Below are 97,760 nucleotides of genomic sequence, written 5' to 3'. Positions count from 1 at the left end.
CGTCAGGCGCTGAAGGACGAAAGAGAACGCGCGCGGGCTTAAGCACCCGGCGTCGTTTCCTTGAACTTGCCGTACGACATCAACCGTTCGAAACGGCGTTGACGCAGGTCGTTGATGCTCATGCCCTGGAACTGGCGCAGCGAGTCGGCGAGTGCACGGCGCAGCATCGCGGCCATGCCCTTCGGATCGCGATGCGCGCCACCCAGCGGTTCGTTGACGATCTTGTCGATCAGGCCAAGCGCCTTGAGACGATGCGCGGTCAGGCCGAGCGCTTCCGCAGCTTCCGGCGCTTTCGCCGCGCTCTTCCACAGGATCGACGCGCAACCTTCCGGCGAAATCACCGAATAGGTCGAGAATTGCAGCATCAGCACGCTGTCGCCGACGGCGATCGCGAGCGCGCCGCCCGAGCCGCCTTCCCCGATGATCGTGGCGATCAGCGGCGTCTTGAGTTCAGCCATCACGTACAGATTGCGGCCGATCGCTTCCGACTGGCCGCGCTCTTCCGCACCGATGCCCGGATATGCACCCGGCGTATCGATGAACGTGAAGATCGGCAAGCTGAACTTTTCAGCAAGACGCATCAGGCGTTCGGCCTTGCGATAGCCTTCCGGACGCGGCATGCCGAAGTTGCGCAGCGCGCGCTCCTTGGTGTCGCGGCCCTTCTGATGGCCGATCACCATGCAAGCCTGGCCGTTGAAACGCGCGAGGCCGCCGACGATCGACAGGTCGTCCGCATAATTGCGGTCGCCGTGAAGCTCGTGGAAATCGGTGAACAGCTCGCTCACGTAATCGAACGTGTACGGGCGTTGGGGATGTCGAGCGATTTGCGAAACCTGCCACGGGGTGAGGTTCGCGTACAGATCTTTAGTGAGCTGTTGGCTCTTCTTGGACAGCCGCTCGATTTCTTCCGAAATATCGACGGCCGAATCGTCCTGCACGAAGCGCAATTCTTCGATCTTCGCTTCGAGTTCAGCGATCGGCTGTTCGAAATCCAGAAAGGTGGTCTTCATTGGTTGTAATCCTTGGACTTACCGGCAGCGCGTATTCTAACCGCGCTCGCCGATGTCAAAACCATCTCTCAACTATCGATTTTTAACAGTTGATAGTTTTTCGAAACGGCATCGCCTCTTTTTTGTCAGTAGTCGATCTGCAGCGGATCGAGACTACGCCACATATACCAGGTCGCGACGGTGCGCCACGGCTCCCAGTTTGCCGCAACCTCACGCGCTTCGCTGCGCGTAACCGGTTCGCCGCTAAAGTAATTGATGCTGATCGCGCGGATCAGGCCAAGGTCGTCGAGCGGCAGCACGTCCGGGCGCGACAGATTGAAGATCAGGAACATTTCCGCCGTCCAGCGGCCGATGCCGCGGATCTGCGTGAGCTCGGCGATCACCGCCTCGTCATCCATCGAAGTCCACTTGCCGACGTGCAACGCGCCCGACACGAAGTGCTCTGCGAGATCGAGCACGTATTCGGCCTTCCGCTTGGAGAGCCCGCACGCGGTCAGCTTGTCCTGGCCGAGCTTGATGAACTGCTGCGGCACGAGTTTCGGACACGCGGCCTCGACTTTCGCCCAGACCGCTTGCGCGGACGCCACCGAAATCTGCTGCCCGACCACCGAACGCGCGAGCGTGACGAACGGATCGCCACGGCTCAGCAGATGCACCGGGCCGAACTTCGGAATCAGTTTCTTCAGAATGCGGTCGCGCTTGACGAGGTCCGCGCACGCTTTGTCCCAATATGCCGGACGGGTAACTTCAGGCGTGAGGCCATCGATCTGCACAGGCACGGCGAGTTCAGCAACACCCGCGGCTTCACCGCCGGCACTCGATGACGCGCGCGTCTTGCGTACGACTTCACCTTCGTGCCCTTCGCGCGTCATACGCGCGAGTTCCTGCACGTCGCCGGCAAGGTCAGCAGGCAACGCGCCATTGCTCTTTGCACGCGGTGCTTTGGCGCGCGTCGAAACAGGCGCGTGCACCGACGCGCCGTTCAGCGCGCGCTTGGCCGTGGCCTTCTTCGCTGCACCCGTCGCTGCGCCCGCCGCTGCACGCGTGCCTGTCTTCGCCGCCACTGCGGCGGGTTTCGACGATGCTTTCTTTACCGCGCTGCTGCCCGTACGAGCCGACGTGCGTGTCGACTTTGCCGCGGCTGCCGCGTTTGTTTGAGACGTGGCTCGTTTAGCCGGCGTCTTCGTGGCCGTTGCCATCCTGCCTCCTGCCTGGCGAGTCGATCAAAGGGAAGGTCGAGGTGCGCTCACACGCGCCGCCACTCGGTCAACCCGCCGGGTTTGTCTTCAAGTGCAACGCCGGCCTCGAGCAATTCGGCCCGGATCCGGTCTGCTGCCGCATAGTCTTTCGCCTGCTTGGCTGCCACGCGCGCGGCGATCTTCGCTTCGATCGCTGCGGCATCGAGCGCGCCCTCCGCGGCGGCGCCCGCAGCCTGCTGCAGGTATGCACGCGGCTCTCGGCCGAGCAACCCGATCACAGCGCCAAGCGAGCGCAGTTGACGGGCCAGCACGGGGTCGCGCGTGCGGTTCACTTCAGTTGCCAACTCGAACAACACCGATACTGCAACCGGCGTGTTGAAGTCGTCATTCATCGCTGCCCGGAAACGCTGCGCATGCGCTTCGTTCCAGTCGAGCTCCGCGCTGTCAGGTGTGACGTCTTTCAGCGCGGTGTACAAACGTGCGAGGGCATTGCGGGCGTCATCGATATGCACGTCGCTGTAGTTCAACGGCGAACGGTAATGCGCGCGCGCGATAAAAAACCGCACGACCTCGGCATCGTACTGCGCCAATACTTCGCGGATCGTAAAGAAGTTGTTCAACGACTTCGACATCTTCTCATTGTCGATCTGCACGTAGCCGTTGTGCATCCAGTAATTGACGAAGGTTTGTCCGGTCGCGGCTTCGCTTTGCGCAATCTCGTTCTCGTGGTGCGGAAACTGCAGGTCCTGACCACCGCCGTGAATGTCAAAATGGTCGCCGAGCAACGTGCAGCCCATGGCCGAGCATTCGATATGCCAGCCCGGGCGGCCGCGCCCATATTTCGAATCCCAGCCGGTGTCGGCCGGCTCGTCCGCCTTGGCCGGCTTCCACAACACGAAGTCGAGCGGATCCTGCTTCGCGTCATTCGCAGCGACACGTTCGCCCGCGCGCAAATCTTCAAGCGACTTGCCCGACAGCTTGCCGTAGCCCGCGAACTTGCGCACGGCGTAGTTCACGTCGCCGTCGCTCGCCTGATACGCATAGCCATTTGCCTCGAGCTGCTCGATCATGCCGAGCATCTGCGGAATGAAATCTGTCGCGCGCGGCTCCAGATCGGGCCGCTCGATGCCGAGCGCGTCCGCGTCTTCATGCAACGCCTTGATGAAGCGATCGGTCAGCGATTTGATCGTTTCACCGTTCTCCACTGCGCGCCGGATGATCTTGTCGTCAATATCCGTGATGTTGCGCACGTAGGTCACGTCGTAACCGAGCGTGCGCAACCACCGTTGCACGATGTCGAACACGACCATCACCCGCGCATGACCGACGTGACAATAGTCGTACACGGTCATCCCGCAGACGTACATCCGCACGACGCCATCTTGCAGCGGCACGAAGGTTTGCTTGTCACGCGCGAGCGTGTTGTAGATGCGCAGTGATTCCATAGAGAACGGTGCGTGGGCCGAAAGAAATCCGCAATGTGTTTCGTGCTGTTTGGTGCAAGAGGCCCTCGCGAGAAGACGGCGGGTGCTTCCTGTACCGCGACATGCACAGCAGCAAACCGGTGCACCTGGTGCGGCGGTTAGGCTGCGATCAAGGCGGAGACGACCACGAGTGGCGAAAAGACAGTTTGCGGTTCGACGGAACGCGCAGACCTTTTGTTAGAATGGGTCGGAGTATAACATCCAGACCCGAGCCTATGAAACCTTCCAGCGGCCGCGCGCGCAGCGCTGCGACCCTCGCCGCGACGGCATTCTGCGCCGTCGCCCTTACGGTCTTGCCGGGTGCTGCCGCGTACGCGCAGAAAGCCGCCACGATGCCGACGGGGCCCGCCGTGCGTGACAACACGCCGGAGATCGACGCGTCGATTGCGCAGAAGAACTGGCAAGCCGCGCTCACGCAGCTCGACGCGCGCATCGCCTCGAATCCGCATGACGCGCAAGCAAAATTCAAGCGCGGCACGGTGCTGGCCCATCTGGATCGCGACGACGATGCAATCACCGCGTTCACCGAACTCACGCAACTGTATCCGGAACTGCCCGAGCCGTATAACAACCTGGCGGCGCTCTACGCGAAGCACGGCCGTTACGCCGAGGCACGCGCCGCGCTCGAAACCGCGACCAAGGTGAATCCGGGCTATGGTCTCGCGTACGAAAATCTCGGCGATCTCTATCTGCGCATGGCCGACGCGGCTTACCGTCGCGCGCAAGGCCTCGGCAAAGCGAGCGCCACCACCACGCAGCGCCTCGCTGACATCGAGAAGATCGTCTCGCCGCCCAAGGGCACCGTGCCGGTAAAGAAGGTCGCCGCCGCGCCGGCCGAGGCCAGTGCCGCGCGCGAGAGCTCAGACATGACACAGACACCGGGCTTCCAGTTCGGCGGCCCGAATGGCTCGCTCGCCATGCCGCCGTACATGGCGCCGTCGAAATAACACCGTCACCGTTTTCGGCAACACGTTTTTTCCAACCCTGAGGATCTTCATGAAATGGTTGATGTTGGCGCTCGGCAGCGCCGCCCTGATCGCAAACGCCCCCGCCTTTGCCCAGTCCGGTTCGCAGGCCGCGCATCCGTCCGTCCTCTTCAAGACCACGGAAGGCGACATCCGCGTCGAGTTGTATCCTGAGAAGGCGCCGAAGACGGTCGCCAACTTCCTCGACTACGTGAAGTCCGGCCAGTACAGCGGCACGATTTTCCATCGCGTGATTCGCGGCTTCATGATTCAGGGCGGCGGTTATACGCAAAGCTTCGCGGAGAAGCCCACGCGCGCGCCGATTCCGCTCGAAAGCCGTAACGGTCTGAAGAACGCCGCCGGCACGCTCGCCATGGCGCGCACCAGCGATCCGGATTCGGCCACTGCGCAGTTCTTCATCAACACGGTGGACAACGCCGGCCTCGACTATCCGAATCCGGACGGCAACGGCTACGCGGTGTTCGGCAAGGTCACGAGCGGCATGGACGTCGTGAAGAAAATCGAAGGCACGCCCACCACCACGCGCGGCCCGATGAGCGACGTGCCTGCAAAGCCGATCGTGATCGAATCGGCTACGGTTGTCGGCAAGTAACAGAATACAAAGCAGCACTGAAACAGCACTAACAGCACTTGGCACCCTGCACAGGAAGTCAGCGCTCAATCTATGCCCCCGGCGCGGCCCGCCGTCATCGCACCTCACATGACGGCCGGTCACGCTTTTTAACCACCTCGTTCATCAAAGGATTCCATCATGGTTGAACTGCATACAAACCACGGCGTCATCAAACTCGAACTGGACGCTGAAAAGGCGCCGAAGTCGGTTGAGAACTTCCTCAACTACGTGAAGGCCGGCCACTACGACAACACGGTGTTCCACCGCGTGATCGACGGCTTCATGATCCAGGGCGGCGGCTTCGAACCGGGCATGAAGCAGAAGCCGACGGCTGAGCCGATCACCAATGAAGCGAACAACGGCCTGAAGAATGTCAACGGCTCGGTCGCGATGGCTCGCACGAACGACCCGCATTCGGCGACCGCGCAATTCTTCATCAACGTGAACGACAACGACTTCCTGAACCACTCGTCGCCGACGCCGCAGGGCTGGGGCTACGCCGTGTTCGGCAAGGTGGTCGACGGCATGGACATCGTCGAGAAGATCAAGAAGGTCAAGACGGGTTCGAAGGGCTTCCATCAGGACGTGCCGGCCGACGACGTCGTGATCGAAAAAGCAGTGATCGTCGACTAAGCGTCCAATAAACGTCGACCCGTTCGAACTGAACTCAGGCACCTTCAATGCTGCAAGAAACGCCGCTGCGAAGCGTCGCCGCGGGCGTGCCTGGCGCGGGCAAACGCCCGCACGCCGCACGCCCGTTTTTTCTCCTCTCCGATATTCATCTGAGCGAGGCGATTCCGCACACGGTCGCCGCGTTCGAGCACTTCATTCGCGTCACGGCTGAGCAGGCCGACTCGGTTTTCATTCTCGGCGACCTGTTCGAGTACTGGATCGGCGACGACATGCTCGTCGAGCCGTTCGTCGCGCGCATGGCGGCGTTGCTGCATACACTGTCGGAACGCGGCATCGCGCTCTACATCATGCACGGCAATCGCGATTTTCTACTCGGCAAGCGCTTCATGAAAGCGGCCGGCGCGATCTGGCTGCCCGATCCGTTTGTGATCACCGCATTCGGCACGCGGATCGCGCTCGCGCACGGCGATGGCCTCTGCACCGCGGATCGCGGCTATCAAATATTCCGGCGCTTTGCGCGCAGCCGGTCCGCGCAGATGCTGTTTCTCGCGTGGCCGTTTCGCTGGCGTCAGGCGCTGGCGGAAAACATGCGTTCGAAAAGCGAGCTAGGCCGCGCACGGCCGATTTCGGTGAAGTATGACGTGACGTCGAAGGCCGTCGCTGCGTTATTCAAGTCGTCGAAAACGGCCACGATGATCCATGGGCATACGCATCGGCCGGCTCGGCATCGCGAACCTGAAGGCACGCGCTGGGTTTTGCCGGATTGGGAGCTCGACCACGGCGAGCGCCGTGGCGGTTATCTGCGGATCGATGCCGAAGGGATTCGGGCGTTACCGCTGGATTGATCGCTTAGCGCTCCACCGCCGCCCCGTCTACCTTGCCGGCGATCGCAGCCGATAGGCGCCGCAAATCGAGCAGCGCCGCGTCGGCGCCTTGCAGACCTTCCAGACTGGTTCCCAACCGCTCCAGCGCGTCGACGATCTCATCGATGCGCTTCGACTGCGTGGCGGCGTGGTCAATCAGCCCATGAATCGCCAGCGACACCGGATCGTCCGCATTCGGTGTGATGCCATAGGCGCAGAATGCGCTCTTTTCCGGCGCAGCCTTCGACTCACGCGACGCGCCATTTGACGATGCGCTCGCCGAACCTGCTGCCGCAGCAGCCACGGCAGCCGCGGCCGGCACGATGATGCGCGCCGGATTACCCACCGCCGTACCGCGCGCCGGCACCGGCTTGGTGACCACCGCATTCGAGCCGATCTTCGCGTCCGCGCCGATGGTAAAGCCGCCGAGCACCTTCGCCCCCGCTCCGACGATCACGCCGCGTTCCAGCGTGGGATGCCGCTTCGCACCCCGCGTAAGCGACGTGCCGCCGAGCGTCACGCCCTGATAGATCGTGCAGTCGTCGCCGATTTGCGCCGTCTCGCCGATCACGACGCCCATGCCGTGATCGATGAACACACGGCGGCCCAGCGTCGCGCCGGGGTGGATTTCGATGCCGGTCATGAAACGCGCCATCTGCGAAATGAAACGCGCGAGCCAGCGGCGTTTAGCCTGCCAGCATGCGTGCGCGAGCCGGTGCAGCACGAGCGCGTGCAGACCCGGGTAACACGTGAGGACTTCCCAGGCGCTGCGGGCGGCGGGATCGCGCTCGCGGATCGTGGCAATGTCTTCGCGAAGTCTCGTGAACATGGCAGGGATTGTGTCGTGGGGGAAAAACCGCAGGCGCGAAACATCACGCACGGCGGATGGCTTGCCGCTTAGCAGATCGGCAGCTTTGCTTAGAACGTTTTGGGCAATTGTAGGGCGATTGCGCGAAACCTGCCGGAAGCCCACGCTGCCGGCAAGGTCGTCGATGGGGGGCGCTGTCCTTAAGAAGCGTCGCCGCCCGGCGCTTTGGTCTTCAGCAGAATATGCTTGGCGATGCCGCGCACGATATTCACTTCTTCGCGCTCCAGACCGGAACGCGCGAACAGGCGCCGCAGGCGCGACATCAGCTTCTTGGGATTGGCCGGGTCGAGAAACTCAAGCGCGACCAGCGCACTTTCCAGATGGGCGTACATGCTTTCGATCTCGTCGCTCGGCGCCCGGGCGCCTGCCGGCTCGCCCTGCCCGGCGGACACCTGAGCCGCGGCAGGCGTTGCGGGCGTTGCCTCGCCATCAGACAAATACGCCGTGCGTAATTCATACGCCAACACCTGCACGGCCTGCGCAAGATTAAGCGAACTGTAGGCCGGATTGGCCGGAATATGCGCGAGCGCGCTACAACGCTCGACGTCCTCATTCGACAAACCCGTGCGCTCATTGCCGAACACCAGCGCGATTTCGCCACGTACCGCCTGCTCACGCGCGGCACCGGCCGCGGCACGCGGCGTCCATTGCGGCGGCCCGTATTCGCGCAGCCGGGCGGTCAGCGCGATCGACCAATGCACGCCGCTCAACGCCTCGGCGAGCGTCGGCACGACGTGCGCCGATGCCAGCACATCGTCGGCGCCGCTTGCCATGGCGATGGCTTCCGGATCGCTCTGCACGTGCGGCACGCGCGGCGACACCAGCACGAGGCGCGAGAAACCCATGGTTTTCAGCGCGCGCGCCGCGGCGCCGACGTTGCCGGGGTGGCTGGGCTCGACGAGCACGAAGCGCGTCGACGTAAAACCGCCGCGCAGGTCCGCCACGGCGGGATCGGAAGAATGATGCGTGTGGTCCACGATGGAATTCTGCAAGGTAAAGAATGCGTATGGTAGCGCCAACCCCGCGTCGGCTCCGAATTGTGCGTAACGACCGCACAAAACGCGCGCCAATCGGCCGTCATGCGGCGCGGCGGGCAGCAATCGCTGCCGTGGCGCCCGGACTCAGGTAAAATACCAATATTCGCGCCCGGCTTTCGTCTACGAAAAGTCCGGCGCCTCGTTCTTATTCAATTCGTCTCCGTCGGCGGAATGCGCACCCGGTCGCTTATCGGACGTGCGTTCCGTGCTGTTTTCGCGCCCCTTGATGGTGCTCAATCAGCGCTCATCCCGCGCTCATTTACCGGTCAGCAGCCGTGCTGCCCCGGCACAAGGATCCAGTCTCATGCATCCCATGCTCAATATTGCTGTCAAGGCCGCGCGCCGTGCAGCCCAGATCATCAACCGCGCGTCGCTTGACCTCGATCTCATCCAGGTCAGCAAGAAACAGCACAACGATTTCGTCACGGAGGTCGACAAAGCGTCTGAAGCGGCGATCATTGATACGCTCAAGACCGCCTACCCCGATCACGCCATCCTCGCAGAAGAATCCGGCAAGTCGGACAACGAGTCCGAATTCCAGTGGATCATCGATCCGCTCGACGGCACCACCAATTTCATTCACGGCTTCCCGTATTACTGCGTGTCGATCGCGCTGGCCCACAAGGGCATCGTGACGCAGTCGGTGGTCTATGATCCGACCCGCAATGACCTGTTCACCGCTTCGCGCGGCCGCGGCGCGTTCCTGAACGACCGCCGCATCCGCGTCGCCAAGCGCGACCGCCTAGCCGACGGCCTGATCGGCACGGGCTTCCCGTTCCGTGAAAAGGACGGTCTCGAAGCGTACGGCCGCCAGTTCGCCGAAATGACCGAAGCCTGCGCCGGCCTGCGCCGTCCGGGCGCCGCCGCGCTCGATCTGGCGAACGTCGCTGCGGGCCGCATGGACGGTTTCTTTGAGCAAGGCCTGAATCCGTGGGACGTCGCCGCGGGCAGCCTGCTGATCACGGAAGCCGGCGGTCTGGTCGGCAATTACACGGGCGACTCGGACTTCCTGCACGTCGGCGAAATCGTCGCGGGCAATCCGAAGGTCTACGCGCAGATGATCCCGATCCTGTCGCGCTACAGCCGCACGCGCCAGCAATCGGCTTAAGGTCTCGGGTCTCAGGCCTCAGATCTCCGGTTTGGAGACCTAAGCCCGTTACACGGCCGGTTCCGCGCCAGCATCAGCAACACGTCAAGCGGCTTCGGCCGCTTTTTCGTTGGCGCGCCTGCAACCGGCAGGCGTTCGTGCTACAAAGCGGGAAGCCGCGCCGGCACGCTCGATCGCCGGTTGCGTTTCGCGCGTGCTTCGCAGCGCCCCGCTTCGCACCAGAGTGTCGCGCAGCTTCCAATCCGCTTCATGAAAAAAGGCTTCTACACAATCATCGCGGCGCAGTTCATTTCGTCGCTCGCGGACAATGCACTGCTGATCGCCGCCATCGCCCTGCTATCGGTGATCCGTTCGGCCGCCTGGGTCACGCCGATGCTGCAGATGTTCTTCACCATCTCCTACGTGTTGCTCGCCCCCTTCGTCGGCGCGTTCGCCGACGCGATGCAAAAGCGGCACGTCATGTTCGTCTCCAACGCCCTCAAGGCGAGCGGCTGCCTGATGATGATCGCCGGAGTTCATCCGATGATCGCGTACGGCGTGGTCGGCTTTGGCGCGGCCGCGTATTCGCCGGCCAAATACGGCATTCTCACCGAACTCCTGCCCGCGGAAAAACTCGTCAAGGCGAACGCCTGGCTCGAATCGGCCACCGTCCTGTCGACCATTGTCGGCACGATGGTCGGCGGCGCGCTGATCAGCACCGTCGCCGATAAGTTCGTCGCGCATGCGCATTTGCCGCTGATCCGCTCCTCCGCCGACCTGGCCATGTTCGCGGTGATGGTCACTTATGCCATCGCAGCGGGGATCAACATCTTCATTCCCGACACCGGCGCGCGTTATCCGAATCGTTTGACCGAACCGAAGAAACTGGTCGGCGACTTCTATCATTGCTTCAACGTGCTGTGGGCCGACAAGCTCGCGCAGATCGCGCTCTGGGTCACGACGCTGATGTGGGGCGGCGCGGTCACGCTGCAATTGCTGGTGCTCAAATGGGCGAACGTCAACCTTGGCTTGTCGCTGTCGAAGGCGGCCGTGATGCAAGGCGTCACGGGTCTTGGCATCGCGGTCGGCGCGGCTGCGGCGGCCGCGCTGATTCCATTGCGCAAGTCGCTGCGCGTGCTGCCAATCGGCATTCTCACCGGCGCGGTAGCGATCGCCGTGGCGTTCTACAACAAAGACCTGTTTCCAGCGGGCGCCGGTATTCGTATCGGCTCGTATGTTCTGCCGATCTATATCCTGCTCGCCTATCCGCTGATGATCCTGCTCGGCGCGCTGTCCGGCTTTTTCATCGTGCCGATGAACGCTCTGCTGCAGCATCGCGGCGCGACGCTGCTCTCCGCGGGGCATTCGATCGCGGTGCAGAATTTCAACCAGAATCTGGCCGTGCTGCTGATGCTCGGCGCCTACGCGGTGCTGCTCACTGCGAAGATGCCGGCGCAATGGATCATCGTCGTGTTCGGCAGTTTCATCACATTCATGATGTGGCTCGCAAAACGGCGCAGTGCCGTGAATGAGCGCACGGTGGATATGCGGGCGCTGGTGGAAGAATGACGGCGTGGCGAGCGTCGCCCGGCTTTCGCGAAAATTAGCATGGGGCTCGGAAATGCTTTGCGGATTGGCCGTCCGGCCAGGGTCCGCTTGCCGCCCCGGCAGGTTAAACTCACGCCCTGAACAGCTAACGCAAAAAGACACCGAGGATGGGCATTCAAACCGCAGCGGCCAATGACGTCGCACAACACACGCCAATGATGCAGCAGTACCTCCGCATCAAGGCGGATCATCCGGGCACGCTGGTGTTCTACCGGATGGGCGACTTTTACGAGCTCTTTTTCGAAGATGCGGAAAAGGCCGCGCGTCTGCTCGATTTAACATTGACGCAGCGTGGCGCGTCGGCGGGCAATCCGATCAAGATGGCGGGTGTACCGCATCACGCGGTCGAACAGTATCTGGCCAAGCTGGTGAAGCTCGGCGAATCTGTCGCGATTTGCGAGCAGATTGGCGATCCGGCCACCTCGAAAGGACCCGTCGAGCGCAAAGTCATGCGCGTGGTCACGCCGGGTACGCTGACGGACGCGGCACTCCTGTCCGACAAGAACGACGTCTATCTGATGGCGCTGTGCGTCGCGCATAACCGCCGCGGCGTCGCGACGAGCGTCGGGCTCGCGTGGCTGAATCTGGCGAGCGGCGCACTGCGCCTCGCCGAAGTTGCGCCCGACCAGGTGGCCGCAGCGCTCGAACGGATTCGTCCCGCGGAAATTCTGGTGGCCGATGCGGCCGGCGAGTCCGCGAGCTGGACGCCGCCTGTCAACGCCGGCGCCCTCACCCGCGTGCCGGTCTGGCACTTCGATATCGCCTCGGGCACGCAGCGTCTGTGCGATCAACTGGAAGTGGCCGGCCTCGATGGCTTCGGCGCGCATTCACTGACCGCGGCATGCGGCGCGGCCGGCGCGCTGCTCCTGTATGCAGCGGCCACGCAAGGCCAGCAATTGCGTCACGTGCGCAGCCTGAAGGTCGAGTACGAGTCCGAATATATCGGGCTCGACCCCGCTACGCGCCGCAATCTTGAACTCACGGAAACGCTGCGCGGCACCGAATCGCCCACGCTGTGCTCGCTGCTCGACACCTGCTGCACGACGATGGGCAGCCGCCTGCTGCGTCACTGGCTGCATCATCCGCCGCGCGAAGCCGCCGTGGCGCAAGCGCGTCAGCAGGCTATCGGCGCATTGCTCGACGCGCCGCCAGGGGCAAGCGTCGAAACGCTCCGCGGCGCGTTGCGGCAGATCTCCGACATCGAGCGGATTACCGGGCGTCTCGCGCTGCTGTCGGCGCGGCCTCGCGATCTGTCGAGCCTGCGCGATACGTTCATCGCCTTGCCCGAATTGCGCACGCAACTCGCAGCCGTATCGTCGAACGCGGATTCGCTGGCGCGTATCGACGCGTCGCTGGAACCGCCGCAAGCGTGCGTCGAATTGCTCAAGCGCGCGGTCGCGCAAGAGCCCTCCGCGATGGTGCGCGACGGCGGCGTGATCGCCCGCGGCTACGATGCGGAACTTGATGAGTTGCGAGATATTTCGGAGAACTGCGGGCAGTTCCTGATCGACCTCGAAACGCGCGAACGGGCGCGCACCGGCATCGGCAATCTGCGCGTCGAGTACAACAAGGTGCACGGCTTCTATATCGAAGTCACGCGCGGCCAGACTGACAAGGTGCCGGACGATTACCGCCGCCGTCAGACGCTGAAAAACGCCGAGCGCTACATCACGCCGGAACTGAAAACGTTCGAGGACAAGGCGCTGTCCGCGCAGGAACGCGCGCTGGCCCGCGAACGCTCGCTTTACGACGCCCTGCTGCAGGCGCTGCTGCCTTTTATCCCGGACTGCCAGCGGGTCTCCGCGGCACTCGCCGAACTCGATCTGCTGGCGGCCTTCGCCGAACGCGCCCGCGCGCTCGATTGGGTCGCGCCGACGTTTTCGCCGGATACCGGCATCGAAATCGAACAGGGCCGGCATCCGGTCGTCGAGGCGCAGGTCGAGCAATTCATCGCTAACGACTGCACGCTCACACCCGAGCGCAAACTGCTGCTGATTACCGGCCCGAACATGGGCGGTAAGTCGACCTTCATGCGGCAGACCGCGTTGATCGCGTTGCTGGCGTACGTTGGCAGCTACGTGCCGGCACGGCGCGCGGCATTCGGTCCGATCGATCGCATCTTCACGCGGATCGGCGCAGCGGACGATCTGGCCGGCGGCCGTTCGACCTTCATGGTGGAGATGACGGAAGCGGCGGCGATTCTGAACGACGCAACACCGCAAAGTCTCGTGCTGATGGACGAGATCGGGCGCGGCACGTCGACCTTCGACGGCCTGGCGCTGGCCTGGGCCATCGCGCGGCACCTGCTCTCGCACAACGGTTGTCATACGCTGTTCGCCACACACTACTTCGAATTGACGCAGTTGCCCGCCGAGTTTCCCCAGGCGGCCAATGTGCACCTCTCGGCCGTCGAGCATGGGCACGGCATCGTGTTCCTGCATGCGGTCAGTGAAGGTCCGGCGAATCAGAGCTACGGTTTGCAGGTCGCGCAACTGGCCGGTGTGCCGAACGCGGTGATTCGCGCAGCCCGCAAACATCTCGCGCATCTCGAACAGCAATCGGCGGCGCAACCCGCACCGCAACTTGATCTGTTCGCAGCCCCGGTGCCTATGCTGGTCGAAGACGCCGACGACGATCGTGGCGACAAGCACGACACCAGGCCTGACTCAGCAGCGGCATCGCCAGCCATGCAGGCACTCGTCGAACGTTTGCGCGCCATCGATCCGAACGATCTGCGGCCGCGCGAAGCGCTCGATCTGCTGTACGAACTGCATGCCCTGGCCGCCGCGCCGGATGCAGATCATTGACGCACACAGGCCCTCGCCACGTCCGCGCAAACTTTGCGCGGCGCTGACCCTCGCCCTCACGTTCACGGGCGGCCTCGTGCCGCTGGTGGCGCTCGTGGCGTTTGCCCCGCTCGCGCATGCCGAAGCACCGCGCTATGCCTTCGCGGTCATCGCCAACACAATGCAAAGCCCTGCCGACGAAGCGCCGACGCAACGCCTGATCGAAGCGATCAGCCGCGAGCGCGACGTATCGTTCATCGTCTACGACGGGAATCTGAAGGGCGCGAAAGAAGCCTGCCGCGATGCCTTATACGAACGGCGCCACGCGCTGCTCGAAACGTCGCGGCCCGCCCTCTTCTTTATTCCAGGCCAGCACGACTGGGCCGACTGCGGCACAACTGAGGCCGGTGGCTTCGACCCGGTCGAGCGGCTCGATCAACTACGCCAGACCCTGTTCACCGACTCCACGTCGATGGGTCAGAACCCGATCGCATTGACGCGCGAGAGCGAAGTGTCGCGCTTTCGTCAGTTCCGGGAGAACGCGCGCTGGCAAGTCGGCGATACCGTGTTTGTCGGTCTGAACGCGCCGAGCCCGAACAATCACTACCTGACTGCGGGCGGTCGCAACGGCGAGTTCGAAGATCGCGTGATCGCCAATGCATTCTGGCTCGAGCACGCTGCCGAATACGCGAAACGCCGCGACGCGCGCGCGATTGTCGTGTTCATTCAGGGCGACCCCGATCCGGAGCGTTACGAACGGCCCGACCGTTTTGCGTGGCTGCGCTTTACTCGCAATACGCGCCGCGACGGTTTTCTGGAATTCAAACGCAGCCTCGTCAAACTCGCGCAGATTTTTCGCGGCCCCGTACTGGTAATTCATTGCGACGATGAACGCGCGAGCGCCGGCTTCGCGATCGATCAGCCGCTACGCAATGACAAGGGGGCGCTGGTGACGAATCTCACACGTATCGCGTTCGCGCCGCATGATCGTCTTAACCAGTGGATTCAGATTGAAGCGGATCTCAGCAAGAAGCCGCCGTTCCGCGTGAGTGTGCGCGATGTGCCGAAGCAAATGCCGATGCCCACGGCACCGCCTGTGCCGCCGCGCGAAGAGCCGGCAGCTTCGATACCGGCCGTGCCTGCGTTAGGTCCGGCTTCCGAGTTGCCGCCGTTGTTGCAGCCGTCTGGACAGCCACAACCGGTTCAGCAGCAACGTGGACCGGCGGACGACGGCAACGGCGAGTATGGGCCGGCCATGTCCGCCCCGCCCGCCTCGGCCGTTTTGCCGCCGCATGCGCCAGGTGTGCCAGGTGTGCCAGGTGCGCCTTCAGGCGCTCCCGGCATGCCCGCAAGCTCAGTGCAGCGTGGGCCCTGACTTGTCGTCTTCGGCTTCGTCGTCATCGTCATCGAGGACTTCGAGGCCGTCAGCGCCATGGGCGTGTTCGTGCTGGATTTCGTCTTCGGTAGCCGGACGCACGTCCTTGACCGTCAACGCGAAACGCAGCGCCATGCCAGCGAGCGGATGGTTGCCGTCGAGCACGACTTTGTCTTCTGCCACGTCGGTCACCACGTACACGAGCGAATCGAGATCCTCATCGCCTTCTTCCGGCGTGCCCTCGAATTGCATGCCGACTTCGAGCGGTTCCGGGAAGCGATCGCGCGGCTCGATCTTCACGAGATCGGGGTCGTACTCGCCGAACGCGTCTTGCGGCTCAAGCTGGATCTGGGTCTCGAAGCCGGCCTCGTGGCCGTCGAGCTCTTCCTCGATCTTGGGGAACGTGCCATCATAGCCGCCGTGCAGATAGACCATCGGCTCGTCGCTTTCTTCAATCAGATTGCCCTGCGCATCCGATAGCTTATAAGCGACCGACACGACGGTGTTCTTTGCGATTTTCATTCGATTCTCCAGAATACAACTCACATTATACGATGCCCAAGCGGCCCACTGACCACCCGGCCGATGCAGCTTCGGCACGGAATTCTTCACCGGCTTCAAAGCCGGCGCTCCCTATTCTCCCGCCCTCGCCGGACACGCCCACGCCCTTGCTCGGCAACCTGACGCCGTCGCAATTCATGCGCCGGTACTGGCAGAAAAAGCCGCTGCTGATCCGCCAGGCGATCCCGAACGTGGAAGCGCCGCTGTCGCGCGACGAGTTTTTCGAGCTGGCCGATCAGGACGAAGTCGAAGCGCGTCTGATCACGCACTTTCGCAACAAATGGCAAATGGAGCACGGCCCGTTCGCGCCGGATGAACTGCCGTCGCTCAAGCAGCGCGCCTGGACGCTGCTCGTGCAAGGCGTGGACCTCTACGACGATCGCGCGCGCGCCTTGCTCGACCGCTTCCGCTTCGTGCCGGACGCGCGTCTGGACGATTTGATGATTTCGTATGCGAGCGATGGTGGCGGCGTCGGCCCCCACTTCGATTCCTACGATGTGTTTCTTTTGCAAGTAAAAGGTAAGCGCCGGTGGCGGATCAGTGCGCAGAAAGATCTGACGCTCCAACCGGGTTTGCCGTTGAAAGTTTTACAGCATTTCGAGCCGGAAGAGGAATGGCTGCTTGAGCCGGGCGACATGCTGTACCTGCCGCCGCATATCGCCCACGACGGTATCGCCGAGGGCGAATGCATGACCTGCTCGATCGGCTTTCGCGCCCCGTCCGCAGGTGAATTGACCGCGCAGTTCCTCTATCACCTGGCCGAACGCGGCGAGTCGGCCCCGCGGCCCGATGCGCTGTATCGCGACCCGCAACAACCCGCTGTCGATCGTCCGGCAGAACTGCCCGCCGCCTTGATCGAACGGGTTGGCGCGATCCTTGCGGGAGTCAAATGGAGTGAGAAGGACATTGCGTCGTTCCTTGGTACGTACCTGAGCGAACCGAAGCCGAGCGTCGTGTTTGATCCACCGCAACGACCGCTTAATGCCACTCGTTTCATCAGTCAGGCATCGAAGTCCGGCATTCGGCTCGACCGCAAGACTAATTTGTTGTACAACCGCCGTTTTTTCTTCGTAAATGGAGAGGAAACGCCGTTTGATGGGGCAAAAAAATGGTTGTTTGACCTCGCTGATCAGCGGTGTATGAGTGCGAAACGCTTTGTAACACTCTCGCACGATTCGGCGGTGACAGCACTGCTGCACGAGTGGTATTGTGCGGGCTGGATACAAGTGGGCGAGCTTGCGTAACTCTGCCTGCCTGTTATACCGTACTGTGAAATTTTGTATGAGAAAGACAACGTATTGACCCCGGATTTATGGATTGTCAGTACGAAAGTGCATATAATTTCCGCCCAAGCCGTAGGGAAGATTCTAGCTCGTCAAAAGAGCGTCTCCACCAGCGGCCCAGGTCGGTGTTGGAGCACATTACCGGTATTATTTTGCGCTGTTGCTTACCTTTAACCATAAAAGGACGTGATCATGAAGAAATCCCTCCTCGTAGCATCCCTGTTGGCAGCTGTGGCACTGGCTGCATGCAACAAGAGCAGCGATCAGGCAGCTACGACCGCAGCTAGCGACGCAACGGCTGCTGCTTCGTCAGCAACTGCTGCCGCTTCGGACGTTTCGACGGCTGCTTCGGGTGCTGCTGCTGCGAGCGACGCTGCTGCTTCGGCTACGGCCGCTGCTTCGGATGCAACGGCTGCCGCTTCGGCTGCTGCTCCGGCTTCGGGCGCAAGCCAGTAAGCTGTCGCATAGGGTTCGCCTCTGGGCGAAAACTGCTCCGGAAAATCACCTCGATTTTCCGGGCAGTAAAGCAAAACGCCACGGATTCACATCCGTGGCGTTTTGTCATTTAAGCGCCGCTTTTTACAACGGCACTCACTTAATCGTTTATTGAGCCGGCTGAGCCGGTGTTTCGCTCTCTTCGAAAAACTCGCGCACAACTTCGATCTCACGTGTGCGCTTGAATGGCGGCAGGCTCTGCCATATACGGCGCCCATACGGTTTGTCGACGAGACGCGTGTCGCAGATCATCAGTACGCCACGATCGGTCTCAGCGCGAATCAGACGGCCTGCGCCCTGCTTGAGCGTAATCACCGCCTGCGGCAACTGATGGACCGCAAACGGGCTCAATCCTTTCTTCGTCAGCGCATCCAGACGCGCCGACAGCACCGGGTCATCAGGCGGCGCGAATGGCAGCTTGTCGATCACGACCAGCGAGAGCGCATCGCCACGTACGTCCACCCCTTCCCAGAAGCTTTGACTGCCCACCAGAATCGCATTGCCGTACGCACGGAAGCGATCGAGCAACTCGGTGCGGCTCGCATCACCCTGCACAAGCAGCGGATAGTTCCAGCCGCGCGCTTCAATGGTGTCGCGCAATTTGGCCGAGATGCGGTCCACCGCGCGCAACGTCGTGCACAGCATGAATACGCCGCCGCCCGATGCTTCGATTGCGGGTAATGCAGCGTCGAACACGGCGTCGGTAAACATCGGCGACGAAGGCTGCGGCAAATTACGCGGCACGTACAGAAGCCCCTGCGTCGGATAGTCGAAGGGACTCGGCAGCGTCATCGAACGTTTCGCGTTCAGGCCCATCTGCGCCGCATAGTGCGTGAAGTCACCCCGCACCGACAACGTGGCCGACGTGAAGATCCACGCGCGCGGCACGCCGGCACGCTGCTTCGCGAAGATCGGCGCGACCGACAGCGGTGTTTCGTGCAACTGCACGGTGTGCGAAAAGACTTCGATCCAGCGCACCTTTTCATTCGGATCGGCGCGCTCGGCCTTGGCGTCGGTCGCGGCCTGCTCAGCGGCTGCGCGCTCGGTTTCGGTGGGTGGCGTGGTCCAACCCGCGAGCACGCCTTGCAGCTCGCGTGCGCGGCGCAAACACGCGCCAATCGACTCGGCACGCTCGGCCTGACCGGCCAGCGCCGAGGCCAAAGCATCGAGTTCGGTTTCGAGCGTTTCGAGCGCAGGGAACAACGGATGATCGTCGGGCAACTGCCCGATCGATAGCCGCACCGAGTCTTCCTTGAACGCCAGCCGCACGTCGCGCGCCGCACGTTCGAGGGTCGAGCCAAGCGTCACCCAGTCGACCGTTTCGCGTGCATGGCCCAGACCCTCAGCCACGGAATCGCGTGCGAGTTCGAGAAATTGCGTCGTGGAGAGCGTCTCGCCGAAGAATAGCGTCGCGGTTTCCGGCAGTTGATGCGCTTCGTCGAAGATAACGGTGTTGGCGGTGGGCAGCAATTCAGCCATGCCGGTATCGCGCAACATGATGTCGGCGAAAAACAGATGGTGATTGACCACCACGATGTCGGCCTGCTGCGCCTCGCGGCGCGCCTGCATCACGAAGCACTCCTTGTAATGCGGGCACTCCTGGCCAAGACAGTTTTCACGCGTGGACGTGACCATCGACCACACCGCCGCCGTTTCCGGCACGCTCGCGAGTTCGGCCTTGTCGCCGGTGCGCGTGATCTTGGCGAAGCGAATGATGTCCTGCAGATACGAGGTTTCCTGGCGCGACGGCAGACGGCCGTTATCCGCGGTGCGCTGCAGATAGTAATGGCACAGGTAGTTCGCGCGGCCCTTGAGCATCGCCACCGACACCGGCACGGCGAGCGCATCGCGCACGGTCGGAATGTCGCGCTGAAAGAGCTGATCCTGCAAATGCTTGGTGCCGGTGGAGACGATCACCTTGCCGCCCCACAACATGGCCGGCACCAGATACGCATAGGTCTTGCCCGTGCCGGTACCCGCTTCCACGATCAGCGTGTTTTCGCTGCCGTCGAGACCGTTCGATTCGTCGTTGTCAGGGGCTTCGGTCGCAGCATCCGCACCCGGCGATTGCAGACGCCGCGACGGCCGCTTTTGCGCCTCAAACATCGCGGGCTCAGGCATCGCGCGGCCCGACGCTTCCATGGCCGCCGCGACGGCGCGCGACATCTCGATCTGCGACGCGCGCGAACGATAGCCGTCGATCTGACGGGCGAGCAGCCCGTTGTCGGCGAAGATATCGTCCAGTTCAGCGACGCGGCGTGGGTTCAATGACGCGGAGAGCGCAGACGTGGGAGGACGCGGCGCCGGGGTGCCGGCCACCGGAGTGCCGGCCGTCGGAGCATCATCGCCCCCTGCGGCACGTGAAGAAGTATCAAGCGGTGAATTCAAGGCAAGCGTTTCCTGCAAAGTCCGGCGCGCGCGGCGCGACCCGGCACCTGCCAGGCCACGAACTCAGGCGCGTGCGTCCGGTTCGAGCTGCAATTGCAGCAAGATGATGGTGTCCTTGACTTTGAGTTTGCGTTTTTTCAAGCGCTGCAACTCGAAGTCGTCGATGCCGGGCTCATCCGACATTCGGTCGATCAAGCGATCGAGCCCACTATGCTCCGATTCCAGCTGCAGAATACGGTCGCGCAGTGTGTCCGTAGTGATGACGTGATGTTGATCGCGCATGCTCGCCTCCTCTCGTAAGCGGCCCGGGCTGCATGGTGCAGCCCGATGCCTGAGGTTGCTGTCCGGCTTAAAACGCGTTACGGCGACTACTATCCTGCTACAACCCTACCAGAACCCGCTACAGCGTACCTACTGTTGTTCCTGTTGCTGCTTTTGCTGTTCTTCGAGTTGCTGTTGCTGTTTCAACTGGTCCTGACGTTTCTGCTCGGCTTTCTCGGCCGCCTGCTTCTGACGGGCTTCGACGTCGGCTTTGTGCTGCGCTGCGTCGGCCTGCTTCTTCTCGAAGCTCTGCTGCTTCTCCACCCGCTCCTGCGCCTTTTGCGCACCCTGCTGATGTGCTTCCTCGAGCTTCTTCTGGAAATCGCCCTGCTTCTGATCGTACGCCTGCGTATTGGCTGCGGCTTGCGACGGACTGATGCCACGCTGCGCCTGATCCAGCGCGTGCTGCTGCTGCTTCTGCTGATAGGCTTGTGCGTTAGCGCTGCGCTGTGGCGCCTCGGCTGCGCGCTGCGCCTGGTCGAGCTGGTGCTGGCGCTGCTTGTCTTCGTAGGCCTGCGCGTTGCGCGCGTCGTCAGCGGCGCGTTGCGGCGCGCTCGCTTCGTCTTGTGCGCGTTTGAGCGCGGCCTGCTCGTCACGCTCGCGGGCGCGCTGGACACGCTGCTCACCGTCAAGCGCGAGCTGTTCCTTGCGAATGTCGGCCTGCACCGAGCGCATGCTGTCGCGCGCCTTGTTCAGACAGTGGTTGACGAAGAACGTACTGTAGCAATCGTGTTCGGCGACCGCGTAACGGTAATTGTTCTCCTCGGTACGCTGATCCAGCACTTTCTGCCGCGCGTCGAATGCGCTGTCCAGCGATGCCGCGTTATCAGCATTCTCCGTGTTGCGGGCATTATCCGCGCCCGTGGCCTTCATGGTGCCCGCCGCGCTGGTCGCCTGCTCGCCCGGAACAGCGGCCGGCGCGAGACTGCTGGCGGCCTCGAGCGGCGCTGCGGATTGCGCCACGGCCGGCGCGGACATGGCCAGCGCAGCGGCCACCACACACGCGGCGCATGACGCGAAAAACAATCCATTGGACGGGAACACCAGCTTGAACACGGACCGCGACGCCGAAACGAGCGATGTAAGCGGCGAGCAGGACAAACGCGGCGACAACAAAGGCGGCAATTGTGACAAGCGAGAGACCAAGCGGGAGCCCAGGCGGTTAAGGGACAAGGAGGTTGGCAACGTCGTAAATGGTCAACGGAACATGCCCGAAATTCTATCACCCTGCGGTTGAGCCCCTTTGCATTTATGGCAAAATGCCCCGCTCCAGCAACCTGGTCGCAGCGCGCACGCCCAGCATGCACCAACGTGCCCTACGTGGGCCCGGCGTAGGCCCGGCGTGTGTCATTACCGCGCGACCTTTGATTGAGTAGCAGGAACACCAAGACCTTATGACGGAAACCGTAGCACTCAAGATCGTACAGCGCATCGCCGCCGAACTGTCCGTCCAGCCGCGCCAGGTCGCGGCCGCGGTGCAACTTCTCGACGAAGGAGCGACTGTTCCGTTCATCGCCCGCTACCGGAAGGAAGTGACCGACAATCTCGACGACACGCAACTGCGTAATCTCGAGGAACGCCTGCTGTATCTGCGCGAGCTGGAAGACCGGCGCGCCACGATCATCGCGAGCATCGACGAACAGGGCAAACTCACCGACGAGCTGCGCACCGCGATCGAAGGCGCCGATAGCAAGCAGGTGCTGGAAGACCTGTATCTCCCCTATAAGCCGAAGCGCCGCACGCGCGCGCAGATCGCCCGCGAAGCCGGCCTGCAGCCGCTTGCCGACGCGCTGCTGGCCAATCCCCTGCTCGACCCGCAAACCGAGGCCGCCGCCTACGTGGACGCCGAAAAAGGCGTCGCCGACATCAAGGCCGCGCTCGACGGCGCGCGCGACATCCTCTCCGAACAGTTCGGCGAAACCGCGGATCTGCTCGGCAAACTGCGCGATTACCTGTTTAACCAGGGCGTGGTGTCGTCGAAAGTGGTCGAAGGCAAGGAAAACGCGGAAGAAGAGAAATTCCGCGACTACTACGACTACGCGGAAACCATCAGGACCGTGCCGTCGCATCGCGCGCTGGCCCTGTTCCGCGGCCGCAATGCGGGCGTGCTGATGGTCAAGCTGGGGCTCGGTGAAGAACTCGACGCGCAGGTGCCGCATCCGGGCGAAGCGCTGATTGCGCGCCACTTCGGCATCGCCAATCAGAACCGTCCGGGCGACAAGTGGCTCTCCGACGTGTGCCGCTGGTGCTGGCGCGTGAAAGTGCAGCCGCACATCGAAAACGAACTGCTGACCAATCTGCGCGACGAAGCCGAACACGAAGCAATTCGCGTGTTCGCGCGCAATCTGAAGGACCTGCTCCTGGCAGCGCCGGCGGGCCCGAAGGCCGTGATCGGCCTCGATCCGGGCATGCGCACCGGCGTGAAAGTCGCGGTGGTCGATCGGACCGGCAAGGTGCTCGCCACCGACGTGATTTATCCGCACGAGCCGCGCCGCGATTGGGACGGTTCGATCGCGAAACTGGCGCGCATCTGCGCGCAGACGCAGGCGGAGCTGATCAGCATCGGCAACGGCACGGCGTCGCGCGAAACGGATAAGCTCGCGAGCGAACTGATCGCGCGTCATCCGGAGTTCAAGCTGCAGAAGATCGTCGTGTCAGAAGCCGGCGCGTCGGTCTACTCGGCCTCAGAACTCGCGGCGAAGGAATTCCCTGACATGGACGTGTCGCTGCGCGGCGCCGTGTCGATTGCGCGCCGTCTGCAGGATCCGCTCGCGGAACTGGTGAAGATCGAACCGAAGGCGATCGGCGTCGGCCAATACCAGCACGACGTGAATCAGCGCGAACTGGCCCGCTCGCTCGACGCGGTGGTCGAGGATTGCGTGAACGCGGTCGGTGTGGATGCCAATACGGCGTCGGTCGCCTTGCTGGCGCGCGTGTCGGGTCTGAACGCCACGCTCGCTCGCAACATCGTCGACTATCGCGATGCAAACGGCCCGTTCCCGTCGCGCGAACATCTGCGCAAGGTGCCGCGTCTGGGCGACAAAACCTTCGAACAGGCTGCCGGGTTCCTGCGTATCAACAACGGCGAGAACCCGCTCGACCGTTCGTCGGTTCACCCGGAAGCCTATCCGGTCGTGGAACGCATGCTCGCGAAGATCAGCAAGCATGTCGGCGAAGTGCTCGGCAATCGCGACGCCCTGCGCGGCCTGTCGCCGGCGGAATTCGTCGACGAACGCTTCGGCCTGCCGACCGTACGCGACATTCTGCTCGAGCTCGAAAAGCCGGGCCGCGACCCGCGCCCCGAGTTCAAGACCGCGACCTTCCGTGAAGGCGTCGAGAAGGTCAGCGATCTGATGCCGGGCATGGTGCTCGAAGGCGTCGTGACGAACGTGGCGGCCTTCGGCGCGTTCATCGACATCGGCGTGCATCAGGACGGTCTGGTGCACGTGTCGGCCATGTCGACGAAGTTCATCAAAGACCCGCACGAAGTGGTCAAGGCGGGTCAGATCGTCAAGGTGAAGGTGCTGGAAGTCGACGTGAAGCGCCAGCGTATCGCGCTGACCATGCGTCTGGACGACGAGTTCGGCGCGGCAGCAGCACCGCGAAGCAGTGGCGGCGCCCAGCAGGATCGCGGCCGTTCCGGCGGCGGCGGTGGACGCGGCGCGCAGCAACCGCGCTCGCGTGAACCGGAAGCAGGCGGCGCAATGGCCGCGGCATTCGCCAAGCTCAAGCAGAAGTAAGCGGATTCATCAGCGCGTGCGTCACTCGCGCGCTGATGTTCAAGAGACCGAGCGACGAAAAAAAGCCCACGCAATTGCGTGGGCTTTTTTATCGCTTGTCGCTTTTCACTTACCGCGCCTCGTCAGCGCCTCGGCATGCAAGGCGCTGACGAGCCTGAGTCCGTCGTCAGATCTCGATCTTCGTCCCCAACTCAACCACCCGATTGGCCGGGATGCTGAAGAAGTCGGTCGGTTTGGCGGCGTTCTGATGCATCCACGCGAACACACGTTCGCGCCACACCGACATGCCCGGCAACTGCGTCGGCACCACCGTTTCGCGCGCTAGGAAGAACGACGTGTCCATCAACTCGAACGTCATGTCGTGCGTGCGGCCCACCTCGAGCAGCACCGCCTTCACGTCAGGCGTTTCGTTGAAACCGTACGCCGCCTTGACGAGATACAAGCCACCGTTGAGATCCTTGACCGTCACGCGTTCAGCATCCTTCACATACGGGATATCGAGCGTCACGAAGGTCAGAAAAATGGTGCGCTCGTGCAGCACCTTGTTGTGCTTCAGGTTGTGCAGCAAACTCACCGGCACGAGCGAATCACTGCCGGTCAGATAGATCGCCGTACCGGACACGCGATGCGGCGGGTGCGCGAGCAGGCCCTGCAGGAACGGCATGAGCGGAATGCCGTCGGCGGCCGTACGCTCCTTGACGATCATCCGGCCCTTGAACCACGTCATCAGCAGGAAGAACAGCAACGCGCCGATGCCGAGCGGCAACCAGCCGCCCTCTTCGACCTTCAGCAGATTGGCGCCGAAAAAGCCTAAGTCGACCACCATGAACACACCGATGATCATCGCCACGAGGAACTTGTTCCACTTCCACACCTTGACCATCACGACACAGGCGAGGACCGTGGTGATCACCATGGTGGCCGTCACCGCGATACCGTAGGCGGCGGCGAGGTTATCCGAGCTCTTGAACGCGATCACGATGCACAGAATGATGAACAGCAGCATCCAGTTCACCACCGGCACATAGATCTGACCGATCGCCAGTTCCGACGTGTGCATGATCTTCATGCGCGGCACGTAGCCGAGCTGGATCGCCTGGCTCGTCAGCGAATAGGCACCGGAAATCACGGCCTGCGATGCAATCACGGTCGCCACCGTCGACAGCACCACGAGCGGCAGCAACGCCCAATCCGGCGCGAGCAGGAAGAACGGGTTTTCGATCGCCTTCGGGTCATGCATCAGCAACGCGCCCTGGCCGAAGTAGTTCAGCACCAGCGAGGGCATCACGAGGCAATACCACGCCATCCGGATCGGTTTGGCGCCGAAGTGACCCATGTCGGCGTAGAGCGCCTCGGCGCCGGTCAGCACCAGCACAACCGAGCCGAGCACCACGTAGGCCTGCAACACATGCGCGGCCATAAAGGTGTAGGCGTAGTACGGGTTCAGTGCGCGGATCACGTTCGGCGACTGAAGGATGTGCCACAGGCCCAGCGCTGCGAGCACCAGGAACCACAACACCATGATCGGACCGAACAGGCGGCCGACGGTGGCCGTGCCGTGCCGCTGAATCCAGAACAGCAACACGAGAATCACCATGGTGAGCGGCAACACCAGATGAGACATATTGGGCGCCGCGATCTCCAGACCCTCGACCGCGGAAATCACCGAAATGGCGGGCGTAATCACCGCGTCGCCATAGAACATGCAGGCGCCGAAGATGCCGAGCATCATCAGCAAGCCGGCCGCTTTCGACTTCTGGTCGACAGAGCGCAGCGCCAGCGCCATCAGCGCGAGGACACCGCCTTCACCGTTGTTGTCGGCACGCATCACGAACAATACGTACTTGATGCTGACCACGATCACGATCGCCCAGAACAGCAGCGAGATCACGCCCAGAATCGATTGATCCGTCAGCGGAATGCCATGTGACGGGCTGAACGCCTCTTTCAGCGAGTACAGCGGGCTCGTGCCGATGTCGCCGAACACCACTCCGATCGCGGCAATCGCGAGGGAAGGCAGAGGCTGTTTACGCACGTGATTGTTATCTGTCATAGACGCGAGGAAATCCGTTCCCTGAGCGGAAAAAACGACCGCTATTCTAAACTGCCCGCTTAGCGCCGCCCGGCTTGTTGTGGATACACCACGTGGATGGTCCGCGAAGTGTAGCACTGCGATTTGGGCGCGTCTGCTGCGTCGGGCGTTTCGCCGGTGCGGGTGTGCGCATTTTGCGAGGCACCGTTCGCACGACACACATGCGACATATACGACATAGACAACACATACGGCGCACATAAAAAAACGGAGTCCAACCGGACTCCGTTCTGCAGACACTGCACTGGCTACGACGCAATAAGTACGGCGTCGTAGCGCGCATCATTTGCCTGACGACTGCTGCTCCTGCTGCATGCCGCGCTTGATCCACGCGCCGAGGTTGTGCGGCCGAACCGTATCCCATTCCTCGAACGGCTGGTGAATCCACGGATTGGTCGGCAGATACTGCACGTGATAGTCGGGCTTCACTTTCGAGCAGCCCTTGTACCAGAGCACCGCTGAACGCACGGCGGTGATCGCCGGATAGCGTTCTTTCAGATGCTGCTGCACGCGCGCCAGCGTCACACCGGAATCGACCAGGTCGTCGACCAGCAGCACGTTGCCATGCAGTTCGCCGCGCGTCATCGTAATGTATTGCGCGATGTCGAGTTCGCCCTGCTCCGTGCCGGCCGCTTCGCGGTACGAACTGGTGGCGAGAATCGCCAGCGGCAGATCATAAATACGCGAGAGCTGATCGCCAACGCGCAAGCCGCCGCGCGCGAGACACAGGATCTTGTCGAACTTCCAGCCCGACTCATGCACTTGCAACGCCATCAGTTCGATCAGCCGGTGATACTCGTCCCAGCCAACCCACAGGTTCTTCTCATCGTTGCGCGGATCTTTCATCGCAATCATGGGTACACCTTGCACCATGGCTTAAACCTTGAACGGATGACGAAGCAGAATCGTTTCGTCGCGATCCGGACCGGTCGACACCATGTCGATCGGAATGCCCGCGACTTCCTGCACACGCGTCAGATACGCACGCGCGCTGGCCGGCAGTTTGTCCCATTCCGTGATGCCGACGGTGCTTTCTTTCCAGCCCGGGAAGGTTTCGTACACCGGCACGCAACGCGCGACTTCCGACGCCCCACGCGGCAGCAGGTCGACATCCTTGCCGTCGACCGTGTAGCCAATGCACAGCTTCACTTCGTCGAGGCCGTCGAGCACGTCGAGCTTGGTCATGCACAGACCCGACACGCCGTTGATCTGGATCGAGCGGCGCAGCGCGGCGGCGTCGAGCCAGCCGGTGCGGCGCGGACGGCCGGTGACCGAGCCGAATTCCTTGCCGACCTTGGCGAGTTCCAGGCCGATGGGTTCCTGACGCGCGGCGTTATCCGCGTCGTACAGTTCGCTCGGGAACGGGCCCGAACCGACGCGCGTGCAATACGCCTTGGTGATGCCGAGAATGTAGTTCAGCTTTTGCGGACCGACGCCCGCGCCCGCAGTCGCCGCACCGGCCACGCAGTTGCTCGACGTGACGTACGGATAGGTGCCGTGGTCGATATCGAGCAGCGTGCCTTGCGCGCCTTCGAACAGCAGGTTGTTGCCGGCTGCGTTTTCGTCGTACAGACGGCGCGACACGTCGGTCACCATCGGCTTCAGACGATCGGCGTAGCTCAGCATCGTGTCGAGCGTTTGCTGGAAGTCGACCGCTGCGACGCCCAGGTATTGCGTCAACACGAAGTTGTGGTAATCGAGATTTTCACGCAGACGTTCGGCAAAGCTTTCCGGCTCGAACAGGTCTTGCACGCGCAAACCGCGGCGCGCCACCTTGTCTTCGTAGGCCGGGCCGATGCCGCGGCCGGTGGTGCCGATCTTGCTCGCGCCACGGCGCGCTTCGCGGCCCTGGTCGATGGCAATGTGGTACGGCAGAATCAGGGTGGTGGCTTCGGAAATGAAGAGGCGATTCTGAACATCGACCCCGGCGGCTTCGAGCTCGCCAATTTCCTTGAACAGCGCTTCCGGCGACAACACGACGCCATTGCCGATGTAGCACGCGACGCCGGGATGCATGATGCCCGACGGAATCAGACGCAAGATGGTTTTCTTGCCGCCGATGATAAGCGTGTGACCGGCATTGTGACCGCCCTGGAAGCGAACGACGCCTTGAGCGTGGTCCGTCAGCCAGTCGACGATCTTGCCCTTGCCTTCATCACCCCACTGGGTTCCCACGACGACGACGTTACGCCCGGGGTTCACATTCACTGCGCTGGCAGACATGTTGTTTCGTAAGCTGGTTAAAAACGTATTCTACCTATGTTCGCGGAACCTTCCGAATTTTTCCGTTTCCGCTCAACGGTATGCACGTTATGTTGGGTATATCGAAAATAGCGCGGCGAGTGGCCGCGCCGGGTCCGGCGACGCTTTGGACGCCTTCTGAAATGCCCTTGGGATGCCCCTCAGGCGGTCTATCTATTCGTGCTCAAGGACGGGGTTCGACGACCCACGCGCCGTTGCGCTCGACCAACACGCGGTCGCAGGCGAATTCGTCCAGATCGTGCTCGTGGCCAGGGAGCGCCTGGATCACGATTTCACCAGCGTTACGCAGCGCGGCGACGCTGGTGCGCAACGCTTCGTCGTGCTGCCACGGCGCAAGAATCGCGCTGCTGCGGGCTTCTACGGGCGAAATCCGGGCGACCTCGCGCAGATCGAGCGAGAAGCCGGTAGCCGCGCGCGCACGACCGTAGGCCTGGCCAACATGGTCATAACGGCCGCCGCGCGCAACCGCATTCGGCACGCCGTCGACATACGCCGAGAACATCACACCGCTGTGGTACGCGTAGCCGCGCAAATCAGCCAGATCGATCATCACTTCAGCGCCGTCCACCTGGCTTGCGAGAAACGCGAGGTCGTCGAGCGCGCGGGCGATGGCCGGTGCGTTCGGCAGGCGTGCACGAGCTTCATCGAGCACCGACGCGTCGCCGTAAAGCGTGGGGAGCGAGCGCAATGCGTCCCGCGTGACCGGGGTGAGATTGGCGGTCAGCTCGACGAGGCGCGGCACATCCTTGCCGGCCAACGCGTCGTAGAGCGATTGACCCAGTTCGGCCGCAGCAGGCTCCGCTTCGATCAACGCGGCGAGCACGCCTGCATGACACAAATCGAGCCGCACTTTCGTGAGCCCCGCCAGACGCAGCGCGTCGAGCATCAACTGCTGGATTTCCAGATCCGCTTCGAGACCGGCGTGACCGTAGATTTCCGCGCCAATCTGGATCTGCTCACGCGTGGCATGCAAGCCGCGCGGACGCGTATGCGCAACATTGCCGGCGTAGCAAAGCCGCGTCACACCCTGACGATTCAACAGGTGCGCGTCGATCCGCGCGACCTGCGGCGTAATGTCGGCGCGCAGACCGAGCGTGCGCCCGGACATCTGATCGACGAGCTTGAACGTGCGCAGATTCAGATCGTGCCCGCCGCCGGTAAGCAGCGACTCGATGTACTCGAGCAGCGGCGGCATCACCATCTCGTAGCCGTACGAGCGGAAACGGTCCAGCAAATGACGCCGCAACTCTTCGATCTTGCGGGCTTCCGACGGCAGCACGTCGGCGATATTCTCGGGAAGTAACCAGGTCGACATCGATACAGTCCTACGACGTTGAACACGGCAGCTAGGTGCGCCGGTAAGTGAGTGTGAGTGGCGGGCAACGACTCTATTCTGGCGGCTGTAGCAGGCATCGGAACTGCCCTTCGCAGTCTCTCAGCCGAGCTTGGACCGCGCCGGAACGCTCGCTGTTGCCACGTAGGTCGCCAACGCAGCCGTGCGCAGCGACGGGCGCTACGCAGCGCCCCTTCAGGTCACGATAAACAGCAGGATCAGCCCGAGCACCATCACGACCAGCCCGCCAACGCGAATCTGATGCGGCGGCCGTTCCGCTATTTTACGGAACGTGTCGCGCCAGGCGCTCGGAAAAACGAAGGGAAACATCCCTTCGATAATCAGCATCAATGCGATCGCGAGCAGTAACGAGCCGGCTATGTCCATGCGAATGAAGGGGCCGCGATGCGGATGCCGCGGCCTTCCGGTTATCAGTGTTTGCGCGGTGCCGCGGGAGCGTCCGGGGCGGCGCCGCCGGTCGGGCTACGCATGAAGCGGAAGAACTCGTTGCTGGGGTCGACCACAATCACGTCGCCCGGCTTGAAGGTGTTCTTGTACGCCTGCATGCTTTGATAGAACTGGTAGAACTGCGGGTCGCTGTTGTATGCCTCGGCCGCGATTTCCGCGCCCTTGGCATCGCCCTCGCCCTTGATGGTCTGAGCCTGACTATAGCCGTCCGCGAGAATCTTCTGTTGCTGGCTGACCGCGTCCGCCTTGATCTGGTCGGCCTCGGCCGTGCCCTTCGCACGTTCGTCGGCTGCGGCCTGCTCGCGTGCAGCGATCATCCGCTTGTAGACCGTGTCGGCCATCGCCGCCGGGAAATCGACGCGCGTGAGTTGCACGTCGAGCACCGAAACGCCCAGCGATGCCGCGGCTTTGTCCATCGCGCCACGCGCTTCGTCGGCAACAGCTTGTTGCTTCGCAAGCGCATCGGTCAGCGTGACCTTGCCGAACGCATCGCCAAGCGCACTACGCGACAGCAACGCCAGACGGTCCGGCAAGCTCTGCACGTCGCCCTTGGTTTCGGCGAGCAGTTTCAGCGGATCGGTTACACGGTATTTGATGACCGGGTTGGCCAGCAGATCGGTTTTGTCCGACGTGACATAACGATCTTCATCCGGAGCGTCGAGCGACTGGATGCGGTTATCAACCAGCGTGACCGTTTGCAGCGGCGGCGGCAACTTCACGTGCAGACCGGGGCCGAGCAAGGCGGGCGCGGTGTCGCCATGCGATGACAGCACGGCCATGTGCCGCTGGTCGACCACGAATACCATCGACGATGCGGCGAACAGCACGATGACTAAGGCAACGACGAGCGCAATGATCTTGTTCATGGTGTGCGCTCCTTATTGAACGTCGTCTTCGCGCATACGGCTGCGGAAGGAGTCGCGTGAACGCAGTGCGTCGCTGCTGGCGGCCGCCTGGCTGGCAGGTGTCGAGACCGCGGCGGGTGCGGAAGGAGCGGCGGACGGCGCGGCTGCGTTGCTCGCGGCTTGCGGCACGGCAGCACCCGACGCAGCAGCAGCGCCGGAAGCGGCCGCAGCGGCGTCGGCAACGCGCTGGCGAGTCTGCTCGACCAGCTTGTCGAGCGGCAGATACAGCACGTTGTTGCCGCTCTTGCTGTCCACAAACACCTTGGTCGTATTCGAATAGATCTGCTGCATGGTTTCCAGGTACATGCGCTCGCGAATCACAGCGGGCGCTTTCGAGTACTGCGCGTAGACCTGCTTGAAGCGATCAGCGTCGCCTTGCGCCTGGGCCACAGTCTTGTCGCTATACGTTTTCGCTTCGTCGATCTGGCGCGCGACGTCGGCTTGCGCGCGCGGCAACAAATCGGCGGCATAAGCCTGCGCTTCACGCTTGGCGCGCTCGTTGTCCTGACGCACTTTGGCGGCGTCGTCGAAAGCGGCTTGCACCTGGTCGGGCACCTGCACGCCCTGGATCGTGACGCCGGTCACAGCGAGGCCGGACTGGTCTTCATCCAGGGATTGCTGAATCGCCGCCATCAGTTGCTGGCGAATTGTTTCGCGATCCTGAGAGAGGATGTCGTTGGTGCTGCGCGCACCGACGATGCTGCGCACCGCCGCCTGCGCGGCCTGCGTCACGCTCTGATCGGGATCGACGCTGCGGAAGAGATAATCCGTCGGCTTGCTCACCTGGAACTGCACGGCAAAGCGCACGTCGACGATATCGGCGTCGTGCGTGAGCATCGACGCGTCTTTCACGTTGGCGAGACGCACCACGTTATTACGGCCGATCTCCACCTGGCGGATCTGGCCGATATTGACGAGTTCGTGCGCTTCGAACGGATACGGCAGGCGCCAATGCACACCCTGCCCCGCGGTGTAGCGATATTTGCCGAACTGCATCACGACGCCGGCCTGGCCATCCTGCACGACGAACACGCCGCTGCCGAGATAGATCGCGATCAGCACCCCGATCACGATGCCCACGCCAATACGCGCGCCGCGGCCATTGTCCGGACGGCCACCACCCGCACCGCCGCCCTTGCGGCCGAACACCCGGCTCAAGCGGCGGTTGAAATCGCGCCACATCTCGTCGAGATCGGGCGGACCTTCACCGTCCTTGGTCGGCGGACGCTTGGGTTCGTTGGGTCGTTGGCGATCGCCATTGCCGTCGCCCCGGCCCCAGCGCGGATCGTTCAGTGAAAGCATGGCGCGCATGCGCAACCAGATACTCCGCTCGTTGTAATCGTTCACCTGTGTTCGTTCACCAGAGTAGACAGCGGGTCAGTGCAATTGGAGCGGGTCAGTGCCCGAGTTCTGAGACCTTACGGTCCTCGCGTGGTGCTGCCGACCGGTCTTCTTCCGATAGATCGACCTGCGTATCGGAGAGAGGTTCGGCAGTAGCGATTTCAGCGATGGCAGCGCGCAATGTGTCCAGCCCTTGCCCCGTGCGCGCGCTCAAAAAGACGCGCGAAATATTACCATACTCATCCCGCTCGACCGCGTCGCCACGGGCCGCCAACTCCGGCACGGCGTCGATCTTGTTAAACACCAGCACCTGACGGATCGTATCCGCACCGATTGCGTGCAACACCTCGTTCACCTGATCGATCTGATCGAGGCGCACGGCGCTCGACGCATCGACCACATGCAGCAGCAGGTCGGCGTGGATGGTTTCTTCGAGCGTGGCGCGGAATGCCGCCACCAGCTGGTGAGGCAATTCGCGAATGAAACCGACCGTGTCGGACACCACCACCTGGCCGGCTTCGTCGCCGAGATAGACGCGGCGGGACGTGGTATCCAGCGTGGCGAACAACTGGTCGGCGGCGTACGCCTGGGCCTTCGTCAGCGCGTTGAAAAGGGTGGATTTGCCCGCATTCGTGTAACCGACCAGCGAGACGGACATGGTCTGGTTACGGCTGCGCGCGCGGCGCTGCGTGCCGTGCTGACGGCGCAGCTTTTCGAGGCGGGTTTTGAGCGCCTTGATGCGCTCGCCGATCAACCGGCGGTCGGTTTCGAGCTGCGTTTCACCCGGACCGCGCAAACCGATACCGCCTTTCTGGCGTTCAAGGTGGGTCCATGCGCGAATTAGCCGCGTCGATAAATACTGCAACTGCGCGAGCTCCACCTGCAGCTTGCCTTCATGGCTGCGGGCGCGTTGCGCAAAAATATCGAGGATCAGGCTGGTGCGATCGATCACGCGGCGGTTAAGCGCCTGCTCCAGATTGCGCTGCTGCGCAGGGGCCAGAGCGTGATTAAAAATGACGAGTTCGATGTCGTTTGCCTCACACGCAAGACGCAATTCTTCGGCCTTGCCGCTGCCAACGAACATCTTGGCATCGGGACTGGATCGGCGCCCCGTGAGGGTGACTAAGGGATTCGCGCCCGCGCTTTGCGCGAGCAGGCTGAGTTCTTCGAGACTGGCTTCGAAATCGATCTTACCGAAGTCGATGCCGACAAGCGCTGCATTGATCAAATTGGAGGGTATCAAAATGAGGCGGCCGGGAGTAATCGCCAACGGGCGACGCTACGCCGGCCGCGACGGGGGTTAGGACTGTTCGGAATCCGGGTGGAAATTCACCGGACGGGCAGGCACGACAGTCGAAATTGCGTGCTTGTAGACCATCTGGGTGACCGTATTCCTGAGCAACACGACGTACTGGTCGAACGATTCGATGTTCCCTTGAAGCTTGATGCCGTTGACCAAGTAGATCGACACCGGCACGTGCTCTTTACGCAGTGCGTTCAAAAACGGGTCTTGTAACAATTGCCCTTTGTTGCTCATAGCAAACTCCGTATTTTTTTGCAGGTTGACTGAATTGACGACGAAGAAAAAGAGATCCGCCGTCAACCGCTACACTATAGCCGATTTTCATTTTTGCGCGAGAGGCCCGGCCTTGCGGCCAAACCCAGCACACACACGGGTTTCAGCCTGGATTTAGCCTTTATCCGCGTAAGGGTTCGTCGACGATCTGAACTCTATGCGCAATGGAGTCCCAGTCAGCTTGAAAGTTTCCCGGAAGCGGTTTTCAAGGTAGCGTTTGTACGTTTCGGTGATCGCATCGAGCGCGTTACCGTGAATCACGATGATCGGCGGATTCTGTCCGCCCTGGTGCGCGTAACGCAGTTTCGGGCGCACTGGACCGCGCCGGCGCGGTTGCTGGAATTCCACAGCCTCGATCAGCGCGCGCGTCAGCTTCGGCGTCGGCAGCTTGGCCATCGCGGCAGCGTAAGCGTCGTCGACCGAGCGCATCAACGGGCCAATACCGGTCTTTTCCGCGGCGGAAATGAAGTGGAATTTGGCGAAGTCGAGAAATTTTAGTTTGCGCTCGATGTCCGCCTTGGTGCGCTCGCGCACATGCGAATCGAGCCCGTCCCACTTGTTCACGCCGACCACCAGCGCGCGGCCCTGCTCCACCACGAAACCGGCAATGTGCGCGTCCTGTTCGGAAATATCCTGTTGTGCGTCGAGCAGCAGGATCACGACGTTCGCGTCCGAGATCGATTGCAGTGTCTTCACCACCGAGAACTTCTCGATCGCTTCGAACACCTTGCCGCGGCGGCGCAAACCAGCCGTGTCGATCAGCGTGTAGGGCTTGCCCTGACGCTCGAAATCGACGTAGATCGAATCGCGCGTGGTGCCCGGCATATCGAACGCAATCACGCGCTCTTCGCCCACCAGCGCGTTGATCAAGGTCGACTTGCCGACGTTCGGCCGGCCGACGATCGCGATCTTCACGCCGTGCGCCTGTTTTTCCTCGTCGCTCTCTTCCGGCTGTCCGGCGTACGCGACAGCCAGCGCCTCATTGATCATTTCGGTGACACCGTCGCCGTGTGCCGACGAAATCGCGCGCGGGTCGCCAAGACCGAGTTCGTAAAAGTCGGCGGCCACATTGCTGTACTTCATCCCCTCCGCCTTGTTGACGACGAGGAAGATCGGCCGGCCGGTCTTGCGCAGGTAGTCGGCAATCGTCTTGTCCTGCGGCGCGAGACCGTTGCGGCCGTCGACGATGAACACGACGACGTCCGATTCCTCGACCGCCTGGCGGGTTTGACGCGCCATCTCGTGCAGGATGCCGTCTTTCGCGACCGGCTCGAAGCCGCCAGTATCGACGACCAGATACGGCCGGTCGCCGGCGCGCCCCTCGCCGTAATGGCGATCGCGGGTGAGACCGGGCAGGTCGGCAACCAGCGCATCACGCGTACGCGTAAGGCGGTTGAATAGCGTGGATTTCCCCACATTGGGGCGCCCAACCAGGGCAATAACGGGTTTCATCAGATGTTGTTCACGGTGAAACGCGGGATCGAAATCGACCGCCCGCGTAGCGACGCCATGCGGCCGCTACACGGCAGCGTTTGACGAAAATTATCACGAATTCGGCCAGCCCCGGATGTGCTGTCAATATGCGCACCCGGGCGGACGGGGGGTTTGGCTGTATGGGGCGGCGCCATTGGGCCGCCAGTTTCAGTCTTTCTTGCTCAACGGCTCGCACGCCAAATTCAATACGATTCTCGGCAGTATCGATGGCGATAGCGTCGAAGGTAGCGCCGCAAGCAGCCACCCATGGCCACATGGGCCGTTTCTGATCCGACTTGCCGGACCAGCCAGTCCGGCGGAATATTTCTAGTAAATCTGCTGCACAGCAAAAACGCGTGCGGCCGGCGAAGCCGGCCTGCACGCTTGACGAAGCCTGACTCTACCAACGCCCTGCGCGATTAGCGCGGGCGGTAGCCGTACAGGTCGCCGTCGTGCGTCTGCACGACCAGCGTGTCGCCGGCCAGCACCGGCGCCGCGGTAATCGGGCTACCATCGGTCTTCACACGGGCCACGAGCGTGCCGTCGTCGCGCGACAGGAAGTGCACGTAACCCTGATAGTCGCCCAGCACGGCGGCGTGGCCCAGGATGAACGGGACGCCGAGGTCGCGGTTCTTCAGCTTGTCGTTCTTCCACAGCGGCGCGCCGTTGCTGACGTCAAACGCCGACACCACCGACCAGTCGTCGGCCGCCACCACGGCGCGGTCATCCTGCGCCAGACCGCTCGTGCTCGAGAACGCCTTTTCCCACACCGCGCGACCCGAGTTCGCATCGAAGCAGCCAATCTGGCCCTGGAACGTCACCGCGCAGGTTTCCGAACCGACCAGCGTGGGCGGCCCCGTCACGTCGTTGATGCGCTCCACTTCCGTCACGCCCTTCGGATACGACACCGGCGTTTGCCAGTAGTTGTCGCCGGTCTGCAGGTTGATCGCGGCGAACGCGCCACCCGGGAAGCCTGCCAGCACGGCCGCGTCACCCGCGAACGTCATGCCCGACGAGACGCGCAGATTGAGCGGCACCGCGCGGTTGCGGTAGTTCCACTTCTGCTCGCCGGTCTGCGCATTGAACGCGACGATCTGACCGTCGACCGTGCGCACCACCACGAGGCCGTTGCCGACCAGCGGCGGCGAGATGATTTCGCCAGGCGCCTTGGCGGTCCACAATTGCTTGCCGTCCGCGCCGAGCACGTAGACGTCGCCCTTCAGGCCGCCGACCGCCGTGAGCGTACCGTCGCTGCCGACACCTGCCGACAGGTCGTCATGCAGCTTGACGCGCCAGATATCCTGGCCGGTTTGCGCGTCGATCTTCGCAACCGAGCCGTTCGCGCCAGCTGCGTACACCGCGTTGCCGACCGCAACCGGCGAGAACAGGTAACGACCCGCCTTGCCCACGCTGGCCTTCCATGCCTGCTGCACGTCGAGCACGGGTTTGAACTCGGTGAGCGGCGTCGGCACGCGGCGCTCGTCTTTCGTGGATGAGCAAGCCGCCATGGTGAGGACGGTCATCGCACAGGCAACGGGCACAGCGTAACGTTTCAGCAGATTCATCGGTGGACGAAGCATTCAGGAAATCAATTAAAGGAGACCGGTTGGTCGTGTCATGCGGCGCGCTGCATGCGGCAATTAGCCGCCCAGCGCGTCCAGCTTGAACTGAATCAACTGGCGAGCCGAGCTATCGTTTTGCGACAGCGAGTCGAGCGCAAGCTTGTAGGCGGCGCGCGCATCGTCACGCTTGCCCTGAGCCGCGAGCAGGTCACCGCGGCCGTTCGCCACAATGCCCTTGAACGCATCGGACTGCGGTTCGGCGAGCAGTGCAAGACCCTGGTCGTAAGCCTTGTCGTCGAGCAGCAGCGAAGCCAGACGCAGCCTGGCGATCTGCTTGAACTCGTCGTCTTTGGCGTGATCGATGGTCCATTGCAACTGGGCCTTCGCTGCGCCTTCGTCACCCGCGGCGTACAGCGCCTTGGCAGCGCCCAGCGCGGTCATCTGTGCATACGCGGTGCTACTGAACTTGTCTTCCATATCAGTAGCGACGCGCGTGATCTTCGCCTTGTCGCCCGATGCCACAGCTTGCTGCACCTGGTCATACAGCACCGCGGCTTCCGCCGCCTGGCGCCGTTGCCAGAAATTCCAGCCGTTCCAGCCCGCTGCGGCGACCAGCGCCACCAGCACGATCCACGTGGTTGCATTACCCCACTGCGTCCACCATGCTTTCAGACTTTCAATCGATTCTTGTTCGTCGTGGTAACTCATCGCCCGGCGATTTCCTCTTTCTTGATACGTGTGCGTGTCGAGCCAAGGGGCTCGACGACATAGCGATCAGTCGTCGCCGTCTTCGGCGGTTGCAACCATCGCATTGATTAGAAATTCGGTCAAGTCTTCGGCGGGCACGTTATGTTGCTCGCTCTTACCGCCGTTAGCGCCTGTATCGCGCAGTGGCTTGACGCCGACCGTACCGTTGGCAATCTCGTCTTCGCCGAGGATCACCGCGAATGCCGCACCACTGGCGTCAGCGCGCTTCATCTGCGACTTGAAGCTCGCCGTCTGACCGTCCGCGCTGCAATGCAGGATCACGTCGAGGCCGGTGTCGCGCAAGCGCTCGGCGATGATAAAGGCCTGTTCGCGTGCCGCGTCGCCCTGATGGACCACGTACACGTCGCAACCTTCGTCTTCCGGCACGAGCTGCTCTTCTTTCAGCAACTCGAGGATACGTTCGACACCCATGGCCCAGCCGCACGCGCCCGTCGGCTTGCCGCCAAGCTGTTCGATCAGCGGATCGTAACGGCCGCCGGCCGCGACCGTGCCTTGCGCGCCCAGCTTGTCGGTCACCCATTCGAACACGGTCAGATTGTAATAATCGAGACCGCGCACGAGACGCGGATTGATCGTGAACGGAATGTTGTTCGCCTTCAGAATGCGCTGCAGACCTTCGAAGTGCGCGCGCGATTCTTCGCCGAGAAAATCGATCAGCTTCGGCGCGTTCTGCGCGACTTCCTGCATCGCCGGATTCTTCGTGTCGAGCACGCGCAGCGGGTTCGTGTACAGACGGCGCTTCGCCTCTTCATCGAGCACGTCCATGTGCTTTTCGAGGTACGCGATCAACTCGACGCGATGCGCCGCGCGCTCTTCCGCGAGACCCAGCGAATTGAGTTCGAGCTTGATGCCGATAAGCCCAAGGTCGTGCCACAAACGCTGGCACATCATGATGATTTCAGCGTCGGCATCCGGACCGGCGAAGCCCAGGGCTTCCACGCCGACCTGATGGAACTGCCGGTAGCGGCCGCGCTGCGGACGCTCGTGACGGAACATCGGGCCGATGTACCACAGCCGCTTCGGACCGTCGTACAGCATATTGTGCTCGATCACCGAGCGCACGACAGCCGCCGTGTTTTCCGGGCGCATCGTCAGATTTTCGCCGTTCAACGCGTCGGTAAAGCTGTACATCTCTTTCTCGACGATGTCGGTCACCTCACCGATACCGCGCTTGAACAACTGCGTATGCTCGATGATCGGCGTACGAATATTCTGGTATCCGTACGAACGCAGCATCGACTTGACGGTCGTTTCGAAAAACTCCCACAGCCCGGCTTCCTGCGGAAGGATGTCGTTCATGCCCTTCACACCGGACAATTTTTCGAGCTTTTTCTTCTGTTCAGTCATCTGTCTTCGATTGACGGTTTTTAGTTGAGTGCTTCGGCGCGGCCATAGCGGCGCTCGACGTAGTCACTCACGATTTGCTGGAATTCTTGCGCGATATTCTCGCCGCGCAGTGTCTTGACCTTCTCGCCGTCGATAAACACCGGCGCGGCCGGATTTTCGCCCGAACCCGGCAAGCTGATGCCAATGTTCGCCTGCTTCGATTCGCCCGGACCGTTGACGATGCAGCCCATCACCGCGACGTGCATCTTCTCGACGCCAGGATACTGATCGCGCCACACCGGCATCTGCGTACGCAGATAGGTCTGGATTTGCGACGCAAGTTCCTGGAACAGCGTGCTGGTCGTGCGGCCGCAACCCGGGCACGCGATCACCATCGGCGTGAACGAGCGCAGACCCATGGTCTGCAAAATTTCCTGACCGACGATCACTTCGCCTGTTCGCGGGCCACCCGGCTCCGGCGTCAGCGAGATACGGATCGTGTCGCCAATACCTTGCTGCAGCAGCACCGACAACGCAGCGGTCGACGCCACGATGCCTTTTGAACCCATACCCGCTTCGGTCAAACCGAGGTGCAGCGCGAATTCGCAACGCTGCGCGAGTTCACGATACACCGCGATCAGATCCTGCACGCCGCTGACCTTGCACGACAGAATGATCTTGTTGCGCGGGAGGCCGATCTCGACTGCACGTTCCGCCGAGCCGATCGCCGACTGGATCAGCGCTTCGTACATTACGCTCTGCGCTTCCCACGGTGTGGAACGCGCGGCGTTTTCGTCCATCATTTTCGCGAGCAGGTCCTGGTCGAGGCTGCCCCAGTTGACGCCGATCCGCACCGGCTTGTCGTACTTCACGGCTGCTTCGATCATCTGCGCGAACTGCGTGTCGCGCTTCGCGCCGTGGCCGACATTGCCCGGATTGATCCGGTACTTCGACAGCGACTCCGCGCACGCGGGGTAATCACGCAGCAGCAAATGGCCGTTGTAATGAAAATCGCCGACCAGCGGCACCGACACGCCCATGCGGTCGAGCTGCTCGCGAACAGCCGGCACAGCCGCCGCCGCTTCCGGCGTGTTGACCGTGATACGCACCAGTTCCGAGCCGGCTTGCGCCAGCTCCTTGATCTGGATCGCCGTACCGATCGCATCCGCGGTGTCGGTGTTGGTCATCGACTGGACGCGCACGGGCGCATCGCCACCGATCGTGACGAGCTGGCCGCCCCAACGGACATCGACCGCGTGCGACTTGCGCCGCGCGGCGTGCCCGCCGAACACCGGCTCGTTTGAAACGATCTTGCTACTGGATTGGGATTGAGCTTCGGATTGCATCGAAAAACCCATTTACGCCGCATGCGCCACACAAAAGACGTAGCGCCTGAATTGAAAAAGCGTCGCGACCCGGTTGGCCGCGACGCATACCGTATCTATCAAGGCAGCGCGAAGCGTGCCACGTTACCCTTGGCTGCCGAATATTTCGACGGATCGACTGGCTGGCCATCGAGCGTAAGCGACTCGAGACCTGCCTTGTTGCCGATCGTGACCTTGAAAGGGCCCGCGCCCGTCACTTCCTTCGTATCGCCTGCGTGCACGAGGCCGGAGAACACCTCCTTGCCATCCTTGCCACGCACGCTGAACCAGCTGTCCTGTGTCACGCGCAACGCGATGATCGCCTCACCCGCGGCCGGCGCCGCGGTTGCCGCCGTTGCCGTATCCGCCACGGCCGATGCGCCAATCGCTGCGACCACCGGCGCGCTAGCGCCTTGCGCCGCAGCCTGGGCCTGCGAACCTGCCTTCGGCGGGACCGCTGCTGCCGTGACCTCCGGAGCAGAAGACGGCGCCGCTCCGGTCGCCAGCGGCGCGGGCATCGGCGTAGCCGACGCTGCGTTATCCGCTGCAGCCTGCGTTTCCGGTGCTGAAGCAGCGTCTTCCGCGGTTGCCTCGGAACCTGCCGCTTGACCTTGCGCCACCGCCACTGCGCCCGATGCACCGGTCGCGCCACCCGGGGCGCCGCTCGCGCTCGCCTTCAACCGCGCAAGCCACGCCGACGAATCACCGCCATTGGTGTGCCACATGCCGAGCGCGATCACCGCGACGATCACCGCCGCAATGCCCCATAACCAGGAGCGGCTCTTTTGCCCGCTACCACCGAGCGACAGCGACACGCGGCCACGCGGCAAATCCCTGCCGGACGAAGCCGGCATCGACAGATCCGGCGCCGGCACGCCCTTCTCGCGGCGCAAAGCCTGCGTGAACGGCGTGGGATCGGCGCCGAGCATCTTCGCGTAGCTGCGCACCACGCCGAGTGCAAAGGTCGTGTCCGGCAAATGGCTGATGTCACCCGATTCGAGCGCACGCAACTTGGTGACAGACACCTTCAGGCGTGCCGACACATCTTCGATCGTCCAGCCTTTCGATTCACGCAATTGGGTCAAGCGCGCGCCAACCGCTGCCAGGGAATCCAAACCCGTCAGGCCCGGCTGCACAACAGGCTGCACCACCGCCCGTGCGGCCGGCGCCGGGTGGCCTTCGTTTGTGTCTGTGTCATGCGGCTGCGGGTGCTGCGGCTCACTCATCCCAAATCCTTTCGCGTCGATTCTTTTTCACTTGTGCAACCCGGACGGGCCAAAGCCTCACGCCCGAATCGCAGACCGTTTATAACAAAATGCGCGGCCTTGTGTGCCGCTTCCGATCGCTTCTGCAAACTTTCTTTTCAATCGCTGCAGGTTCGGAAAGATTTCGCGCGTTCGCAATACCACCCACCGAACGCCCTCGCCCTTGCCGCCTGCCGCGATTACACGGCGCGAACCTCGATCACCTTTGCCGCCTTCCCGGTGCGCTCAGCAAGGCGCGTGCGGTCTTTCACCGCACCGGCCAACTGACCGCAGGCAGCGTCGATATCATCGCCGCGTGTTTTGCGCACTGTGGTGACGACGCCTGCGTCCATCAACACTTGTGCAAACCGCTTGATCTGTTCCGGCTTCGAGCGGATGAGGCCCGACTCGGGGAACGGATTGAACGGAATCAGGTTGAACTTGCACGGTACGTCGCGCGTGACGGCCAGCAGTTCGCGCGCTTGCGCTTCGCTGTCGTTCACGCCGTCGAGCATGCAATATTCGAACGTAATGAAATCGCGCGGCGCAACCTTCAGATAGCGCTGACAGGCAGCCATCAATTCGCGCAGCGGATACTTCTTGTTCAGCGGCACCAGCATGTCGCGCAGCGGGTCGCTCGGCGCATGCAACGATACCGCGAGCGCCACCGGCAGATCGGCGCCGAGCCGGTCCATCATCGGCACCACGCCCGAGGTGGACAGCGTGACGCGCCGGCGCGACAGGCCGTACGCGTTGTCGTCCAGCATCAGGCGCATGGCCGGCACCACCGCGTCGTAATTGAGCAGCGGCTCGCCCATGCCCATCATCACCACATTCGTGACGACGCGCTCGCCTTTCCCGTCACCACCCGTGGCGCGCCCGCCGTCCGTGCCGCGCGTCGCGCGCAGCGCGAACTCGGCCATGCGCAGCTGGCCAATGATTTCGCCGGTGGTCAGATTGCGGGAGAAACCCTGTTTGCCGGTCGAACAGAAACGGCAGTTGACCGCGCACCCGGCCTGCGACGACACGCACAGCGTGCCACGCGTTTCTTCGGGGATATAAACGGTTTCAACCGCGTTGCTGTTGCCGACGTCGATCAGCCACTTGCGTGTGCCGTCGGTCGAGATATTGTCACTGACGATGCCAGGCATCGTGATCGTTGCGCGCCCTTTGAGCTTTTCGCGCAAGGACTTCGCCAGATCGGTCATGCCGTCGAAGTCGGCAGCGTTGTACTGATGAATCCAGCGCTGCAATTGCTTGGCGCGAAACGGCTTCTCGCCCAGGCTGCCGCAGTAGGCGACAAGCCCTTGGGCGTCGAGGTCGAGAAGGTTGACGGTGGGACTGCTCGTCATATCGAATCCTGCCATTTCAGTGCGAGACTGCGTTCATGCAACAAGCTGCATGAACGCAATGCCGTTCGCGCCCATTCCTGCTGCTTTACCTTACTACTTTGCCGGGCTGTTCGTGCGGATTCGTGCGACAAATCCAACGGCTGCGCACGAATCAAACCCGTCCAAACCCGCTTAACGCGAGTAAACGTTCACTTGCGGGAAGAAGAACGCGATTTCAACGGCAGCCGTTTCAGCAGCGTCCGAACCGTGCACCGCGTTAGCGTCGATGCTGTCGGCGAAATCGGCGCGGATCGTGCCCTTTTCTGCCTTCTTCGGGTCCGTTGCACCCATCAGGTCGCGGTGCTTCAGGATCGCGTTTTCGCCTTCCAGCGCTTGCACGACCACCGGGCCCGAGATCATGAAATCAACCAGGTCCTTGAAGAACGGGCGTGCGGCGTGCACAGCGTAGAACTTCTCTGCGTCAGCGCGCGACAGATGGACCATGCGCGAAGCCACGATCTTCAGGCCAGCGTTTTCGAAACGGCTGTAGATCTGACCGATCACGTTCTTGGCCACTGCGTCCGGCTTGATAATCGACAGGGTGCGTTCGATCGCCATAAAAACTCCAAAAAATTAAGAGGTTACAGATTCAAATGAATCCGCTATTGTAGCATGTTCCCGTGTATGATTGCGATTGAACCCTTACAGCATTGAAAGACTCCAAGCAGGAGTTTCCGAATACTGGTAGCGTAGGCCGTGTGGACTTTTTCTGGGTATTGAAACTCCCGGCCACCGCGCCAATCTTAGGGATGAACACCCTGCGACTGGCGGCATAAATCCCGGCCAGCGCCGTACATCCCGACGCACAGCCCGCTACACAACCCGCCGCACAACCATTACGCAACACGCTTCTGAGGTAAGGAGAGACCATGAACGATCATCCGTATAGCTTTGGCCGCAATGGCGCGGTTAGCACGGTCGAAACGCGCAACCGCGTACTACGGAACACCTACTGGCTGCTCGCGCTGTCCATGATTCCGACAGTGCTCGGCGCCTGGGTAGGCGTAGCCACCGGTTTCTCGCTGTTCGCCGCCACCAGCCCGGGCATGAGCATGTTGGCGTTCTTCGCGATCGCCTTCGGCTTCATGTTCGCCATCCAGAAAACGAAAGACAGCGCCATCGGCGTATTCGTGCTGCTCGGCTTCACGTTCTTCATGGGCCTGATGCTGTCGCGCATCCTGAGCTTTGTGCTCGGTTTTTCGAACGGCCCGTCACTGATCATGCTCGCCTTCGGTGGCACTGGTGTGATCTTCGCCTCCATGGCAACGATCGCCACGGTCAGCAAGCGTGACTTCTCGGGTCTCGGCAAGTGGCTGTTCATGGGCGTGATCGTGCTGCTGCTGGCTTCGGTCGCGAACGTGTTCCTGCACCTGCCCGCGTTGATGCTGACGGTGTCGGTGCTGGCCATCGTGATCTTCTCGGCCTACATGCTGTTCGACGTCCAGCGCGTCGTGAACGGTGGTGAGACGAATTACATCACCGCCACCCTCGCGATCTATCTGGATCTGTACAACGTGTTCGTCAACCTGCTCGCGCTGCTCGGCATCTTCGGCGGCAACCGCAACTAAGTCTGACGCAAGGCACGGGCACCCCGCGGCGCCCGATATGCCGGCCTTAAAGAAAAAGCCCATGGCGAGCAATCGTCATGGGCTTTTTCATTGCACCGCCGTTGCGCCCGGCCGGCCGTCAATCGCGGCTGCACAAGGCGACGCCAGATCATTAGAGACGGATCACAAGCTCAACCAGGCGAAGCCTTCATCCTGAGACGCGACCACCACTTCGGTCGGCGCCGAACCCAGCACACCCGCCATGGCAGCCTGCGCCAGCTCCGGCGAGTTGTTCTGCTGGCTCAGATGCGCGGCCACCAGATGGCGCAAGCGCGAACGGTCGAGTGAGGCCAGGATTTCAGCCGCCGCCTCGTTGTTCAGATGCCCATGATTGCCGCCGATGCGCGCCTTCAGCGATTGGGGATACCGGCTACCCGCCAGCATCCGCACATCATGATTGCATTCGAGCACCAGCGCGTCGCAGCCGCTCAACACCGCGCTGATGTGCGGCGTGGAGGTGCCGACGTCGGTCAGCACGCCAAGCCGGCTCGCGCCATTGGAGAGCACGTATTGCAGCGGCTCGCGGGCGTCGTGAGGAACGGTGTAAGGGAGGATGCTGAGGTCGCCGATCGCCACCGCTTCGTCGCCCCACAACACCTGCAGGTCGACGTCGGCCTCATCGGCACCCACCGCGCGGGCGGTGCCCCAGCTCATGTACAACGGAATCGACCACTTGCGCGCCAGCGTCAGCGCGCTGCCAATGTGGTCGCTGTGTTCATGTGTAATCAGAATGGCGTCGAGACCTTCGACCCCCGCGCCGAGCCGCGTTAGACGCCGCTCGACTTCCTTGGCCGAAAAGCCACAATCAAGCAGAACGCGCGTGGTGGTCGCGCCGCTTTGCGCTTCCACCAGCAAGGCATTGCCTTCACTGCCGCTGCCGAGACTGGCGAAGCGCACAGCTCGCTTAGTTCAGTTGGGCGTGCAGCAACGTCACGATGCGCTGCGCATCGGACGAGTTATCCACCTGCCCGTTCGAATCCACCACTGCCACCTGCGTCACGGTGTCACCCTTCGAGCGCACATTGACGAGGAATTCCTGACCCGGCTTCTTCGACGAATTGCTGCTGTAGAACAGCTTGCCGAACAGCCCTTCCTTCTTCAGCTCCTGCATCGAGTCAGCGTAACGCACGTAGTAGATGCCTTTCGCGCGGTCACGGTTGTCGACGGTAAAGTTGGTGCGGTCAAGCGCGAGACCCACACGCAACCATGCGCGGTCGAACGATTCCTGCAGGTCGAGCGTCGCGGCACCCGCGCTCTGATCGATCGTGGCCGGTGCGGTGGCCGGGCGGGCATCGGTCAGAAGTTGCTTCGACTGCGCGTCGGTCAGGCCGAACTTCTGCATCAGCTTGGCCAGGAACAGCGCTTCCAGCGCCGGATCGCGCGGACGCTCTTCCCAGCGCGACGACGTCTTGTCCTGCCCGGTCAGCATTTCTTCCATCGCGCTATGCGTGATCGAGATGTCCGTGGTGTCAGCCGGACCGCGCGACACGAGCGTGCGGAAGCTGTCACGGGTGCCCGACGAGTAAGCGAAGTCAATCACCTTACCGACCGTGCGACGGAACCAGTCGTCCGGAATATTGGCGCGGTTTTCAGCCCAGTCGGTGTTCATGATGCCGGTGGCAGGCGCATCGGTTTTCAGTGCGAAGCCGTTTTCCTGCCAGAATTCCTGCAACTGCGGCCACAGTTGTTCCGGCGTGCGGCCGTCGACGACCAGCCAGCGACGATCGCCGTCACGCTCGACGTGCATGCCCAGCGGATCTTGCGCATTCGGCTGGCCTTCCGTGGCATTGCCCGCTGCGGTAACCGCGCGTTGCGGCGAGCCGCCCAGCGCCAGATTGGCCGGCGGCGCCACGTAGCGCTGATCGGTCTGCGTGGTGGTCAGATCGCCCGGAACGGCGAGCGGCGGCGCGCTGCCTGCGCCCTTGTAGTTGACGCGGTCGGAGGCGAACCAGTCGTTCAGCGTGTCACAGCCGGCGAGCGTTACCAGGGCAAGCGCCAGCGCCGCCATGCGGGTTGCGTGGAGGGAAAGTGCGGAACGTTTCATGAGGTCCTTCGTGATGCTGGAACGCGGTGCCTGGTTCTGTGTGCCGGGAACGTGGGCTGGATCGACGTCGGTTAAGGGAGTGCCGGTGACAGGCTTTCAATAACGCTGGGGGCTGTGGGGGGCTGGGTCGGGCCCGGCTTAGCCCAGCAGACCCGCTTCGCGCAGCGCGCCGCGCACCACTTCGTGGTATTGCGCGTCGAGCGGCGTGAGCGGCAGGCGGATTCCGCCCTGCACACGACCCAGTTGCTGCAACGCCCATTTCGCAGGAATCGGATTCGACTCGATGAACAGGTTCTTATGCAGCGACAGGAGTTTCAAATGAATCTCGCGGGCGGTCTTTGCGTCCGCTGCAAGCGCCGCTTTGCACAGATCGCTCATCGCGCGCGGCGCGACGTTTGCGGTGACCGAAATATTGCCGTGGCCGCCGAGCAGCATCAGCGCGATCGCGGTGGGATCGTCACCGCTGTAAATGCCGAAATGCGCGGGCGCCGACTTGATCAGGTGCGCGGCGCGATCGATGTTGCCCGTCGCTTCCTTCACACCAATGATGCCCGGCACCTGCGCGCAACGCAGAATCGTATCGTTGCTCATGTCCGCGACCGTACGGCCCGGCACGTTGTACAGGATCACCGGCAGATCGACGGTTTCGGCGATCTTCGCAAAGTGGCGATAGATGCCTTCCTGGGTCGGCTTGTTGTAGTACGGCACGACCTGCAGCGTGGCGTCCGCGCCGACTTCCTTAGCCTGCTGGGTGAGTTCGATGGCTTCCGTGGTGGAATTGCCGCCCGAGCCCGCGATCACCGGAATCCGGCCCGCTGTGTGCTCGACTGCGGTTTTGACCATCAGCACGTGTTCTTCGACCGACAGCGTGGCCGACTCGCCGCTCGTGCCGACCACGACGAGGGCGTCCGTGCCCTCTGCGATGTGCCAGTCGATCAGTTTGCGAAACGCCGGCAGATCGAGGCTGCCGTCTTCAAGCATCGGAGTAATGATGGCAGGGATGCTGCCGCGAATCTGAACGCCGCCAGTGCTGCTTTGATTGCCGTTAGTCATGAAACGCCATGAATTTGATCAGGTAAACCGCGATTGTAGCGGATTACCCAGCCAGCTCGTAACAAGGCGGGGGTGCCGCCTCTGCGCGCTCGGCTGAGCGATCCGCCTCCATAATTGCGCATATCCGCTGGACGTAAGCCGGGCGCGGCTGCGCGAGAAATCCGTCTTGAAATGCGACCACACGCAGGTGGCCGCGCACCACGTCGAGCAGCTCGCCGGGCGCGAGCAAAAACGCCGGATTAGACGGTTTGCCGACGCTTTCGTTGCCTTGTGCGAAGGTCTCGTAAACCAGTACGCCGCCGGGGGCAAGCGAGCGCAAAAGCTGCGGAAACAGGGGCCGGTGCAGATAGTTCGTGACCACGACCGCGGCGAATTTCGCGTCGGCGGCCAAGGGCCAGTCGGCGCCTTCGATATCAGCCACGAGCGTGGTGACGAGCGGCTCGTCACGCATGGCGTCCAGCGCTGCCGCATTGCGGTCGAGCGCGGTCACCGGATGACCCAGCGAGGCAAAGAACCGCGCATGCCGCCCCGCCCCCGACGCCACGTCGAGCACCGCGCCGCCGGCCGCGACCAGATGCGCCCAGTGGCGCACCCAGCGCGACGGCTCGCCGTTTCCGTGCGAGGAACCGTCCGGCAGGGTAACGGGGGTACTCATTGCTTCAGCGCCGCACTCAGTTGTACGACAGGCCCATCGCCTCGCGCACGTCACGCATCGTTTCCGTGGCGTACTTGCGGGCCTTGTCGCAGCCGTCGGCGACGATCGCGCGCAACAGCGACGGATCGTCCATGTACTTCTGCGCACGCTCGAGCATCGGCTGCTGTTCGCGCAGAATCCCTTCGATCACCGGTTGCTTGCACTCAAGGCAGCCAATTCCCGCCGTCCGGCAGCCCTTCTGCACCCACTCGTGCGTGGCTTCGTCCGTGTAGACCTGGTGCAGTTGCCACACCGGGCACTTGTCCGGGTCGCCCGGATCGGTGCGACGCACGCGGGCCGGATCGGTCGGCATGGTGCGGACCTTCTTCGTGATCGTTTCCGCGTCTTCGCGCAGGCCGATCGTATTGCCGTACGACTTCGACATCTTCTGGCCGTCCAGACCCGGCATGCGCGACGCTTCGGTCAGCATGGCCTGCGGCTCGACCAGAATGATCTTGCGCGAACCTTCGAGGTAACCGAACAGACGCTCGCGATCGCTCATCGACAGGCTCTGCGATTCCTGCAACATCGCGCGCGCCTGTTCGAGTGCTTCGTCGTCGCCTTCCTGCTGATAGGCGTTGCGCAGTTCGTGATAGAGCTTGGCGCGCTTTCCGCCCAACTTCTTCGCGGCTTCATTGGCTTTCTCTTCGAAGCCCGGTTCGCGGCCGTACAGATAGTTGAAACGGCGCGCGATTTCACGCGTCATTTCGACGTGCGGCACCTGATCTTCGCCAACCGGCACGAGCGAGCCGCGGTACAGCAGAATGTCCGCCGCCATCAGCACCGGATAGCCGAGGAAACCGTAGGTGGACAGGTCCTTGTCCTTCAGCTTCTCCTGCTGCTCCTTGTAGGTCGGCACGCGTTCGAGCCAGCCCAGCGGCGTACTCATGCCGAGCAGCAACGCCAGCTCCGCATGCTCGGGCACCTTGCTCTGGATGAACAGCGTAGCCTGCGCCGGATCGATGCCTGAGGCGAGCCAGTCGATCAGCACGTCCCACACGTTCTTTTCGATCACTTCGGGCGTTTCGTAGTGCGTCGTCAGCGCGTGCCAGTCGACCACGCAGAAGAAACACGGGTATTCGGACTGCAACCGCACCCAGTTTTTCAGCACGCCGTGATAGTGGCCGAGGTGCAGCGACCCGGTGGGCCGCATGCCGGAGAAGATACGGTCTGGGAACATGGTTATTTAGAAAAGCGAAACAAGTGGAGTCAGAATTGCGGTAATCGCACCGTAGCCGAGCGTCACGAGGGGGCTCAGCCAATAGCGCGTGAGCGTGCCCGTCATGACCAGCGCCATCACGATGAAGAATCCGTACGGTTCGAGGCGCGACAGCGCGATCGATTGCCGCGGCGGCAACAGCGCCATCAGCACGCGGCCGCCGTCGAGCGGGGGCAGCGGAAACAGGTTGAGGACGCCGAGCACGAGGTTCACACCGACGCCGGCTGCCGCCATGCGCGTGAAGAACGGTTCGTCGACCCCCGCCACGCCAAGTGCAACGCTGATCAGACCCCACACCAGCGCCTGCACGAAATTGCAGCCCGGCCCGGCGGCTGCGACCCACAGGCTGCCCCAACGCGGGTTGCGCAAATTGCCGAAGGCGACCGGCACCGGCTTCGCGTAACCGAACATAAACGCGCCGCTGGTGGCGAAGTACAGCAGCAAGGGAATCGCGATCGTGCCGAGCGGATCGATGTGCCGCATCGGATTGAGGGAGACGCGGCCAAGCACGTACGCGGTATTGTCGCCGAGCCAGCGCGCGACGTAACCATGCGCGGCTTCATGCAGCGTGATGGCGAAAATCACCGGCAACGCGTAAACCGCAATGGTCTGTATCAGGGAAGAATCCATAACTGGCTATTGTAACAACGCGATGGCGTGCGTCTGTCCGCTTTCGCTTATGCCGTCTCTTCGAGACCGAAGGGCGCGAGAGAACCGCGCCCTGCCCGCACCAGCACAGGGGCAGCGCCGGTCAGATCGATCACCGTCGACGGCTCGCACACACACGGGCCGCTATCGATCACCAGGTCCAACTGTTTCTCGAGCTGCTCGCGGATCTCTTCCGGGTCATTCAGCGGCTGGGTTTCGCCCGGCATGATCAACGTGGAGCCGAGCAGCGGCTGGCCGAGTTCTTCGAGAATCGCCAGCGTGATCGCATGATCCGGCACCCGCAGACCGATCGTCTTGCGCGACGGGTGCGACAGGCGGCGCGGCACTTCCTTGGTGGCCTGCAATACGAACACGTAAGGGCCCGGCGTGACCGACTTGATCAGGCGGTACTGCCGGTTGTCGACCATCGCGAAGTTCGACAACTCCGACAGATCGCGCACCAGCAACGACAGCAGGGCCTTCTCGTCGAGCCCGCGAATCCGCCGCAGACGCTCGACCGCGTCCTTGTCGTCGAGATGGCAGGCGAGCGCGTAGCTCGAATCCGTTGGCAACGCGACGACGCCGCCATCATTGATGATTTGCACCGCCTGTTTGACGAGGCGCGGCTGTGGATTATCCGGATGAAGCCGAAAGTATTGGGACATGTTGACTAACGGTGGCTACAGGTGGCGACGGACGGAAAGTCGGGCAAAAGCACGCCCTTCGGACGAGGGCCTTCGCGCAACGCGTGCCGACGTGGCACGGCGCGCGATCACAACCAGCGTTCCCAGACGGGCTTGAGATCGGAAGGCAACTGCGGCAGCGTGCCGAGATCGACACGGCCTTCGCCAGGTGCATGGAAGTCGGAACCGCGCGACGCTTCGAAGCCGAAGCGGCGTGCGACATCGGCGTATTCGCGGTACTGATCCGGCGTGTGGCTGCCCGTCACTACTTCGATCGCCTTACCGCCCAGGTCGATGAACTCGGAAAAAAACGCGTCGAATTCGACCGGGGAGTACGCATAGCGACCCGGGTGCGCGATGATCGCCTCGCCGCCGGCCGCCTGAATCCAGCCAACCGCGTCCGCCAGTTTCGCCCAGCGATGCGACACGTAGCCAGGTTTGCCGTCGCCGAGGAAGCGGTTGAACACGTCTTGCGTCGAGCTGGCGTAGCCGTTTTCGACCATGAAGCGCGCGAAGTGCGTGCGCGAGATCATGTCCGGGTTCGAGACGTACTTGAGCGCGCCTTGATAGGCGTCGGGGATGCCGAGCGTGGCCAACTGTTCGCCAATGGCTTCCGCACGAGCGGCGCGGCCGTTACGGGTGCGCGCGAGGCCATCGATCAGGATCGAACTGGTCGGATCAACGCCGAGACCGACGATGTGCACAGTGCGCGAAGCCCATGTCACCGAGATCTCCACGCCGCTCAGGTAGCCCATGCCGAGCGCCTCAGCGGTGCTGCGCGCTTCGTGCTGGCCGCCCAGTTCATCGTGATCGGTCAATGCCCAGAGCGTCACACCGCCCGCGTGCGCGCGGCGCGCGACATCTCCCGGCGCGAACTGGCCGTCGGAAACGGTGGAGTGACAGTGGAGGTCGGCGTTCATCTTTGTCTTGAGAAAGTTCTGCCCTCATTTTACTGCAACGCAGTAAGTGACCGTCGAGCTATCTCGCGAACTGGACCTCGCATCGAAACCTTCTTGCAAGGTTCAGGCGCAAAAACCCTCGATCAGCGCGGCCACCTGCTCCGGCTGGTCGTGGTGCACCATGTGCCCCGCTTCGTCGATGATCTTCTCGCGCCAGTTCGGGAAAGCCTCGAAACGCGCCTTGAATTCGTCGAGCGGAATTTCGCCGGCGATCTGTGCGAGCGTCGGCGAGTTAGCGGCCTCGACGTGCAGCACTTTGGCGGTGACCTTGCGCCACACGGCCATCACCTCGTCGAGGCGGTACAGGGTCGGCCCGCGCAGTTTGTGCGCCGGATCGGCGAGCAGCATGAAACGCCCTTCGCCATCCGGCTTGGACCAATGCTGCGCGAGGAACTGCGCGCGCTGCGGAGCGAGGCGCGGGTTGGTCTTGATCAGGCGACCAGCGACGTCATCCAGCGTCGCATAGCGCTTCAACTGCGGCGGATCGCGCAACTCGTCGAGCCAGGTGCGAAGACGCTTGGGCGCTTGGGCCGAGTGCGACGGCGCGAGACCAAAGCCTTCCAGATCGACCACGCGGCGCACCCGCTCCGGCCGCACGCCGGCATACAGGCAGACGATGTTCGCGCCCATGCTATGGCCGACCAGATTGACTTCGCCGGTCGGTGCATAGTGGTCGAGCAGCGCGTCGAGATCGGCAACGTAGTCCTGGATCCAGTAATTGCCGCCGCCGCGCTCGGCGACCGGCCAGTCCGACAGGCCGAAGCCGCGCATATCGGGCGCAATCACCTGCCAGTCGCCGCCCAATGCGTCGACGACGAACTGGAACGACGCTGCCACATCCATCCAGCCGTGCAGCATGAACAGCATCGGCGCATCCGGATTGCCCCAGCGCCGCGCGTGCAGACGGATGCCGCGCACGGAAATGAATTCAGACTTGGAGGTATTCATGAACAGCGCGCCCGAAAAAAGAATGGTCGTTCGATTATAACGAGATAGCCGGGCGATGCGTGCGGTCGGGCTATGGAAGAAGGTTTCAGTCGCTGATGGCCGCAGGGGCCGCAGGGCCCGGCTGCTCAGCGTCGAGACCAGCCAGGGCGACCAGCGCGGCCAGTTCGGCGTCGTCGAAACCGGCGTCGCGGCGCGCTTCGAAATTGAACGGACCGCGTAATTTCGGTGCGTGATACTGATCGGCGAGGCGCGTGTAGGTGGCGTGCGGATCGAGGCCGCCCGCGTCGCACAGATGGCGGAACCAGCGGTTGCCGATCAGCACATGGCCGATTTCGTCGCGCAGGATCACGTCGAGAATCACGGCGGACGCGTGGTCACCCGCCTGCTGCAGGCGGGCGCGAATCGGCGGCGAGGCGTCAAGGCCGCGCGCTTCGAGGGTGCGCGGCACCAGCGCCATGCGCGCCAGCACGTCGCCACGGGTGCGCTCGCACATATCCCAGAGGCCGTCGTGCGCGGGAAAATCGCCGTAGGCATAGCCGAATTCCGCGAGCCGCGCGACCAGCAGCGAGAAGTGATGCGCCTCTTCAGCGGCGACTTTGAGCCAGTCGGTGTAGAAGGCGGCGGGCATGCCGGCGAAACGCCAGACGGCGTCGAGCGCGAGATTGATGGCGTTGAATTCGATGTGCGCCAGCGCGTGCAGCAAGACGGCCCGCCCTTCGGGCGATTGCATGCTGCGGCGCTTCAGTTTGCGCGGATCGACCAGTTCGGGGCGTGCGGGACGGCCCGGCAGGTCTGCCGGCTCGGCAAGTTCGAGGTCGGCGGGACAGGCGAGACTGCCGTCGAGCACCGCGGCGTATAACGCGCGGGCTGCGGCTGCCTTGGTGGCCGGGTCGATTTCGCGCAATGCGGCCAGCGCTGAGAGACGCGCGCAATTCGCGCGATTCGAATCACTATCCGGATTCGATTGCGGCGGAGCTGGCGGGACAGACGGACGAGCGGAAATCATGGCAACCAGGTTGGCAAAGGGAACGGCAGGAACGGCAACAGGCAAAACGGGAGGCGCGGCGCTCGCTACGACTTGCGCAGGACGGCTTGCGGCGTCGCCAAGCGGCCCAACCACACAACCGTTTACAATACTCGATTCGACCATCTCGCGTGCCTGGTGCGCGGGGCCGGCGGGACAAAGCGGCCGTCGGGGCGGTTTCGGGCGTTTTGCAGCCCGCTTCGTAACCCTGTTTGGCGGCCCTATTTGGCACCCCATTTTGCAGTGCCACCGCAGCCCCTAGCCAGCCCGCGCAGCGCGTAGCGACCGATCAAGAGGAGACACCGTGACAATTTACAAGCTTGGCGCAGCAGCCCCGACCATCCACGAAAGCGTGTTCGTCGCGGATTCGGCGAACATTATCGGCAATGTGACGCTCGAGGAAAATTCGAGCGTCTGGTTCGGCGCGACGCTTCGCGGCGACAACGAGCCGATCACGCTCGGCGCGGGCAGCAACGTCCAGGAAAACGCGGTGTTGCACACCGACCCAGGCTTCCCGCTGACGATCGAGCCGAATGTGACGATCGGCCATCAGGTCATGCTGCACGGCTGCACGATCAAGGAAGGCTCGCTGATCGGAATTCAGGCCGTGGTCTTGAATGGTGCGGTAATCGGCCGCAACTGTCTGGTCGGAGCGGGCGCCATCGTCACCGAAGGCAAAGTGTTTCCCGACAATTCGCTGATTCTCGGCGCGCCCGCCAAAGTGGTGCGCGAACTGACCGAGACGGATATCGCCAATATGCAGCGCGGCACGGCAAGCTATGCTGAGCGCCGCGAATATTTCAAGGCGCAGCTCGTGCGTATCGGCTAATCAGCCGGGCGCGCGGCGCGCACGGCGCAGCATCAGGCTGCGTCATTCGACCGAGGAAAAGTTGTGAGCGACCAGTTGCAAAAATTCATGTTCAGCGCGGCGCCGGTGCGCGGCGAGATCGTTTCGCTGCGCAATACGTGGCAGGAAGTGCTGACGCGCCGGGACTATCCGGCGCCCGTGCGGACGATTCTGGGCGAGATGATGGCCGCGTGCGCGCTGCTTTCGGCGAACCTCAAGTTCGACGGCACGCTCGTCATGCAGATTTTCGGGGACGGACCGGCCAAGATGCTGGTGGTGCAGTGCAGCTCCGATCTGTCGATGCGCGCCACCGCCAAGCTCTCCGGCGAGGCTGGCAATACGATCGGCGACGACACAACCATGATCGACCTGGTCAACGCGAGCGGCCATGGCCGTTGCGTGATCACGCTCGACCCGCGCGACAAGCAGCCCGGCCAGCAACCGTATCAAAGTATCGTGCCGCTGTCGGGTGTGGACGGCCCGCTCAAGTCGATGTCCGAAGTGCTCGAGCACTACATGCATCACTCGGAGCAGCTCGACACACGCCTGTGGCTCGCGGCAAACACCGAACGCGCCGTCGGCATGCTGCTGCAAAAGCTGCCGGGCGACGGTGGCATCGTCCCTCATCCGGGCGATCTGGACGCGGACACATGGGAGCGCGTCTGCACGCTCGGCGGCACGATGTCGCAAGACGAACTGCTGAAAGAAGAACCGGCAACGATTTTCCGCCGCCTGTTCTGGCAGGAGAACGTGCAGCATTTCGAACCGGCCATGACGCGCTTCGAATGCAGCTGTTCGCGCGAAAAAGTCGGCGCGATGCTGAAGATGCTGGGCCGCGAGGAAGTAGACGGCGTGATCGAAGAGCGCGGTCACGTCGAGATTCATTGCGAATTCTGTAATCAACGGTACGAATTCGATCCGGTCGACGTGGCGCAACTTTTTGTCGCCAATGCGCTCTCAGAAGGCGTGACACCGGCTGCCGACCAGCGGCACTGAAGAGCAGCGCAGGTGGTGGTTTTTACACCGGTGTACGGCAGTCAATGACGCGCCGCCTGCTGCCTTTTCAGGGTGCGTGCGGCGCGTTATCGTCGATCATTGCGTTGGATCGTTGGCGGGTGCGCTGCACATGTTTTGCTTAGGCATCCGACCGATGGAGATCAAAATGAATTTCCCTACTTCATTGAAACATGGCATGCGCACGGTCACCATGCTGACAGTCGTCGCCGGCAGCGCTGCGCTGACGGGCTGCGTGATGGACCCACCGGGCCCGTCGCCGATTTATAGCCGCCTGCCGGCCGACCAGTCGGGCATGACCAGCACCGCCCGTCCGCTCACGCCAGAAGAACGCGAGCGCTACGATGCAATCGACCGTCAGGTGTTGTCGGATCAGAATCAGGCCATTGCCGCCGAGAACGCCGCTCAGGCGTACTCACGTTATTACTCGCCGCCTGTCAGCGTGTACGGCAGCTATTACGGCGGCGGTTGGGGGCACGGCTGGGGTACGGGTGTCGGCGTAGGCTACTCGCCGTACTGGGGCTGGTAAGTCAAAGCGAACTGGCCAGCCTGAATAGGCTCAGTGCGTGGCCTTCTTGTCTTTCGCCGCCTTGGCGGCATGCTTGCGATCCGGCTTCGCGCGCGACTCCGGATTCGGCACCACATGAAGCGGCGCCGCCGACACCTCACCGCGCGTAGACGTGGTCACCGAAGGCGTGTTCGTATTCGGCAAGGGCGCGTTCGGCGAGACAAACTGCACGAACACTTCGCCGTCCTTCACCATGCCCATTTCGTAACGCGCCCGCTCTTCCACCGCGGCCGTGCCGCTCTGCAAATCCTGGACTTCACCCTCAATACGCTCGTTGCGCAGCTTCGAATCAGTGTTCTTCTGCAGTTGCTGCGCCAGTTGCTGCTGCAACTCGTGCACGCGCAACCAGCCGCCATGCCCCCACCAGAGCGGGTACTGGATCAGCGCCAGTAGAACGATCAGGACAGCAGTGACAAGCCGCATGAAGTAAGCACAATAAATACACGCCGCCCTGCGCTATACGCAGGGCGGCGGGGTCAATCAGAAACGAAGGATAACCGGCTCATCGGTCGGCGCTAGCAAACAAGCCATTAGCGCAGATTGTAGAACGCCGACTTGCCCGGATAGCTGGCGATATCACCGAGGTCTTCTTCGATGCGCAGCAACTGGTTGTACTTCGAGATGCGGTCCGAACGCGACAGCGAACCCGTCTTGATCTGACCGGCATTCAGGCCGACCGCGATATCCGCAATCGTCGAATCTTCGGTTTCGCCCGAGCGGTGCGAGATCACAGCCGTGTAGCCAGCGCGCTTCGCCATTTCGATCGCCGCGAAGGTTTCCGTCAGCGTACCGATCTGGTTGATCTTGATCAGGATCGAGTTGGCGATGCCCTTCTCGATGCCTTCCTTCAGGATGCGCGTGTTGGTGACGAACAGGTCGTCGCCCACCAGTTGCACCTTCTTGCCGAGCTTGTCGGTCAGGATCTTCCAGCCGGCCCAGTCGCTTTCGTGCATGCCGTCTTCGATCGAGACGATCGGGAACTTGTCGGCCAGGTTCGCCAGGTAGTCGGCGAATTCCGTTGACGACAGTTGCAGGCCTTCGCCAGCCAACTGGTACTTGCCGTCGTGGTAGAACTCGCTCGCTGCGCAGTCGAGTGCCAGCAGCACGTCTTCACCGGCGCGGTAGCCTGCCTTTTCGATGGCTTGCAGGATGGTCGACAGACATTCGTCGTTGCTGCCGAAGTTCGGCGCGAAGCCGCCTTCGTCGCCTACGGCCGTGCTCATGCCGCGGTCGCTCAGGATCTTCTTCAGCGCGTGGAACACTTCGGCGCCGCAGCGCAGTGCTTCGCGGAAGGTCGGCTGGCTCACCGGCACGATCATGAATTCCTGGATGTCCAGGCTGTTGTTGGCGTGCGCGCCACCGTTGACGATGTTCATCATCGGCACCGGCAGTTGCATTGCGCCCGAGCCGCCGAAGTAGCGGTACAGCGGCAGGCCGGCTTCTTCAGCAGCGGCCTTCGCGACAGCCATCGAAACGGCCAGCATGGCGTTCGCGCCGAGGCGCGACTTGTTGTCGGTGCCGTCGAGTTCCAGCAGGGTCTTGTCGAGGAAGGCCTGCTCGGAAGCGTCGAGGCCCATGATCGCTTCGGAGATTTCGGTGTTGATGTGCTCGACGGCCTTCAGCACGCCCTTGCCGCCGTAACGGCCAGCTTCGCCGTCGCGCAGTTCGATCGCTTCGCGCGAGCCCGTCGATGCACCCGACGGCACCGCAGCGCGGCCCATCGTGCCCGACTCGAGCAGCACGTCGCATTCGACGGTGGGGTTGCCTCGCGAATCGAGAATCTCTCGACCGATGATATCTACGATAGCACTCATGGTTTCCTCAAGAAATGACGTTGAATTCTCTACTGTGAAACTGCACCGGGCACTGCTGGTCTCCCCAGCACACTACGCGCCCTGATGCTTTCGACGACCATCGCGTGCATTCGCCGCATGCCGACTGAGCCGATTATGCTGGCCAATCGTGACACGCCGCGAACACCTGAATCAGTTGAAATCGCTTTCGAGGAACGGCGCGCGCTTGACGGCCTGATCGAGCGTAACAAGCGTTTCGAGCAGATCGGCCATGCGATGCAACGGCACCGCGTTCGGCCCGTCCGACTTGGCTTCCGCAGGATTCGGATGGGTTTCCATGAAGAGACCCGATACGCCGACGGCAACTGCCGCACGCGCCAGCACCGGCACGAATTCGCGCTGACCGCCCGAGCTCGTGCCCTGCCCACCCGGCAACTGCACCGAGTGAGTGGCGTCGAACACGATCGGCGCGTTGGTTTCGCGCATGATCGCAAGCGAACGCATGTCCGATACGAGGTTGTTATAGCCGAACGACACGCCGCGTTCGCACGCCATGAAACGGTCTTCCGAGAGACCCGCTTCACGCGCCGCATCACGCGCCTTGTCGATCACGTTCTTCATGTCGTGCGGTGCGAGAAACTGGCCTTTCTTGATGTTGACCGGTTTGCCCGAACGCGCGCAAGCGTGGATGAAGTCCGTTTGACGGCACAGGAAAGCGGGCGTTTGCAGGACGTCGACCACCGACGCGACCTGCTCGATTTCGTGCTCGGCGTGCACATCGGTCAGCACCGGCAAGCCGAGCTGCCGCTTCACTTCCGACAGGATGCGCAAACCTTCGTCCATGCCCAGACCGCGAAACGACTTGCCGCTGCTGCGGTTGGCCTTGTCGTACGACGATTTGTAGATGAACGGAATGTTCAGCTTCGCGCAGATTTCCTTCAGCCGGCCCGCTGTGTCGATCGTCATCTGCTCCGATTCGACGACACAGGTGCCCGCGATCAGGAAAAACGGCTTGTCGAGCCCGATCTCGAAATCGCCCAGTTTCATGCTTTCTCCTCGACGCCCGCCAGTTGATGCGCAAGCGCCGCTTCGACGAACGACTTGAATAGCGGATGGCCGTCACGCGGCGTGGACGTGAATTCCGGGTGGAACTGCACGCCGACGAACCACGGGTGCATGCTGCGCGGCAATTCCATCATTTCCGGCAGATCTTCACTCGGGGTACGGGCGCTGATGATAAGGCCACCGGCTTCGAGCTGGGGCACGAAACGGTTATTGACCTCATAACGGTGACGATGGCGTTCGTTCACATCCTTGCCATAGATCTCCTCGGCCATCGTGCCGGGCTTGATCGGGCAACGCTGCGAACCGAGGCGCATCGTGCCACCCAGATCCGATTCTTCGGTGCGCTTCTCGACCTTTCCTTCACGGTCGTACCACTCGGTGATCAGCGCGACCACGCGGCTTTCGGTTTCCTGATCGAACTCGGTGCTGTTCGCGTTCTTCAGGCCGACCACGTCGCGGGCGAATTCGATCACGGCCAGTTGCATGCCGAGGCAGATGCCGAGATACGGCACCTTCGCTTCGCGTGCATAGCGGATCGCGGCAATCTTGCCTTCGGTGCCGCGACGGCCGAAGCCACCCGGCACGAGCACGGCATCCAGATGCTTGAGGCTCTCGACGCCTTGCGTCTCGATCTCTTCCGAATCGATGTACTCGATGTTGACCTTCGTCGACGTATGCATCGACGCATGGCGCAGCGCTTCGATCAGCGACTTGTACGACTCGGTCAGATCGACATACTTGCCGACCATGCCAATCGTGACTTCGTGCTTCGGATGCTCGAGCTTCTCAACCAGACTCGACCACATCGACAGATCGGCCGGCTTCGGCGCGAGCTTGAGCTCTTCGCAGATGATCGCGTCCAGACCCTGGTCGTGCAGCATCTGCGGAATCTTGTAGATGCTGTCGGCGTCCCACACGGAAATCACCGCGTCTTCGGGCACGTTCGAGAACATCGAGATCTTCGCGCGCTCGTCGTCCGGAATGCGGCGGTCGGCGCGGCACAGCAGCACGTGCGGCGAGATACCGATTTCACGCAGTTTCTGCACGCTGTGCTGGGTAGGCTTGGTTTTCAGCTCGCCTGCGGTGGCGACCCAGGGCACCAGCGTGAGGTGCACGAAGCACGCGCTGTTGCGGCCCATGCGCAGGCTCATCTGACGCGCAGCCTCGAGGAACGGCAGCGATTCGATGTCACCCACGGTGCCGCCCACTTCGACGATGGCGACATCCGGCTCACCGCACGTCGCGGAAGCCGCGCCGCGTTCGATGAACGCCTGGATTTCGTTGGTGATGTGCGGAATGACCTGCACCGTCTTGCCGAGATAATCGCCGCGGCGTTCCTTGCGGATCACCGATTCGTAAATCTGGCCCGTGGTGAAGTTATTGGCCTTGCGCATCTTCGTGCTGATGAAGCGCTCATAGTGGCCAAGGTCGAGGTCAGTCTCCGCCCCATCTTCCGTCACGAACACTTCGCCGTGTTGAAACGGACTCATCGTGCCGGGGTCGACGTTGATGTAGGGATCGAGCTTGAGGAGGGTGACTTTAAGACCGCGCGATTCGAGGATCGCGGCGAGGGAAGCGGCGGCAATACCCTTGCCGAGGGAAGATACTACGCCGCCGGTGACGAAAACATATTTGGTCATCGCTGGATGCTCGCGGGAAAAACGGATTATACCGTAAAGCAGGGTCTCAACCCAGCAAAATCCGAGCGACATCTGTACGCGCCAATGCTACGGCGGCGGCAATCGCCGCGCGCCGATCATGCACCGTTTTTTGCGGCGGCGCCCAACCGTACTAGCGGGCCGCGCCGCCACCACTGCCGTCGCGGCGCCTCTTATAAGCAGGCTGCCGCGCCAGTGGGCTCGCGCGCCGCGCATAGCCTTAAGTTCGCCGCTCCAGTTCGCGCAACATCCGCTGCACGGCGCGCGCAGTTTCGAGCGGTTTTTCCATCGGATACAGATGGCTGCCTTCGATCCATTCCACATGACCGCTCGCCGCGCGGCGCGTGGCGTCCAGACCCGCCTGGCGCACCTCCTTTGAATGCGTGCCGGCGATGAACCCGACCGGCACCGGCGCGCCGCGCGCGAGGCGGGGCCCAAGCGTATGCGGCAAGGTCTTATAGATCTGATACTCGGTGCGCCGGTCGAAAGCGAGCGACCGGGCGCCGTCGGGCGAACTTTGCGGGATGCCGAAGTCGATGTAGTCGGACAGCATCCGCTCGTCCCAGCGCGCGAACGCCGGCTTCGAGTGGAAATGCCGCCACGCCTCGTCACGGCTCGCCCACTGCGTACGGCGCGTGCGGGTGGCGGCCGCAGGCGACAGGCGCTCGTCGAGTCCGGTCCATTGCGACACCCGCAGCATGCTGCTGCGCCAACCGGCGATCACGGGCGAATCGAGCATCACCACGCCCCTCACCCATTGCGGCTTTTTCAGCGCGGCCATCAGCGACAGGTAGCCGCCCAGCGAATGACCGACCAGCCACACCGGCTGCTCATACGACCGGCCGACGTCGTCGAGCAGTTGCTCGACCAGATGCGGCCAGTCCTGCGTGACCGGATAACGCGCGTCATGACCGATGCGCTCGATTGAGCGCAGCGCATAGTCGTCGGCGAGTTCAGCGAAGATCGTCCGGTATGTCGACGCAGGGAAACCATTCGCGTGCGAGAAGTGGATGATGTTTTTCAACTGCGGCTATCTCCGTTCTGTTTTAGCGCGCGGGCGTGGGTCCTGGCTTACCGTGCAGGCTCCGGGTCCAGCGGCGCATTTGTTCTCTATCTGTACGGCCGGTAATCCATCAGCGATCCATCCAGTAGCGGCGCTGCGTGTCGCGATAACGCTCGAGCGTCAATGTCCCGCCGCTCAGGCCGCGCCCGGCTCCCGCGCTCGCTCCGGGGCGTCCCTCGCGCCCGAGGTTCGGGTTGAGATCCAGGCTGGAAGCCGGCTTGACGTCGACCCGCACCGCGCCGTCCGCATCGCTGCGTGCAAGCTCGATGTGCCGCGCCTTGTAACGCTCGAACACACCCGCGTTTGGATGATGAAATCGGTTGCGATAGCCTACCTGAAATAGCGCGACGAGCGGGTCGATAGAATCGAGGAACGGCTCGGTCGACGAGGTCTTGCTCCCATGATGCGGGAGGACCAGCACCTGGGCGCGCAATGCGTCGCGATCGCGCGCGAGCAGGACACGTTCGGCCGGCGCTTCGATGTCCGCCGTCAGCAAGGCTGCCATGCGCGGCGGCGCCGTTTGAACATGGCCGGCCGGTATGCTCCCTGCACCCACGCTGCCCTCCGCAGGCGGCATGCTCCCGACATCAGGCGGGTTCACTGCGACGGGCAGGCTCGCCTCGTCAGGTAACGTACTTATCCGCAACACGCAGCAATGCGCATTGGGTTTGCCTTGCAGCGGCCCGGCATCCGGCCAGAACATCGCGAACTCGACGCCGTCCCACTGCCAGCGCTGCCCCGCCGCACAGGGCACCGTATCCGCGCCGCGTTGCCTTGCGTTCGACCACAGCGGATTCGTCGGCGCCAATGCCGCCACCATTTGACGCACCTGGATCGCGTCCAGTACAGCCGGCGCGCCGCCCGAGTGATCGGAGTCGGCGTGGCTGATGATCAGCGTATCGAGCGCCGTGACGCCGTGTGCCTGCAAAAACGGCACGACAACCCGTTCGCCCGCATGCGTCGATTCCGGCCCCGGCCCGGCGTCGAACAGCAGCGTATGATGCGCCGTTTCGACCAGCACCGAGCTGCCTTGACCGATATCCAGCGCCGTCAAACGGAAGCTGCCATGCGGCGGCCCGGACGGTGCCGGCATCAGCAGCGGCAGCCACGTGAGCGGTGCGGCCCAGCGCAGCGGCCAGCCACGCGGCGCCAGACACCAGAGGACGCCGACCGCCGCCGCGGCGAGCGCCCAGGCGTCCGGCTGCGGCAATCGCCAGAGCGTCCATGCTGGTCCGGACAGCATCTGCAAGCCCGCGGCCAGCAGGTCGAGCAAGGCATGCGCGGCGCGAAAGGCGTAGGCATCGAAGGGGGCGGGCAACGCGACGCCTGCCAATACCGCCGGCGTCACCAGCAGACTCACCCACGGAATCGCGAAGGCGTTCGCGAGCGGGCCGATCAACGGAATCAGCGCGAACCAGTAGACGGTGAGCGGCGCAAGCGCCACGGTCACCGCGAACTGCACATGCGCGGCGCTGCGCAGGCGCTCAACGAACGCGCGAACGCGACGGCACAGGCCAGACCTGAGGCGAGAGAGCGCTGTCGGCGTCACGCCGCCCTCGCCCTCTTCGTCGCGACGCTGCTCGTGATCCTGCACATGGGGCCGTCCCGACATCGCGAACACAATCGCCGCCACCGCACAGAACGACAGCCAGAATCCCGCCGCTACGACCGCCCACGGATCGATCAGCAGCACCAATCCCAACGCCCACGCCAGCACCACCGATCGCGCGACGTTACGCCCGCTGACAAACGCGAGCGCCACCACAGACGCCATCCACAGCGCGCGCTGCGCCGGCACGTTGAAACCGGCCAGCGCCGCATGCAGCCCGGAGAACAACGCGCCGCCCGTCACCGCGACGACCTGCGCGGGCAGCAACAACGGCCAGTTGCGTCCGATGAACCCCGAACGCCGCCACACGGCACCGGCGAGCCACCCCGCAAGACCTGCGGCAAAACCAATATGCAAGCCCGAAATCGCAAATTTACGGTTATGAACACATATAATCTCAGGCTTGTACTTTCGCTTTGGAAAACCCGTCATGCCTGTCGCATATAGCTATGTTCGCTTCTCCACGCCTGAGCAAGCCAAGGGTGACAGCCTTAGACGCCAACGCGAACTGTCCGAGAACTACGCACTTCGGAACGGGTTGACGCTGGACACAACCCTGACCTTTCATGACCTTGGCATCTCTGCGTTCAAGGGAAGCAACGTCGAACGGGGACGGCTCGGCGCGTTCCTTGAAGCTTGCGATACCAGTCTGGTTGCTCCGGGCAGCTATCTCTTAGTTGAATCGCTCGACAGGCTTTCACGGGAAACTGTGATGGATGCGTTCGACCTGTTCCGGTCGATCCTGAAAAAGCAAATCAACATTGTCACGCTAACTGACAACCGCGTGTATTCCAGCCGCACGACAGAAATGACGGACTTGATTATCAGTCTGACCGTGATGTCCCGTGCCCACGAAGAATCGTTGACAAAATCCAAACGGCAACGGGCTGCATGGAGTAACAAACGAGCGAACATCGGAACCAAGAAACTGACGGCACGTTGTCCGCTTTGGATGAAACTGAACGACGCTAGAACTGAGTTTGAATTCATTCCTGACCGTGTTGAACTTGTGAAGGAAATCATTGCCCTTGCCAAGAACGGTTGTGGTCAGGCAATCATCGCGAAGATGTTGAACGAACGTGGAACACCGGCATTCTCTGGGAACGTGAAGGGTTGGTGGCCGAGTTATATTCAAAAAATCCTGACCTCGAAGCAGCTTCACGGAGAGTTCCAACCGGGTATCACTAAAGACGGTCGCACCATCGCAAACGGTGAACCGATTGAAGACTATTATCCCGCACTGATAACCAAAGAAGAATTTTATTCACTTCAGGCATTCAGATCACAGAACTATGTTGGTGGTGGACGAGCGAGGAAAGGGTCTACCGTGCCAAATGTCCTCAGCGGATTATTGCAGTGTGGTTACTGCAACGGACCGATGACGATATCAGGCGCAGCAGCGAAGAGAATTAAGACCTCTGTTGGCGATGTGATGCGACCACCCAAGAAAGTATTGGTGTGTGATGCTGCAAGGCGTGGCATGGGCTGCTATGCGGTGCAATGGGGATTCAACGACTTCGAAACATCGTTCATGAGTTTCGCCCGAGGGATTGACTTAGATTCGTTGCTTGCTGATCTTCCAAAAGATTCAGGATTACCGGCACCGATCAAACTGGAAGACAAAGTTAGAGCCATCGACGAAGAGTTGATTGATATCCAGAAGAAAATTGAACGCCTTCTTGATTTGGTGATGGAAGGTAATACACCGGCATCCGTAAATTCCCGTATCGCCAAACTCGAATCCGAAAAGAACAATGCGGAAACAACGCGGGAAAAGTTGTTGATCGAAATTCAGCAGCGCAAAGATTCAGGCACTGATTCACAAGAATTGGCACGTGCCACGAAATCATTGATTGAACAGATGAATAATGTCGGGGATGAAGACCGATTTAGGGTCCGTGCTGCACTATCCGCACAACTAAGAAGGTTTATTGAATCGGTAAAATTGTATCCGGCTGGTCGATTGGTTTCCGCTGAATTCATCGCGAACATGAGGACATCACTGATCGAACAAGACTTCAGTGAAGACCGCATTGATAAATATCTTGAATCGTTTCAAACCGAACCCAAACGTCAGGGACGTGGAAACCGTGGCAGGTATGCTTCACGTAAAGACATCGCCCGATTATTCACGATCACGACCAAGAATGGTGGTGTGCGAGTAGTTTCACCGAACTTCGATGACCCGACCATTGCCGTAGTGGAGTTGGGGTTCGGCGATGACAAGTAACTTCAAAGGATAAATATGCTCTGTTTTGCAGCTTTCGCCGTACTGATTGGACTTGTCTGACTATTTTAATAACAGGGCCATTAAATCGTTAGTGGGCCGGAAATTGATGCGGACCAACATATTCCGGCACGCCTACTTTTCCGCAAGCGTCATCAATCAATCTGATGAATTCGCGTGCATCAGAAAAGTAATTCCTGAATGCAAGTCTCACTTCGTCGCTAGAATCTGCACGCACCAGCACGATATCCCTATCTGGCATTTGCTTTTCCAATTCGAACAACGCTCGTAAAGCTTCAGGTGCGTCCCTGTACGTCTTCACTTCCAAGGCACTGGTTTCCGAGAAAATCAGAATCGTGTTCTTGTTACCTGATATTTCTCCCTTGGCCTCATTCAAACCCCTGAGTGTCTGTAACAGTCCGACTGCATGATCTGCGGCTAGAAATTCTTCAAGGACCTCGCGATCACCTTTTTCCGGGTACGGACCTTTAAGTCCCTCATGTGCTCGCGTCAGCATTTCGCTCGCGAGACTCATAGCGTGCTCATACCGCTTATCTCCCTGCTGAAATTTTGGCTGGCTTTCAGTAACAAATCCTATTACTTCAACCGCCGTCGCCCACGCGTGTTGAACCAAAGTTCTATATTGGATTTCAATGTATAAACCCGTTAAATGCTTGCCCGTCTTTGAATTGACATTATATTCATAAACATCATGAATACCGCGATACCCGGTTTCCTTCGGTTGCGCGATGTAATTGTATTTGTCTGGATCATTCCGCAAGTCGTGATTAAAACGCGCCTTATGGAATCGACTGCGGAATTGGTGCAGATCGTCGAGATTTTCGAAAATCAGCCGACATCCAGCTACATCGTCCATTCTCCCCAATTGCATATCCGGCAAACGCGTCAACTTACCGAAGATCGTGTTCTTACGCTTATGCCGTTGCGCGACCGTGATTTTGGTACCTTTCGTTCGGGTTCGCAATACTGCCTGAAACGTATTCAAAACACCGCGATGCGCCGCTCGCCATTCTTCGATAACTGCAAGGTCTTCGGCAGTGGCCGCATTATCGCGCACGTTATTACCGGCGCGATTTACCCGTTTTCGTGATCCGCCGGGAAAGGTGACGATGTCGTTCATTTTTTAAATATTGGTCTAGGTTACGTAGCAGCGAACAATACTACAGCCAGACCACCATGACCTTCAAAATTCTCGGCATTTCCAACAAAAGGGAGACGGATGACAATCTTGTGTTTCCCCTTCTCGATCTGCCACGCAAGATATTTGTGACGTTTGTACCAGACCTGCATGGTGGGTTCAGCGCGGAGACTTGACGGTCAGTGCAGCAGTTCGCCATTGGCTGGTACGCATCCAGCGTCGGCCACGGTGGGCACCGCTGTCGGCGCACCGAAGTCGATAAGCCCGTCGTCGCTGTAAGTCTGGACGATAAATTCCAGCAAGGACGCAAACCGGTTAACGACGGCGACGAAGTTTCCGGCAATCAGGCCATGCGCGTATGGCATGACGTAGGCCACGCTCAGGTCTTCGTCTTGGTCCACGGTGAAGACTGGCAGAAACACTTCTTCGTTAAGCCGCTTCGCCAGTTCGTGCTTCTGGTCGATGGGCGCTTGCCGATTCAGTGGCATATAGGTGCTGAACCGGATGAACTTCCGGTCCGTGATGATGGAAATGCGATAGCCGATGCCGTTCTCCGTGCGCAGCGAGATTCCATCAGGCTGGACCTTGTACGGCACCAAGCCGCTGTCGCGGAGATGTGCGTCAAGGGTTTCGATGGTGATGTCGGACTCAGTGAAGGTTTTCGTCAATAGGCTCTCCCGTTAGTTTGAAATCTTGTGAAGCGAAAACAACGTGCCGCCTTGCGCTCATGACGCCGCCATGAATTGACGGATCAACGGTTCAACAGGGTCAAAGCCGCGCAACTGCTGCAACCAGCGCACCGGAATGCCGTCAACGCCGTACTTGATACCAGCCAGACCGCCCGCCACTGCCGCAGTCGTATCGGTGTCGTGGCCGAACAGGATCGCGGTGCGTACTACGTCTTCGAACGAGTCTTCTTCCACTGCCTGACGGGCAGACCAGATCGTATCAAGCACGTATCCAGTTCCACGCGACTGATCGATCTTCGGAAAGCGTCTCAGCACGTCCAGTTCGACGAGAAACGCCTTCCGTGCCGGTTGGTCGGACCACAGGGCATAAATTTCTTCGAGACGCTGGTCGGCCCATGACCAAGGGTCGGCGAGTGACTGCAAGTAACCGCGTGCAACGAGACAGTAGAACGCACATGCGACCAGCGAACGCGGGTGGGCGTGCGTAGGCAGCGATGTCAGGTGAGCGTCGCGGACCAGTGCTTCGTCCGAGCCTTGATGCCACAAGGCCAACGGTAGACAGCGCATGACTGACCCGTTTCCGTTGTCCCATTCGGACGCGCCGCCCGATTCACGCGGTGACGTACCGTCGCGCAACTGCGCGAGTGCCTGTGCGGTTTGTGTACCCACATCGAACACATCTCCGTCAACCGCATGATAACCGTCATCCAGCCAGCGCAGCAGCCGTTCGGAGAAGTCGGTGAGTGAGAATTTCCCACATTCAAGAAGGCTGGCAAGCAGGCAAAGGGCTTGTGCACCGTCGTCGCTGTACGTGCCAGCAGGAACAGCGGCATGTGATCGCCGGAAAGTGATTGGCATGGTCATTTCGATCCGATCTCTCGGCGGAATCTGTTCCGGCTTCTTAAACTCGAAACTCACGCCGAGTGCGTCTCCGACCAACAGACCAATCAAACCCCCAATCCTCGGGTCCGTGAAACCACGCAACCCAACATAGCCTTTCTCATTGTTCATCTGATCTCCCCAAGACACGTCAAGGTACTCGACCGGCGTCCAACAAAGGACTCACCAAAGAGAAAACCGCCTTCAGGCTTCTGCCATCTGGCGGTCTTGTAATGCCGAACCGGCACGCGCGGATCGAACAGTCGTTGCTACATAGCTGAAAGCTTCTGAATGCGTGCTTCCATTATCTTCGTCAAGCAGGCGGCATCAGTGCACGCGTTGCGCTCCGTCGTTAGCCAGTTACGTTGATCCGCCTTCAGGGCACTCGGGTCACTCGATTTCGAGCGGGCAGCACTGTACGCCGCCGCTAAACGCCGGTCGGCATCCGCAGTCTCGGGCGAGGAACAGATGAGTGTCTCAATCTGCGACGATGCCCGACCACAGTCAAACGAAGCGACGATGGCGGCAGACGGTGCCGGTTGTACGACAGGTTTCGCATCTGCGTGTTCGGTCACGTTCAGCACCTGCGGCTGCGGTTGTGCGGCCTCAGTCTGCGAAGCCACCGCTTCGGCGACAACGGGCTGAGACGCCGCCGATTGCTGGACGGCGTTGTCAGTTGCAGGAATCGCATCCGACGCGGACGTACTGGCGTCGGATGCAGACGGATCGGAAGCAACCGGTTGCTGCTGTTCGACGACCAGCGCATCTGACGCCGGGTTAGCGCCGGTCTGCACAGAGGATGCAGCCGCAGACGCGGACTCTGTCGTCCCCGCAGCGGTCGTTGCCTGCGGATTCAGCACGTCTGTAACCATGTCGTTGAGTGGCAATAGCAATGCCATTGGCACCATCAGGACAAGAAGAAGGCCGCCCATACAAATCAGTTGCGGTCCCAACTGCCAGAACAGGAGTTGATCGGTGTAATTGCTGAAACTGGTACCGATGATTACGTTGGGCTTCACGTCCTTTCGATACCGGTTCGCGATCTTGTACATCCACGGACCGATGACCAGATACAACAGGCCGAAGACCCCCGCGAGTGCGGCGTACTTAATCCCGACAGTCTTGAACGCCCATAACGCCACTACAGCGAACGGCAATGCGCCCAAGATGGCGAAACCCTTTGCATCTTTCTTCTCATTCTTCGCTTCCTTGACGACGGCACGTGCCTTCGCAACTGCGGCAGCCAGATCGGCCCCACAGTGTTTGCATCGAAGCGCAGCGTCCTGAATATCCTCGGCGCAGTAAAAGCATTTCTTCATTTTTGGTCCCCCTTTGATTCTCGATTTCCTTGCTGGAACGCCGTTCAAGCCCGCTTGCGGCGATCAATGGTGTTCCAACGCCACTTGACAAGCGCGCAATACTACCAAATCGGTAGTATCAGGCAAATGCTAAAAAACGACGATTCCTGTCTTCGCCCCACTGAAGGCTGGATATGTCGGTATTCGCGAAACGGTTGAAACAGGTGCGTCAGCGTGCCGGGCTTTCGCAGGAAAAGCTAGGCATCGAAGCCGGACTTGATCCGATGTCGGCCAGCGCACGCATGAATCGATATGAACTTGGTAAGCGAGCGCCGGATGCGCAACTTGTCGAGAGGATCGCTGCCGTACTTAGGACGCCCGTAGCGTACTTCCACGCTGTCGAGGACGACGAAGCCGAACTTCTGCTGAAGTATCACCGACTGCCGAAACGGCAACGCACGAAGGTGATCGCGTTCATAGATGAGCTATCCGGGTAGGCCATGTGGACGCAGGCGTAGGGAGCGGCCCGCATCAAGCCATAGTGGTGTTCATGTGCCGCGTGACTTGCGACGATCCGACCAGTCAATCAGTGCGCACGGCACGCCATCGGGTCCAAGTCGGCCTTGTTCGACGGATTCTTTCTCTTCAGCCAGACGCGCAGTACCGACACTCGCATTCAACTGGGCACTTGCTATTGATAGACCCGAACGAACACGCATAATGGTTTGCCGACTGGTCTTCATGTCCCGTGCAATCTGTGCAACGGGGACACCGGTGTTCAATCGTTCGATGACCGCCGCACGCTGCGCGTCGGAAAGTGCGGACGGACGCCCGAATGTCTTTCCTTCGGACTTTGCACGTTGAAGACCGGCCTGAGTTCGTTCAATAAGAAGATCGCGTTCGAATTCGGCGACGGCGTTAATGACTTGCATTGTCATTCGACCAGCCGGACTGGTCAGGTCCACACCGCCAAGGGCCAGACAGTGAACGCGAACCCCGATGGATGCCAGTCGTTCGACCGTGGACCGTACATCGATGGCGTTTCTGCCTAGCCGGTCGAGCTTAGTCACGATAAGCACATCCCCGTCTTCTAGACGATCCAGCAACTTCGCGAAGCCTTTGCGTTCCATTGCCGGTACGGAGCCAGAAACTGTTTCCGTGATGACCCGCTGCTTCACTACTGCAAACCCGGCTGTTGCGATCTCTTGTACTTGATTGTCCGTCGTCTGATCGGCGGTCGATACCCGGCAGTAAGCGAAGATTCGTGTCATTCACACCCCAATGTGTCCGAAAGTCATGTACGAATCATACATGCTGTCCGATATGTTTACAAGCTATATTTCGTACATACTGAAATTGGGGTGTACGACATCGGTCGATTTCGGACATCGTCAACATCGCTCTACCAACCACGACTACGGACGTGGATACCCGGTTCGGGATGTGTCCTTCCGGCACGGCGGTTCGACATGCGTCGTGTCTGGTCCCGTGCGGAACCACCTGAGAACCGGTTCGGCTATGGCACACTTGTCGCGAACCACCGCATGCTGAATCGATCCGCTATTCTTCGCACAACGTATACGAAAAACGGGGCCAACATGTCCGGGAGCAGCGGCGAAGAACTAACGCCATCCACAGACGAATGCACATTGCCGACTGTCCCGAACATCGACAAGTTGCGCGAAACGGTATTGGGACGTTCGGAGCGCGACGAACAGGAGATCGTCAGCTATTTCGAGTGGCAGTCGAACAAAGGGCGCGGCGACGACGATCCGATCACCGTCCGCCACTTGGAGAAGATGAAGACCGAGGTCGTCTTCGGCAGGCGATACGAGGTCTGGGATGTGCATGCCACCGATGGCAGGTGGTGGGTCGTCACCAACCCAACGAACTTGTATTCGCAAACCGAGTTCCCGAGCCTTGACTACCTGCTGTCCTTCCACATTGGCCTGATGGCCCGCCTTGCATCGCGCGATGCCCGCAAGGCTGGATCACCAAATCAAGATCGGTTTGCCGCAGCATGGCGTCGGTGGGAACAAGCGGCGTCCGCCATCGATAACGCATCAGAAGCCGAGGACTTTCAAGCGGTCGGGATGAAGTGTCGCGAATGTCTTTTGACGTTTGTCGCTAGTGCGCCCGAGTACGTCGAACTGCCGGACGGTGCCACGCTTCCAAAGCGCGGGAACTTCACGGAATGGGCGGAACTGATCGCGGACTGGTCGGCACCGGGTAAGCACTCGAAGGACATACGTGCGTATCTGAAGCAGTTGTCAGGTTCGGCATGGGGCTTGGTGAACTGGCTTACGCACACGTCCAATGCGGTCGCCATCGATGCGGAACTGGCGATGGACGCGACGCATCATGTGCTTGAAGTGTTCTCTGCTGCCGTCGTGAGAAAAGAATCTGCACGGCCCGACCGGTGTCCCCGTTGCTCGTCCTATCAACTCGCCAGCTTCTATGCTCCCGAGCTTGGATCGGACCCACCGTATGTAACGGTATGTCGCGCGTGCGAATGGGAATCGGTAGCTCCACCAGACGACGTTGAGACCGAATGACGACGCAGCCGGAAATCACAAAATATGTATCGATACTTCCTTGATGGCATGGTGCATCCCGAACGGGCGCAGATACCAGATCGCCGCATCTCCGCGAAGTTCAGGCACGCCGCATCTGGCGTCGATGCAAAAGGCGACGTTCGAATCCTTCTCAATCAGGTCGCCGTCTGGGTCGAAACCGATGTTGAGTGGAACGCACTGGACCTGAGAAACGTCGTGAAGTACTTGGTCCAGTTGGAGATGGACATGGTGGGCTACGTTTTGGGCCACTCCTACGATGTCGAAATACGACGGGCGATCTGCCCGGAAACCGGCCTTGATGTCGTCTTCGGTATCGACGTACCGTGCGTCAGCGAACTACATCGCGGTGTCGATCTGGACCGTCGTATTGCAGCGATGCGTCCCAAACTTCAGGGCGAATCGGGCGTATTCATCCATCGTTGCTTGCGGGACCTTATCACGGCGATGAAGGAACCCGACGACGTTGCGTTCCACTGTTACCGCGCCATCGAATCGCTGCGACATCACTGCATCGCCACCCGATCACTGGACCCGAAAGACAAGGCGACGCAGTGGAACACCCTACGTCAGATCGCTGGCTGCGATGAATCTGCCACGCGGTTACTGGAAACCGCAGCGCGGGCACCACGTCACGGACAACCCGATGTTGTCCCGGAAACAGATGCCGTCAAGCTGCTGACAACGGCATGGGCCATCGCAGACGGATACATCCTCAACTGCTGATGCTGCCTGTCAAGGCTGACATTGTGCTTGAGTGGACCTGTAGCTGACATACGAACAAGTTGTCGAATCGATCAAGTTACCGGTGTCGGACCGCGAGATAGCGGCATACACCAGCTTCACGTACACCGTGGGAAACAACGCTGCGACGCGTACACGGCACTATCGCTACTAAATTCGGGAAGACATCTGGCAGCTTGCGCCGAATTCAAGAAATGGGGCTATGTCGGTCGAAACAAGTTCAGGAATTGGTGAATCGGCCTAGCGCGGAATATGGAATGTGTATTCGAAGTTTGACCGGAATTGGTCAGTGAAGGTGTTTTACGAACGGGTTGAAGAACCTGTTCACTGAACGATGGCTGACATGCTCGTTGAACTGATGCGTGACCAGCCGGAACAAGTAGAAGCAGATGGAAGAACTAGTTCGAGACGAACCAGTATTGATGGAGACGTTCGCGACGCGGACGGCGACTGATACAAGTGACATGGTGTTCATGAAGGAAAACAACAAGCCGCACTGATTCATCACCAGCAGGGTTTCAGTTGGGAACGGGTCGATCACCTGTGGTTCCTAAGGAAGGGATCAGATCAACAACCGGTCGTTGATGACAAGTCGATGTCCGGTTGGACCTGTTCCTTTACCTTCATCTGAACAGGTGAGTTCCAAGAAGTGATATGCGCGTAGCGCAGCACCGCAGGTGCCAACATGTTGATCGACTTGATACACAAATTGCGGACGTAACTTCACACAAAACTGCCAGAAGGAACCAATCAGTCACCAAGCAGCGACTGAAGAGAACCAATCAATCACTAAAACCAGTCATTGATTTACCTGCTTCGCAGGCGCTTCGCGAACAACATTTTTCTTCGGATTCGTTTTCAACTGGTACAAGCAAACCCGTTCGCCCATAGTACCAGCTGCCTACTGGTACGAAAGACGACGCCCAAGCCGAGACATCGAATCCTGAATGAACACTCTTTCGAGCAAGCTAGGACATAGCGTGTTAGCTTCTTGCGGTCGTTACCCGTATTAGCTGATAGGAACTCGTCTCTCCTTTCCTATCAGTCTTCCGATGTCGCCGGTGTATAGGACCAAGCATTCAGGCACTGATCCATCCGTGGTGGTTTATGGTGTTCCACCATCGATCTCTGACGATGCGTTTCCGTCAGTAGACTTCACTTGTTTAAGGCACAAGCGGCCTTTGGATATTTTTTGAAGACCGAAAACTTCTATTCGTCAGCGCCACTCTCTATGATGGTTGACTTCCCTGATGGTCGTCCGGGAACAGACTTTATGCTCGGTTTCTGCTGCTCATGGATATTTAGTCAAACGAAGTTTTTGAGAATTCTCGTCACTTCACGGTTGACCAGCCGTATCTGCTGCGCTTCTGTTTCTTTTTTGTCTTCACCAACAGCCTTTTCACAGTCTTCACGTTCAGTTGCGTCCGCAAGCTGACACAGCGCATGCGCGAAGCACGGAGACGCAAGAAGCCCGGGAATGTACTCGATACTGCTAGGGAATTCATATAAACGCTTGACCAGAACAGTCGAAGCGTCGTGGCAGAAACCACATCAGGTTTGTTCAGCCGACAGCATGAACACAATCAATCATGCAAGACACATTATACAGGACTGGGACCATTTTTGTCAATGCGGACCTTGACATCAGGCAGGTTTTGTTGGCGCGAAACAACTGCGCTATCCCTACCATTGAACCATCAGTGTAATAGATGCAGCACACTATGCTGACGTTGGTACACAGTCCCGTAGGTCAACAGTGAGAACGCGGTGGTAAGTAGCGTACCAACAGCTATTTCAGCCCGTACTGGTATCAGCTTTACCCTGCACCAGTACCGCAGAACAGCGCGTCCAGCTACCGTCACCGGCCAATGCCACCATCTACTATCACAAGCTAATGTAACCAGCTAATGTAACCAGCTAATGTAACCAGCTAATGTAACCAGCTAATGCAACAAGCTAATGCAACCAGTTAATGTAACCAGCCAATGTAACCAGCCAATGCAACCAGCCAATGCAACCAGCCAATGTAACCAGTTAATGCAACCAGTTAATGCAACCAGCCAATGCAACCAGCCAATGCAACCAGCCAATGCAACCAGCCAATGCAACCAGCCAATGCAACGAGCTAATGTTACCAGCCAATGCAACCAGCCAATGTAACCAGTGGCAATAGGGGCCACCGATCAGTCAATCTCTTGGATCGGCTGCAATCGCCTACTGTTCCACACGCATCGCCGTCGTGACTGACTGCCGGACATCGAGATGCGGAAACGACTTCACGAGCTTCGTCGTTTCCAGTGCGCTGCGTCACCCACGATTGAAAGGGTTGAGATTATCGAGATTTACTTCTGTTAATCTTGTCTTACCCAATACGTCTCTTCGAATCGCAAGAAAGATGCGACTGACCAGTTTGCCTTCTGTGTCAAGATCGTGTCCATCCATATCTGCATATCTAATCCATGCATCATACGCCGTGATGACATCGTCGCTACCATATAGCAATAGTTGATCTCGGGCTAACATACGGTTGCGGTCCGCATCCTCTCCCGAAATATCCTTGTCGTGCATGACAGCCACTGCTATCTCAGTAAAATTCTTTAGGAAGCTGGCATATGCTTCGCGCTTTTGCTCCGCTATAGTAAGATTCAATTCCTTGTTCTTTTGAAGCAGATAGGTAAGCACTCCACCGAACACGGCGATAAAAGCAACGATGATCGGCATCCAATCCTTGAGAATAATCATGTTCTATGTTTTTCTATAACCGAAAAATTATCAAATAGGTCTTCTACTTCGCGCCGTCTCTAGGCCGGGACATCGCGCGGTCTTCTGCCTGCGAAACTAGATGGTCCGTCACAAGCCACATACCGTCCTCGGTCGGCGCTTCCGGGAAGCTTGATGGTTGAAGCGGCCAAAGGTCCACCACCAGACGCGAAGTCGCCGATATGAACTCCGACGAATCGTTAAGTTGACGAAGGCGGAATCGGCGACTGCGGTTGCCAGTTTCATCCCACACGAACCAGAACCCGAAAGGGAAGAACTTGAATACGTGTCCGTAGATTGACGCACCATTCCCGCCTATGAACCCCATCGCGGAATGCTTCATGACGACACGGCGGCGATATGGATAAAACCAGTAGTAAACGCGAAGTCCGTCTGGCAAACACTTCGTCGGGTCTAGCACATATTCGCGCAGGGCAGAGTCCAAGGGTGCAGCAAGAACGTTCGATGCCAAGTCGGATACAGCGTTTGCAGCCAACAGGTGTCCGATAACCGAGCGCAAGAATTTGTTCGGTTGGTATTCAAAGAGATGCGTTCGTGGCAGTGACAGCCGACTGCCAGATGCTTGCTTGAAGTAAGTCTCGATCTCGTGGAACACAACGCTCAACGCCGGGTCGTATTCGGTGCCAAGCAGGGTGTTGTTGCACTGCCCACAGATAGTCCTGAAATGCGATCCGCCCTGCGAAAGGACCGACTTACCCGGATTCTGAGGGCTGTAACCGTAGACGTGGGCGATTACTGAATCGTTAATATTCCCGCAGCCCTTCGGTGGAACGTGGTCCTTCGTGAGCGGGCCGTAGATGCGGCATATGGCGCAGTAGCCGACATTCGGTCCACGGTTTAAGAATCGTTCAGTGATCTTCTTTGAGTAGTCGGCCATGCGTTGATTCCGTGCGCTGCGCTACGAGGATCATGACCCTGCTGGCAAAAACCGCAAACCCTATGAAGCTAGTGCCCGTCGAAACACTGTCGAACACCGCTTCAATCGCGTTCAAATAGATCGTCCACCGCATCGAATCTCATGGGTGTTGGCACGGAAGACCTGTCCAGATCGTCAGACGAAGTGCCGCTATGGTATTCGTTAAGCGCTTTCCAATGATCGAACGAGTCCAATATGCTTTCAACGTCCGCGTCGTCGAATTCGATGCCGTAGTCTGCCAGATTACTTTCGAGACGCTCCCGCAGTTCCTTCTTGGCAGAAGAATATTCTTCTGGGCCTACGCCAGAAAGCGCTTCAGGAACATCTATAAATTCGTCAAAGCGCTCCGAAAATACGCTCAAGAATTGATCGTGAGCAGCACGATATACATCGTGGTACCCTGCCGTATTGCTGTCGATGGCCTTGAGTAAATCACCTAAGGCATGTAATTCGTAGCTTTCGGTCGCATCCTCAGCGTGCGACTCAACGAATTCCAGCGCTTCATTTGCATTGATCTTTGATTCGCGAAGTCCCCACTCGATGAGTTTGAATGAATCGTCAGTAACCGGGCCTTCAGTAGATTCGACTACAAACCGTACCGCAGCAGATTTTAAGGCAATCACTCCGGCTTCATCGGCGCAATCACGAAGTTCATCGCAGAGACACGTAATATAAAAAACGGTAAAATCAGAAAAATGATCCTGAAGCGCACGATTAGCGACGAACTTCAGTATAGAATTAAATCCCGTTTCTGATATCTTCTTGCTGCTTTTTAAGCTTCGCAGCATTGTAAGTGACGAATATGATCGAAGCGAATAAATAATCATCCGCAAAAAATTTAGATCCGAAGCATACCTTTGAAGAACGAAATCGCCGATTGATGGATTGAACAAGTCAATTTGCGCGGGCGAACCTGGCGTAACTAGCCTGTTAAAGAATGAGCCTGTTAGCATTCGAACATTGGACTGGAACTCTCGCCTTCCCTTGAAGCCTTGATTTTCGGTTAGAGCAATGAATCTTGCATACGCTTCGCCGAGGGCATGTTCCGTGATCTGCCTGCCCGAAAAAGCGGTCAAAATTATCAGCGCTCTACCGAAGTCATCCTGCTGCACCAGAAAAGGATTTTCCCAAATTTGGGACGGATTATCTAGGGAGCGACGTACATACGCCCAATAATCGGTCGCCGTAATGCCGTCCAGGCGTCCTGCGTCTGTAATATAATCAATCAATCTCGAGTTGTAGTGCCGATGTGCAATAATTTCCTTGTACCGCTTGTTCTCGTAAAGACGTTCAATGAAATCCTTTGACAACTCGGAATGCCAAATGTGATTGTACAAAATCTGGGCGCGATCCATTTCAGATAGGCCGGAGATTTTCAATTCATATTCGTTTTTCTGTAAGTTGTTATGCTGGTAATTATCTATTAAAAACTTCCCTTGATTTAAAATCGTACTTCTCGATGTCAAGATAAATTTCTTGTCATCGGATTTTGACACTCTCCGTATAAATTGGGCGATCTGCGTGCCTTCGTGCCCCTTTAGAGCTTCAAGATAGTTACGCCCAAGAAAGTCGTCAAAATAGAAGACCTGTTCCTTATTTTCACGAAAGACGGATTCTGCGTCGCGAATATCGTCACCGATTTTCACATAATCAAACCCACGTGCGACGTAGTGCAGACAAAGATGATTCGCCAAGGTCGTCTTTCCCACGCCGGGTTCACCCGTAATAATTACCACACCGAGCTTATCGAGCGTCCTCAAGGCGGCTTCATGATTCGATGTCACCGCATATCTGGCAGTCGAAGCAACAATCTCTGAGAGCGAAAAGTCGCTCCTTCCGTGGATCGCGTGATTAAAAATGTGGTCGAGAACATAGGTGCTATTGAGCCATAATTTGTAGTGTCTCTTCTCGATTTCGGGGTGTCGATTTAGGAAATCATTTAAATCTTCTAACCCAAAAATATCGTCTTCTGCAAGGTACGGCGCGACGGCTTGCGACAGCAGCGTTTTATCCAACCGAGAAAGTGGGTTCGAGACAGCCAGCATGTAGCGCTTCGGCTTTAGCCTGTCTAACTTGGGCTTCTCGACCGAAGCCAGCCGCCTTACCAGTTCTCGGACGGGAGTATTAGCCCAATGCTTGCATTGCAAGATACCTTCTTGACGATCTGTCATGAAGAACCGCCCATCTACGCCCGCATCTCGTCCGCTTTTGAAGCGCTCAAATCGCTTCCCGATCACTGCGCCCAAAAGGTCCGTGCATAGTGACTCGAACTCTTTATCGTTGAGCGTCTTGAAGTCGTATTGCGACACGTCTCTTATCCTTTCTGATGTCAATGCGCCCGTACAGTGGCAACAGACGGTTGACGCATTAACACTGGCATCGATGCTTGCCCGCGCGCAGTCGTCGTCAGTATCCATTGCCACTGCTGCTTCCAATGGTAACCACTATCAGGGCTGTTGGTTCGGTCCAGTCCATTGGCAACAGCTACGATGCAACCATCACCAGCTACCATGGGGAAGCCATCGGTGTCGCCGCGCCGGTCAAACCTACAGCAGTTGCAGTCCGCCGCCCGTCGTAACAGTCACCTAATCGTCCAACCGGAACGCTGGCAGTGCCAGTAACCGGATCGCCACACTCATCGCGAAGCTGGCATCGTTGAGCAGGTGCATCTCTGCCGGAAGCCGGGCGTCCACGACGCGACGAGAAAGATTCGAAGGGTCGTCGATGGAGCGGTAGTGCGTGAGCGGATTGCGCAGGCTCATGAGACGACGTAGATCGTCTGCGTCCCGCTGCTGGATGACGTTCCCGGCGACGCACCGATTCAACGTCTCGCTGAACGAAACCCGGTTCGGTATCTCTCGACCGTTGATTCCGACTGCCAGGTGGGCCGCAAGAAGATGTTCTGCCAGACCTTGGCACAGCAGCACGGTCGCCATGTAATTGCCATGAACGAAGCTGGACCGTGCTTCCGTCCAAGCAGCAAAAGCAGTCTCGCCACCCGGCATCATCGTCCCTGATGAACCGAGAGCGGCGGAAAGGTCCGCAAGCTGTCGGAACCGCGCAACCTTGCCCGCCATATCGTCATGCAGGTCCGCAAGCAAGATGCGGAAAACGTCAATGTCCGTGATCGTGGACAACAGTTCGGATTGGACCTGATCCGTCACGGCTGGTCGCTCTGCCTGACGATGTGCCCGATTCATATTGCCAGTGCGTCCGGCGTTTCATTCGATGGCACCGACTGCATCATCGCCGGAACCGGCTGCTGAACATCGAGACGCGGCAACGACTTCACAATCTTCATCGTTTCCAGACTGACCGTCACGACCCGCTGGAACAGTTCCAACGGGTAGCGCGGATTGTTCATCGTCTCAGTCGCATAATCGTTCGCGTCGTTGACGATGCCGCTGTCCTTTTCGGTCTTGACGCACTGTCGTTCGACAACCCAATCCAGTGCGGGCTTGCCGTTGACTACATATTCGTAGGCTTCCAGTGGGATGCCTTTCAGCGTGATCTTGTCGTTGTAGATCAAGGTGGTCAGGTCTTTGTCCTTGCCATTCTTACCGTACTTCATCTTTTCCACCCGATAGTCGGCATCGGTCAACAACAGTCCGCCACCTTCAATCTGACACGCATACTTCTCAACCGTCTCGTAATTGACGTGCAGGTCCGCCAGCTTGCTGCCAGCGGTCGAAAACGCCCAGAAGTCGGCTGCCGTCTTCACGCAAGGGATATGCGGCAACTCCTTGGAGAGATTGTCAGCGTAACGTTCGCGATAGTCCGATGAGTGCAGTAGGCCATAGACATAGTAGAAAACGTCTTCCTTGGAGATGCTTTCGCCATCCCAAGCTGATCGAAAGTGGGCCAGCCCTTCGTCAGTCAATGCATGGCGGCACCTGCGCTGCGGTTTAGCGGGCTGTGGCGCGTCGAACAGTCCAACCTGCGGAGAAACGTCGAGCGAAGCCGACGCTTCGTCATAAAGGTACAGCGGGAAGCACTGAGCACCACCGTCTATCTGGAATTCTACGACCCGGTCCACCATTAGTGCCAGTTGGCCCCCGCCGTTCCATCGCTGCTTTATCATTATCATTCGATTGGTCGCGGTCGCATCTGGAAAGATACGCGGCATCTGATACACCATCTCATTGAAGCGGCGGTTGAAATATAGCCATTGCTTCTTAAACGGACGGTACAGGCTTTGCGCCAGACACTGTTCATCGAAGGCAAACTGCCGCCCCTTGGACAACTCTTGCTTCAGCGAACGAGACCAACTGATTTGCGCCGGGTCTGTGTTGATGAAACCATTTTCAACCTTCACGTCGCGCGCCTTCTTGTCTAACTCAGGGAATGCGTCGGTCAGCCGCAATAATTCATGATTGTAAAAATCAATCATGCGGGTCATGTTAGCGGCTAATGCTTCTCTCGAAGCGTTATAGCACCATGCGTCTCGGGCGGTTAGAACGCCCTGCGAAAAATTCTCAAAGAGTTTGAGACCATTTCCCTTCTTGTCGCCCAGCGCAACATATTCGCCGAATCGACCATCGCGCTGTTTTAGCCAGTCAGCGTGTTCATCCGGTGCGATGGTCTGCCAGCCAACGCTTGCTGAGATTCCGGCAATACTGGCAAAGGCGCGGATCTTGTCCAGCTTGTCTTCACGGCTCAGATAGTCGCCGATGTCGTGAAAATAAATCTGCCCGTGCTGTGTAGCCTTCGGATTCTTGACCAGTATGGAGATGGCAATCGGTGCGCGGCTGCCACTGCCAAAAATCTTGCCGCCTTCCTTTCGCGATAGATCACCGGAAGTGCGCTGATTGCCGCGCAAATGAAACACATAGATGCTGGAAAATTCATCGACTAAGCACCGGCGTAGGCCATCGGCAGTGTTCGAATCAAGAAAGCCTGCGTTGGTGACGAAGCCGACGACGCCGCTATCACCAATTCGGTCGCTGGCCCATCTTATGGCCCGGATGTAGCTGTCGTACAGCCCTTTCGCCAGAACTGCATTCGACCGCTCTGCATACGTGGTGCGGATGCGGCTGTCCAGATGTGGGTACTCCACATTGTCATTGTTGTCGTTCTCGCTCCGTTGTCCGACCGAATATGGCGGATTGCCAATGATTACGCGAATGTCCAGCTTCTTCTGGCGCTTCCGCCGCGCGCTATTTTGCGCCAGCACTGCGTCAACCAAGTCTTCCTTTTCGTAAAGCTGAAAGGTATCAGCAAGGCAGATGCCTTCATACGGCTGGTACTCGCCGCCGACGATACCGTGATACACCGCTTCGATATTGATCGCGGCGATGTAGTAGGCCAGCAGGACGATCTCGTTGGCATGGATTTCGTGCTTGTACTTGTGCGGCAGTTCGTCGGGCGTGATAAGGCCGCTTTGCAGCAGGCGGGTCACGAACGTGCCCGTACCGACGAAAGGATCAATGATGTGAACGCCCTTGCTACCCAAGGTCTGCCCGAATTCGGTCTTCAAGACATCCGCGACACTATGGATGATGAAGTCCACCACTTCGACCGGCGTATAGACAATCCCCAACCGCTCCGTCATCTTCGGGAAGGCGTTGCGGAAGAACTTGTCGTATAGTTCAACGACGATCTTCTGCTTGCCCGCCGCGTTGTCGATGCCTTCGGCCCGAAGTTTCACGCTCTCATAGAATCGTTCCAGCGTTTCGGCTTCCTTGTCCAGCCGGTGTTCTTGCAGCACATCCAACACGCCCTGCATCGCAAGCGACATCGGGTTGTGCTTCGCGAAGCTATAGTCTTCGAACAGGGCGTCGAACACCGGCTTCGTGATGAGATGTTGCGCCAGCATCTCGATGATCTCGCCGTCCGTGATGCTGCTGTTCAGGTCGCCACGAAGTTCGCGGGCGAAGTCATCAAACGCTTCACGCTCTTTGGCATTGTCCGGGCTTTCGATGATGCCAGTGATCCGGTCTATGTGAGTCCGTGCGATCTTCGCGATGTCGTTGGCCCAATCTTCCCAATGATGGCGATTGCCGACCTTCTGGACCAGCTTGGCGTAGATTGCCTTCTCGATCTCACCGATTTCAAATTGCAGTTCGTGCTGGTCAGGTTCCGTGCGCTTCTTGACCGCTTCGCCGATGGTGAAGCCGCCCTTACCGGCATCCTTGTTTTTCGGCCCCTTGGCCTTCTCCTGCTTCTTCTGGATTTTGTCAGTGATCGCGATGACTTCCATCTTGCTGGTGTCTTTCCCGATCAAATCGAGTTTATTCACCATCGCATCGAAGCGGTCATCGTGCGAACGCAGGGCTTGCAGGACTTGCCACACAACGGCATAGGTCTTGTTGTCGTTCAAGGCTTCATGGGGTTCAACGTCAACCGGGATCACCACCGGCAGAACCACATAACCGCGCTTCTTTCCCGGCGCATTGCGCATCACACGACCGACCGACTGCACTACGTCAACCTGCGAGTTGCGCGGCGTGAGGAACAGCACGGCATCCAGCGCCGGAACATCCACACCTTCGGACAAGCAGCGAACGTTACTGAGGATGCGACACGTGTTCTCTGGTGTCTCGGCTTTCAACCATGCCAGCTTCGCTTCCTTCTCGCTGGCGTTCATGCCGCCGTCAACGTGTTCGGCTTCGCAGTGAAGTCGGGCCGCCTGTTCAAACTCTTCTGTTTCTTCGCTGTCTTGATACGCTTCAACGACGGCTTGGAACATCCCGGCGATCTGTTTCGAGCTTACTTTGTGCGTCTTCGCACCTTTCGAGACTTCGATGACCTGACAGAAGGCCACCGCACGACTCATCGGATCGCCGTCGCCAACCAAGTCTTCGGTCAATCCCTTCTTCGACAGGGCTTTCCAGCAGCCGACGATTTTGGCAGCGTCGTCCACCTTTAGCTGGTTGTCGTCATCCCGCAGCAGGCCTTGCAGGCGTCGATTGACGTGCTTTTCCTCGACCGCCAGCACGATCACCTTGTAATCGACGAGCAACCCGCGTTTTACGGCTTCCGAGAACGTGATGACGAACAGTTCTTCCCCGTACAGCGCCTTGTCGTCCATCGAACAGAGCGCCACGTTGTCGCGTTCAGCCGTAGCCTTGGCAGAATCGCCATAGATACGCGGAGTCGCCGTCATGTACAGGCGCTTGGCGGACCGGATGTAGTCGGCGTCGTGGACCCGAACGAAGGTGCTTTCGTCATCGTCGCCGAACGTCGCGCCCGTCGTGCGGTGTGCTTCATCGCAGACGATCAGATCGAAGTCCGCCAGCCCGAACTGCGTCTGCGCACGGTTGATTACGTCGATGGAGTGATAGGTACTAAAAACGACGCTCATGTGTGACGCGTCGTGCCGCTTCGCCATTTCTGCCGCCAGTCGGGCCGAATCGGTCGTGGCCGGATAGCGCAGTTCATGGACGAAGGTCTGAACCATATCGTCTTCTTTTTTGCGTTTCTTGCCGACATCGCTGTCCGAACACACGGCGAAGCTATGAAGCGGCGTCTCACTTTCCTGCGTCCATTCCGTCAGGGATTGCGATAGCAGGGACAGGCTTGGAACGAGAAACAGGACTCGCTTACCGGCACCGGCCAACGTCTCGGCAATCTTCAAGCTGGCGTACGTTTTCCCGGTCCCGCAGGCCATTATCAGCTTGCCACGGTCGGCATCCACCAGACCATGGACAACTGCGTTCAATGCACTGACTTGGTGTGGACGCAGTTGCTTCTTGGCCTTGATGACTGGCGCGGCCTTCGGCTGATAATGCAACCAATCAATCTGGCTCTCCTCAAGGGCGGTCAGGTCGATCTTGCTGACGGGCGGCTGCTGATCCAGCAACGCGTCTTCCGCGTGTTCGCTCCAATGGTTCGTCGTGGCGACAATGATCCGGCGCGTGAAGGGCTTCTTGCCCGATGCCGTAAAGAAGCTGTCGATGTCGCCTTTCTGTACGCGGTAGTCCGGCGCATACATCTTGCATTGGATGGCATGGTATTCGCCAGTTCCTTGCGTCTTTGCCACAAGGTCGATGCCGGTGTCCCGCTTATCGAGACCTTGCAGGTCCGCCCACTCGCCATAAGTCCACACATCGCTGTAGAGATCGCGATACGTGGCTTCGTTACGCAAATAGCAGCAAATCAGTTCCTCGAAGTACGTGCCCTTCTCCCGTTCAGTCACGGCGGCTTGTCGGAAGGAATCCAGGATAGTTTCGAGTGCGGTCATTTTTACTTTTCGTCTGAGTTCGCGCGGCAGAAATCGCGGCTCACATGATACTAAAACGGTAGCATTGCTACCGTGTCGGGACGATTTAGAGCGATCCTGCATGGGTAAGGTGGTGCGTTCGGGACGACGTTGCATCCCCTGCGGACCGATGAAGTCCGTACCGCCTGAATCTATTCCAGCGGTTCGGCAACATCCCTCGCGTCAGTATCTGTGCAGTACATCACCCCTTTCGGCGCAGGCCAAGCATTCCTCACGGCTTTTCCGCACGATGGCGCATGTGTGTTCTTCGCCACTAGATGGCCACCAGATGACTGGTGCCCGTGCCGCGCATCAGCAGCCAGTCGGCCGCACTGACTTCGTCCTGCGCGCCGATCGCGAGCGCCACCACGATCCCAAGGTGCGGCGCCTCGGCGAGCACCGTGTCGATACGCGCACGCAGCGCGGCGCGCCAGCGATCGACCGTCACGCTTACGCCCCGCGCGTTGCCGGGCAAACGCACAGCATGAGCCGGTGTGCTGACATAGCCGGTGGCGCGCACATTGCGCGCCAGCAAACTGGCTTCGGCATCACGCACACCGAAGTTTGCATTGCCATGCGGGCGTTTGAGCCGCACAGTCAGACGCCAGCGCGCGCCCGGTTCGAGCAAGGGCGCAGGTGCATCTTCGGCAATCCACGACAGCTGAATCACGCGCGGAAAAGCGGCGATCGGCGCCTCGACCGACTCGATATTGAACAGGAAACGCGCGCCCTTTGCGTCGCGTGAAGGCAGACCCTTGATGCTGCCGACGACGTCGATATCACGGCCCTCCCAGGCGCTCGGCAAGCTCACCGCGAGCCGGGTTTCCGCGCGCCAGGCGGCATAGCCAAAGCCCACACATAAGGCCGCGATCCACAATGCGCCCCAGCCGACGCGCGAAGCGCCGCGGCGCAATCCCCACATCGCGACAAGCATCGCAACGCACCCGACCAGCACCAGCCCGCACCAGCCACCCCATCCCGGCAACACCGCCTGCCGCTGCAGCCAGATCACCCCCAACGCAAACCCGCACCACCATGCCCGCATCCGCCCCTTCCTCCCTGCTGTCGCCGGACGGCGCGACACACAGCGAGCAGGCGTCAGGAAGCCCGCCGGGCGTGTGTTCCGCCCGGCGCGAACCACTTAAACCATCGCGTTCAATTATGCAGAGGAAAGGGCGAGCCGCGGCAGCGCGGCGAGCGCGTTAGCCGTTGTGCCTAGGGCGGCTTCGTCGGCGGTCATGCCGCGCAGTTGCGCGAGGCCCGCGCCAATGCGCGGAATCTGCTCCGGCGAGTTGCGCTGCTTATACATCCAGGAAGGCGCGATATCCGGCGCGTCGGTCTCGACGACCAGCGCGTCGAACGGCAATTGCTCCGCCAGCCGCCGGATCTGTCGCGCCCGCTCGAACGTCAGATTGCCGCCGAAACCGAGATGCATGCCCTGGTCGATATACGCCTGAGCCTGCTGGAAACTGCCGTTGAAAGCGTGGGCGATGCCGCGATGAATCTGATGCCGCCGCAACCCTTTGATCACCTGATCCTGCGATTTGCGCACGTGGCAAATCACCGGCAGATCGAATTCGCGCGCCAGTTGAAGTTGACCGTTATAGAAGAACTGCTGGCGCGCATCGTCGAGACCGTCGACGAAATAATCGAGGCCGATCTCGCCGATGCCCACAAACAGCGGATCGTCGAGACTCGCCTCGATTTCCATGCGCAGCAGGTCGAGATCGCGCTCTTCGGCGCCCGGCGTGAAGAGCGGATGGATGCCGAGCGCATACGCGCCGCCGTCGACGCGGTGCGCGAGTTCGCGCACCGTTACGAAGTTCTCGCGGCCGATCGCGGGAATCACGATACGCCCTACCCCTGCCTGACGCGCCGCATTAGCGACTTCATCACGGTCGGCGTTGAATTCCGAAGCGTCGAGATGGCAGTGCGTATCGATCCACATGGCGCGCCTCGCTAGCAGCAGAGCATCGCTTGGGTTCAGCGCGGCTGATTAAACCGGCACCGGCGGCTCTTCGTGCAAGACGCCGTCGCGCAACCGCATGATCCGGTCGCAACGTCCGGCCAGTTCCGGATCGTGCGTGACGATCACGAAACTGGTGTCGAATGTTTGCGACAGCTCGAGCATCAGGTTGAACACGGTGTCGGCGGTGCCGCCGTCCAGATTGCCGGTGGGTTCGTCGGCAAGCACGCAAGCGGGCTTCGTCACCAGCGCCCGCGCGATGGCGACACGTTGACGCTCGCCGCCCGACAGCTCGCCGGGACGATGCTTCGCGCGATGCCCCATGCCGACGCGCTCCAGCACCGCGAGCGCTTCGTGCCGCGCCGCTTCGGTCGTCATGCGGCGAATCCGCAGCGGCATGGCGACATTGTCGAGCGCGGTGAATTCCGGCAGCAGATGGTGGAACTGGTACACGAAACCAAGTGCGCGATTACGCAGGTCGTTGCGCTCGCGCTCGGAGAGCTTCGTAAAGGGCTTGCCCATCACTGAGACATGGCCCGCGCTCGGATCGTCGAGGCCGCCGAGCACGTGCAGCAGTGTGCTTTTGCCGGAGCCGGACGCGCCGACGATCGCCAGCTTTTCGCCGCGCCGGACATTCAGTTGCGCATTGTTGAGCACATGCACGTTGAGGCCACCCTGCACAAACGACTTCGAAATGCCGGTCGCTTCGAGAACATAGGGATGCAGCGCGGTGTCTTCAGGGGCCATGGATACGCTAGTGGAACGGTCATTCATAGCGCAGTGCCTCCGCAGGACGGACTTTCGCACCACGCCAGCTCGGATAAAGGGTCGCCAGCGCCGACATCGCAAACGCGATGATGCCGATCCGCGCCACGTCGGCGGGAATCAGTTCAGACGGCAGTTCGCTGATGAAATAGACGGACGGCGGCAGGAACTGCACGCCAAGCAGATGCTCGATCATCGGCACGAGCCACGGAATGCTCCATGCGATCAGGCAGCCGAGCGCGACGCCGGTCGCCGTGCCGATAAAGCCGATGGTCACGCCCTGCACCACGAATATCTTCATGATCGAGCCAGGCTGGGCGCCAAGCGTGCGCAAAATCGCGATGTCGGCCTGCTTGTTGGTCACCGTCATCACCAGCGACGACACCAGATTGAACGCCGCCACCGCGATGATCAGCGTGAGGATGATGAACATCATGCGTTTTTCGATCTGTACCGCCGAGAACCAGGTCTTGTTCTGCTGGGTCCAGTCGCGGATATACAAATCACCGGACAAGCTGCGCGCCAGCTGATGCGCGACCTCCGGCGCCCGCTGCATGTCAGTCAGGCGCAACCGCACGCCAGTCGGCGCGGATAGCCGGAACAGCGCCTCGGCATCCTTGATGTTGATCAGCGCAAGCGTGCTGTCGTATTCGTAATGCCCCGACTCGAAGATGCCCACTACGGTGAACTGTTTCAGCCGCGGCAGCATGCCGGCGGGCGTGATCGTGCCTTCAGGCGCGACCAGCGTGATCTTGTCGTTGACCGTTACGCCGAGATTGGTGGCGAGGTCCGCGCCCAGCACGATGCCGAAGTCGCCCGGCACGAGGTCGGTCAGCTTGCCACCCTTCATTTCCTTACCGATGTCGGAAACTTCAGGCTCGAGCGACGGCTCGACGCCGCGCAGCGCCACACCGCTCACGGCGTCCTGGCGTGTGAGCAGGGCCTGCGCGTCGACATACGGTGCCGCGCCGATCACTTCCTTGTTCTGGCGGGCTTCCTTGGCGGTCAACTGCCAGTCGGGCATCGACCCGGTCGGCGAAAAGATTTCGACGTGCGCCAGCACCGACAGCATCCGGTCACGCACCTCTTTCTGGAAACCGTTCATCACGGACAACACGACGATCAGCGCCGCGACGCCGAGCGCGATGCCCGACATCGACACGAGCGCAATGAAGGAAATGAAGCCGTTACCGGTCGTGCGTTTGCCGGCGCGGGTGTAGCGCCAGCCAATCTGCCATTCGTAGGGAAATTTCAAGCGAATCCTTTTCTGCGTTCTTCGTCTGCTCGTGGGCCATTTACTTACTGTGCATGACGGCGGCAACGTGAAGCTGTCGCGCCTGTCGTGCGGCCTGAGCGTCGTGATCATTGGTGTCGCGGCAACCCGGATGGTTCCGGTATGACGTTCCGGCGCCTTGCAGCGCCTTCCGGTGCGCCCGGCAAACCCCGCGCCACGGGAGCCGCCGCCCCGCCGCCGCTGCCACTGCCCTCAACCAAGCGCGAAGTTTGCCATACAATGCCGCGCCCCCGCGCAAAGGCTTTGCACGCCGGACCCACGGCCCATCCCCTAGCGCAGGTTGTAGCGGCTCCTCAGACCATTGATGATCGCGGCTGCCTCGCTGGTCGCGACGTCGCGCACCTCCGCGTCTTTACGGTCACGATGCAGATGGGTGATATCCCAGTTGCAGCCGTCCTCGTCCTCGACGGTTTCATGGAATCCGGTCGGAATCCAGCCGGCCGTGGCCGGATTGGCGTTGAGCGCCTGCACGACCAATCCCAGCAGTTCCTGCTCGGTTTTCAGTTCACGCGACATGTCGGTCTCCCTCTTCATGTGCGCGGTGCGGCCGCGCCCGGCTGCTGCCATTAGCGGGGCTCGGGTGCAGTGCCCGAATCCGCCGATATGGTCTGAATACTCGCACTCTTTGCCCTACAATGCGCAGCATCATGCACGCCAACCGTCTTCATCTTCTCCTGCCCTTTGCGCTGCCCGCCGCAGTGGACGCCTCCACCGCCCTGCACGACATCCAGAGTCCGGCCCTCGACCGGCTGATCGCCCGCGCGACGCTGCTCGAACGGGTAGTTGGCGAAGATTTTCAGCGCACGCTGCCACACGAGCGCTGGGTGGCACGCCAGTTCGGCGCGCTGCCCAGCGGCGCGGCGGCCGCCGACGAAGCGCCGCTGGCCCCGTACATGCTGCGCGCCGACGGCGGCGAGCCCGGCAACGCCACGTGGGCCTGTGTGCAACCGGTGCACGTGCGCATCGCGCACGACCATCTGGTGCTGATCGACCCGGCCTCGCTCGACCTGTCGGATGACGAAGCCAGCGTGCTGCTGGCGATCGCGCGGCCGTTGATCGAGGAGCTCGGCGTACGAATCGAGGCGCCGAAGCCCACCCGCTGGTATTTGTCGGGCGACGGCTTCGGCACGCTGGCCGGGGCGTCGCCGTTGCGCGCGAGCGGCCGCAACATCGAAATCTGGCTGCCGCACGAGGCACATTCCGGCGAGCGTTCGCGCACCTGGATGAAGCTGCAGAACGAAGTGCAGATGGCGTGGTTCGAGCATCCGGTCAATGAAGCACGCGAGGCGCGTGGCCTGCCGGCCGTCAACTCGATCTGGTTTCACGCACAGGGCGCGGCGCAACCGGTGACGAGTCCGTTTGCGCGGGTCTTCTCCGACGCGGCGGCCACGCGCGGCCTCGCCATGACGGCGGGCGTCGCGACCGCTGCGCCGCCGGCGTCGTTTGCGGCGCTCAGGGCCGTTACCGCTGCGGGCGGCGCCTCGGGCAACACGCCGGGTGGCGCGTCCGCTAACGCAAATGCCCACGCCAACGGCGCCACGCTGGTCGAACTCGATCCCTTCTCCTCGCCCTACATCGAGCAGGACTGGGCGCGCTGGAACGACGCCTTCGCCGCGTTGCAAGCCGACTGGTTCGAACCGGCGCTGGAGGCGCTGCAGTCGGGCCAGCTCGACGAACTCGGCCTGACGCTGTGCGGCGACACCGGCTCGGTGACGCTCACGGTGACGCGCGGCGACCTGCGCAAATTCTGGCGACGGCGCGTGCTCGCCTCGCTCTTCATCGAATGATTTATCGAATGATCCACGGCCTTTCCGAATGACTCGAATCGTTACGCGCGCCGGCTCACCCGTCGACGCCGAAGTCCTCACCCGCCACGGCCTGCACCCGGTGCTCGCGCGCCTGTACGCCGCGCGCGGCGTGTGCATGCCCGATGAAATCGAAACCGGTCTCGCGCGGCTCGTGCCGCCTGCCGCGCTCAAGGGCTGCGAAGACGCTGCGGTGCTGCTCGCCGATGCGATTCAGGGCAAACGCCGCATGCTGGTGGTCGCCGACTACGACTGTGACGGCGCCACCGCCTGCGCGGTCGCGGTGCGCGGGCTGCGCATGTTCGGCGGCCAGATCGAGTATCTGGTGCCGAATCGTTTCGAGTACGGTTATGGCCTGACGCCGGAGATCGTCGCGCTGGCCGCTCGCTGCGCGTCGGGCAAGCCGGAACTGCTGATTACGGTCGATAACGGCATCGCCAGCGTCGACGGCGTGGAAGCGGCCAATGCGCTCGGCATCGACGTGCTAGTCACCGATCACCACCTCCCCGGCGACGAATTGCCGGCTGCACGCGCCATCGTCAATCCGAACCAGCCGGGCTGCACGTTTCCGAGCAAGTGCATTGCGGGCGTGGGCGTGATGTTTTATGTGCTGCTGGCATTGCGCGCGGAATTGCGCCGCCGCGGCGCCTTCAACGACGATTTCCCCGAGCCGCGCCTGGATGGCCTGCTCGATCTGGTCGCGCTCGGGACGGTGGCCGACGTGGTCAAGCTCGACGGCAATAACCGCGTGCTGGTCGCGCAAGGTCTGCAGCGGATTCGCAAAGGCAAGATGCAACCGGGCATCGCCGCCCTCTTCCGCGCCGCCGCGCGCGACGCCCGCAGCGCCTCGGGTTTCGACCTCGGTTTCGCGCTCGGGCCGCGTCTGAACGCGGCCGGCCGCCTGTCGGACATGTCGCTCGGCATCGAATGCCTGACCACCGACGACATCGGCCGCGCATGGGATCTTTCGCAGCAACTCGATACGATGAATCGCGAGCGCCGCGAAATCGAAGCCGGCATGCAGCAGCAGGCGCTCGAAGACCTCTCGGCGATCAATCCCGAGGGCGCTACCACCATCACGCTGTTCAATCCGAGCTGGCACCAGGGCGTGATTGGCATCGTCGCCGGGCGGTTGAAGGAGAAATTCCACCGCCCGTCGTTCACGTTCGCGCTCGCCGACGACAGCGGGCAGCTCGTCAAAGGCTCGGGCCGTTCGATCTCGGGCTTCCATCTGCGTGACGCGCTTGATCTGATCTCGAAGCGCGAGCCGGGCCTGATCGTCAAATTCGGCGGCCACGCGATGGCCGCGGGCCTGACGCTCGCCGCCGCCGACGTGCCGCGCTTTACCGCCGCGTTCGAGGCCGTGGGCCGCGAATGGCTCTCCGAAGAGGCGCTTTCGCGTACGGTTGAAACCGACGGTGAACTCGAAGACGCCTACTTCACGCCGCAATTCGTCGAAATGCTCGACGCCGCCGTATGGGGTCAGGGCTTCCCGGCGCCGGTGTTTTCCGGCGAATTCGACATTGCCTCGCAGGCGCTGGTGAAAGACAGGCATCTGAAGCTGCAACTTGTGCGCGGCCGACAGCGTTTCAACGCAATCTGGTTCAACCACACCGACACCCTTCCCGCCCGCACCACCGTTGCCTACCGGTTGGCCAGCGACACGTGGAACGGCGTGTCGCGGGTGCAATTGATCGTCGAGCACGCGGCGAGCTGAAGCCGTTGCCGGGTTGCTGCGCGCGGCCCCCATATGCTGCGCGCGAACGGCTCATCGGCTGCCCGGGTCCTGCCCGCCTTGTTCGCAAAGCGCCAAAAAACCCCGCCAAATCAACCCCAAACCCGCGCCGGATCGCTCACAAGCCTCCGGCGTGGCGCGCCGATCGGCTATAATTTCCCCTTTTTACGAAGCTATAAAAGATCGACATGGAAGCGGAACGTCTCAACGCGATCGAAGCCTCACTGGCGGACCTGCGCACGCGCGCGGATTCGCTACGGGGGTATCTTTGACTACGACGACAAAGCACTGCGTCTAATCGAAGTCAACCGGGAACTCGAAGACCCGGACGTCTGGAACGACTCGAAGCACGCCCAGGCCCTCGGCCGGGAAAAGAAGCTGCTCGACGACGTCGTCGGCAAACTCACGTCGCTCGATAACGACCTGCGCGACGCGCAGGACCTGTTCGACATGGCCCGCGAAGAAGACGACGAGGAAACCCTCCTCGCCTGCGAATCAGACGCGCAAGGCATCGAACAACGTGTCGCCGACATGGAATTCCGCCGGATGTTCGCGAACCCGGCCGATCCGAACAACGCCTTTCTGGATATCCAGGCCGGCGCCGGCGGCACCGAGGCGTGCGACTGGGCGTCCATGCTGCTGCGCCAGTATCTGCGCTACTGCGAGCGCAAGGGCTTCAAGACCGAAGTACTGGAACAGACCGACGGCGACGTCGCGGGCATCAAGAACGCCACGATCAAGATCGAAGGCGAATACGCGTACGGCTTCCTGCGCACCGAAACCGGCGTGCACCGCCTCGTGCGCAAGTCGCCGTTCGATTCGTCGGGCGGCCGTCATACGTCGTTCTCGTCGGTGTTCGTGTACCCGGAAATCGACGATTCGATCGAAGTCGACGTCAATCCGGCCGATCTGCGCATCGACACGTACCGCGCGTCCGGCGCGGGCGGTCAGCACATCAACAAGACCGATTCGGCCGTGCGGATTACGCACATGCCGTCGGGCATCGTCGTGCAGTGCCAGAACGACCGTTCGCAGCACCGCAACCGGGCTGAAGCGATGGCCATGCTGAAATCGCGCCTGTACGAAGCGGAAATCCGCAAGCGGCAGGAAGAGCAGGACAAGCTCGAGGCCGGCAAGACCGATGTGGGCTGGGGTCATCAGATCCGCTCGTACGTGCTGGACAACAGCCGTATCAAGGATCTGCGCACCAACGTCGAAATCAGCAATACCAAGAGCGTGCTCGACGGCGACCTCGATCCGTTTATCAGCGCCAGCCTGAAACAGGGCGTCTAAGCGCAACCGGCGCAGCATGCATCGCATCGCTGCGCCGTATCTTTGTCATAGCGCCTGAGGTTTTTCACTGACTGGCCACCCGCATGCGGACCATCCTGATGCGGGCCACCGAATACCAAATCATCATGACCGAACCGACCCAGCCGAATGCGGCCCAGCCTGACGCGGCCCGACCGAATGTCGTACCCGAGGTAGACGACAACAAGATCATGGCCGAGCGCCGCGAAAAGCTGCGCGAACTGCGTGAGCAAGGCGTCGCCTATCCGAACGATTTCCGCCCCACGCATCACGCCGAAGATCTGCAATCGAAATACGCCGAAGCCGACAAGGAAGCGCTCGAAGCGAATCCGCTCGAAGTCGCGATCGCCGGCCGCATGATGCTCAAGCGCGTGATGGGCAAGGCAAGCTTTGCCACCGTGCGCGACGGTTCGGGTCAGATCCAGTTCTTCATCACGCCTGCCGACGTCGGTCAGGAGAAGTACGACGCCTTCAAGAAGTGGGACATGGGCGACATCGTCGCGGCGCGCGGCGTGCTGTTCCGCACCAACAAGGGCGAACTCTCGGTGCGCTGCACCGAACTGCGCTTGCTGTCGAAGTCGCTGCGTCCGCTGCCGGACAAGTTCCACGGCTTGGCCGACCAGGAAATGAAGTACCGCCAGCGCTACGTCGACCTGATCGTCACGCCGGAAACGCGCAAGACCTTCGTCGCGCGCACCAAGGCGATTTCGTCGATCCGCAAGTTCATGTCGGATGCCGACTTCATGGAAGTCGAAACGCCGATGCTGCACCCGATTCCGGGCGGCGCGGCGGCCAAGCCGTTCAAGACGCACCACAACGCGCTCGATATGCAAATGTTCCTGCGCATCGCGCCGGAACTGTATTTGAAGCGCCTCGTGGTCGGCGGCTTCGAGCGCGTGTTCGAGATCAACCGTAACTTCCGCAATGAGGGCGTGTCGGTACGCCACAATCCGGAATTCACGATGATCGAGTTCTACGCGGCGTACACCGATTACAAGTGGCTGATGGATTTCACCGAGCAGTTGATCCGCCAGGCCGCGATCGACGCGCTTGGCAGCGCCACGATCAGCTACCAGGGCCGCGAGCTGGATCTGGCCAAGCCCTTCCATCGCTTGACGATCAGCCAGGCGATCCAGAAGTACGCGCCGCAATACACGGAAGCACAACTCGGCGACGACGCATTCCTGCGCACGGAACTGAAGAAGTTCGGCGTGGACGCGTCGCAGCCGCAATTCCTGAACGCGGGCGTGGGTGCGCTGCAACTGGCGCTGTTCGAAGAGACCGCCGAGTCGCAACTGTGGGAGCCGACCTACATCATCGACTACCCGGTTGAAGTGTCGCCTTTGGCGCGCGCCTCGGACAAGGTCGCCGGCATCACCGAGCGTTTCGAGCTGTTCATCACGGGCCGTGAAATCGCCAACGGTTTCTCGGAGCTGAACGATCCGGAAGATCAGGCGGCCCGCTTCAAGAAGCAGGTCGACCAGAAAGACGCCGGCGACGAAGAAGCGATGTTCTACGACGCGGACTACATCCGCGCGCTGGAGTACGGCATGCCGCCGGCCGGCGGTTGCGGCATCGGCATCGACCGTCTGGTGATGATGCTGACCGACAGCCCGAGCATCCGCGACGTGATTCTGTTCCCGCATCTGCGCCGCGAAGACTGATCGCTGCGCCGCTCGCGCCAACGCGATCGCAAAGGAAAAACGCCCGGCTCGAAACCGGGCGTTTTTTCTTGCGGCGCTTGAAAAACACCGCAGACCGAAACCTGACAGTTTGTAACCATCGGTAAAAGACGCGTATCCTCCATCGAACCGCTGTTTTCTTAAACCGCTGCAGACCCGCAAGGAATCAGGCACCCCGCCCCGCGTCGCGCGCTTTGACGCGAACAAGCCGCGATAATTGCCCGGGAATGGTTACAAATTGAAACCCTCCCGGGATCGATTTGCCCGACACTCAGTCTCAATAACAGTCGACTCTGCTCCAGACGGAGGCCAATATGGACAATCCAGATACTAAATCCACGCAACAACGTCGTCTTCACCCGCTCGTCGCTACCGCGGCGGGCGCCGTAATCATCGCCAGTCTCGTCGCGACGGCGGCCGTCACCGGGCTGTTCCCGAAGGCGTCGAGCAGCGGCGCGCAAACGGATCAGACCCAGGCTGCGCAAGTGACCACCCAACCGGGCGTGGTCGATTCGGCAGCGCCGGCCAATCCGGTTGCCCAACAGCCCGCCCCGCAGGACGCAGCACAACAGGCAGCGCAACAACAGGCGCCTCAGCGCGCCCCGGCGCCGGCGCAACAACCCCAGTACGCCCAGCAGCAACAGGCCCAACCGGCACCGCAATATGCTCCGCAACAGCCCCCGCAACCGGCCTACTGCTCGAGCTGCGGCACGGTGGCCGCGATCTCGGCGGTGCGTCAGGAAGGTCACGGCACCGGTATCGGCGCGGTCGGTGGCGCCGTGGCCGGGGGCCTGGTCGGTAATCAGTTCGGCGCCGGCGGCGGACGCACCGCGATGACCGTCCTCGGAGCACTCGGCGGCGGCTTCGCCGGTAACTCGGTTGAAAAGCATATCCGCAGCACGACGTCGTATTCGGTGCGGGTGCAGATGGAAAACGGCAAGACGCGCTACTTTACCTATCATGAAGCGCCGCCGTTCCAGCAAGGTCAGCGCGTGCGGGTTGAGAACGGCACGCTTGTAGCAGCCTGACCGCTGGCAGCCTGAAGATTCTCCAGGCGTTAAAAAAGGCGATTCCAATGGAATCGCCTTTTTCTTTGCCGCAGCCGCAACGGAATCAGTCGCGCCCGGCCGCCAGCGGAGGACCGGGCATGCGCCCGCTCAGTAGTCCGCGTCCTCGATCCATGCAGCCTGAATCGCTTCGAGGATCTTTTCGTTCGACCGGTTAGGATCGTCGTCGAAACCTTCCAGCTCGGTAACCCAGCGGTGCAAATCAGTGAAGCGCACCTGCTGCGGATCGATGTCCTGGTGCTTGTCAGTCAGGGCCATCGCGATGTCTTGCGTATCGGTCCACTTCATGGCTGCATCCTCCAGTTAGTGATTTTCCTTCGCGTGATTAATCGAGTAGCGCGGGATCTCGACGACCAGATCCTGCTCGGCCGGCACCATCGCCTGGCACGACAGACGCGAGGCCGGTTCGAGCCCCCACGCCTTGTCCAACAGATCGTCCTCGTCTTCCTCGGACGGCGTCAAGGCGGCGAAACCCTCACGCACGATCACGTGACAGGTTGTGCACGCGCAGGACTTCTCGCACGCGTGCTCGATTTCGATGCCGTTATCGAGCAGCGTGTCGCAGATGCTCTTGCCGGGCACGGCGTCGATCACCGCGCCTTCCGGGCACAGTTCGACGTGAGGCAGCACAACGATTTGAGGCATACATTTTCCGTTTGGGTCTGCGGCACGGCGGCCACAAACAGGCTCCGTACCATTTTACTGGCGCGGGGGGGGGGGTTTTTTTTACC

81 protein-coding genes and 3 pseudogenes are annotated in these 97,760 nt (G+C 60.8%); 24 read left to right on the top strand and 60 right to left on the bottom strand.

Going from position 1 to position 97,760, the window contains the following annotated elements; translation table 11 throughout:
• Positions 1-38: 38 nt before the first annotated feature.
• From PQQ96_RS16140 to cysS, 3 genes are all read right to left on the bottom strand, one after another.
• The gene (locus tag PQQ96_RS16140; RefSeq protein ID WP_128589679.1) at positions 39-1,010 is read right to left on the bottom strand and encodes an acetyl-CoA carboxylase carboxyltransferase subunit alpha; all 972 of its coding nucleotides are present in this window, start codon (positions 1,008-1,010) and stop codon (positions 39-41) included.
• Between the two features lie 125 nt (positions 1,011-1,135).
• Positions 1,136-2,209: a DNA-3-methyladenine glycosylase family protein gene (locus PQQ96_RS16135; protein WP_408293485.1), complete on the bottom strand. Its 1,074-nt coding sequence runs from the start codon at positions 2,207-2,209 to the stop codon at positions 1,136-1,138.
• Positions 2,210-2,256: 47 nt separating this feature from the next.
• Complete coding sequence (gene cysS / locus PQQ96_RS16130; RefSeq protein ID WP_408293483.1) at positions 2,257-3,654, bottom strand: cysteine--tRNA ligase; 1,398 nt, start codon at positions 3,652-3,654, stop codon at positions 2,257-2,259.
• Positions 3,655-3,908: 254 nt separating this feature from the next.
• Between cysS and PQQ96_RS16125 the strand changes: the two genes are divergently transcribed.
• From PQQ96_RS16125 to PQQ96_RS16110, 4 genes are all read left to right on the top strand, one after another.
• Positions 3,909-4,640: a tetratricopeptide repeat protein gene (locus PQQ96_RS16125; RefSeq protein ID WP_408293481.1), complete on the top strand. Its 732-nt coding sequence runs from the start codon at positions 3,909-3,911 to the stop codon at positions 4,638-4,640.
• A gap of 49 nt (positions 4,641-4,689) precedes the next feature.
• Entirely contained in the window at positions 4,690-5,271 is a 582-nt protein-coding gene (locus PQQ96_RS16120) for a peptidylprolyl isomerase (RefSeq protein ID WP_408293478.1), read from the top strand.
• Between the two features lie 159 nt (positions 5,272-5,430).
• The gene (locus PQQ96_RS16115) at positions 5,431-5,925 is read left to right on the top strand and encodes a peptidylprolyl isomerase (protein WP_074283023.1); all 495 of its coding nucleotides are present in this window, start codon (positions 5,431-5,433) and stop codon (positions 5,923-5,925) included.
• 47 nt (positions 5,926-5,972) lie between these two features.
• Positions 5,973-6,770 (top strand): UDP-2,3-diacylglucosamine diphosphatase, encoded by a 798-nt coding sequence (locus PQQ96_RS16110; protein ID WP_408293475.1) that lies wholly within the window; start codon positions 5,973-5,975, stop codon positions 6,768-6,770.
• A gap of 4 nt (positions 6,771-6,774) precedes the next feature.
• On the opposite strand, the gene cysE is transcribed toward PQQ96_RS16110, so the two are convergent.
• Together cysE and PQQ96_RS16100 are read right to left on the bottom strand one after the other, a co-directional pair.
• Positions 6,775-7,617 (bottom strand): serine O-acetyltransferase, encoded by an 843-nt coding sequence (gene cysE, locus PQQ96_RS16105; protein WP_408293472.1) that lies wholly within the window; start codon positions 7,615-7,617, stop codon positions 6,775-6,777.
• 179 nt (positions 7,618-7,796) lie between these two features.
• Positions 7,797-8,633, bottom strand: a complete 837-nt coding sequence (locus tag PQQ96_RS16100; protein WP_408293493.1) for an RNA methyltransferase — start codon at positions 8,631-8,633, stop codon at positions 7,797-7,799.
• 364 nt (positions 8,634-8,997) lie between these two features.
• Here PQQ96_RS16100 and PQQ96_RS16095 point away from each other — a divergent pair, with 364 nt between their 5' ends.
• From PQQ96_RS16095 to PQQ96_RS16080, 4 genes are all read left to right on the top strand, one after another.
• Positions 8,998-9,801 (top strand): inositol monophosphatase family protein, encoded by an 804-nt coding sequence (locus PQQ96_RS16095; RefSeq protein WP_408293469.1) that lies wholly within the window; start codon positions 8,998-9,000, stop codon positions 9,799-9,801.
• 249 nt (positions 9,802-10,050) lie between these two features.
• Positions 10,051-11,349 carry a lysophospholipid transporter LplT gene (gene lplT, locus PQQ96_RS16090; RefSeq protein ID WP_408293466.1) on the top strand — a complete coding sequence of 433 codons (1,299 nt, stop codon included), beginning with the start codon at positions 10,051-10,053 and terminating at the stop codon, positions 11,347-11,349.
• Between the two features lie 146 nt (positions 11,350-11,495).
• Entirely contained in the window at positions 11,496-14,195 is a 2,700-nt protein-coding gene (gene mutS / locus PQQ96_RS16085; RefSeq protein WP_408293463.1) for a DNA mismatch repair protein MutS, read from the top strand.
• Positions 14,182-15,549, top strand: coding sequence for a hypothetical protein (locus PQQ96_RS16080; protein WP_408293460.1), 1,368 nt, complete (start codon positions 14,182-14,184; stop codon positions 15,547-15,549). The genes mutS and PQQ96_RS16080 overlap by 14 nt, the downstream gene beginning before the upstream one ends.
• Here the strand turns inward: PQQ96_RS16080 and PQQ96_RS16075 are convergent.
• Positions 15,529-16,071: an FKBP-type peptidyl-prolyl cis-trans isomerase gene (locus PQQ96_RS16075; protein ID WP_093633511.1), complete on the bottom strand. Its 543-nt coding sequence runs from the start codon at positions 16,069-16,071 to the stop codon at positions 15,529-15,531. The two genes, PQQ96_RS16080 and PQQ96_RS16075, sit on opposite strands and share 21 nt — an antisense overlap.
• A gap of 32 nt (positions 16,072-16,103) precedes the next feature.
• On the opposite strand from PQQ96_RS16075, the gene PQQ96_RS16070 reads away from it, so the two are divergent.
• Positions 16,104-17,354, top strand: a complete 1,251-nt coding sequence (locus tag PQQ96_RS16070; protein ID WP_408293457.1) for a JmjC domain-containing protein — start codon at positions 16,104-16,106, stop codon at positions 17,352-17,354.
• Positions 17,355-17,585: 231 nt separating this feature from the next.
• Complete coding sequence (locus PQQ96_RS16065; protein ID WP_408293455.1) at positions 17,586-17,849, top strand: hypothetical protein; 264 nt, start codon at positions 17,586-17,588, stop codon at positions 17,847-17,849.
• A gap of 147 nt (positions 17,850-17,996) precedes the next feature.
• Here the strand turns inward: PQQ96_RS16065 and yoaA are convergent, their stop codons facing one another.
• The 3 genes from yoaA to PQQ96_RS16050 form a co-directional block, all read right to left on the bottom strand.
• Positions 17,997-20,276, bottom strand: a complete 2,280-nt coding sequence (gene yoaA, locus PQQ96_RS16060) for a DNA repair helicase YoaA (RefSeq protein ID WP_408293452.1) — start codon at positions 20,274-20,276, stop codon at positions 17,997-17,999.
• Positions 20,277-20,339: 63 nt separating this feature from the next.
• Positions 20,340-20,558: a DUF465 domain-containing protein gene (locus PQQ96_RS16055; protein ID WP_074282971.1), complete on the bottom strand. Its 219-nt coding sequence runs from the start codon at positions 20,556-20,558 to the stop codon at positions 20,340-20,342.
• Positions 20,559-20,687: 129 nt separating this feature from the next.
• Entirely contained in the window at positions 20,688-21,623 is a 936-nt protein-coding gene (locus PQQ96_RS16050) for a hypothetical protein (RefSeq protein WP_408293491.1), read from the bottom strand.
• Positions 21,624-21,991: 368 nt separating this feature from the next.
• Between PQQ96_RS16050 and PQQ96_RS16045 the strand changes: the two genes are divergently transcribed.
• A complete protein-coding gene (locus tag PQQ96_RS16045; protein WP_408293450.1) occupies positions 21,992-24,337 on the top strand; it encodes a Tex family protein in 2,346 nt (781 codons plus the stop codon).
• A 166-nt stretch (positions 24,338-24,503) separates the two neighbouring features.
• Here the strand turns inward: PQQ96_RS16045 and PQQ96_RS16040 are convergent, their stop codons facing one another.
• The 17 genes from PQQ96_RS16040 to ndk form a co-directional block, all read right to left on the bottom strand.
• Entirely contained in the window at positions 24,504-26,390 is a 1,887-nt protein-coding gene (locus PQQ96_RS16040; protein WP_408293447.1) for a potassium transporter Kup, read from the bottom strand.
• 321 nt (positions 26,391-26,711) lie between these two features.
• Positions 26,712-27,302 carry a phosphoribosyltransferase gene (locus PQQ96_RS16035; protein WP_408293445.1) on the bottom strand — a complete coding sequence of 197 codons (591 nt, stop codon included), beginning with the start codon at positions 27,300-27,302 and terminating at the stop codon, positions 26,712-26,714.
• Positions 27,303-27,305: 3 nt separating this feature from the next.
• On the bottom strand, positions 27,306-28,652 hold the full coding sequence (locus PQQ96_RS16030) for an adenylosuccinate synthase (RefSeq protein ID WP_408293443.1): 1,347 nt from the start codon (positions 28,650-28,652) through the stop codon (positions 27,306-27,308).
• Between the two features lie 202 nt (positions 28,653-28,854).
• A complete protein-coding gene (locus tag PQQ96_RS16025; RefSeq protein WP_408293441.1) occupies positions 28,855-30,006 on the bottom strand; it encodes an ATP phosphoribosyltransferase regulatory subunit in 1,152 nt (383 codons plus the stop codon).
• Between the two features lie 213 nt (positions 30,007-30,219).
• Positions 30,220-30,411 carry a DUF2065 domain-containing protein gene (locus tag PQQ96_RS16020; RefSeq protein ID WP_054041860.1) on the bottom strand — a complete coding sequence of 64 codons (192 nt, stop codon included), beginning with the start codon at positions 30,409-30,411 and terminating at the stop codon, positions 30,220-30,222.
• Between the two features lie 44 nt (positions 30,412-30,455).
• Complete coding sequence (gene hflC, locus PQQ96_RS16015; protein WP_408293438.1) at positions 30,456-31,358, bottom strand: protease modulator HflC; 903 nt, start codon at positions 31,356-31,358, stop codon at positions 30,456-30,458.
• Positions 31,359-31,370: 12 nt separating this feature from the next.
• The gene (gene hflK / locus PQQ96_RS16010; protein ID WP_408293435.1) at positions 31,371-32,744 is read right to left on the bottom strand and encodes an FtsH protease activity modulator HflK; all 1,374 of its coding nucleotides are present in this window, start codon (positions 32,742-32,744) and stop codon (positions 31,371-31,373) included.
• 49 nt (positions 32,745-32,793) lie between these two features.
• Complete coding sequence (gene hflX / locus PQQ96_RS16005; RefSeq protein ID WP_325047341.1) at positions 32,794-34,008, bottom strand: GTPase HflX; 1,215 nt, start codon at positions 34,006-34,008, stop codon at positions 32,794-32,796.
• A 30-nt stretch (positions 34,009-34,038) separates the two neighbouring features.
• The gene (gene hfq, locus PQQ96_RS16000; protein WP_006051315.1) at positions 34,039-34,275 is read right to left on the bottom strand and encodes an RNA chaperone Hfq; all 237 of its coding nucleotides are present in this window, start codon (positions 34,273-34,275) and stop codon (positions 34,039-34,041) included.
• Between the two features lie 153 nt (positions 34,276-34,428).
• Positions 34,429-35,766, bottom strand: a complete 1,338-nt coding sequence (der, locus tag PQQ96_RS15995) for a ribosome biogenesis GTPase Der (RefSeq protein WP_408293432.1) — start codon at positions 35,764-35,766, stop codon at positions 34,429-34,431.
• Positions 35,767-36,206: 440 nt separating this feature from the next.
• On the bottom strand, positions 36,207-37,352 hold the full coding sequence (gene bamB / locus PQQ96_RS15990) for an outer membrane protein assembly factor BamB (protein ID WP_408293488.1): 1,146 nt from the start codon (positions 37,350-37,352) through the stop codon (positions 36,207-36,209).
• Positions 37,353-37,427: 75 nt separating this feature from the next.
• Positions 37,428-38,057, bottom strand: coding sequence for a YfgM family protein (locus PQQ96_RS15985; protein WP_408293429.1), 630 nt, complete (start codon positions 38,055-38,057; stop codon positions 37,428-37,430).
• A gap of 66 nt (positions 38,058-38,123) precedes the next feature.
• Entirely contained in the window at positions 38,124-39,464 is a 1,341-nt protein-coding gene (hisS, locus tag PQQ96_RS15980) for a histidine--tRNA ligase (protein ID WP_408293426.1), read from the bottom strand.
• 20 nt (positions 39,465-39,484) lie between these two features.
• Entirely contained in the window at positions 39,485-40,801 is a 1,317-nt protein-coding gene (ispG, locus tag PQQ96_RS15975; protein ID WP_408293423.1) for a flavodoxin-dependent (E)-4-hydroxy-3-methylbut-2-enyl-diphosphate synthase, read from the bottom strand.
• Positions 40,802-40,887: 86 nt separating this feature from the next.
• Positions 40,888-42,033 (bottom strand): helix-turn-helix domain-containing protein, encoded by a 1,146-nt coding sequence (locus tag PQQ96_RS15970; protein ID WP_408293420.1) that lies wholly within the window; start codon positions 42,031-42,033, stop codon positions 40,888-40,890.
• Positions 42,034-42,251: 218 nt separating this feature from the next.
• Complete coding sequence (gene rlmN / locus PQQ96_RS15965) at positions 42,252-43,403, bottom strand: dual-specificity RNA methyltransferase RlmN (RefSeq protein WP_408293418.1); 1,152 nt, start codon at positions 43,401-43,403, stop codon at positions 42,252-42,254.
• 171 nt (positions 43,404-43,574) lie between these two features.
• Positions 43,575-44,000, bottom strand: a complete 426-nt coding sequence (gene ndk, locus PQQ96_RS15960; protein ID WP_012433533.1) for a nucleoside-diphosphate kinase — start codon at positions 43,998-44,000, stop codon at positions 43,575-43,577.
• Positions 44,001-44,311: 311 nt separating this feature from the next.
• Here ndk and PQQ96_RS15955 point away from each other — a divergent pair, with 311 nt between their 5' ends.
• On the top strand, positions 44,312-45,010 hold the full coding sequence (locus PQQ96_RS15955) for a Bax inhibitor-1/YccA family protein (RefSeq protein WP_054038214.1): 699 nt from the start codon (positions 44,312-44,314) through the stop codon (positions 45,008-45,010).
• A 162-nt stretch (positions 45,011-45,172) separates the two neighbouring features.
• Here PQQ96_RS15955 and PQQ96_RS15950 read toward each other — a convergent pair whose 3' ends face one another.
• The 10 genes from PQQ96_RS15950 to PQQ96_RS15905 form a co-directional block, all read right to left on the bottom strand.
• Positions 45,173-45,946 (bottom strand): MBL fold metallo-hydrolase, encoded by a 774-nt coding sequence (locus tag PQQ96_RS15950; RefSeq protein ID WP_408293415.1) that lies wholly within the window; start codon positions 45,944-45,946, stop codon positions 45,173-45,175.
• 7 nt (positions 45,947-45,953) lie between these two features.
• A complete protein-coding gene (bamC, locus tag PQQ96_RS15945) occupies positions 45,954-47,093 on the bottom strand; it encodes an NlpB/DapX family lipoprotein (RefSeq protein ID WP_408293413.1) in 1,140 nt (379 codons plus the stop codon).
• Positions 47,094-47,231: 138 nt separating this feature from the next.
• Positions 47,232-48,146 carry a 4-hydroxy-tetrahydrodipicolinate synthase gene (gene dapA / locus PQQ96_RS15940; protein WP_074282952.1) on the bottom strand — a complete coding sequence of 305 codons (915 nt, stop codon included), beginning with the start codon at positions 48,144-48,146 and terminating at the stop codon, positions 47,232-47,234.
• A 43-nt stretch (positions 48,147-48,189) separates the two neighbouring features.
• On the bottom strand, positions 48,190-48,801 hold the full coding sequence (locus PQQ96_RS15935; RefSeq protein WP_408293410.1) for a class I SAM-dependent methyltransferase: 612 nt from the start codon (positions 48,799-48,801) through the stop codon (positions 48,190-48,192).
• Between the two features lie 16 nt (positions 48,802-48,817).
• Positions 48,818-50,020, bottom strand: a complete 1,203-nt coding sequence (locus tag PQQ96_RS15930; protein ID WP_074282950.1) for a tryptophan--tRNA ligase — start codon at positions 50,018-50,020, stop codon at positions 48,818-48,820.
• Positions 50,021-50,026: 6 nt separating this feature from the next.
• A complete protein-coding gene (locus tag PQQ96_RS15925; RefSeq protein ID WP_408293407.1) occupies positions 50,027-50,689 on the bottom strand; it encodes a site-2 protease family protein in 663 nt (220 codons plus the stop codon).
• A gap of 47 nt (positions 50,690-50,736) precedes the next feature.
• Entirely contained in the window at positions 50,737-51,372 is a 636-nt protein-coding gene (locus PQQ96_RS15920; RefSeq protein WP_408293405.1) for an L-threonylcarbamoyladenylate synthase, read from the bottom strand.
• Positions 51,373-51,479: 107 nt separating this feature from the next.
• Positions 51,480-52,310, bottom strand: coding sequence for a 3',5'-nucleoside bisphosphate phosphatase (locus PQQ96_RS15915; protein WP_408293403.1), 831 nt, complete (start codon positions 52,308-52,310; stop codon positions 51,480-51,482).
• 102 nt (positions 52,311-52,412) lie between these two features.
• Positions 52,413-53,297 (bottom strand): alpha/beta fold hydrolase, encoded by an 885-nt coding sequence (locus PQQ96_RS15910; protein ID WP_408293400.1) that lies wholly within the window; start codon positions 53,295-53,297, stop codon positions 52,413-52,415.
• Positions 53,298-53,382: 85 nt separating this feature from the next.
• A complete protein-coding gene (locus tag PQQ96_RS15905; protein WP_408293397.1) occupies positions 53,383-54,303 on the bottom strand; it encodes a ferritin-like domain-containing protein in 921 nt (306 codons plus the stop codon).
• 322 nt (positions 54,304-54,625) lie between these two features.
• Between PQQ96_RS15905 and PQQ96_RS15900 the strand changes: the two genes are divergently transcribed.
• The 3 genes from PQQ96_RS15900 (at position 54,626) to PQQ96_RS15890 (ending at position 56,711) form a co-directional block, all read left to right on the top strand.
• Positions 54,626-55,150, top strand: a complete 525-nt coding sequence (locus tag PQQ96_RS15900) for a gamma carbonic anhydrase family protein (protein ID WP_408293394.1) — start codon at positions 54,626-54,628, stop codon at positions 55,148-55,150.
• A 63-nt stretch (positions 55,151-55,213) separates the two neighbouring features.
• The gene (hslO, locus tag PQQ96_RS15895) at positions 55,214-56,164 is read left to right on the top strand and encodes an Hsp33 family molecular chaperone HslO (protein WP_408293391.1); all 951 of its coding nucleotides are present in this window, start codon (positions 55,214-55,216) and stop codon (positions 56,162-56,164) included.
• A gap of 166 nt (positions 56,165-56,330) precedes the next feature.
• Positions 56,331-56,711, top strand: a complete 381-nt coding sequence (locus tag PQQ96_RS15890; protein ID WP_408293389.1) for a hypothetical protein — start codon at positions 56,331-56,333, stop codon at positions 56,709-56,711.
• A 30-nt stretch (positions 56,712-56,741) separates the two neighbouring features.
• Here the strand turns inward: PQQ96_RS15890 and ftsB are convergent, their stop codons facing one another.
• From ftsB to PQQ96_RS15860, 6 genes and pseudogenes are all read right to left on the bottom strand, one after another.
• Positions 56,742-57,173, bottom strand: coding sequence for a cell division protein FtsB (ftsB, locus tag PQQ96_RS15885; protein WP_408293386.1), 432 nt, complete (start codon positions 57,171-57,173; stop codon positions 56,742-56,744).
• A 107-nt stretch (positions 57,174-57,280) separates the two neighbouring features.
• Positions 57,281-58,564 carry a phosphopyruvate hydratase gene (gene eno / locus PQQ96_RS15880; protein ID WP_054038196.1) on the bottom strand — a complete coding sequence of 428 codons (1,284 nt, stop codon included), beginning with the start codon at positions 58,562-58,564 and terminating at the stop codon, positions 57,281-57,283.
• A gap of 171 nt (positions 58,565-58,735) precedes the next feature.
• Positions 58,736-59,590, bottom strand: coding sequence for a 3-deoxy-8-phosphooctulonate synthase (gene kdsA / locus PQQ96_RS15875; RefSeq protein WP_211610122.1), 855 nt, complete (start codon positions 59,588-59,590; stop codon positions 58,736-58,738).
• Positions 59,587-61,248 (bottom strand): CTP synthase, encoded by a 1,662-nt coding sequence (gene pyrG / locus PQQ96_RS15870; protein WP_408293383.1) that lies wholly within the window; start codon positions 61,246-61,248, stop codon positions 59,587-59,589. Before pyrG ends, kdsA begins: the two co-directional genes overlap by 4 nt.
• Positions 61,249-61,486: 238 nt before the next feature.
• Positions 61,487-62,290, bottom strand: coding sequence for an alpha/beta fold hydrolase (locus tag PQQ96_RS15865; protein ID WP_408293380.1), 804 nt, complete (start codon positions 62,288-62,290; stop codon positions 61,487-61,489).
• A 109-nt stretch (positions 62,291-62,399) separates the two neighbouring features.
• A pseudogene (locus PQQ96_RS15860) lies at positions 62,400-64,307 on the bottom strand (DNA internalization-related competence protein ComEC/Rec2); the annotation flags it as partial.
• Positions 64,308-64,368: 61 nt separating this feature from the next.
• Between PQQ96_RS15860 and PQQ96_RS15855 the strand changes: the two are divergent.
• Positions 64,369-66,168 (top strand): recombinase family protein, encoded by a 1,800-nt coding sequence (locus PQQ96_RS15855; RefSeq protein WP_408293379.1) that lies wholly within the window; start codon positions 64,369-64,371, stop codon positions 66,166-66,168.
• Between the two features lie 88 nt (positions 66,169-66,256).
• Here the strand turns inward: PQQ96_RS15855 and PQQ96_RS15850 are convergent, their stop codons facing one another.
• The 4 genes from PQQ96_RS15850 to PQQ96_RS15835 form a co-directional block, all read right to left on the bottom strand.
• A complete protein-coding gene (locus PQQ96_RS15850) occupies positions 66,257-67,306 on the bottom strand; it encodes a RelA/SpoT domain-containing protein (protein WP_408293376.1) in 1,050 nt (349 codons plus the stop codon).
• Positions 67,307-67,503: 197 nt separating this feature from the next.
• Positions 67,504-67,992 (bottom strand): YbjN domain-containing protein, encoded by a 489-nt coding sequence (locus tag PQQ96_RS15845; protein ID WP_408293374.1) that lies wholly within the window; start codon positions 67,990-67,992, stop codon positions 67,504-67,506.
• 57 nt (positions 67,993-68,049) lie between these two features.
• Positions 68,050-69,024: an ADP-ribosylglycohydrolase family protein gene (locus tag PQQ96_RS15840; protein WP_408293372.1), complete on the bottom strand. Its 975-nt coding sequence runs from the start codon at positions 69,022-69,024 to the stop codon at positions 68,050-68,052.
• A 137-nt stretch (positions 69,025-69,161) separates the two neighbouring features.
• Positions 69,162-70,211, bottom strand: coding sequence for a lysozyme inhibitor LprI family protein (locus PQQ96_RS15835; RefSeq protein WP_408293370.1), 1,050 nt, complete (start codon positions 70,209-70,211; stop codon positions 69,162-69,164).
• A gap of 173 nt (positions 70,212-70,384) precedes the next feature.
• On the opposite strand from PQQ96_RS15835, the gene PQQ96_RS15830 reads away from it, so the two are divergent.
• Positions 70,385-70,687 carry a helix-turn-helix domain-containing protein gene (locus tag PQQ96_RS15830; protein ID WP_408293367.1) on the top strand — a complete coding sequence of 101 codons (303 nt, stop codon included), beginning with the start codon at positions 70,385-70,387 and terminating at the stop codon, positions 70,685-70,687.
• A gap of 201 nt (positions 70,688-70,888) precedes the next feature.
• Here the strand turns inward: PQQ96_RS15830 and PQQ96_RS15825 are convergent.
• Positions 70,889-71,461: pseudogene (locus PQQ96_RS15825) on the bottom strand (recombinase family protein); the annotation flags it as partial.
• A 198-nt stretch (positions 71,462-71,659) separates the two neighbouring features.
• Here PQQ96_RS15825 and PQQ96_RS15820 point away from each other — a divergent pair.
• Positions 71,660-72,745 (top strand): hypothetical protein, encoded by a 1,086-nt coding sequence (locus tag PQQ96_RS15820; RefSeq protein ID WP_408293364.1) that lies wholly within the window; start codon positions 71,660-71,662, stop codon positions 72,743-72,745.
• 24 nt (positions 72,746-72,769) lie between these two features.
• Entirely contained in the window at positions 72,770-73,489 is a 720-nt protein-coding gene (locus PQQ96_RS15815; RefSeq protein ID WP_408293361.1) for a DUF8168 domain-containing protein, read from the top strand.
• 304 nt (positions 73,490-73,793) lie between these two features.
• On the opposite strand, the gene PQQ96_RS15810 is transcribed toward PQQ96_RS15815, so the two are convergent.
• The 11 genes and pseudogenes from PQQ96_RS15810 to PQQ96_RS15760 all read right to left on the bottom strand — a co-directional run bounded on the left by PQQ96_RS15810 (position 73,794) and on the right by PQQ96_RS15760 (position 89,945).
• On the bottom strand, positions 73,794-74,048 hold the full coding sequence (locus tag PQQ96_RS15810; protein WP_408293358.1) for a hypothetical protein: 255 nt from the start codon (positions 74,046-74,048) through the stop codon (positions 73,794-73,796).
• A 1,766-nt stretch (positions 74,049-75,814) separates the two neighbouring features.
• On the bottom strand, positions 75,815-76,249 hold the full coding sequence (locus PQQ96_RS15805) for a hypothetical protein (RefSeq protein ID WP_408293356.1): 435 nt from the start codon (positions 76,247-76,249) through the stop codon (positions 75,815-75,817).
• A 43-nt stretch (positions 76,250-76,292) separates the two neighbouring features.
• Positions 76,293-77,165, bottom strand: a complete 873-nt coding sequence (locus PQQ96_RS15800) for a hypothetical protein (protein ID WP_408293354.1) — start codon at positions 77,163-77,165, stop codon at positions 76,293-76,295.
• Between the two features lie 101 nt (positions 77,166-77,266).
• A complete protein-coding gene (locus tag PQQ96_RS15795; protein ID WP_408293351.1) occupies positions 77,267-79,621 on the bottom strand; it encodes an nSTAND3 domain-containing NTPase in 2,355 nt (784 codons plus the stop codon).
• A gap of 168 nt (positions 79,622-79,789) precedes the next feature.
• Entirely contained in the window at positions 79,790-80,368 is a 579-nt protein-coding gene (locus tag PQQ96_RS15790) for a hypothetical protein (RefSeq protein WP_408293348.1), read from the bottom strand.
• 32 nt (positions 80,369-80,400) lie between these two features.
• Entirely contained in the window at positions 80,401-85,386 is a 4,986-nt protein-coding gene (locus PQQ96_RS15785; RefSeq protein WP_408293346.1) for a DEAD/DEAH box helicase, read from the bottom strand.
• 295 nt (positions 85,387-85,681) lie between these two features.
• A pseudogene (locus PQQ96_RS15780) lies at positions 85,682-86,449 on the bottom strand (ComEC/Rec2 family competence protein); the annotation flags it as partial.
• 114 nt (positions 86,450-86,563) lie between these two features.
• Positions 86,564-87,352 carry a TatD family hydrolase gene (locus PQQ96_RS15775; RefSeq protein ID WP_408293343.1) on the bottom strand — a complete coding sequence of 263 codons (789 nt, stop codon included), beginning with the start codon at positions 87,350-87,352 and terminating at the stop codon, positions 86,564-86,566.
• Between the two features lie 48 nt (positions 87,353-87,400).
• Complete coding sequence (gene lolD / locus PQQ96_RS15770) at positions 87,401-88,144, bottom strand: lipoprotein-releasing ABC transporter ATP-binding protein LolD (RefSeq protein ID WP_408293341.1); 744 nt, start codon at positions 88,142-88,144, stop codon at positions 87,401-87,403.
• Positions 88,137-89,390 (bottom strand): lipoprotein-releasing ABC transporter permease subunit, encoded by a 1,254-nt coding sequence (locus tag PQQ96_RS15765; protein ID WP_172315953.1) that lies wholly within the window; start codon positions 89,388-89,390, stop codon positions 88,137-88,139. Before PQQ96_RS15765 ends, lolD begins: the two co-directional genes overlap by 8 nt.
• A gap of 309 nt (positions 89,391-89,699) precedes the next feature.
• Positions 89,700-89,945, bottom strand: a complete 246-nt coding sequence (locus PQQ96_RS15760) for a hypothetical protein (RefSeq protein WP_408293338.1) — start codon at positions 89,943-89,945, stop codon at positions 89,700-89,702.
• 119 nt (positions 89,946-90,064) lie between these two features.
• Between PQQ96_RS15760 and PQQ96_RS15755 the strand changes: the two genes are divergently transcribed.
• The 5 genes from PQQ96_RS15755 to PQQ96_RS15735 all read left to right on the top strand — a co-directional run bounded on the left by PQQ96_RS15755 (position 90,065) and on the right by PQQ96_RS15735 (position 96,990).
• Positions 90,065-91,216, top strand: coding sequence for a regulator (locus PQQ96_RS15755; protein ID WP_408293336.1), 1,152 nt, complete (start codon positions 90,065-90,067; stop codon positions 91,214-91,216).
• A 28-nt stretch (positions 91,217-91,244) separates the two neighbouring features.
• Positions 91,245-92,951: a single-stranded-DNA-specific exonuclease RecJ gene (gene recJ / locus PQQ96_RS15750; RefSeq protein WP_408293333.1), complete on the top strand. Its 1,707-nt coding sequence runs from the start codon at positions 91,245-91,247 to the stop codon at positions 92,949-92,951.
• Positions 92,952-93,157: 206 nt separating this feature from the next.
• Positions 93,158-94,262, top strand: a protein-coding gene (gene prfB / locus PQQ96_RS15745; protein ID WP_201073373.1) for a peptide chain release factor 2 whose coding sequence is annotated in 2 segments (ribosomal slippage) — positions 93,158-93,238 and positions 93,240-94,262 — 1,104 coding nt in all. Because the reading frame shifts where the segments join, the coding sequence is not laid out codon by codon here.
• Positions 94,263-94,387: 125 nt separating this feature from the next.
• The gene (gene lysS / locus PQQ96_RS15740; RefSeq protein WP_408293330.1) at positions 94,388-95,944 is read left to right on the top strand and encodes a lysine--tRNA ligase; all 1,557 of its coding nucleotides are present in this window, start codon (positions 94,388-94,390) and stop codon (positions 95,942-95,944) included.
• A gap of 332 nt (positions 95,945-96,276) precedes the next feature.
• Positions 96,277-96,990, top strand: a complete 714-nt coding sequence (locus tag PQQ96_RS15735) for a glycine zipper 2TM domain-containing protein (protein ID WP_408293328.1) — start codon at positions 96,277-96,279, stop codon at positions 96,988-96,990.
• A 129-nt stretch (positions 96,991-97,119) separates the two neighbouring features.
• On the opposite strand, the gene iscX is transcribed toward PQQ96_RS15735, so the two are convergent.
• Complete coding sequence (iscX, locus tag PQQ96_RS15730; RefSeq protein WP_007181290.1) at positions 97,120-97,317, bottom strand: Fe-S cluster assembly protein IscX; 198 nt, start codon at positions 97,315-97,317, stop codon at positions 97,120-97,122.
• A gap of 15 nt (positions 97,318-97,332) precedes the next feature.
• Positions 97,333-97,674, bottom strand: coding sequence for an ISC system 2Fe-2S type ferredoxin (fdx, locus tag PQQ96_RS15725; protein WP_074282931.1), 342 nt, complete (start codon positions 97,672-97,674; stop codon positions 97,333-97,335).
• Positions 97,675-97,760 lie beyond the last annotated feature (86 nt).

Source organism: Paraburkholderia sediminicola (assembly GCF_046027825.1).
Classification (GTDB): domain Bacteria; phylum Pseudomonadota; class Gammaproteobacteria; order Burkholderiales; family Burkholderiaceae; genus Paraburkholderia; species Paraburkholderia sediminicola_D.
The sequence above is the reverse complement of the archived record's forward strand: the minus strand, read 5'-3'. Positions and strand labels throughout refer to the sequence as shown.

What these genes read in the sequence shown, in the direction of transcription:
- PQQ96_RS16140 (WP_128589679.1), bottom strand. Translation starts at nt 1,010, where the DNA reads ATGAAGACCACCTTTCTGGATTTCGAACAGCCGATCGCTGAACTCGAA.
- PQQ96_RS16135 (WP_408293485.1), bottom strand. Translation starts at nt 2,209, where the DNA reads ATGGCAACGGCCACGAAGACGCCGGCTAAACGAGCCACGTCTCAAACA.
- cysS (WP_408293483.1), bottom strand. Translation starts at nt 3,654, where the DNA reads ATGGAATCACTGCGCATCTACAACACGCTCGCGCGTGACAAGCAAACC.
- PQQ96_RS16125 (WP_408293481.1), top strand. Translation starts at nt 3,909, where the DNA reads ATGAAACCTTCCAGCGGCCGCGCGCGCAGCGCTGCGACCCTCGCCGCG.
- PQQ96_RS16120 (WP_408293478.1), top strand. Translation starts at nt 4,690, where the DNA reads ATGAAATGGTTGATGTTGGCGCTCGGCAGCGCCGCCCTGATCGCAAAC.
- PQQ96_RS16115 (WP_074283023.1), top strand. Translation starts at nt 5,431, where the DNA reads ATGGTTGAACTGCATACAAACCACGGCGTCATCAAACTCGAACTGGAC.
- PQQ96_RS16110 (WP_408293475.1), top strand. Translation starts at nt 5,973, where the DNA reads ATGCTGCAAGAAACGCCGCTGCGAAGCGTCGCCGCGGGCGTGCCTGGC.
- cysE (WP_408293472.1), bottom strand. Translation starts at nt 7,617, where the DNA reads ATGTTCACGAGACTTCGCGAAGACATTGCCACGATCCGCGAGCGCGAT.
- PQQ96_RS16095 (WP_408293469.1), top strand. Translation starts at nt 8,998, where the DNA reads ATGCATCCCATGCTCAATATTGCTGTCAAGGCCGCGCGCCGTGCAGCC.
- lplT (WP_408293466.1), top strand. Translation starts at nt 10,051, where the DNA reads ATGAAAAAAGGCTTCTACACAATCATCGCGGCGCAGTTCATTTCGTCG.
- mutS (WP_408293463.1), top strand. Translation starts at nt 11,496, where the DNA reads ATGGGCATTCAAACCGCAGCGGCCAATGACGTCGCACAACACACGCCA.
- PQQ96_RS16080 (WP_408293460.1), top strand. Translation starts at nt 14,182, where the DNA reads ATGCAGATCATTGACGCACACAGGCCCTCGCCACGTCCGCGCAAACTT.
- PQQ96_RS16075 (WP_093633511.1), bottom strand. Translation starts at nt 16,071, where the DNA reads ATGAAAATCGCAAAGAACACCGTCGTGTCGGTCGCTTATAAGCTATCG.
- PQQ96_RS16070 (WP_408293457.1), top strand. Translation starts at nt 16,104, where the DNA reads ATGCCCAAGCGGCCCACTGACCACCCGGCCGATGCAGCTTCGGCACGG.
- PQQ96_RS16065 (WP_408293455.1), top strand. Translation starts at nt 17,586, where the DNA reads ATGAAGAAATCCCTCCTCGTAGCATCCCTGTTGGCAGCTGTGGCACTG.
- PQQ96_RS16055 (WP_074282971.1), bottom strand. Translation starts at nt 20,558, where the DNA reads ATGCGCGATCAACATCACGTCATCACTACGGACACACTGCGCGACCGT.
- PQQ96_RS16045 (WP_408293450.1), top strand. Translation starts at nt 21,992, where the DNA reads ATGACGGAAACCGTAGCACTCAAGATCGTACAGCGCATCGCCGCCGAA.
- PQQ96_RS16040 (WP_408293447.1), bottom strand. Translation starts at nt 26,390, where the DNA reads ATGACAGATAACAATCACGTGCGTAAACAGCCTCTGCCTTCCCTCGCG.
- PQQ96_RS16035 (WP_408293445.1), bottom strand. Translation starts at nt 27,302, where the DNA reads ATGGTGCAAGGTGTACCCATGATTGCGATGAAAGATCCGCGCAACGAT.
- PQQ96_RS16030 (WP_408293443.1), bottom strand. Translation starts at nt 28,652, where the DNA reads ATGTCTGCCAGCGCAGTGAATGTGAACCCCGGGCGTAACGTCGTCGTC.
- PQQ96_RS16025 (WP_408293441.1), bottom strand. Translation starts at nt 30,006, where the DNA reads ATGTCGACCTGGTTACTTCCCGAGAATATCGCCGACGTGCTGCCGTCG.
- PQQ96_RS16020 (WP_054041860.1), bottom strand. Translation starts at nt 30,411, where the DNA reads ATGGACATAGCCGGCTCGTTACTGCTCGCGATCGCATTGATGCTGATT.
- hflC (WP_408293438.1), bottom strand. Translation starts at nt 31,358, where the DNA reads ATGAACAAGATCATTGCGCTCGTCGTTGCCTTAGTCATCGTGCTGTTC.
- hfq (WP_006051315.1), bottom strand. Translation starts at nt 34,275, where the DNA reads ATGAGCAACAAAGGGCAATTGTTACAAGACCCGTTTTTGAACGCACTG.
- der (WP_408293432.1), bottom strand. Translation starts at nt 35,766, where the DNA reads ATGAAACCCGTTATTGCCCTGGTTGGGCGCCCCAATGTGGGGAAATCC.
- bamB (WP_408293488.1), bottom strand. Translation starts at nt 37,352, where the DNA reads ATGAATCTGCTGAAACGTTACGCTGTGCCCGTTGCCTGTGCGATGACC.
- PQQ96_RS15985 (WP_408293429.1), bottom strand. Translation starts at nt 38,057, where the DNA reads ATGAGTTACCACGACGAACAAGAATCGATTGAAAGTCTGAAAGCATGG.
- hisS (WP_408293426.1), bottom strand. Translation starts at nt 39,464, where the DNA reads ATGACTGAACAGAAGAAAAAGCTCGAAAAATTGTCCGGTGTGAAGGGC.
- ispG (WP_408293423.1), bottom strand. Translation starts at nt 40,801, where the DNA reads ATGGGTTTTTCGATGCAATCCGAAGCTCAATCCCAATCCAGTAGCAAG.
- PQQ96_RS15970 (WP_408293420.1), bottom strand. Translation starts at nt 42,033, where the DNA reads ATGAGTGAGCCGCAGCACCCGCAGCCGCATGACACAGACACAAACGAA.
- rlmN (WP_408293418.1), bottom strand. Translation starts at nt 43,403, where the DNA reads ATGACGAGCAGTCCCACCGTCAACCTTCTCGACCTCGACGCCCAAGGG.
- ndk (WP_012433533.1), bottom strand. Translation starts at nt 44,000, where the DNA reads ATGGCGATCGAACGCACCCTGTCGATTATCAAGCCGGACGCAGTGGCC.
- PQQ96_RS15955 (WP_054038214.1), top strand. Translation starts at nt 44,312, where the DNA reads ATGAACGATCATCCGTATAGCTTTGGCCGCAATGGCGCGGTTAGCACG.
- bamC (WP_408293413.1), bottom strand. Translation starts at nt 47,093, where the DNA reads ATGAAACGTTCCGCACTTTCCCTCCACGCAACCCGCATGGCGGCGCTG.
- dapA (WP_074282952.1), bottom strand. Translation starts at nt 48,146, where the DNA reads ATGACTAACGGCAATCAAAGCAGCACTGGCGGCGTTCAGATTCGCGGC.
- PQQ96_RS15935 (WP_408293410.1), bottom strand. Translation starts at nt 48,801, where the DNA reads ATGAGTACCCCCGTTACCCTGCCGGACGGTTCCTCGCACGGAAACGGC.
- PQQ96_RS15930 (WP_074282950.1), bottom strand. Translation starts at nt 50,020, where the DNA reads ATGTTCCCAGACCGTATCTTCTCCGGCATGCGGCCCACCGGGTCGCTG.
- PQQ96_RS15925 (WP_408293407.1), bottom strand. Translation starts at nt 50,689, where the DNA reads ATGGATTCTTCCCTGATACAGACCATTGCGGTTTACGCGTTGCCGGTG.
- PQQ96_RS15920 (WP_408293405.1), bottom strand. Translation starts at nt 51,372, where the DNA reads ATGTCCCAATACTTTCGGCTTCATCCGGATAATCCACAGCCGCGCCTC.
- PQQ96_RS15915 (WP_408293403.1), bottom strand. Translation starts at nt 52,310, where the DNA reads ATGAACGCCGACCTCCACTGTCACTCCACCGTTTCCGACGGCCAGTTC.
- PQQ96_RS15910 (WP_408293400.1), bottom strand. Translation starts at nt 53,297, where the DNA reads ATGAATACCTCCAAGTCTGAATTCATTTCCGTGCGCGGCATCCGTCTG.
- PQQ96_RS15905 (WP_408293397.1), bottom strand. Translation starts at nt 54,303, where the DNA reads ATGATTTCCGCTCGTCCGTCTGTCCCGCCAGCTCCGCCGCAATCGAAT.
- PQQ96_RS15890 (WP_408293389.1), top strand. Translation starts at nt 56,331, where the DNA reads ATGAATTTCCCTACTTCATTGAAACATGGCATGCGCACGGTCACCATG.
- ftsB (WP_408293386.1), bottom strand. Translation starts at nt 57,173, where the DNA reads ATGCGGCTTGTCACTGCTGTCCTGATCGTTCTACTGGCGCTGATCCAG.
- eno (WP_054038196.1), bottom strand. Translation starts at nt 58,564, where the DNA reads ATGAGTGCTATCGTAGATATCATCGGTCGAGAGATTCTCGATTCGCGA.
- kdsA (WP_211610122.1), bottom strand. Translation starts at nt 59,590, where the DNA reads ATGAAACTGGGCGATTTCGAGATCGGGCTCGACAAGCCGTTTTTCCTG.
- pyrG (WP_408293383.1), bottom strand. Translation starts at nt 61,248, where the DNA reads ATGACCAAATATGTTTTCGTCACCGGCGGCGTAGTATCTTCCCTCGGC.
- PQQ96_RS15855 (WP_408293379.1), top strand. Translation starts at nt 64,369, where the DNA reads ATGCCTGTCGCATATAGCTATGTTCGCTTCTCCACGCCTGAGCAAGCC.
- PQQ96_RS15850 (WP_408293376.1), bottom strand. Translation starts at nt 67,306, where the DNA reads ATGAACGACATCGTCACCTTTCCCGGCGGATCACGAAAACGGGTAAAT.
- PQQ96_RS15840 (WP_408293372.1), bottom strand. Translation starts at nt 69,024, where the DNA reads ATGAACAATGAGAAAGGCTATGTTGGGTTGCGTGGTTTCACGGACCCG.
- PQQ96_RS15835 (WP_408293370.1), bottom strand. Translation starts at nt 70,211, where the DNA reads ATGAAGAAATGCTTTTACTGCGCCGAGGATATTCAGGACGCTGCGCTT.
- PQQ96_RS15830 (WP_408293367.1), top strand. Translation starts at nt 70,385, where the DNA reads ATGTCGGTATTCGCGAAACGGTTGAAACAGGTGCGTCAGCGTGCCGGG.
- PQQ96_RS15820 (WP_408293364.1), top strand. Translation starts at nt 71,660, where the DNA reads ATGCGTCGTGTCTGGTCCCGTGCGGAACCACCTGAGAACCGGTTCGGC.
- PQQ96_RS15815 (WP_408293361.1), top strand. Translation starts at nt 72,770, where the DNA reads ATGTATCGATACTTCCTTGATGGCATGGTGCATCCCGAACGGGCGCAG.
- PQQ96_RS15805 (WP_408293356.1), bottom strand. Translation starts at nt 76,249, where the DNA reads ATGATTATTCTCAAGGATTGGATGCCGATCATCGTTGCTTTTATCGCC.
- PQQ96_RS15800 (WP_408293354.1), bottom strand. Translation starts at nt 77,165, where the DNA reads ATGGCCGACTACTCAAAGAAGATCACTGAACGATTCTTAAACCGTGGA.
- PQQ96_RS15795 (WP_408293351.1), bottom strand. Translation starts at nt 79,621, where the DNA reads ATGGATACTGACGACGACTGCGCGCGGGCAAGCATCGATGCCAGTGTT.
- PQQ96_RS15785 (WP_408293346.1), bottom strand. Translation starts at nt 85,386, where the DNA reads ATGACCGCACTCGAAACTATCCTGGATTCCTTCCGACAAGCCGCCGTG.
- PQQ96_RS15775 (WP_408293343.1), bottom strand. Translation starts at nt 87,352, where the DNA reads ATGTGGATCGATACGCACTGCCATCTCGACGCTTCGGAATTCAACGCC.
- lolD (WP_408293341.1), bottom strand. Translation starts at nt 88,144, where the DNA reads ATGAATGACCGTTCCACTAGCGTATCCATGGCCCCTGAAGACACCGCG.
- PQQ96_RS15760 (WP_408293338.1), bottom strand. Translation starts at nt 89,945, where the DNA reads ATGTCGCGTGAACTGAAAACCGAGCAGGAACTGCTGGGATTGGTCGTG.
- PQQ96_RS15755 (WP_408293336.1), top strand. Translation starts at nt 90,065, where the DNA reads ATGCGCAGCATCATGCACGCCAACCGTCTTCATCTTCTCCTGCCCTTT.
- recJ (WP_408293333.1), top strand. Translation starts at nt 91,245, where the DNA reads ATGACTCGAATCGTTACGCGCGCCGGCTCACCCGTCGACGCCGAAGTC.
- lysS (WP_408293330.1), top strand. Translation starts at nt 94,388, where the DNA reads ATGACCGAACCGACCCAGCCGAATGCGGCCCAGCCTGACGCGGCCCGA.
- PQQ96_RS15735 (WP_408293328.1), top strand. Translation starts at nt 96,277, where the DNA reads ATGGACAATCCAGATACTAAATCCACGCAACAACGTCGTCTTCACCCG.
- iscX (WP_007181290.1), bottom strand. Translation starts at nt 97,317, where the DNA reads ATGAAGTGGACCGATACGCAAGACATCGCGATGGCCCTGACTGACAAG.
- fdx (WP_074282931.1), bottom strand. Translation starts at nt 97,674, where the DNA reads ATGCCTCAAATCGTTGTGCTGCCTCACGTCGAACTGTGCCCGGAAGGC.